The sequence below is a fragment of the Microvirga pudoricolor genome, from assembly GCF_016892705.1.
GTDB classification, from domain to species: domain Bacteria; phylum Pseudomonadota; class Alphaproteobacteria; order Rhizobiales; family Beijerinckiaceae; genus Microvirga; species Microvirga pudoricolor.
The window spans coordinates 1,355,694-1,468,846 of the sequence record NZ_JAFEMB010000001.1 but is presented as its reverse complement, the minus strand read 5'-3'; the positions used below and the strand labels follow the sequence as shown (position 1 = coordinate 1,468,846).

The following is a 113,153-nucleotide window of genomic DNA, read 5'->3' as shown; positions in this document are numbered from 1 at the left end:
CGAGATCGCACCATTTCCCGGCCTCGAGCGTCCCGGTTTCGTTCAGACGCCCGAGCGCGCGGGCGGCCTCGCGGGTGACGCCCGCAATGCACTCGTTCACGTTCATGCGGAACAGGGTCGCGCCCATGTTCATCGTGAGCAGCAAGGATGTCAGAGGCGAGGTGCCGGGATTGGAATCGGTGGCGAGCGCCAGTTTCACCCCATGACGACGGAACGCCTCCATGGGCGGCATCTTCGTTTCGCGCAAGGTGTAGAACGCGCCGGGCAGCAGCACCGCGACCGTGCCGGCTTTCGCCATGGCGGCGGCACCGGCCTCGTCGGTGTGCTCGAGATGATCCGCCGAAAAGGCGTCGAAGGAGGCGGCCAGCTCCGCCCCATGGAGATTGGAGAGCTGATCGGCGTGGAGCTTGACCGGCAGGCCCAACTCCTTCGCGGCCCTGAAGACCCGCGCCGTCTGGTCCGGCGAGAACGCGATGCCCTCGCAGAACGCATCGACCGCATCGGCGAGTCCGGCCTTCGCGATGGCAGGCAGCATGTCGCGGATCACGAGGTCGATATAAGCGTCCTTGTCGCCCTTCGCCTCGGGCGGAAGCGCATGGGCGCCCAGGAACGTCGTGACGACGCTGACCCGGCGGATCTCGCCGAGGCGGCGGGCTGCGCGCAAGGCCCGCATCTCGGTTTCCCGGTCGAGACCATAGCCGGACTTCACCTCGACGGTGGTGACGCCTTCGGCGATCAGGTGGTCGAGACGCCGCGCGGCGCCTGCCACCAGCTCGTCCTCGCTCGCAGCTCGCGTGGCCTTGACGCTGGACACGATGCCGCCACCCTGACGGGCAATATCCTCGTAGGAGGCGCCGTTGAGGCGCATCTCGAATTCGAGGGCGCGGTCGCCGCCATAGACGAGGTGCGTGTGGCAGTCGACGAGTCCCGGCGTGACCCAGCGGTTCTCGCAGTCGATCCGCTCGGCGGCGTCCAACGAAGGCGCGTCCGACGCCACCCCCGCATAGACGATGCGTCCGTCCTTGGCGGCGATGAGGGCCTGCTCGACAAGGCCCAGGCCGTCACGCTCCTCGGCCAGGGTGGCGAGGCGGGCGTTGTGCCAGATCCGATCCACTTTCGAAGCCATCGCTTGTCAGCATCCCCGGATTGATGAAGTGTCGAATTGCTCGACACCGCTTATTTGTCTATACATATTAAACATGGCCAGGCGAACCTGTCCATAGGTCGAAGAGGACGGGGCTGAAAGATGACCGCGCTGCACTTCAGGGACGCTCTCCTGCCGGGGGGCTGGACGCAGGATGTCAGGCTCGTGACGGAGGGGGGCCGTATTGCCGCCATCGAGGCGGGCGTGCCTGCCGAGGCAGGCGACGAGCGCCATGCCGTCGGCTTGCCGGGTCTGCCGAACCTGCACAGCCATGCCTTCCAGCGCGCCATGGCGGGCCTGACCGAGATGCGGGGTCCCACCGCAGACAGCTTCTGGACTTGGCGCGAGCGCATGTACGATTTCGTCGGCCGGATGAGCCCCGACGATGTGGCAGCGGTCGCGGCGCAGCTCTATGTGGAGATGCTGGAGGAGGGGTTCACCCGCGTCGGCGAGTTCCATTACCTGCATCATGACCGGGACGGGCGGCCCTATGCGGACATCGCCCAGATGGCGGCGAGCATCGCCGAGGCCGCGCAGGAGAGCGGCATCAATCTCACGCTGCTGCCGGTCTTCTACGCCCACGGCGGGTTCGGCGGGCAGGAGCCGACGCCGGGCCAGCGCCGCTTCATCAACGACGTGTCGCGCTATGCGGACCTTCTGGCCTTCAGCCGCCGCGCCGTTGCGGGCCTTGACGGCGCCATCGTGGGCGTGGCTCCGCACAGCCTGCGGGCCGCGACGCCGGAAGAACTCGACGCCGTGGTGCCGCTCGCCGGCGACGGACCGGTTCACATCCACATCGCGGAGCAGACCGCCGAGGTGGAGGCCTGCAAGGTCTGGAGCGGCGCGCGGCCCGTGGAATGGCTTTTGGCGAACCAACCCGTGAACGAGCGCTGGTGCCTCATCCACGCCACTCACATGACCTCCGACGAGACCGCCGCCATGGCTCACCGGGCAGCGGTGGCAGGTCTGTGCCCCCTCACCGAAGCCAACTTGGGAGACGGGACTTTCAACGGCCCGGACTTCGTCGGCATGGGCGGCCGTTACGGTGTCGGATCCGATTCGAACGTGCTGATCAGCCTGCCGGGCGAGCTGCAGCAGCTCGAATATTCGCAGCGTCTCCTGCATCGCGCCCGCAACGTCATGGCAACGGCCGGGACGCCGTCGACGGGGCGAGCCCTCTTCGACGGGGCGCTGACGGGCGGCAGCCAGGCGCTGGGCACGCCGAATGCGGGACTCCGGGTGGGCGAGTGGGCCGATTGTGTCTCACTTGACGCCGACCACCATGCCCTCGCGGGCCGCAAGGGCGATGCGCTTCTCGACAGTTGGATCTTCGCCAGCCGACGGAACGCGGTCGATTGCGTGTGGAGCCGGGGGCACAAGGTTGTCACGGGCGGTCGCCACCATCGCGCCGAGGCGATCCGGGCCCGGTTCGAAGAAACCTTGAAGCGTCTCCTGGCCTGATCCAGCATTTTGAGGACGGTATGGCCGACACCCTGCACCAGCGCATCCGCTCCGACATCGAAACTCGGATCCTGTCCGGGACCTGGGAGCCGGGTTACCGGATCCCCTTCGAGCACGAACTCATGGAGCAGTACCGCTGCTCGCGCATGACGGTGAACAAGGCGCTCTCGAGCCTAGCCGAGGCGGGCCTCATCGAGCGGCGGCGGCGGGCGGGCAGCTTCGTGGCGCGGCCCCTGGCGCAGTCGGCCGTACTGCAGATTCCCGACATCCCGGCCGAGATCACCGCCCGGGGCGATGCCTACGGGTACGAACTCTTGAGCAGCACGCGGCGCAAATCCACCCAGGAAGACCGGGACAGGCTGCGGGCCACTGGCAACGGCGTCCTGCCGGTCCTCGACCTGTGCTGCCGTCATCTCGCTCGCGGCGAGCCCTTCGCCATAGAGGAGAGGCTCATGAATCTCGCCATCGTGCCGGAGGATGCGATCACGGCCTTCAAGACCACCCCGCCCGGCACATGGCTGCTCCATCACGTGCCCTGGACCGAGGCCGAGAATCGGATCTACGCGGTGCAGGCCGGGCCCGCGAAGGCGAAGCTTCTGGGCGTCGCGCCGGACAAAGCCTGCCTCGTGGTGGAGCGCCGCACCTGGCGGGGGGCGGACACCGTGACCTTCGTGCGGCTCACCTATCCGGGCGATCTCTACCAGCTCGTGGCGCAGTTCACGCCGACGCGCTGACGTCCTTCAGGTCATCCCGATAGATCGCCGTGCGCAAGGCGTTGTCGGCCTGCACCACGCCGCGATACATGCCCGAGCAGTTGAACGGCAGGGCGAAATTGCCTGCGTGATCCACCGCGATGATGCCGCCCGATCCGCCGGCCGGTGCCAGCATGTCCATCACGACGACGCGGGACGCCTCCTCCAGGCTCTCGCCCGCATAGCGCATGCGTGACGCGATCTCGTGCGCGGCGGCGTAGCGGATGAAGATCTCGCCGTGGCCCGTGCCGGACACCGCGCAGGTGGCGTCGTCGGCCCAGGTCCCGGCGCCGATCACCGGACTATCGCCGACGCGGCCGGGTGATTTGGCCGTCATGCCGCCCGTGGAGGTGGCGGCCGCCACATTGCCGTGCCGGTCACGGGCGACCGCTCCCACCGTGCCGTGCTTGCGCGATTCGTCCGTGTCCTCGGTGCCGCTCTCTTGCATGGCCAGCGTGTCCTGCAGGGCCTGCCAGCGCTGCTCGGTGAAGAAGTATTGGGCTTCCTCGAAGGCGAGGCCCTGTCGGCGGCAGAACTCGAGCGCGCTCTCGCCGATCAGCAGCACGTGGCCCGAATGCTCCATCACGGCGCGAGCCGCCAGGATCGGATTTTTGGGTCCGAGAATGCCCGCCACCGCGCCTGCCGCCCGGTCGCGCCCGTCCATGATGGCGGCGTCCATCTCCTGTTTCCCCGCCGAGGTGTAGACCGCGCCGCGCCCGGCGTTGAACAGAGGCTCGTCCTCGAGCGCCATCACGGCGGCCGTCACGGCATCGAGCGCCGCGCCGCCATCGGCAAGGACGGCGCGCCCCGCCTCCAGCGCCCGGCGCAGCCCCGCGTGATAGGCGGCCTCCTTTTCGGGCGTCATGCGGCTCTTCAGGATGGTGCCCGCGCCGCCATGGATCGCGAGAGTGAAATCGTTGGAATTCGGGGTCATGGGATTCGATCAGTTGAGGGTGAGGGTGTCGGCAAGGGCAGGACGGTGGTGGCCGTCGCGCCCGGTCATGGGGGCGGCCGCCGCCAGGGCGTCGAGCACAGCCTCCTGGGCGGCATCGGCCATGGGCTCGAACAGACGGTCGATGCGGTTCTCGTTGAGGATGCGCATGGAGACGAGATCGGCGGTCTCGTCGTGCGAGACCAAGTTGGCGGTGGTGAAGCCGAACGCGATGTCGCCGCTGCCATGGCCCCAGAAGGAGCCGAGACGCGCGAGACCGACACCCGCGCGCCGGATGACCCGTTCGAGCTGTCGGTCGGAGAGCGGGATGTCGGTGGCCGCGATCACGATGACGGAGCCTTTCTCGGCCTCCGGCTTCGTCTTCGGGGGCGCCACCTTGCGTCCGTCAGGCAGGCGCAGGTCGCCGGCGCGGCCGAAATTGGCCAACACCAACACGCCGAGATGGAAGGCCGCGCCATCGAGCGTGATGCGGCGGGAGGAGGTGCCGATGCCGCCTTTGAATCCGAACGCGCTCATACCGCATCCCGCGCCCACGGCCCCGACAGCGAAGTCTTCGGCCGCATCGTCCAGGGCCGCGAAGGCATCGGCCTCGGTCACGGCCAGCGCTTGAATGTCGTTGAGCCAACCGTCGTTGCACTCGAATACGAGCGGGTTCACGGTGGCGGTCTCGCGTCCGATATCGGGGTTCGCCGCGATGGCGCGGCGCACCAGGGCGGTGCAGGCCGTGCCGACCGCGAGTGTGTTGGTGAGCAGAATCGGCGTCTCGAGGGTGCCGAGTTCCCCCACCTGCACGAGACCCGCGCTCTTGCCGAACCCGTTGAGCACGTGAACCGCCGCGACGGCTTTGTCCCGATAGACGTTGCCGCCATGGGGCAGGATCGCCGTCACGCCCGTGCGCAGATCTCCCGTATCGAGCGTCCGATGGCCGACGCGAACCCCCGGCACATCGCTGATGGCGTTGCGCGGCCCGGTGGGCAGCGACCCGCAGGCGAGGCCGAGATCCCGGGCGCGCCGAAGCGCCATGTCAGGCATTCTCCTTCACGTAAGCGGCGATGTCCGCGTGGGTTGCAACCCACACGTCGCCCCGCGCCGCGAAATCTTCCAGGAGCTTTTCGAGGATCCAGATGCGCGAGCGATAGCCCGTCACATGCGGATGCATGGTCAGCAGGAAGAGACCACCCTCCTCATAGGCCCGCTCGAACTCGCGATGGAAGATGTCGTAGACGGCCGTGGGCGGAGTATGAGGGCGCAGGCCGCTGAAGCGGTGCATGTTGAAATAGACCGCGTCGTCGCGAATCCATTCCACCGGCAACTCCACGATGCCGGTGGGCTCGCCCCGGTCGAGGAGTTCGTACGGATCGTCATCGGCCATGAGGGAGGAATCGTAGAGTAGTCCCAGTTCGCGCTGGATGCGCAGGGTGTCGGGGCTGAAGTCCCAGGAGGCGGTGCGCAATCCCACGGGCCGCTGGCCGGTGATCTTTTCCAGCGTGTCGGAGGCCCGGAACATCAGGTCGCGTTCGGTGTCGTAGGGCAGCACGCTGTTGAGTTCGTGGATCCAGCCGTGGATGCCGATCTCGTGGCCTTCCGCCACCACCCGGCGCTGCTCGTCGGGATAAAGCAAGGCCGCGACGGCGGGTACGAAGAAGGTCGCCTTGGCGTCGTGCTTGGCGAGCGCCTCAAGGATGCGCGGCACGCCCTTGCGGTTGCCGTACTGACCCTGCGACATGCGCCCGATGGACTTGCCGCCATCGCGTAATTCGTTGGTCTCGTGGTCCGAGTCGAACGAGAGCGCGACGGCGCAGCGCGCCCCGTTCTTCCAGGTGGTGGGTTTCAGCGACCGGCCCGCGCGAACGTGCTCGACCTTTCCGCGCCAGACCTCTTCGCTCCATGTCCAGGGCTGTTCCTGAATCCGGTCCATCATGCCTCCCTTGAATTCTTTGTCTTGCATCTGTTGTTGGGCGAACGCCTAGGAGCGCCCGCCATCGACGGAAATGATCTGTCCCGAGAGCCAGCCGGCGGCGTCGGACGCCAGGAACAGAACCGTGTCGGCGATGTCCTGCGGGGCGCCGAGACGGCGGGTATGGATGCTCTCCACGAGGCGCGCCTGACCCTCGGGTCCGTAGCTCTCCCATTGACGCTGCGTGGCGGGGTTCGACAGCACGAAGCCGGGCGCCACGCTGTTGACGGTGATGCCGTAGGGCCCAAGCTCGAAGCTCAGCTGCTTCGTCAGGCCGACCAACGCGTGTTTCGAGGCCGTGTAGGCCTGGATGCCTGTGAGGCTGGGACGCAACCCCGCGCCGGACGAGATGTTGACGATCCGGCCCGCCTTGTTGCGCTTCATGTGAGGGGCTGCGGCCTGCGCGCAATAGAAGGCCCCGTGCACGTTGGCCTCGAACAGCACGAGCCAATCGGCCTCGCTGACCTCTTCGAGAGGGCGAGCCACCTGGCCGCGTACGCCGCCCGCGCAGTTGACGAGGATGTCGATGCCGCCGAGCTGTTCCGCCATATCATCCATGACGGCCTTGACGGCGGCGCGATCAGCGAGATCCAGCGTACGGGTTTCCTGCGCGCCCTTCTCCTTCGCGGTACGCAGGCCCGCCTCATCGAGGTCGAGCGCCCAGACCTGAGCGCCTTCGCGAGCGAGCGATTCGACGATGGTGCGGCCGATGCCCTGCGCGGCTCCGGTTACGACAGCGCGGCGGTTGTTGAAGTCGAGTTGCATGTGTCCAACAGAAGGTCGAGGGTTTCCCAGGATTGTTCACGCCGCCCGTCCTCGATGTCGTGGATGAGCGTGACGAGCGTGTCGATGGCAGGGGTCGCAATCCCTGCTTCCCGCGCCAGCGTGGCGATGATGGCGATTTGAGCGTCCACCTCCGTCTTGCGCTTGCGCACGGCGAGGTCGCGCCAGATGCCCGAATGAGTTTTGGCCGTGTGGCGGTTGAACTCCGCCATGGCGTCGACGGACCCATGGGCGGCGGCCTCGCCCGCGCCCGGCATGAAGGCGTCCGGGTCGAAGCCGTTGAACCCTAAGGGCGTCACACCCCTGGCCTTGGCGGTGGCCATGACCTCGCGGCCCAGTTCCCGGAAGACCGGGAAATGCCTTGCCGAGGCGAGGTTTTCCGACATGGAGCCGTTGGTGAGCGCGGTGGCGAACAGAATCGCGCCGTAGCCGAGCTTGCCCCAGAGATAGCCCCAGATATTGTCCGTCAGCACCGCCTTGGGCTCGAAGATCGACAGCAGACGATGGTAGTCGCGCAGGCGCTCCGTGGTGGACCCGTCGAGTTCGCCCACCGCCACCGTGGCGCGGTTGCCGAACAGGATGCGGCCGGGCTCCAGCCAGTCGGCGCCGAAATTCACGAAGCACCCGACCGTGCGCTCGGCGCCGATCTCCTCCGCGATGACGATCTCGTTGAGGCCGTTCTGGGCCGACAGCACGCTGCCGTCCTCGGCCAGATGCGGCGCCAAGTCCCGCACGGCGTCGCGGGTGTGGTGCGCCTTCACGGCCAGGATGATTCGCTTGAAGGTGCCTACGACCCCCTCCGGCGTCACGGCCCGAACCGGCTGCCGGAAGGTCTCGACAGGGCCTTCGATGAGAAGCCCGTCGCGGTTCATGGCGTCCACGTGCGGCTCGACGATATCGACGAGAAGAACGTCTTCTCCCGCACGGGCGAAATAAGCGCCCAGCGTGCCGCCGATGGCGCCGGCACCCCAGATCAATATGGTCTCTTGTGTCGTAGCTTCTTGCGTCATCACCAGGTCTCGATCAGCGCGCGGGTCTCGTCGATGGCGACGGACCAGATGGCATCCATGTCCTCGTCGGAGCGCTGGTAGCGTCCGCCGAAATTGCCGTCGCCCAGGATCTCGCGCACGCCCTCGGGGCCGAACGTGCGCATGCGCTCCAGATCCACCATCGGCTTCTGGTGGTCGGGCTGAGCGATGTTCGGCAAGCGCGTCCAGGGAAAGTTTTCCATCCAGGACGCGTGGGACGCGACGGGATCGATCTCCTTGACCTTCTCGAAGGTCTTGGGAGCGTTCCACCAATTGTGGAAGCGCACCCGGCAATCGGGCCGGGCGTTCATGAACTCGATCCCGGCGGTCTGGCCCGGCGAGTTGCCGCCATGGCCGTTCACGAACAGGATGCGGCGGAAGCCCGTGCGGTAGAGGGAATCGAGCACGTCGGTGACGATCGCCATATAGGTCGCGGCCTTGATCGAGACCGTGCCCGGATAGGACATGAAGTACGGTGTGATGCCGTAGGCGAGAACGGGAAAGACCGGAACGCGAAGCGGCTCGGCGGCTTCCAGCGCCACGCGCTCGGCCAGAATGCTGTCCACGGACAGGCTGAGATAGGCGTGCTGCTCCGTGCAGCCGAGCGGCACCACCGCGCGGTCGTCCGTCTTCAGGTACTCCTCCACCTGAAGCCAGTTCATCTCGCCGATCTTCATGAAAGCTTGTCCTCTTCTGTGTCTGCGGATTGGGCCGAGCGCATGCGCTCGATCACCGGCATGAGCGTCTGCCGGATGGCGTGCGGGTCGGGAACGTATTGGAATTCCAGCGCCTGGCGTCCAGGCAGCAGGTCTTTCAAGATCGGCTCCGCGCCGCTGGCGTAGATGAGCACGTCCAGCGAAGCCAGGAAGTCCTTCAGGTCGGGCGCCGTGATGAGGCGCACCTCCACGTCCGACACATGAGGCGTGAAGCGTAGGACGCCGGGCTTCATCAGGGCCATGAACTCGGGGAAGATCGATACGATGCCGATCCGCGCCATGGGGTCGATGACGGCGAGCTTCGCGCGGGTCTCCTCGGACGGGATAAAGCTCAGGCCCACCAGCGGAATCGACCGGTCGGGCATCATGGCCTCCACCTCGGCGCGGCGATGGGCCAGCGTCATGCACACGTCGCAGGGCATCGGGAAGGGCTCGCCCTCCTGCAGCGCCGTGACGGTGGTGGCCATGATCGTGTCGCCGGGATTGAGGTGTTCCTGGATGCGGCGGGCATATTGCTCCGTCGTGTCGAGGAAATTGCCCACCATCACGAGCCGCAAGGGCCTGGTGGCAGCCCGGCCCCGGGCCGCGCGGGCGTTGACCAGGGATGCGACGACGGACCCCGAGAGGCCCAGCTCGTCGGCCTCCGTGAAGAGCGCGTCAATCCGGCGCTGCACCCGACGGATGGCGGAGGACCGCAAACCGTCGCTATTATGACCGTCGCCCACATAAGTGCCGGCGCCGGGCTTGGCCTCGATGAGGCCGGATTTGCGCAGCTCGCGATAGACCGTCGCGACCGTCATGGGCGCGATCCCGGCCCGATCGGCCAGTTCGCGCACGGACGGCAGGCGTTGGCCGGGCGGCAATTCGCCCAGCGCGATGCCGAACTCGATGAGCCCGCGCAGCTGGATGCCCAGCGGTACGGGCAACGTGCGGTCCAGCGCGTCGGCGAGGTCCGTAAGGATCTTGCTGCCCGCTGACTGTTCTATTTCATTATAACGGTCGCCCGCTGTTATGTGAGAACTCATCTGGTCCGCTTGAACGTTTGTGTTGACTTTTTGACTTTCCGCGACCTACCGTCATAATCGATAAGAACACATTGGACGAAAAGTTAGGTCCTTAGCAAGAGGGGATATGCAGTGAAACAAAATTCCAAGCTCGGCCGTACATTTGCAGCGGCTCTGCTCTTCGGAACCATGCTCGGCGGAAGCGCCGCCGTAGCCCAGACCCTCACCATCGGCGTGCGCGCCGGCCCGGATTCCATCGATCCGCATTGGTCGACCCTGGGCAGTCAGGCCGAAACCCTGCGCCACATCTTCGACACGGTGGTGATGGCGGACGAGAACCTGCAGCTGAAGCCGGGTCTCGCGACGTCCTGGAAGCCCGTCGACGACACGACCTGGGAGTTCAAGATCCGCGAAGGCGTGAAATTCCACGACGGGTCCGAACTCACCGCCGAAGACGTCAAGTTCTCCATCGACCGCATCCCGGTGGTGACCGGTCCGATGAGCATGACGATCTACACCAAGCAGGTGAAAGAGACGAAGGTCATCGACAAGAACACCCTGCACGTGATCACGAAGGCGCCTGCGCCCACGCTGCCCAACGACTTCATCCGCCTCTTCGTCGTCTCGAAGAACGTCGGCATGGAAGCCCGCAACGAGCAGTTCAACTCCGGCAAGGCCGCCATCGGCACCGGCCCCTACAAGTTCGTGTCCTGGGAGCCGAAGGGCGATTTCGTGGTCGAGCGCTTCGACGGCTATTGGGGCGACAAGCAGCCTTGGGCCAAGGTCGTCCGCAAGGAGATCGCTAGCGATCCGGCCCGCATGGCGGCGCTCAAGTCCGGCCAGGTCGATCTCGTGAACTACGTGCCCGCCACCGACTACGCGGCGATGCAGAAGGACAAGTCGGTCGACACCTTCGTGGCCGACTCGGTCTACTTCCTCAACATCACGCCGAACGTGAAGGAAACCTTGCCGAAGAAGGTGAAGGTGGACGGCAAGGAGATCGACGCCAACCCGTTGCGCGACCCGAAGGTGCGTGAGGCGATGGATCTCGCCATCGACCGCAAGACCCTCGTGCGCGTGGTGCTCGAAGGCCTCGGCCGTCCGGCGAACCAGCTCATGCCGACGAACTTCTTCGGTGGTTCCAAGAACCTGCCCGAGAAGCCCTACGATGTCGCCAAGGCCAAGCAGTTGCTGGCCGATGCCGGCTACCCGAAGGGCTTCGAGATCGACTTCGCCTGCACCAACAACCGCCTGCCGGGCGACTCAGCCGTGTGCGAGGCGCTCTCGCAGATGTGGGCCCGCGCGGGCCTGAAGGTGAACGCGAATGCGCTCAACGGCACGGTGTTCTTCCCGGCGCAGCAGAAGGGCGAGTTCTCGCTTTGGATGAGCGGCTGGGGCACCCTGACGGGCGAGGCGAGCTACACCTACGGCTCCCTGGTCCACACGGCGGATCCGGCCATCGGCCTCGGCGCGTTCAACAAGCAGGGCTACTCCAACCCCGAGGTGGACAAGCTCCTCGAGGACGGCTCCAAGACCATGGACGATCCCAAGCGCCGCGCCCTGTTCGAGAAGGTGACGGAAGTCTCCATGAACGACCGCGCTCTCATCCCGACCGTGCAGATCCAGACCGTCTGGGCAGCCAAGAAGGGCATGCTGACCGTTCCGTCCCGCGTCGACCAGGAGACCCTGGCCTACGAGATCAAGCCCAAGAGCTGATCGCGGGCCTGAAATGATCCAACCGGCCGGAGCGATCCGGCCGGTTCCTGCCGTTCCTCCGTCCGGGCTTGAACCCGGACCACCATCGCAAGACCGCATGATAGGCTTTCTCATTCAGCGCGTGCTGCAGGCGCTCATGGTCGTCATCGCCATGTCGATCATCGTGTTCCTGGGCGTCTATGCCATCGGCAACCCCATCGACGTGATGATCGACCCGGCCTCCGACCAGGCCCTGCGCGAGGCGCTCATCCATCGCTACGGCCTCGACCGTCCGCTCATCGAGCAGTATTTCGTGTTCATGAACAACATGCTGCACGGGGATTTCGGTGAGTCGTTCATCTACCGTCTGCCTGTCATCAACCTGATCTTCTCGCGCTTCCCGGCGACGCTCGAGCTGGCGCTTACCGCCATGCTCATCGCCACTTGCCTCGGCATCCCGCTGGGGCTGTGGGCGGGCTACAAGCCGGAGGCCCTGTCGTCCCGCGCCATCATGGCGTTCTCGGTGCTGGGCTTCAGCGTGCCCACCTTCTGGGTCGGCCTTCTGCTCATCATGGTGTTCGCCGTGGAGCTGGGCTGGCTGCCCTCGGGCGGGCGAGGTCCGACCACCACCGTGTTCGGCATCCCGATGTCGATCACGTCCCTGGAGGGCTGGAGCTACATCATCCTGCCGGCCTTCAACCTCGCCCTGTTCAAGCTCGGCCTTCTCATCCGCCTGACCCGGGCCGGAACCAGCGAGGTCATGAGCTCGGACTTCGTGCGGTTCGCCCGCGCCCAAGGCCTGTCCGAGGGCAAGGTCGTGGGGCTGCATGTGCTCAAGAACATCTCGATCCCCATCGTGACGGTCTTCGGGCTGGAGCTCGGCTCGACGCTCGCCTTCGCGGTGGTCACCGAGACCGTGTTCAACTGGCCCGGCATGGGCAAGCTCATCATCGATTCCATCACCGTCCTCGACCGCCCGGTCATGGTCGCCTACCTGATTCTCGTCGTGTTCCTGTTCGTGCTCATCAATCTCGTCGTCGACCTGGTCTATGGCCAGCTCGATCCCCGCATTCGCGTGAAGGCTGCCTCATGAGCCTGGACGCTGAAACACGCTGGACGCGTCTGGCCGGATTCTGGTCCGACTTCCGGCAAAGCCCCGTCGCGGTGGCGGCTCTCATCGTCATCGTGTCCGTGGTGCTCATGGCGGTCCTGGCGCCTCTCGTGACGCCGCAGGATCCCTACAACCAGCAGACCCTCGACCTGTTCGACGCGCGTCTCGAACCCGGCGAGACCGGGTCGGGCGGCTACGTCCACTGGCTCGGCACGGACGCAGCCGGGCGCGACGTCTACTCGGCCATCCTCTACGGTCTGCGCACCAGCCTGATCGTGGGCGTCTCAGCGGGTTTCTGCGCGCTCCTCCTCGGCACCACGGTCGGCCTCGTCGCGGCCTATTACGGCGGCCGCGTCGAGGCGGTGATCATGCGGATCATCGACCTCCAGCTCTCGCTCCCGGCGATCCTGCTCGCCCTCGTCCTGGTGGCGATGCTGGGCCAGGGAATGCCGCAGCTCATCGGGGCGCTCACGGCCGCGCAATACGCCTACTTCGCCCGCACGACCCACGGGGCCGCCAGCGCCGAGCGGCGCAAGGATTACATCGAGGCCGCCCTCTCGACCCCGTTGCCCGCCCGGCAGGTGCTGTTCCGGCATCTCCTGCCCAACGCGCTGCCGCCGCTCATCGTGGTGGCGACCGTGCAGGTGGCCAACTCCATCGCGTTGGAGGCGACGTTGTCCTTCCTCGGCCTGGGCCTGCCCCTGACGCAGCCCTCCTTGGGCTCGCTGATCTCGAACGGCTTCCAGTTCCTGCTCTCGGGCCGCTACTGGATCTCGATCTATCCCGGCATCGCGCTGATGCTGACCGTGGTGGCCATCAACCTGGTGGGCGATCAGGTCCGCTACGTGCTCAACCCGAGGCGCAGCCGATGAGCGACGCGGTTCTCAAGGTCCGGGACCTGCGCACGCAGTTCCACACCAAGGCCGGTGCCCTGAAAGCCGTCGACGGCGTCAGCTTCGAGGTCGCGCGCGGCCGCATTCTCGGCCTCGTCGGCGAATCCGGTTCCGGCAAGAGCGTGACGGGCTACTCGATCCTCGGCCTCATCGAGGCGCCGGGCGAAATCGCGGGCGGCGAGGTGCTGCTTGATGGGGTCGACGTCACGCGGCTGAAGGGGGAAGCCCTGCGCCGGGTGCGCGGCGCCAAGATCGCCATGGTGTTCCAGGACCCCATGATGACCCTGAACCCGGTCCTCAAGATCGGCACCCAGATGATCGCGGCGGTCCGGGCTCACGACAAGGTCTCCCGCAAGGTCGCTTGGGAGCGTTCTCGCGCGGCGCTGGCGAAGGTCGGCATTCCGAGCCCCGAGGAGCGGCTGGACGCCTATCCACACCAGCTCTCCGGTGGCATGCGCCAGCGCGTGGCCATCGCCATCGCGCTCCTGCACAGCCCGGCGGTCATCATCGCGGACGAGCCCACCACGGCGCTGGACGTGTCGATCCAGGGCCAGATTCTCGCCGAAGTGCGTCGCCTCGCGGACGACACCGGCACGGCCTTCGTGTGGGTGACCCACGATCTGGCGGTGGTGTCGAGCCTCGCGGACGACATCTGCGTCATGTATGCCGGAAAGGTGGTGGAGACGGGTGCCGCCGCCGAGGTGATCGCATCCCCGCGCCATCCTTACACGGCGGGCCTCTTGGCCTCCGTTCCGGCCGAGCACGAGCCGGGCGAGCGCCTGCCGCAGGTGCCCGGCTCCACGCCGTCCCTGGCCAACCTGCCGCCCGGTTGCGCCTTTGCGCCGCGCTGTTTCAAGGCCGGGCCCGCCTGCACCACCACACCCCCCGTTCAGCATTTCGAGGGCGGCCGCACCGCCCTCTGCCATTACCCCATCGAGTCCGATTCATGTCCGCCGCCATCCTCGACATCAGCCGCGTATCAAAACGCTTCGTAAAGCGCCCGAGCCTCGGCGAGCGCATCGCGGGCGCCTTCGGGGCGGGCCGCAAGACCGAGATCGTGCGCGCCGTCACGGATGTGAGCCTCGACGTGCGAAAGGGCGAGGTCATCGGCCTCGTGGGCGAGTCCGGCTGCGGCAAGTCCACCCTCGGGCGCATCGTGGCTGGCATCTACACCCCCAGCGACGGCCAGGTGACCTTCGGGAGCGCCCCCGTGGCCAAGGAGCAGGGACGGCGCACCCAGAAGCTCACCACCCGCGTCCAGATGGTCCACCAGGATCCGTTCGCCAGCCTCAACCCGCGCATGCGCATCGGCGACACCGTGGGCGAGGGGCCGGTGGCCCACAAGATCGTCAAGGCCCGGGAGGCGGACGGCTACGTGGCCGACATGCTGGGCCGCGTCGGCCTCGATCCGAGCTACCGCCGCCGCTTCCCGCACCAGTTCTCCGGCGGCCAGCGCCAGCGCATCGCCATCGCCCGCGCGCTCGCGATGAAGCCGGATCTCCTGGTGCTCGACGAGCCCGTGGCGTCGCTGGACGTGTCGATCCAGGCCCAGGTGCTGAACCTGTTCATGGACCTGCGCCGCGACCTCGACCTCACGGCGATCTTCATCAGCCACGATCTCGGCGTGGTGCGCCACGTCTCGGATCGGGTCGCCATCATGTATCTGGGCCGGATCGTGGAGCTGGCCCCCACCCCCGAACTCTATGCGGCCCCGAACCACCCCTATACGCGGGCCCTGTTCGAGAGCGTTCCGCGGGTCGGCGTCGGCCGCAAGGACTTCCGCCCCATCGCCGGCGAGATTCCCTCGCCCCTCCATCCGCCGAGTGGTTGCCATTTCCATCCGCGCTGCCCCTTCGCGGGTCCGCGCTGCAAGCGCGAGGTTCCGGCGCTGGCGCCCATCGGGCCCGGCCGCTCCTCCGCCTGCCATCTCAACACCGGCGGCACCGCCTGACAGGTCGATCTCATGACAATGCATGCCCTCAAGGCGCTCAACGAGCGCGTGGCCGCCGTCAACGACGTGCTGAACGCCACCTCCCTGCTCACCTGGGATTCGCGCACCATGATGCCGTCCGGCGGGGCGGAGACCCGCGGCCAGCAGATCGCGACGCTCACGCGCATCGCCCGCGACCTCCTGCTCGCACCGGAGACGGAAGCGGCTCTCGACGCCGCCGAAAAGGGCATCGAGTCGCTGCCCGAGGATGCACCGGAGCGGAGCATGGTGGCCCAGACGCGCGCGGCCTTCATCCATCACAGCCGCATCCCGGCTTCGCTGATTCAGGAGCGTGCGGCCCTGCGCACCGTGGCGCAATCGGCCTGGATCAAGGCGCGCGCCACATCGGACTTTGCGTCCTATGTGCCCTATCTGGAAAAGACCGTCGAATTGTCCCGCGCCTATGCGGATGCCATCGGCTGGGAGGAGCACCCTTACGACGCCATGGTGTCGATCTACGAGCCGGGCGAGACCGCCGCCAGCCTGCGCCAACTTTTCACGGGCTTGCGGATCGGGCTGAAGTTCATCCTGGATCAGGCCCGCGCCAAGCCGGCGCCGCGCTCCGACTTCCTGTTCCGGGATTTCCCGGAGGACGGGCAACGCGCCTTCGGCCTGCGCATCGCGGAGGCGATGACCTACGATTTCGGCCGTGGGCGTCTCGACACCACGGTTCATCCCTTCGAGGTCTCGTTCACCCGCAACGATGTGCGCATCACCACGCGCTACACCCGCAACTACCTGCCGGCGTCCGTTTTCGGAACCGCCCACGAGGTCGGCCACGGCCTCTACGAGCAGGGGGTGGATCCAGCCTATACCCGCACCACGCTGGCGACCGATCTGATCGGCCTCTACGCGGTGGGCGGCACGAGCTTCGGTGCGCACGAATCCCAGTCCCGCCTGTGGGAGAACCACGTGGCGCGCAGCCTCACCTTTTGGCGGCTGCATTTCCCGGCCCTGCAAGAGCAGTTCCCCGATCAGCTCGGCGATGTGACGGCCGAGGAATTCTACAGGGCCGTCACTCGCGTGGAGCCTGGATTCATCCGCGTCGAAGCCGATGAGCTGACTTACGATTTCCACATCATGCTACGGGCCGAAATCGAAGCGGCCCTCATGGACGGGTCCCTGAAGGTGAACGAGTTGCCCGAGGCCTGGAACGCCGCCATCAAGCGCGATCTCGGCCTCGACGTTCCGGACGCTGCGCGGGGCGTGCTGCAGGATGTGCACTGGTCGACGGGCTATATCGGGTCGTTCCCGACCTATACGGTGGGCAACGTGATGGGTGCCCAGGTCATGGCGGCGCTGCGCGCGGAAGGTCCCGGCCTGGACGATGCCCTCGCGGCTGGTGACTACGCTCCCCTGGCCGACGCCCTGCGGGACAAGGTATGGCAGCATGGCCGCCGCTTCACCCGCGAGGAACTGCTGCACCGCGTCACGGGACGCGGGCTCGATCCCGAGCCCTATCTCGCCTACTTGCACGAGAAATACGTCGGCTGAACCGTCGCCGGACGGGCGCGGCCGGAACATGAAAGAGGCCGAGGGGTTGGTCTGACGGCGCGTGTGTGCGTCGAAGGAGACCCCCGTGTCAGCATTCGCCTCGTCGGGCACCGATCCGCGCAACCCGGCCTCGACGCCGGACCGCCCGGACACGCCTCCGGAAATGCCTCAGCCCGTCCAGCAGCCCGACATTCCGGCGCCGGCCCCCAGCCCGGTTCAGCCCTCTGGGGAGCCCATCGGCGTGCCGCCCTCCGGTCCGCTCGAGGTGCCTGTCCCGCCGGAAAGGCGCGGCTGAGGCCATTCCTGTCGACCGGCTCCACCTTAAGGGTGTAAGGGGCTCTCCATCGAGAGGATGGAGAGACACCTGTGAGCCGCCTTGTCTATGTTCTGAACGGCCCGAACCTGAACCTGCTGGGCAAGCGCCAGCCCCACATCTACGGCCATGAGACGCTAGCCGACGTGGAGCAGGATTGTCGGGCCTTGGCAGGTGAACTCGGGCTCGAAATCCGCTTCCATCAGAGTAACCGCGAATATGAGCTCATCGACTGGATCCATGAGGCCCGGGAAGCCGCCGGGGGCATCGCCATCAACCCGGCGGCCTTCACGCACACATCCGTGGCCATCCTCGACGCGCTGAACGCCTTCGAGGGACCAGTGATCGAGATCCACATCTCCAACGTTCACAAGCGCGAGGCCTTCCGGCACCACTCCTTCGTGTCTCACCGGGCGGACGGCGTGATCGCGGGGTTCGGCACGCAGGGCTATTCCCTTGCCCTGCGCCGCCTCGCGCGTCTTCTCGACGACGCCCCATAACCGCTCCAGCCGAGCCGGGCGCAGCCGCCCTGACCTTGGGTCGGGATCACGATCAGTCGACCACTTCGGTCAAGGCCGTTGTCGCCACAGTTTCTTTTTGCTTCACTGCCGCAACGGAAGAGTGACGTTCCGCGGGAATGCCGCGGCAGGTCAGGGATCGGCTTTACGCAGCCGCAACGAGAGGGAGAGTTCGGATGGATCAGGGTAGTTCAATCAATCGCCGCCACCTGCTGGGCGGCGCTGCTGGTCTGGCCGCGCTGTCGGCCACGGGAGCCCGCGCGCAGGCGCCGGCCTTGCCAAAATCCCCGGTGGCCATCAACGTCATCGACGTCGGCGGCGCCCTGGCCCTGATGCAGAAGGCCTTCGATGCCTACAAGCAGGCCAAGCCCGAACTCGTCTCCCGCATAACATACGTCAAGGCTCCCGCGCCCGAACTCGCCAGCAAGGTCAAGGCGCAGCAGGATGCGGGCCGCATCGACATCGACATGATCCTGACCGGCAGCGACGGCCTCGCGGCGGGCCTGGAGCAGGGCCTCTGGCTGAAACTCCTGCCAGCCTATAATGATCGCTTCCCGGGCCTGGAGGCCAATTACGAGCCTGCCGCCCTGAACCTGCACAAGGCGCAGGGCCAGGGTTTCGGCGTCGTCATCAATTACTATCCGTCCGGCCCGATCCTCGAATATGCACCTGAGCGCGTGAAGTCCGTGCCCACCACGGCCGAGGAACTGCTGGCCTGGGCCAAGGCCAATCCGAACCGTTTCATGTATGCGCGCCCGGCCAATTCCGGCCCCGGCCGCACCTTCATGATGGGCCTGCCCTATATTCTGGGCGACAAGGATCCGAAGGACCCGGTCAACGGCTGGGACAAGACCTGGGCTTATCTGGCGGAGCTCAATCCGAACATCGAGTACTATCCGTCCGGCACCACCGCGACCATGAAGGAGTTCGGCGAAGGCTCGCGCGACATCATCATCTCGACCACCGGATGGGACATCAATCCCCGGGCGCTCGGCATCGTGCCCAAGGAAGCCAAGATCGCGACGCTCAAAGGCTTCCACTGGGTGTCCGACGCCTTCTTCATGGTGGTGCCGAAGGGCGTCTCCGACGACAAGCTCGCGGTGCTGCTCGACCTGATGAATGACCTCCTGAAGCCGGAGAGCCAGGCCTTCGCCTATGACGAGGGTTATCTCTATCCGGGCCCGGCGGTGAAGAACGTGCCGCTCTCCATGGCCCCGAAGGAGAGCCAGGACGTGATCCGCGAATATGGCCGTCCCGAATATGCCAGCCTCATCGCCGACAACCCCATCGAGCTGCCGTTGACGCCGGACAAGATGGTGCTGGCCTTCCGCCGGTGGGACGAGCAGATCGGTTCGAAGAAGGGCAAGTGACGGCTCAAACCATCCCGGGCGACAGCATCAGTCTGTCGTCCGGCACCAGCCGGGCCGAGATCGCCCTCCTGGGGGCGCAGCCGATCCGCTGGCAGGTGGGCGGTCGGGACCTCCTGTGGAGTGGCGACCCGGCCTATTGGGCGTGGCATGCCCCGGTCCTGTTTCCCGTCGTCGGCCAGGTGAAGGGCGCTCGGGTGCGTATCGCCGGGCGGAGCTACGACATGCCCCGTCACGGCTTCGCGCGCACGTCCCGCTTCCGATGCGTCGAGCGAGGGCCCGATCAAGCTCGTCTTCGCCTGGAGCCGGAGGACGCCGATACGACGTTCCCGCTCCCGTTCCGCCTCGACCTGGAGGTGCGCCTGGAGCTAAGCGCGCTGAGACTCGCGTTCACGGTGCACAACCCAGGCCCAGACGTTCTGCCCTACGCGCTCGGGCTCCACCCCGCTTTCCCCTGGCCGTTCGACGGCTCGTCCCCGGAGGGGCACCGTCTCGTCTTCGCGGAGCCGGAGAGACCCGAGGTTCCGGTGATCACGGCCGAAGGGCTGATCGCCACCGCCCGACGGCCCATCCCCCTGGCGGACCGGAAGCTTGCGCTGGCGTCCGATCTATTCCGCGACGACGCCCTGGTGTTTCTCGATGCCCACAGCCGATCCTGGCGCTTCGAGGCGCCCTCCGGGGCTGCGATCGAGATGACCGTGGAGCATTTCCCTCATTTGGCCGCGTGGACCAAGCCTGGCGCCCCGTTCCTGTCCCTGGAGGCTTGGACCGGATATGCGGATCCCGAAGGATTCGACGGCGATCTCCAGGACAAGCCGGCGATGATCTGCCTGGAGCCGGGTGCGCAGAGGTGCCACCGTCTGGCGATGATCGTCCACGACAGCCCGTCTTCACGCACCCGGGACGGAACGGGAAAGCCGTAGCGCCGTTTCGCATTCAGAGGGCGGCAGGTTTTCTCGGAAGCGGACAGGAGTGCTCCATGACGAAAGCGTTCAAAGCCGGCGACAAGGTGGAATGGGATTCCTCGGGCGGGCACAGCGTCGGCAAGGTTGTCAAGAAGCAGACCTCCGAGACCCACATCAAGGGCCATAAGGTGGCGGCTTCCAAGGACGACCCGCAATATATCGTGAAGAGCGACAAATCCGGCAAGGAAGCCGCTCACAAGCCGAGCGAGCTCAAGAAGTCCCGCTGAGGCCGACGCGCGTCGCTGATCATGGGATAGTCCCGATGTGCCAGACCTTCGGATCGGAGCGGGCCACTTCATCATTGAAGTAATGTTACGACTGCATAGTATGGCCTGCCCATGAATCGCGGCAGGCCCGAATGCCCTTCGACCCAGACCAGCATCATCTCCATCGCGGTCCCCTGGACAACGAGGAAATCCTCAGTGGCCAATTCTGGGGCGAGCTGCGCGTCTTTCTCGCCGTCGCCAAGTCGTTCAACCGGGCTGCCGAGGTTCTCAACACGAGCCAGCCGACGGTGAGCCGCCAGGTCAAGCGCCTCCAGGACATCTTGGGCGCAAAGCTCTTCATGTCCACCCGACATGGCATCGAGCTGACCGTGAAGGGGCACTCGCTCGCCCAGGCCCTGACAGCGCTCGACCATTCTCTCTTCAATCTGACCAACGGTCTCAGGACGGAGCCGCAGCAGGCCGAGGGCGTCGTGCGTCTCAGCATCACGGACGGGCTGAACACGTTCTTCCTGACGCCCGCCATTCCGTCGTTCGGTCAGAAGCACCCCGGCATCCAATTGCATTTGAAGAGCCTAATCAACCTCGTGAGCCTGCGCGAGAACCAGACCGACGTGATGATCGGGTTCAGCCCCCCGGACGGGACGGATGTGACCTATCGGCATTTGGGGCGATTGCACTTCGTCCCCGTGGCGGCCAAGTCCTATATCCAACGCCACGGCATCCCGACGCGAGAGAACCTTTCGCAGCACTTTTTCCTGCAGTCGGAGTTTTACGCGGCCAAGACCACCCAATGGTCTGAATGGAACCACATCCTCCAGGCCGGCCGGGTCGCGCACCTGTGCGACAATTCCATGGCCTACGGAATGCTGGTGAAGGCAGGCCTCGGCATCTGCCTTCTGGGCAGCTACACCATCCTCGAGCCTGACGCCGTTCCGCTGGACCTCGGCGTGAAAGTCTCGTTGCCTCTTTATGCCGTTGCCCTCACCGAGCGCCTGAGCGTCAGGCCTGTGGCGATCGTCTTCGACTGGCTTCACGAGATTTTCGGGCCACCCAATCCTTGGTTTCGTCCGGAATGTCGCCTCGATCCTCCCACAACCCGTTTCGATGCGGGGATCAGGCAATTGTTCAATCTCTAGAACCACTGCAACATGTCTTGGAATCATCCGTTTTCGGATCGGTGGCTCATGGTGTTGATGACTGCGAAAGTCGCCGAACGAGGATCGCGGCCGGTCTCCGGGATGATCCGAGGCGTTCCGACCTCACCGTTCGACCGCCAGAATTTTGACGATACGAAAATGGCGACGGGCTTCAACGAAAACGTTGAATGATCCCCTGCGAAGACCCGATAGATTCGTCGTGTGCTTCCCATCCTGGGCACGTTATGGGATCGAGACGTCGAGCACTCTCGCGCGATGTCCTCACGTGATCGAACCCGCTCGCCATTCCATGAAAAAATCGCCCAATGACATTGATCGCCATGTCGGCAGCCGGGTTCGAGCCAGGCGTCTGGCTCTCGGCATCACGCAGGAGGCGCTGGGGGCCGCTCTCGGCATTACCTTCCAGCAGATCCAGAAATACGAGAAGGGGGTCAATCGCATCGGATCGGGCCGTCTGCAGGGGATTTGCGACGTTCTGGACGTGCCGGTCGGGTACTTCTTCGATGGGACGCCGGGAACCGAAGGCTTCGGCGCCGATGCGGCGAAGGACTTCGATGCCATCATGACCATGCCGGATGGCATCAGACTGGTGCGGGCCTTCATGGCCCTCGGCGATCCAGGGCTCCAGCGCAACCTCGTTGTCCTCGTCGAAGCCGCCGTTGGGCTTGGGTGCGGATCCGACCCGGTGAAGAACGTTCGCGAGAGCCACGGACGGCCTTAGTGCACCAGTCCGACCCTGTCGGAAAGGCGCCGCGCGAACACCATGACTTTCATCTGGGCTTCCGGGTCGAGCGGCGCGACGGCCCGCATGGCGTCCAGCAGGGTCGGTTTGGCCGCGAAATGACTGCACTCGATCATCGCGACCGGTTCGATCAAACCATCCCTCATGGCTTCGGTCAGAATATCGGTCGCGTAGGCGATGAGTTCGTCGCGATCCAGTGTCGGTTTGCGCTTGTTCATTCTAGGCTCTTTCCCGGGACAGGAGGGTCTATGGATCGCGAACAGGCTCACGCGGCCGTTCTCAGGCGTCTTTCGGCTACGCCGTAGCGGGCCCCGGGAACCTGCACGTTCGGCGTGCCTTCGCCGTTCCAGACCCAGTCCATGTGGCGACCGAACTCCTGCTCGAGGCGCAACCGCGCGAGAGGCACGAGGCAGGGCGGAAGGGCTTCGGCGAAGAGATGCCGGGTGGTCTTGGGAGGATAGAGGTCTCCGGCGAGCGCCCGCCGCATGATTTCGGTCGGACTGACCTCGAAGCCGTCCCGCCACGCGCGCAGTTCGACCTGATCGTACGTGAGAGAAACCACCGGTATCATCTGCAGGCCGAGTCGATGCGCGGCGGCCAGCCGGTGATGGCCGTCCATCACGGCGCCGGTCTCGCGTTCGATGCAGACGGGCGTCGTCCAGACCCCGGCGCGCAGGATCAGGGACGCGACCGCATCCGCATGCGGCGAATCGGTTTCCTCCGTTGCCCGCAGGTCGAGAACGGAGCGCAGGACAATATCCTTCATGACTTCCTCCAACTTCAAGCCGTGATCGTTCGGGGAGTCGCCGCCGTGGGCAGCGTCACCATTTCAAGGCGGGCCACCAACATGGCGGCGGTCGCATAAAGACCGAGTCCGAGGCCGCACCATGCGCCTATGGGCCCCCAGAGCGTGGCCCCGCCGAGGAGCCAGGCGGCGGGCAAGCCGACGACCCAATAGCCCAGAGTTCCGGCCACCATGGTGGAGCGCGCATGCTTGAGGCCGCGAAGAGCCCCCATGGCGATGTTCTGAGTCCCGTCCGCCCATTGGAAAAAGGCCGCGACGGACAGAAACCCCGCCGCCAGAGCCACGATGTCGTCGCGCTCCGCCACCCCGGGCCCCACGAGGGCGGCCGCCAGCGAGGCTCCGAAGACCATGAAGAGACAGGCCGTTCCCGTCATCATGACGAGGCCGATCATGATCGCCTGCCGGCTGAGCCGCCTGGCCTCCGCCAGGTTGCCCGATCCCGCAGCTTGTCCCGCCCGAACGGAGGCCGCATAGGACAAGCCGACCGCCAGCATGAAGGCGATGTAGACGCATTGGTTGGCGATCTGGTGGGCGGCCAGGGCCACTTCGCCAAAGCGCCCGATGATGAGGGCCACGCCCGTGAACAGCCCGGCTTCGACCCCGTAGGTGATGCCGATCGGGATCCCGAGGCGCAACAGCTCCCCTGCGTCGCGGAACAGGCGGCCGCCATGCCCCAGCCAGGTCAGATACTCCGCCAGGCGGCGGCGGCAGGAGAGCCAGAGGGCCCCGGCCATGAACAGGTACGTCAGCGTACTAGCGAAGCCGCACCAGGCCAGCCCGAAATCGGTCCGCCGATCCGGGGGTAAATCCAGGGCGACGCCGACGACGACCGCATTGAGAAGCGCCTTGATGGCGACGGCCGCAACCGTGATCGCCGTGATGGGTCCGGGTTTCGCGAGCCCGACAGTCAGTCCCCGCAGGCACGTGAAGATGAGACTCGGAACTATCCCGAGCGCAGCCAGCCGCAGATAGTGCGACGCATGCGCGACGGCGCCGGGCGACTGATCGAGAACGAGAAGCAGCGGGGCCGAAAAGGCCGTCAGCCCGCCGGCGAGAAGGCCCAGGCCGAGGGCGACGATCATGCCCGACCGCACGGCCCTCCGGATGCCGGCCGGGTCCTGCGCGCCGCGCGCGAAGGCGACCTCGTTTCCGACGGCCGCGAGAACCCCGACGCACATGATGTGAACCAGGGAAAAGACCGCCGTCCCGAGGCCGCCGCCTGCCAGCGCTCCCATGCCGAGGCGCCCGAACGTGATCGTGTCCACGAGCCCAAGGGCCACGACCGCCACCTGCGCCGCCATGAGGGGCACCGCCAGGCGTAGTGTGTCGCCCGTGCCGAACCAGACCGATGCCGCTTCAGGCCGCCGCATGGATGTCCTCCGACGCATCGATGCTCGTGAGAACCATGGCGAGGTCCGTTTCGACGCTTCTGTCCAGGAGGCGGCGCTCGGTCATCCAATCGTCGTCATAGATCGTGTCGAGGTATTTCTCGCCGCCGTCCCCCACGAGAGCCACCATCGTGCCGCTGCCGGGCAGCGTGCGCAGACGCTCGGCGGCGGCATAGATCACGCCCCCCGCCGACCCGCCGAGCAGCAAGCCGAACCGGTGCGCCATGAATCGGCAGGCATTGAAGGCCGCCGCATCGCCGACGGTGCATCCCTCGTCGATCAGAGGGTAGTCGATCACCGATCCGAGGGCGACGTCGGGCGGCACGCCCGTACCGGACTGATAATAGGTGCCTCCCTGGGCACCGAAGATGACGGAGCCCTTGGGCTCGACGCCGATGACCCTGGTCCTGGGACATTGCGCTTTCACGCCTCGGGCCGTGCCGCACAGCGAGCCCCCCGTGCCCACCGACCCGATCAGCAGGTCGAACGATCCCAGGACCTCCACGAGATCGCGGGCCAAGCCATCATAGGAAGCAGCGTTGGCCGGGTTCTCGTGCTGGGCCATCAGAACCGCACCCGGCGTGGTCTCGGCGATCTCGCGGGCGAGGGCTTCCCGGTCCGCCGTGGCGACCCGATCTCCCGGCCGATCGGCTCCGATGACGACCGCGGTGGCACCGAGGGCCTTCATGGTCCGGATCTTGTCCTTCGCCGTCTGGTGATCGACCACCACGATGAAGCGGTAGCCTCGCTCGGCAGCCACCATGGCCAGACCGGTCCCGGTATTGCCGGAGGAGGACTCGACGATGGTGCCGCCGGGTTTGAGCCGACCGGAGCGCTCCGCGGCATCGATCATGCCCCGGGCCATGCGGTCCTTCATGCTGCCGCCGGGGTTGAATTTCTCGAGTTTGAGGAAAAGGCGCCAATCGCTGTTGCGGATGCGCAGTTCAAGCAATGGCGTGCAACCGATCCAGTCCGTGACGCGGGTGATGATCATCGGCAGGGCTCCTGTCGTAGGGGATGGCGGGAGGGTGCCAGTCGGCCTGGCAGAACAGGTCGTCCTCGCACCAGCGGAGGCCTTCACAGCGGTGCCACAGGGCAAGCTTTCTCGGCAGCGGCGACCGATGGAAGGGGGATTCGTTGGAATCCATCTGGTAGCCGGCCGTGTTGGCGTAGATGAGCAGGTCGCCCGGCAGGGGCGGAACCGGAAACGCGACCTTGCGCCATGTGAGCATGTCGGCGTCGAGGCAGCTCGCGCCCGCCACACAGGCGCGAACCAGGCCAGCGGGCCTCGGCTCTCGGGGAAGCAGGATCGGATCGGGCAGGAACTCGCTGGAGAACCATTGTTCGGACAGGCTGAAGCTCTGTCCCTCCACCCCGAGAATGGAATAGCCGTCGTCCCGGGCTTTGACGGACCTGACGCGGAACGCCGTGAGGCCCGCCCCGTCGAGCAGTGCGCGGCCGGGCTCGATGGCGACGGTGAGGCCCCCCCGGGCGCAGAGGCCGGCCAGGGTGCCGCCCCCGGCGAGTGGCGCCGCCAGGCAGGCCCGCAGGGCCTCATGGCCGGCGATCGGCGCGTGGTAGGGATAGAAACCCTCGAACCGACGTTGCGCATGGAAATCCGCCGCCGTGACGGTATCGTTGAACAGGTCCCAGTCCTCGCCTCCCACGTAGCGCACCGGCCAGCCGCCGCCGAGATCGATGAGCGTGGGGCGCAGGCCGTGCTCACGGGCAGCCTCGCAAAATGCCGCAAGGCCGGCGCCTGCCCGCGCCCGCGCGCCGACGTCGTATCCGCTCAGGTGAACGGAGAAACCCTCAAGGGTGAGGCGGGCTTTGGCCGATGCCAGCAGGCCGAGCGCGTGGGACACCTCGTTCGCCGTCATGCCGAACCGGCTCCCGACCTCTGCGGGCGTCCGGTGGCGCAGCACGACGCGGCCCTCCTGGTGATCCTCCGCCTCCATGAGCCCGACCAGGGCCTGTAGTTCCTCGACGCTGTCGACCGCGATGCAGGCGCGATGACGCAGGGCCAGGCGGTGCAGGGATGAGCCTTTGTCGGGCCCGGTCACCATCAGGTCCTCGCCTCGCAATCCGGCCATGAGGGCGGCGCTCATCTCCTGCCTGCTGGCGATGTCGGCGCCGATGCCGCATCGGGCCGCGGCCTCCAGGAACGCCTGGCTCTTGTTGGCCTTGGCGGCGAAGTAGATCCGCCCGGCCACACCGGCCTCCCGGAAGACGCGGTCGAAGGCGGCCCCGCGCTCCGCGAGCGCATCGGGAAACACCAGATGGCAGGGGGATCCGAAGCCTTCGACGAGGGAGCGCAGCAGGCCGGATTCCGCCGCGATGAGGCGACGGCCGATCCCCTCGAGACGGGCTGGAAGCCGGAGTGGCGTCGCGCTCATCGGAACCCGCCGAACCGATGGCCCGCGCCGGTGCGTCTCGCGACTTCGTAGACCGCTTTGGCAACCGCCACATCGGTGACCGCAAGGCCGCTATTGTAGGCGAACACGATCTCGTGCGCTTCGGTTCGCGCAGGCTTCCGGCCGAGCAGGATGTCCGGCAATTCGGCATCGACAATGGGAAAGCGCCCCTTGGCGTCGGCCAAATCCCTGCCGGTGGTGTGCAACTGCGCCTCGCTCGTGGCCAGCACCCGGTCCGCCCCGTGCAGCACGTCTCCGGCGAGGCCGTATCCCAGCAGGATCGCGGTGGCGCCCGGCTTGAGCATCGCGTGGGTCACAAGACCGCCCGCGCCCGGCCCGCCTGCCCCTATGACGATGTCGGCATGCCGGGCCGCCTCGGTGGGATCGCCGCAGAAGCGCGCCTGGCGACCCGCGAGAACGGCCCGCTGTTCCGAGAGCATACGCTCCACCGCCTCCTGGCGCGGCGCGAGAACCAGGAGTTCCGTCAGCTCCGGCCTGGTCTCCAAGAGAGCCGGGATCGCCGCACGGCCCTGGAGGCCCGCTCCGATCACGAGAGCGATGCGTGCCTCCGGCGTGGCGGCCTCGCGGGCGAACAGGGCCGTGACGGCGGCCGTGCGCGCGGCCGTGATCCATGCGCCGTCCATGAAGGCGAGCGGGCGTCCGGTTGCGTCGTCGAAGAGCGTGATGGTGGAGCCGACGCTGGTGCGGCCGTCTCCCGTGGGAAACTCCGTGTAGGCTTTGAGGCCGAGGGCTGCGGTCCCCTTCACGTGCGCCAGCATGGCAATGGTCATGCTTTTCGCGACGGGCTCGATGGAGACCTTCGGTGGGTTCAGCGAGGTGCCGGTTCCGATTCCCGCAATAGAGGATTCGACGATTTCGAGAATTCGGGATGACGACAGGTCGATCTTCGTAATATCTCCGCCGCCGACTACAAGCAGATCGCTCATCGGTGCCTCCCATGTCTTGGCTTTTGGATGCTGTCGTCTCCGGGCCGGCTCAGGCATTGCCGTATAGGAATGCGACGCTTCGATTTTCTATTTATGGTTACAATGTAATATTGATGGTTGAGCCCCTCGGACAAATGATTTATTCGGGCTTCATAGTTTCCTGGAACGCAACCATGCGCCGCCGCCTGCTGCCCCTTTCCGCCCTGCGCGCCTTCGAGGCCGCGGGCCGGCACGAGAGTTTTCAGAAGGCGGCGGAGGAGCTTGGCGTCACCACGAGCGCCGTCAGCCGGCAGGTGGCCGAACTCGAGCGGGTCCTGGGCGGCAAACTGTTCTCGCGAAGCGTCCGCAAGGTCGATCTCACGGAGGAGGGGCTGCAGTTGCAGACCAGCCTTTCCGACGTCTTCGACGACATGACGATCGCGCTTCGTGCCGCCCGTGAACGGCTCAAGCAGCGTCCGGCTGCGGCGCAGGCGCTCACCATCCACGTTCTGCCGACCTTCGCGACCCGGATCCTGTTCCCCCGCCTGCCCGCCTTCGAGGAGGCGCATCCGGATCTTCCCGTCAGCCTGACCGTGGCGACCGGACAGGGCACGTCCCGCCGGCAGAACCCCGATGTCGTGATCGATTACAGCCCCGTCGCGCCCGACGATGCCGGCAGCATCCTGTTCCAGGAGGATGCCCTGCCGGTCTGCGCGCCGCATTACATCGGGGGAGCTGACTGGGGACGGACGCTGACGCCCGACGACCTGCTCAAGGGTCGCCTCCTGAGCGCGACGGACGATTGCTGGGACTGGAAAATGTGGGCGGCCTTCCAGAGGCTTCGCTGGCCGGCCCAGGTCCGACTCATGCAGTTCGAAACCGACGACCTGACGATCCAGGCCGCGCTGGCGGGCACGGGGATCGCTCTCGTCGAGCGGCGCTTCATCCTGAACGAGCTGGACAGCCAGCGTCTCGTGCCGGTGGGCCGTCAGGCGACGGCGCCGCTCGGGTACTACTTCCTGCGCATGCCGGGCGGCCATGCGACGGGGCCCGCAAAAGCCTTCTCGGACTGGCTTCGATCCGTCGTCCGAGATCTGGACGCCCCACGGGACGGCCGGTGAGCAGCCCGGCCGCGAGGGTTCAGAACAGAACGCCGGGATTGAGAATTCCGGCCGGATCGAAAGCCTGCTTGATCCGCCGCATCAGCGCGCGCTCCGTGGGCTGTGCGTAAACCTCGAAGGCGCGCCGGCCCGTGCGCCCGATGCCGTGCTCAGCCGAGATGCTGCCGTGGCGGGCGGTCACGGCCTGGTAGACGATCGCCCGAACCGCATCGGTTGCGGCTTCCCGGTTCTCCGGGGGGACCTGGTTCAGCAGGGCCGTCACATGCATGTTGCCGTCTGCGGCATGCCCGACGAACACGACGCGAACCAAGGGAACGCGCGCCGCCAGCTCCGTTTCGATCGCATGCAGGAGCGAAGGGAGGTCGTCCGTGGCGACGCTTATGTCGAAAGGCACGGCCGGTCCGGCGCTCCTGTTGGCCTCTGAGACCGCGAAGCGAAGGTGCCACAGCGCCTCGGCCTGTGCGCCGCTCTGCGCCATCACCGCGTCGTCCACGAGCCCCCGGTCCAAGGCGTCCGCGAGCGCTTGCGTCAGGTCGTCGGACAGGCCCGGCTCGTTCGAGCCGGCCTCCAGGAAGACATACCAGCGCGAGGCCGGCTCGATGGGAACGCGAAGGTCCGGAAAGCGAAGGCGGATGAGGTCCATCTCGCCCGCGCACATGAGTTCGAAAGCGATGAGGCCGTCGCCGACCCGCTCCTGGACCGCGTGAAGAAGATTGAGCGCGAGGGCCGGACTTGCCAGCCCGCACAGGGCACTGTGGCGATGCCTCGGGCGGGCCACCAGCCGGAAGGCCGCGGCCGTCACGACGGCCAGCGTTCCTTCCGAGCCGACGATCAGGTGGCGCAGGTCGTACCCGACATTGTCCTTGCGCAGCCTGCGAGGTCCCTCCACGACCTCGCCCGCGGCCGTGACGTATTCGAGGCCCAGGACGAGATCGCGGGTCATTCCGTAGCGCACCACGTTGATGCCGCCCGCATTGGTGGCCACGATCCCGCCGACCGTGCAGGAGCCCTCGCTGCCGAGGCTGACCGGGAACAGGCGCCCGGCCCCTGCGGCGGTGCCCTGCAGGTGCGCCAGAACGCACCCGGCTTCCGCCACGACGGTGTTGCCGACGGGGTCGACGAACCGGATGGCGTTCATGCGCTCCAGGGACAGGATAATGGACCGCCCCGATTCGTCCGGCGTTGCCGCCCCGGACAAGCCCGTATTGCCGCCCTGCGTCACCACGGGCGTCCCGGTGTCGCTCGCCCACCGCATGAGGGCGGCCACTTCGAGCGTGCTGCGCGGCCGCGCCAACAGCCAGGAGCGTCCATGGATCCGCCCGCGCCAGTCCGACAGGCGTGAGGCCAGGACATCGGCGTCGCCCGTGAAGACATCGTGCGGAAGCGATGGCGGCAGGGGAGGTGAAAGCGGAAGAGATGAGGGTACGTCTTGCATCGCCTATACCACGCCCGCATCCACGATGTAGTTCTGGCCGCTGCACATGCGGGCCGCGCCGGACGCCAGGAACAGCACCATGGCGGCCACGTCCTCGGGCCGGATCTCGCCCTTGATGGATTGCCGCGCCTGCGCGGCCTCCCACTTCTCCGGCGTGAACCATTTCTCGCGCTGCCGATCCGTCATCACCCAGCCGGGCGTGACGCAATTCACGCGGATCCCCGCCTCTCCGAGTTCACGCGCCAGAGAACGCGTGAAGCCGATGACGGCGGATTTCGCCGTCGTGTAGGCGATCAGACCCGCTGCACCCTGCATCCAGGACGTGGACCCGAGATTGACGATGGAGCCTCCACCCAGAGCCCTCATGTCGGGTGCCACGGCCTGGCTCACGAACATCATGGGGCGCAGGTTCACGGCAAACCGGTCGTCCCAGTAATCCTCCGTCACGTCCTCGAAGCGATGACGCTCGTCGTGGCCCGCATTGTTGACGAGGATCGAGATTGGGCCAAGCGTTTCTCGCAAATGGGCGACCGCGTTGCGGGTCGCGTCGACATCGCGCAGGTCCGCGTGAGCAAAGGCAACCTTATGGCCTTGCGTCGCGAGAACCCGTTCCAAAGCTTCGCCAGCCTGCTGCGCCACATCGATGAAACCGACACGTGCGCCTTGCGCCGTCAGGGCCTCCACGACGGCCCGGCCGATGCCGTCGGCGCCGCCCGTAACGAGGGCTGTACGGCCGTTCAGGTCGGGATAATGGGCGCTCATCGGCCCGCGAACTCGGAGGCGGGCAGGCCGGCCACGGGGGCGGCGGCCTTGAACAGGCCGCCGGAGAACGGCGCCTGCGCCAGAACCCTGGACGGCAGGCGGATGCGCGCCGTGGTGATGAAGATCGTCTTCAGGTCCGGACCGCCGAAGGCGATGCTCGTAGGGCGCGGAACGGGCAGGCGAAGCTCGCGCTCGATGCGCCCGTCGGGGGCATAGCGGCGCACGCACCAGCCGTCCCAGATCGCGCACCAGACGAAGCCGTCGCTGTCGACGGCCAATCCGTCGGGACGTCCTTCGCTCGGGTCCATCTCGGCGAAAACGCGGCGGTTCGCGATGGCGCCAGCCGCGAGATCGAAGTCGTAGGCGTAGATGCGGCCCGGCGCCGAGTCGGCGAAATAGAACGTCTTTCCGTCCGGGCTCCAGTCGAGGCCGTTGGCCACGAAGAAGCCGTCCGCCAAGCGCCGCCAGGAACGGTCGCCCTCGATGGCGTAGAGCGCGCCGGTGGGCTTACTGGCATCGAGCCGCATGGTGCCGGCCCAGAGGCGGCCCAACCGGTCGCACTTGCCGTCGTTGAAGCGGTTGTCGGGAAGATCCTGCTCTGGGTCGACAAGAGGTGTCAGCCTGCCCGTCGAAAAGTCCAGGGCCTCCAAGCCGTCTTGCGTCAGGGCCGCGATGCCGCCGCTCCGGCACGGGATGACGGCGCTCACGAGGCGCGGCAGAACCACCTCTTCGTTCGTGCCCGTCGACGGATCGAAGCGGTGGACGGACGGCGCCAGGATGTCGACCCAGTAGAGCCGCTTCTCGTGCGGCATCCAGACGGGGCCTTCCGCCAGGTGCGCCCCCCAGGGCAGCACGCATTCCGCGTCGCTTTCACCCGCGACCCGGAGCTTGGGCTGGGGCGTAATGTTGACCGGCATCGCGCCCACATTGCCGGAAATGCGGCGAGCTGCCTCCATCAGGTCTCGGCCCGTCGTATGCAGGCGATCGTTCGAGAGGCGGGCATGCGGTCCGAACACCCCGATGGCCGCGACCGCCCGGCCTGTATGGTCGAAGATCGGCGCCGCGACCGAGACGACGCCCTCCACGTGCTCCTCCAGCGAGATCGCGTACCCGCGCACGCGGGCCAGCGCCAGGTCGGCGTTCAGCGCCTCCTCGTCCACGATGGTCTTGTCGGTGAAGCGCTCCAGGCGGATGCCGTCGAGCATGGCGCGGCGCTCGTGCGGCGGCGCGAAGGCCAGGAGAGTTTTGCCGCCCGCCGTGCAATGGAGGGGGGCGCGGCGCCCGATCTCGATGCGGAATCCGAAGGCGCCGCCCCGGCTCCTCTGGTCGATGTAGAGAATCTCGTGGTTGTCCACGGAGCAGAGCGCGACGGTCTCCCGGGTCTCGTCCGCGAGCCTGTCGAGAACGGGCGCGGCGGCGCCGCGCAGGTCGAAGGATTCCCACACCCGATGCGCAAGCTCGAACAAGCGATGGCCAAGCCGGTAGGTGCTGTCGCTGTCCTCGTAGCGCACGAGACGGAACAGCACGAGCGTGTTGAGCATCCGGGCCAGCGTGCCCTTCGGGAGATTCGTGGCCGCCTGCAGGTCCTTGAACCGGGGCGGGGTCGCGCATTCGCCGATGACCTCGAGAAGATAGAGGCCTTTGGCGAGCGCGGCGGCGCCCGTCGGCACGTCCCGCTCCTCGGGTTTGAGAACCTGCGGGTTCTCCACGCTCACGCCGCCCGATGCCGGCGCGCCCGTGCCTCGGCGGCTTCTGCGATCATCCGGTCGATCGTCCATTGCGGCTCAAATCCCAGTTCGCTGCGGATGTGGGCGTTGGAGGTCTCGTAGAACACCCCGCCGCCCGGCAGATCAATGGTCTTGAGGGGCAGGCCCGTCAACTGCGCCATCCTGGGCAGATGCTCGGCGAAATCGAAGGCCACCGTGGCGCCGAGATTATAGGTGCGGCCCGCCGCCTGCTCGCTCCCGAAGGCCAGCAGAATGCCGTCGACCATGTCCCGCGTCTCGGTGATGTGCATGCGGAAAGGACGGCCCTTCTCGTTGCGGGACAGGACCAGCGCCTCGCGCCCGTCGTCGATGGCCTGCAGCGCCTCCACCATAGCCCTGTTGCCGAACCCTTCCTGCTGGCGGATTTTCGGATGCAGGAAAAAGCGCGGCCCGGAGAAGAAGCTCGATTCGTCGAGAAGCTCGGCGGCGTCCTGGGTGTGGGAGAAACGCAGGATCGTGGCCGGCGTGCCGGAGGTCCGCTCCGCATAACGCACGAGCTCCTCGCCGAGCAGCTTGGTGAGGCCGTAAGGGGAGCGCGGCTTGAGGGGATGGTCTTCGTCCACCGGCAGGTAATTCGGCACGTTCTCGGGGTAGACCTCGCCGGAACTTGCGAACAGGATCCGCCGGGGCTTGTGGCGCAGGGCTTCTTCCAGGAGAACCCGCGTGCCCTCCACATTGGCCCGGTGGAGCCGATCCGCGTCGGCCGGGTGCCAGGACATGAAGGCACCGAGATGCAGCACGGCCGTGACGTCTTCCGCAGCCCTTGCGGCCGCCGGTCTGTCGTCGAAGGTGCCGGTCACTTCCCGGTAATTCGAATGCTGCAAACCGCTCGTCCGAAGATCGAAACCGGTGACAGTCTCGCCCGCCTCAAGCAGGCGGCGGACGACCTTCGATCCGACGCGGCCCGCGCTGCCTGTCACGAGAATGGTCATGGGGCGGCCTTTCAGAGTTGAATGGATTCTTGGGTGTTGGCGTCGAACAGGTGCAGCCGCGAGGGATCGAAGGACACTCTCAGGGAGCCGCTCGTGGATGTTTCGTCGGCGTTCATGAGGCGCGCAATGATGGTATCGGCGCGTCTCTCCTCCTCGGTTCCGCCGGTGCGAGCCAGTGTCGTGCGGTTCTCCTCGGGCACGTCGATGTAGATGTACTTCTCGCTCCCCAGGCTTTCCACGAGGCGCGGCGCCACCTCCACGGTGACGGGCCCGGCGCCCTGCGCGATATGTTCGGGCCGGATGCCGATGACCACGTCCCGTCCCGCCAGCGATGCCGGCGCGGGAAGCGCCACGGCCTGACCGAACAGACGCACGGCCGCCCGGCCCTCGTGGGACGTCACAGGAGAGCGCAGGAAGTTCATGCCCGGCGAGCCGATGAAGCCTGCCACGAAAAGATTGGCGGGCTTGCGGAACATGGTGTCGGGATCGGCGATCTGCTGGATCACGCCGTCCTTCATGATCACGATGCGGTCGGCCATGGTCATGGCCTCGATCTGATCGTGCGTCACGTAGATCGTCGTGACGCCGAGGCGCTTGTGCAGGGCGCTGATCTCGGCGCGGGTATGAACGCGCAGCTTGGCGTCGAGGTTGGAGAGTGGCTCGTCCATCAGGAAGGCCTGCGGCTCGCGCACGATGGCGCGTCCGAGAGCGACACGCTGGCGCTGGCCGCCCGAGAGCGCGCGCGGGCGGCGGTCGAGCAGGTGGTCGACACCGAGGATGCGCGCGGCCTCCACGACGCGTCGGTCGATTTCGGCGGCGGGCGTGCCACGCATCTTCAGGCCGAAACCCATGTTCTTGCGAACCGTGAGATGCGGATAGAGCGCGTAGTTCTGGAACACCATCGCGATGTCCCGGTCGCCGGGCGCCAGATCCGTCACGTCCCTGTCACCGATATGAATCGTGCCGGAGGATGCCTCTTCCAGCCCGGCCAGGATCTTGAGCATCGTCGACTTGCCGCAGCCGGACGGACCGACGAAGACCACGAACTCGCCGTCCGCGATCTCGAGAGAGAAGTCCTTGAGAACCGCCAGCGGGCCGTAGGACTTGGTGACGTTCTGGATGCGAATGCCGGCCATGAAGGAAACTCCACTATTTCTCGGCGCCAGCGGTCAGGCCGCCGACGAGATAGCGTTCGAGGAAGAGGTAGATGACGAGGACCGGCAGGGCGACCAGGATCGAGGCCGCCGAGATGTCGGCCCAGTTGGAAATGTATTCGCCCTTCATGGTCGTGATGCCGAGGTTCGCCGTCCAGTTGGATTGGGCGTTGGTCAGGAAGGTGCGCGCGTAGGCATAGTCCGACCAGGACAAAACGAAGCCGTAAAGCGCCGTCGCCGCAAGCCCCGGCGCCGAGACCGGCAGGATCACCCGCACCATGGCGCCGAACGGAGAGCAGCCGTCCACCATGGCGGCCTGCTCCAATTCGCGCGGGATCGTGTCGAAGTAGCCTTTCAGCATCCAGGTCGTGAAGGGGATGATGAGAGTGGCGTGGGCCAGGATGATCGACCACAGGCTGCCGATGAGGTCGACCGTGCGGAAGATGCCGAAGAGCGGGATCACCAGCAGGGTCGCGGGCAGCATCTTGGCGGTCAGAATGAAGAGGCCCAGCGATTGCCCGCCCCGCACCCGGAAGCGCGACAGGCTGTAGCCCGCCAGCACCGACACCGTCATGGACAGGACCACGCTGCCCAAGGCCGCCAGCGCGGAGTTGGAGAGCCAGAGCAGGATCGGGCGGTCGCGCAGGATCTGCCCGAATACCTCCCAGCGCGGCGTCTCGGGCCAGAACTTGGGCGGCAGGGCGCGGAGCTGGTCGGGCGTCGAGATCGCGGTCACGAACAGCCAGTAGATCGGGAAGACCAGGAGGCCGCAGACGACGATGACGGAGCCGTAAAGAAAGATGCGGTCGAGGGGACGAGACTTCATGGCGGCTCTCTCAGATGTTGTCCGGCGCGCGGCCCATCATCAGGCGGCTCGCGATGACGCAGACGATGAGGGTCACGACGCCGATGGCGGAAGCGTAGCCCATCCGGAAGAACCCGAAGGCCTGCTCGTAGGTCATGATGGACAGGCTCTGTGTGGCCTTGAGGGGTCCGCCGCCCGTGAGCACGTAGATGATGGAGAAGTCGCGGAACACCCACAGCATGACGAGCACGAGGGTGACGCCGAGAACGGGCATCAGCGACGGGATCGTGATATTGACCAGACGCTGCCACGCATTGGCGCCGTCCACCCGCGCGGCGTTGTAGAAGTCCTCCGGGATCGATTGCAGGCCTGCCAGCATCATGATCGACACGAAGGGATAGCCCTTCCAGATCATGGTGACGCAGACCACGAAGAACGCGGCGCCGGGCGACGAGAACCAGTTCACCGTGGTGTCGATGAGCCCAAGCTTGATGAAGATCCAGTTCATGAGGCCGAAGGAGGAATCGAACAGCCACGCGAAGATCACCACGGCGATCACCTCCGGCACCGCCCAGGGCAGGGCGACGAGCAGGCGCGCGAGAGTGCGGCCCCGGAACCGGTTATTGACGAGAAGCGCCGTCCCGAGCCCCAGGAGGAAGCAGAAGAAGCTCACGATCACGACGAGCTTGAACGTGACCCAGCTGGCGTTCCAGAAATCGGGCGAGGCGAAGAGGCGCTCGTAATTCGCCGTCGTGAAGGGACGGCGGGGCTGGTCGAGCCGCGCCAGGTTCACGTTCTGGAACGACAGGTCGACCGAGACGATGAGCGGATAGAGGATGATCAGGCCGATCAACAGAACGGCGGGCGCCAGCAGGAGGTAGCCGAGCCAGTGGCGGCGGCTGGGGCGTGCGAGATCGAGACTGAAACCGGACTTCATGAACATCCTCAGGCACGGGACAAGGGGGCCGGCCGCGGGAGAGCGGCCGGCCTCGGGCGTGCGGGCGCTATTGCTGCTGCAGGGCCTCGGCCTTCTGCTGCATGGTGGCGGCAACGGCCTTGGGCTCCAGGTCCTGGATGATCATGCGCTGTGCCTCCTCCATGATCATCTTGGAGAACTCGTTGAACTGGATCTCGAGTCCCTTGGGGATGCGGTCCACCTTGGCGTTGGATGCGGCTTTCGTCGCCTCCACGAGCAGATCGAAGTTGGGGTTCTCCTTCTTGGCCGCCGTGATGTCCGCGCGAGGGCTCGGCGGCGGGGAGGCGCCCAGGGTGGCGTAAGTGGTCTGGAACGGGTCCGAGGTCGCGATCTTGATGAAGTCCCAGACGAGCTTCTTGTTGTCGTTCGAGATATCGGCCGGGATCGCGAGCACGTTCGAGGATCCGCCCACAGGCGGGTTGAACGGCACCATGGCGGTCTTGATCTGGTCCTTGGCCTTGCCCTTCTGGATGATGGGCCACAGCCACGGGCCGTCGAACTTCATGGCGATCCTGCCGTCCGCGAAGAGCTGGCGCACCTCGCCGGCCGACATGTCGCGGGGGGTGAGGCTGTCCTTCACGACGGTCTTCCAGCGCGTCAGGCCCTCGATCATCTGCGGCGTGTTGATCGTCACCTTGCCGTTCTCGTCCGTCCAGCGGCCTCCGGCGTCGAGGGTGTAGTTCATCATCTCGCTGAGATACTGGCCGCCGCCGCCCCGCGTCTCGTGGCCCGTGCCGAACTGGTCCACGATGCCGTCGCCGTTGAGGTCCTTGGTGGTCTTGCGCGCCGCCGCCAGAAACTCGGCGTAGGTTTTGGGGACCGATAATCCCTCCTTCTTCAGGATGTCGTCGTTATAGGCCATGAAGTACCCGAAATAGAGCATCATGGTGCAGACGGTCTCGCCCTTCCAGACGCAGGTATCCTGGCCCGCCCAGCCCTTCAGGTCGAGCTTGGAATCCTTGATGTAGGGATCGAGCGGTTGGAGCCATCCGGTATCGGCGAATTTCTGGAACTCGAAGGATGCCAGATGCACGATGTCCGGCGGCGTGCCGCCGGCGAACAGGGTCGTCATGGTGTCCGCATAGGCGCCACGCTCGACCTTGGTCCATTCGATCTTCACGCCGGGATGCGATTCCTCGAACGCCTTGATCACGGACGCCCACCAGTCGCCGACGCCGCGCTCGTCCTTCTGCCAGGACACGAACTTGAGAACCTTGGTTTGAGCGAGCGCCGCGTTGGTGCCAAGCGCCATCGCGGCGGCAGCGGCCAGCAGGGCCAGTTTCCGTCTCATCATTGCTTTTCCTCCTGTTGGGTTCTTGCGTTTTAGGCTTCGTGTTTTTGGAGAAGGCTCAGGGCCTCCTCGGATGGCTCGACGCCGAGACCGGGACCGGTGGGCAGCGTGTAGAAGCCCTCCCGGCAATCCATGTCACCGGCGAGCAGGCGGCGGTTCGGCTCGAAGATCGAATGCTGGTACTCGTGGCAGGTCACGGCCTGCAGGGCCGAGCTGGCGTGCAGGCTCGCCGCCATGAAGATGCCGATGCCGATGGTGGCGTGCGGGATCATCTCCAGATGGTGCGCTTGGGCGTAGTGTCCCATGCGCATGAACTCGGTGACGCCCTTATGTCCCATCTCGGGCTGCACGATCCCGCAGGCCCGCTTGGCCACACGCGGCACCATATCGTAGACGGTGCGCCATTCCTCGCCCGCCGCAATCGCCGTCGAGACGTTGCGGGCCACCCAGGCAAGCCCCTCCGCGTCCTCCGTGTGAACGGGCGCCTCCGCGAACCACAATCCATGCGGCTCCATGGCGCGGATCAGGGAGACGGCCTGCTCGGCGGTCTGGGCCCAGTGCATGTCACAGGCGATTCGGGCCTCCGGTCCTAGCGCCTCGCGCAAGGTTCGCATCTCGGCCACGACGCCGTCATCGGCGACGGGAGAGGCGAATTTGAAGCTGTTGAAACCCTTGTCCTGCCAACTCTTTGCAAAGGTGGCGCGCTCGTCACGGGTGCGCTTCGGCAAGCCGGAGATATAGGCGGGCAACCGCTCATGCCGCTGGCCACCCAGGAGCTTGACGAGGGGCACGCCGGCCAGGCGCCCGCAGATATCCCAGAGCGCGATGTCGATGGCCGCGAGCGCGTCGAGATAGAAGCCGCCCGTATAGCCCCGCACGCGCATGAAATCGTAGAAATCCTCATGAATCACCGCCACGTCGCGCGGGTCGCGGCCGATGAGGTAGGGGCCAAGCAGATCGTTGACGATCGACACCACGGCGCCGGGCGTCACGATGCCGTAGGTTTCGCCCCAGCCGACCACGCCGCTTGTCGTCTCCACGCGCACCACGACGGTGCGGTCGCTGGTCGGGTAGACGGTGCGGTTGCCGCGCCGGACGATATAGCCGCGCTCGTTGACGCTCTCGCCGGGGCGGGCCTCGCCGAGATAAATCGTCTCGCGCGGGATCGTGATCGTGTAGACGTCGATGCGCGCGACCCGCTCGCTCATGCGGCGGCTCCCGCAAGGCGTTGGAGCGGCGCGACCGTGAGAAGGTCCGATACGCTGTCGAGCCAGGCGTCGATCTCACGCAGGTCATGCCGGTCGAGAGCAGGTCCCTTCGCGCGGGTCCTGTGATTGTCCAGGATGCCCCGGCGCGTCAGCACGTATTTGGTGAAGGCCATGCGGAAGTTCGCCTGGATCACCAGAAGCGGCAATGTGCGGCGGTAGAGGTCACGGGCGCGGTCCACGTCGCCGGACCGGTAGGCGCGATCGAGCGCCACATGGATGTCGGCGATTTCCACGGCCGGCATGGCCCCGCAGGCGCCGCGAGCGTATTCGTCGAGGATGTAGCGGGCGCCGCCGCCGCCGATGACGCCTGTCAGGTGCGAGGCGCGGTTCGCCAGGATCGACGTGATGGCGGGCCCCGCAGGAAGCGTCTCTTCCTTGACATAGGCGATGGCGGGATTTCCGCTGACGATCTCCACGATCACGTCGGGCTTGAGGTCGGACCCGCGTGGGGCGGGAGCGTTCTGGAGTACGATCCTGATCTCGGGCACCGCGTCCGCGATGGTCTTGTAGAAGGCCGCGACGGCGGCGGCGTCGATACCGACCGATTTCGGGGCCTGGATCATCAGGGTCGAGACGCCGTGGCCGAGCGCCTCGCGGGCATGCCCGATGACAGCCTCGGCGCTGGGTGCACTGGCACCTGCGACGACCGGCACCCGGCCTGCCACGCGCTTCACGACAAGGCTCAGCAGAGCCCCGCGCTCCGCCGCCGACAGCTCATCCACCTCGCTGGCAAAGCCCGGGAACACGACGCCGTCGGCGCCGGATGCCACTGCGAAATCCACGATGCGGGCCATGGCGGCCTCGTCCGGAACGCCCGTGGCGGCAAAAGGGGTTGGCAGGACGGGCAGGATACCCTTTAGCATCGCGTTTCCTCATTCGGTCCAATATATGGATCATCTGTTTTTCATCATGGACCTTACGAAAGGCGAGCTTTAAGGTCAAGCGAACCGAAAGCTGAAACCCGGAGGATCGCCCACCATGAATGCCTACCCCACGCTCCGCATCGTCCTCGACTGGGGCACGACATCCTTCAGGGCTCTGCTCGTGGAGGCCGACGGCCGGGTGGCCGACAGGATCGAATCCCAGGACGGCATTCAGTCGGTGCCCAAGGATGGCTTCGCGACGGTGCTGCAGCGGGCAATCGCACCCTGGCGCGAACGGTACGGCGTGCTGCCGGTCTACGCGGCCGGCATGATCGGCAGCCGCAATGGCTGGGTCGAGATGCCTTACGTGGCAACACCTGCCGATGCCGGATCGCTTGCCGCGCAGGTGCGCCGCATGAGCTTGCCGGATGGCGGGTCCATCACGTTCGTGCCGGGCCTCACCGACCCGAGCGCATATCCGTTCCCGGACGTGATGCGCGGCGAGGAGACGCAACTCGTGGGGTTCGGATTATCCGAAGACCGGACGGTGGTGCTGCCGGGCACCCATGCCAAGTGGGCCCGCATCGAGGGTGGCACGATCCAGCGCTTTCAAACCTTCGTGACCGGCGAAATCTTCGGCACCCTTGCCCGGCACTCGTTCCTGGCCAAGGTCGCGAGGCAACCGGAAACGCCCGACTGGCAGGCTTTCGCACGCGGAATCGCGGTCGTGCGAGACGACCCCCGTCCGGCGTCCCTTCTCGGCCATCTGTTCGCCGTCCGCACTGGATGGCTTGCGGGCCGGGTCGACCCGGCCGAGATGACCGACATGCTGTCGGGAATTGTGGTGGCGTCGGAGTTCGAGGATGCGAGAACCCTCGGGTGGTTCTCGGAGGGCGACACGGTGGCGGTCGTGGGCGACGACGATCTCGTGGAGGTCTATCGCCGGACCGGCGAGGCTTTCGGCCTGCAGATCATCATGGGTGACGAGGACTGCGCCGTGCGCGGCTGCCTGGCGATCGCCGCCATGGCCGAGGAGACGAGAGGCGCGGCCTGAAGGACGCCGCCGTCGACGGCCTCACGCCTCCGCGGCCGCGATCACGCGCGTGAGGCTGCCGGTCTTGGGGAAAAGCGGGATCAGGCAGGCTTGCAGCGCGTGATAGAGGTCGGGCTTTCCCGTGAAGAGCGCGCTGCCGATCCTCAGGTCTTCGGTGAGTTCGGGGTGCCAGCCGCCGTGGTCGCGGTCGATGAAATGGGCGGCCGCCGTGTGCCAGAACCGGCGGTACCAGCTTTCATAAAACGCGTTGGGCCGATGCTCGCACAGGAAGGCCGCCGCCCCGATGCCCTCGGCCAGCGGCCACCAGAGCTTGTGGCGCAGCGACGGCGTGTCGTCCCAGTCCAGGGTGTAGAAAAATCCCCCATGAACCCGGTCCCAGCCGAGGTCGACGGATCGACGGAACAGGGTCTCGGCCATGTCCGGCATCCAGGGGTGACGCTTTCCGCCGAGCGCCCAGAGCTGCAGGAGAAGCCGCGACCATTCGAGCCAGTGGCCCGGCGTCAGGCCGTAGGGGCGAAACACCTCGAAGCCGCGATAGGCGCGATCCAAGGTCCAGTCCGCCGTGAAATGCTCCGCCACGCGCCCGTCAAGGGCGGCCGCATGGCGACCGATGACGAGGCTCGCGATCCTCTCGGCCCTCTCGAGATAGAGTCGCTCGCCGGTGGCCTCGAAGGCTGCCATCAGGGCCTCCGTGAGGTGCATGTTCGAGTTCTGGCCGCGATAGGCGCTCAAGGGCGACCAGTCCCGCGCGAACTCTTCGGCGACGGCACCGTGCCGCTCTTCCCAGAAGCGATCCTCCAACACCTGCGTGACATCGGCCAGCAGAGGTTCGGCCAGGGGGTGTCCAACCACCTTCGCGCTGGAGGCGGCCAGCAGCACGAAGGCATGGCCGTAGGCCTGCTTGGTGTCGTCCTTCGGGCCGGCGTCGTCCAGGGACCACACATAGCCGCCATGCTGCCCGTCACGGTGGCTCTCCCACAGATACCGCATCCCGTGGTCCACAATGTCCTCGCAGCCCGGCTGGCCGAGGAGATGACCGATGGAAAAGCAGTGGACCATGCGGCTGGTGTTGTGAATCTGTCGCACGGGTTCGCCGGATGCGACCGGCCCGGCCCGGTCGAAGGTTACGAAGCCGCCGTCGGGATGCGTCAAGTCGTATTGAAAGAAACCGAACAGCGCGTCGGCCTGCTCCAGGAGCCATTGCCTGTGGTATGGGCGCCGCTGCCAGCCCATGCCGCTCGGAGGAAGGATCGGCTGATGGTCGGGCATCGACGTTGGTCCTCCACGATGGTCGGAAGTGCTTATACGCGCTGGGGCGGCACGGGCGGAAGACCGAAACGGTTCGGGCCGGGTGTGCCGCCCTGGCAGTGGAAGACCAGCAGGACGATGTTGCCCAGGGGGATGGCGGCGAGAAGAACCCACCAGCCCGTGCGGTCGATGTCGTGTAGCCGACGGACGGAGACGGCGAGGCCCGGGATGATATGGGCCGCCCCCCAGATGCCGCTGAAAAGGCCGATCCGGGTCTGGGCGTCGAGTGTCCCGAGGGCCGCGTCGATGGCGACCAGAACGAGCGTCGCCAAAAAGACCGTCAGCACGAAGTACCAGTATTCCGGGCGTGCGGCGCGCCCTGAGAACGTCGCGTACTGGCGCATCGCCTTCACGTAGGAGTGGATCATGGGTCCTCGCAGGAGCTATCAGTGGCTGCGGGGGCACTCAAGCAAACCTGCCCGGGGGCGTCCACGATTCCCGAAGGCTTCCGAAGCATAACCTTACGGCAGGGTTAAGAAGCGTCGATTGCGCGGATGCCGAGAGCGGATCGGTAGACGGCATCGTATTGCGCGGCCGAGCGCTCCCATCCGACCGGATGCCGGAGCGCATTCTGGACCATGCGGTTCCAGATGGGCTTGTCCGCGAAGAGCGCGGCGGCCCGCCGCAGACCGTCGCGCACGCCGCCGGCATCGATGGGCGAGAACACGATCCCCGTGGCGACGCCGGCTTCCAGGGCTGCCTGATTGGCATCGATGATGGAATCCGCAAGGCCGCCCGTTCGCGCCACGACGGGAATCGTGCCGTAGCGCAATCCGTAGAATTGGGTCAGGCCACAGGGCTCGAAGCGGGACGGCACCAGAATGGCATCGGCGCCCGCGATAAGAACGTGCGACAGGGGTTCGTCATAGCCGATCCGGACGCCCACCCGCCCCGGGAACTGCACCGCGGCCGTCGAGAAAGCCGCTTCAAGGCTTGGATCGCCCGTTCCCAGCAGGGCGACCTGTCCGCCATCGGCCATCAGGTCGGGCAGCGCGCCGAGCAGGAGGTCCAGGCCTTTCTGGTCCGTCAGCCGGCTGACCACGCAGGTAAGGAACGCCTCGGGATCGGGGTCGAGCCCCATGGCGCGCTGAAGGTCGCCGCGGTTCCGTCTCTTCCCGTCGAGGGAGGACGGTGCATAGGAATGGGCGATCAGGGGATCGGTGCCCGGGTTCCAGATGGTCTCGTCCACACCGTTGAGGATGCCGCTTAGATCGCCGCTCCGGTAGCGCAGCAATCCGTCGAACCCCATGCCGAAACCGGGCGTCTGCAGCTCCAGCGCATAGGTGGGGCTTACGGTCGTCAGCCTGTCGGAGAGGGTCAGCCCGGCCTTCAGGAACGAGACCTGCCCGTAATACTCGTATCCATCCGCCGTGAAGGCCTCGGGCGGCAACGCCAGCGCCGGAGCGACCGAAGCCGGGAAGATCCCCGGGAAGGCAATGTTGTGGATCGTGAAGACGGTCGGGAGGCGAGCCGGGTCTGCCAGGTACAAGGGCGTCAGCCCCGCCTGCCAGTCGTGCCCATGCACCAGATCGACGGCCCAGCCATCAGGTTGCAGCTCGGCATAGCGGGCGCCCGCGAAGCACAAGGCCGCGAAGCGCAGGTGGTTGTCCGGCCAGTCCCTCCCGTTGGGCCCGAGATAAGGGTTGCCGGGCCTGTCGTAGAGATGCGGGGCGTCCAGCGCCAAAACCTCAAGGCCGCTCGGGGTTCGGCCCAACAGGATCCGCGCCTCGCCGCCGAACAGGTCGCTGAAGGCATGAACGGCCACGGCCTCCCGGAGCGCATCGCTCACGGCGGGGTAGCAAGGCACGAGAACCCGCGCGTTCCAGCCGTGTCGCGCGAGCGCGAAGGGCAGGGCGCCCACCACGTCGGCGAGACCCCCGGTCTTGATCAGGGGAACGCATTCCGACGCGATCATGAGGACGTTCATCGGCGCATCCCGGATCAGTCCTGAAGCCGGTCGATCATCGGCTGCGTGATGAGGCAGATCCCGTTGGCGGTCCGGCGAAAGCGACGGGCATCCTCCTCCGGATCCTCCCCCACCACGAGCCCTTCCGGGATGACCACGCCGCGGTCGATGACGACCCGGCTCAACTGGGCCTTGCGGTGGATGGTGACGTAAGGCAGCGCGACGGTGTGCGTGAGGCGGCTGTAGGAATGCGCCCGCACGCCCGTGAAGAGCAGCGACTTGTCGATGCCCGCCCCGGAGATGATGCAGCCGCCCGACACGAGGGAACTCGTGGCCATGCCGCGCCGCCCCTCCTCGTCGTGGATGAACTTGGCAGGCGGCGTGATCTCGCCATAGGTCCAGATCGGCCAGTCCTTGTCGTACAGGTCGAGGGCGGGCACGAAATCCGTCAGGTCGATATTGGCCTCCCAGAACGCGTCCACGGTGCCGACGTCGCGCCAGTAGGGTTCGGGCTCGGCACCCGACCGGACGCAGCTGTCGGAGAACTTGTGGGCGACCGCCTTCCCGTCCCGCACCAGCGCCGGGATGATGTCTTTGCCGAAATCATGGTTCGAGTGGGGATCGTCCGCGTCCTGGCGCAGGAGCTCGAGCAGCACCTTGGTGTGGAAGACGTAGATGCCCATGCTGGCCAGGGCCAGGTCGGGCTGGCCCGGCATGGCGGGGGGATCGGCGGGCTTCTCGACGAAATCGATGATCCGGCTCGTGGTGTCGATCTCCATCACGCCGAAGGCGGTGGCCTCCATGCGCGGAACCTCGATGCAGCCGACCGTCACGTCCGCGCCCGATTCCACATGCTGGGCGAGCATCAGGCCGTAATCCATCTTGTAGACGTGGTCGCCCGCCAGGATGACGATATATTCGGGATCGTAGCTTTCGATGATGTCGATGTTCTGCGTCACGGCATCGGCCGTGCCCAGATACCACTTGTCCTCTGCGACGCGCTGGGAGGCGGGTAGGATATCGAAGGCCTCGTTGCGCTCGGGCCGCAGGAAGTTCCAGCCCCGCTGCAGGTGACGGATCAGGCTGTGGGCCTTGTACTGCGTGGCGACGCAGATGCGCCGGATCCCGGAATTGATCGCGTTCGAGAGCGCGAAATCGATGATGCGGGCCTTGCCGCCGAAGTAGACCGCGGGCTTGGCCCGCCGGTCGGTCAATTCCATGAGGCGGCTGCCGCGGCCCCCTGCCAAAACGAACGCCATGGCCTGTCGTGTCAGGACCCCGGCGATCATCTCGTCACGCGTCAGCAGCTTGTCCATCGTTCCCTCCCTGAGCCGGGGGTAACGACGCAATCACGCCGACGGATCCATGCGAAAAGGAAGCAATTCTTCGCGTTCCTCGCCGGATCCGTCGCGCGTGACCGTGTATCGTTCGATCAAGGCGCGCCCCGCGGCGGACGCAGCCAATGTGACGCTTCCTTGCGCTTTGTCGAGAGCCAGAAAGGATAGGATCGAATGGACGCAGCCGATTGCCGGGCGACGGGCCCGGCAATCAGCGAATGAGGACCCGCGGACGCCGGCGTTCCACGATCACGGTCTGCGGAACCGCTCGCGCCGGCGCATGGGACCGGAGGACGGGCCTCGCCGGGGCCTCTGCGGCGATCACGGCAGGGCGCACGTCGGCCTGGAGCATTCCCATGAGGGCAGCGGCGATCTCGGTCTGGGCGTCCAGGTCGTCCGCCAGGCCCTGAGCGGCCACGATGGCCTCGGCCAGGGTCGGAGGCTCATACCGGGTTCTGATCCGCTCGGCCGACCGGGTCCTGTTCTGCATCGGAGCAACCTCTTGATGGTGCGACATGGGCTGAGGCTCGAGCGCCGTCACGCCGCGCTGTGGTGGCGGGCCACGCTGGCGATCTCGTAGCGCGAGATGCCCAAGTCGTTGAGTTCGCGGTCGGAAAGCTGGGACAGTTCCCGGACGGTCTCGCGGTAGAGGATGTAGGCGCGGACCTTGGACAGGAGATAGGTGACGAACATCGAGATAAACCCCTTGAGAGAACCGCTCTCAGGTGCCGGAGCGGTTGTTTTTCGTTGCCTCGATATAGGCAGCTCCAGCCCCGGGGAGGAGCCGTTATATTGGAAGGCACTTATGCTTTAGTCGCATAGCCCGGCTAAGAATGCGGGCCCGACCCTCATTTCGTCTCGAAGATGGAGATGCCGGCCCATTGTTCGGTCGGCGGGTTGTCCGAAAGGTGGCGGATGCGCCCTACATACATCGTGTAAAACTCGTCGAGCCCATAGGCGCGTCCGGCCTCGCGGCAGCGGATGATCGCCTCCAGGGCGTCCGCCCAGGCCCGGCGGCGGTAGGCCGCGAGCATCTGCCCGTTCAGGACGGCCAGTTCCCGGAAGGACGGCCGGCCGGCCATCTCCGCGCGGCCCAGAACCGTGAAGATCCGCTCCGGCTCGGTTTTGCCCTTGACCCGGAGCCGGTCGATTTCCAGCACCGCGAATTGCCCGGCGACGGCGAGCGCCGTCCGCTCGCCGATCATGATCGGGATGCCGTAATGCTTGCACAGGCTTTCCAGGCGCGAGGACAGGTTCACCGTATCGCCCATGACCGAGTAGTTGAAGTGAAGGTCCGATCCGAAATTGCCCACCACGCAGGGGCCCGTATTCAGGCCGATGCCCATTTTCAGGGGCGTGATCGGGTGATCCGGCGTGCTCTCGCGCATCCGCCGCTCGTTGAGCGCGGTCAGGCTCTCGAGCATCCGGAGCGCCGCGTCGCAGGCATTGGTCTCGTGCTCGGCGTCGCGAAGCGGCGCGTTCCAGAACGCCATGATGGCGTCGCCCATGTATTTGTCGATGGTGCCCCGGCGTTCGATGATGTCGTTGGTCAGCGGGGTGAAGAGCTGGTTGATGAGACTGGTGAGGCCCTGCGGGTCGTGTTTGTAGGACTCGGCGATCGCCGTGAAGCCCCGGACGTCTGAGAACAGGACCGTCAGGTCGCGCTCCTCGCCGCCGAGCGCCAATTTCTCGGGGGATTGGGCAAGCTGCTCGACGAGGGCGGGCGAGATGTACTGGCTGAACGCCGACCGGACCCGCTGCCGCTCGGCAGAGACGGTCACCAGGTTGGTGCAGACCAGGGTGGAATAAATCAGCAGGCTGGCGAAGAGCGGGAAGGTGAAATCGATCAGCAGGGCCTGGTACGCGAAGGCATACCAGGAGATCCCGATGGTGAGCGCCGCCACCATGCCGCCGAGAACGAAAAGCGTTCCGGCATCGACCCGCGGCGCCAGGACGATCAGCACGAGGCCCAAGGTCGCCGCGAGGCAGAACTCGATCAGCGCCGTGTAGTTGGGGCGGTAGAGGGTGGTGTGCGCCAGCGCGCTCTCGATGAGCTGCGCGTGGAGCTCGACGCCGGGTGTGGCCGGATGGATCGGCGTGATTTTCAGGTCCAGCAGGCCCGCCGCCGAGGTCCCGATCAGCACAGCCTTGCCGTCAATCCTCTCCCTGGGCACCGAACCGCGCAGGAGGTCGAGCGCGGAGACGTAAGGCACGGACCCCGCCGAGGCGAAGTGCAGCCAGATCCGGCCCTTGCCGTCGGTCGGGATCTCCAGGCCCTCGACGCCGACGCTCTGGATGCCGCCGGCTCCGGTCTTGAGGACGATGGCGTCCGAGCCCGTCATCAGGCGCAGCATGTCGAGGGACAGGGAGGGGACGATCGCTCCGTCCGCGAGGGCGACGAGCGGGATGCGCCGGATCGTGCCGTCCCCCTCGGGAATGATGGAGAAGATCCCCCGGCCTTGCGCGGCGCTCTCCAGAACCGGCAGGTTTCGCAGCAGGTGCGGAAACCGCACCAGGTAAGGGCGGGGGTCCTCACCCACGAGGGCAAGGCCGTCCGGGGACACCGAGCCCTCGTTCGAACCGGCCGACGAGACCCGGTAGCCGGATTGTCCGAGGACGACCTTCGCGTCCCGGATGGCGTCGGCGAAGAGGGCATCGTGGCCCGTCAGGCGGCGAAGCTTGTCGCGGGTTTCGCTGTCGAGGCCCCGGAAGCTGCCGGCGGCGACCTCCGGCGACGACCGGTCCGGCTCGGGAAAGAGAACGTCGAACCCGATCACGGCGGCGCCCGCGTCCCGCAGGCGCAGGACCAGGTCGGCCACGAGGGAGCGGGGCCAGGGCCATTGGCCGAGTTCCCCTAGGCTCCTCTCGTCGATGTCCACGATCACCACGGGATCGCCGGCCACGTCCCGGGGGTGGATGAGTTGATAGACATCGAAGGCCTTGTGGCGGAGAGCTTCCACGGGCGCGGGGTCCCAGGCCCGCAGGCCGATGAGCGCGGCGAGCAGGATCAGGCTGAGGATGCGCCCGAGCCCGAACCGGTGGAGCCTTGCCGGAGCGCCGCTCAAGGCTCCCGCTCCGAAGGCCCCTGCTCCTGGCCGGTCCCGGCCCTCACAGGATCAGATCCGTGGAGCGGGGGAGCCTGCCGGCGATATCGAGCTGCGCCGAGAAAACCTGTCCGCCCGTGAGGGTCACGTTGGCCAGCACCGTGTTGTGCTCACCGACGAAGCGGTCGAGATCCGCCAACGGCACGCTCAGCCTCCAGTCGCCCGCGCGGCCGACGAGATCCTCGGGGCCGACATCGCGCAGTTGCGCGCCGTTCACGAACAGGTCCAGGTCGAGCACCGACCCCTGGGACACCGGCCTGCCCAGGAGCGAGAGATCGAGCTGGTCGAAGGCGTTCAGGATCTGGGCCGAGCCCGTGTTGTCGATCAGGTTCAGGCCCGCCAGGCTGGCGTCGTCGCCGATGCCGACGGCGGAGATCCGGGCTCCGTGAGCGGTTTCCAGGGCTTGCTTCTCGTCCCGGACGTCGCCCGTCCCGTTTCCGTCCGACAGGAAATAAACGATGTTCGTTTCCCCGCCCTGATCGAGCTCCTGGAGCTTGTCCAGGGTCGCCTGCAGGGCCCGCTCGTAGCTGGTCGCGCCTCCGGTGCTCAAGCCCGTGAGGAACCGCGCGAGCGCCCCGTCGCCGGCCTCGCCCAGCCCGAAGGTTTTCGCCCCCGTGTTGGCGCCGGTCTGGTGCGGGCCTTGCGGCTCGGCCGGGTTGGCCGCGCCGTTGAACGGAATGACGGTGACGGTCACGGTCCCGTCGGCGAAGCCCAGGCCGCGGATGCGGTCCGTGAGATGGATCAGGCTCGCGATCTCGGCGTCGAGGATCGTGTTCGCCCGCCCGTCCCCGTTCACGTCGCCGACCGCCGCTCCCGAGAAGCGCTCCGCCGTGCTGCCGGAGATGTCGATGGCGTACAGGACGTTGATCGTGGGCTGGACGACGTCTCCAAGCGTCAGGCTGAGATCCAGGTTGGCCTCCTCCGTCGTGGTCTGCGACGGGGCCCGGATCGTCAGGGTGACGGGTTGGTGGTTGACGCCGAGCCGCCCCTCCGCCTGCGCCAGGGCGGGCCGGGCCACGAAGGTGCCGTGCCCGTCCACCTGAAGGGTCGCGACGGCGGTGTCGAAGCCCCCGTGCCCATCGGAAATCGTGTAAGTGAACCGGACCGTCGCGGTCTGCCCCTCGCTCAGGGCGCGAAAGTCCCGGCCGGGATCGAAGACGAGATCGCCCGAGGGCGACAGGAGGACCCGCCCCTCGATGGGCTGGGACCACGAGACGACCCGAAGGGCGTCGCCATCGATGTCGGAATCGTTGGCGCCCAGCGCCAGAACCGTTCTGCCGGTCTCGCCCAGATGGGCGGCCCGATCCGGCCGGGCCTGGGGAGCGTCGTTCCGACCCGTCACGGTCCAGGCGATGGATGCGGGCGTTCCGGAGTTTTCGTCGCGAAACGCGTAGCGGACCTCGACCGACAGGGTCTCGCCCGCCGCGAGCCCCTGATAGGCAGGATCGGACGGATCGAGGGTGAAGGAGCGGGCGGCGGCGTCGTAGGTCACGCCGGCCGGCAGCCGGTCCGGCAGGTCGATCGGCCAGCCGAAGGGGCGCGCCTCCTGCCGGCTTTCGACCTGCGTCATGGGGCCGTCCTCGAACACCGCGCCCGTGAAGGCGATGGGGGGCGCGCGCTCCGGCAGGCGGATATCCAGCTTCTGCAGGGTCGGCGCCTGAAACAGCAGGACCGGGACGGTGTCGCTGCGTCCCTCGATGGGCGAGACGGTGTCGGAGGCCGGAATGACCGGGATGCCCTCGACGTCGCTGCTGCCGCGCCTCTGCCCGGACGACGAAAACTGGAAGAGGTCGCGAAAGAAGCCGTTCTCCGACCGCACGGCGTCGGACGACTTGGCGATTTCACTGACCCGCACCTCGGTAGGCGACAGGGGAGTGACCACGGTGGCCCGGGACGGGTCCGAGACCGACGCGATCAGGCGGGACGGACTGTACTTGTAGTAAAGCTGAAACGACCCGACCTTGCCGTCGGGCTCGGTCAGGAGCGAGAAGGTCGTCACGCCGCTCACGGCCGATATTTCCGTCTGCACCGCCGTGCCCCGGATCGCCATCGTGGCGACGGGCGTGTCGACATGGAAGTCGCCCGTCTTGGCGACCCGGCCCGCCACGAAGCCGATCACGCCTTGCACGAGGGTGAAGAGCGCGGAGTTCCCGGCCGCGCTGGCGCTGTAGATCATCTCGTTGAGCACGATACGCGCGTTCGACGAAAGGCCGAAGACCGTGCCGTCGTTGAACTTGATGACCAGCGAGGCATTGGATGCCGTCTGCACCACGTCCCCTTGCGAGACGTTGTCACCGGCCTGCAGCTCGACCAGGACGCCGTTTCTCATCACGGTCGCGGAGCCGCTGACCTTCTGGACCTGGCCGATGGGCCTGCGCCCCGTGGGCAGGTCGGCCGCTTGAGCCTGGGCGTATTCCTCGCGCTCGTGCGCTTCGGCCAGCGCTTCGACCGCCGCGCCCGACAGGCCCGCGCCGTCCGCCGTGACGAGGGCGGCGCGCTGATGGCCTTTGAAGTAATCGACAACGATCGCGGTGCGTTGATCCTGCCCGAATAGGAGGAGATCGTCGCCATGCCTTTCGAATTCGGCCAGGAAAAGAAGGTCCTTATCCGGGATGACGACGAAGTCGGGAGTATTGGCGTTGCCGTTCGCCCCACTCGTGACATGGAGTTCAAAATCGAAGACGCTCTTGTCGTCCTCCAACTGATACACAGCCAGAACTCCCGCAAGGGCGGAAAGGATATCACTATTTAAAGAGACGATTCCATCGGTATATATTCATAGCAAACTCCTGTCATCGCTTCACATTTGTTGAGAATGAAGCTGGGCGCTCGGACCGATATCCGGTCAATTCTATCATGCCACGCCCGAATGCGGTCACAGGCCCGGATCGGACCATTCGGATGCGCGGGGCACTCCCGGAGCGCAATTGTAGACCGCATCGGCCCTGAAGGCGTAGCGCGCCTCGATGTCCCGGGTCAGACGCACGCCGAGACCAGGGGCGTCGGACAGGGTGAGGTGACCGTCCGCGATGCCGAGAGGCTCGGCCAGGAGATCGTCGCGCAAGGCGTAAGGCGGCATGGGCCATTCGGCCAGGGAGCCGCCGCCCGCGAAAGCCGCGTGATAGTTCGCCAGCATGCCCACGGCGCTGCCCCAGGCGTGCACGACCGCCTGACAGCCCCAGTGCCGGGCCGCCGCGAAGACCTCCAGGGTCGCCAGCATCCCGCCGATCACCGTGGCGTCGGGCTGGGCGAGGTCGTAGAGCCCGTCGGCGATCCGGCGGCAGAGCTCGCCCGGCGTCGTCACGGTCTCGCCGCCGGCGATTCGGGTGGGGATCTGCCCGCGCAGGAAACGGTACGAACCCGTGTCGGCGGGTCCGAGCGCTTCTTCCAAGAAGGCCAGGGGACGGGAGGTGCGCCCCGCGAGGTCCTGCAGGAACGCGATGATATCGCCCACGGTCTGGGCGGGCTCGGCGAGGTTCTGCGTCATGTCGATGGCGACACCGATCCCTGATTTGGCGGCCTCCTCCATCACCCAGGCGGCCTTGGCGGCCTCATGGCGCCGCGCGCGAATCTTGAAGAGGCCGATGCCCCGCTCGGTGAGAAGCCCGATCTCGGCCTGCATGGCAGCCTTGGTCAGGGAATCGCCGCCGCTGCCGTAAAGCGCGATGCGCTCGACCGTGCGTCCGCCAAGGAGGCGGTAGGCCGGAACGCCCCTCGATTTCGCCACCGCATCGATCAGCGCGATCTCCACCGCCGAAATGGCGTGGCGCGCCCCGCCTTGCAGGCTCCAGTATTCCGTCAGGCGCCGCATGTCGCGGACCCGCGCTCCAAGGTCGGAGGCGTCCTGACCGATCAGGGACGAAGCCAGAAGCTCGATGAGCGCGGTGAAAACCCCCGGGGCGAAGACCGCGATATAGCCTTCCCCCAGACCGGTCGTCCCATCCTCCAGCGTGACCTCGACGAGGCCGGTCGTGCGGTAGCCGCCCGGCAGGTGCAACTCCACCTCGAGATTGTCGGGCGCCCCATAGGGCGCGCTGAGAAGGACGGGCCGGATGGCCGCGATGGTTGTGGGTGCGGCCATGATCTACTCGAAGAGTTCGGGAACGGCGCGCCGTGCGAGCGGCGCCAGCCGGGAGGCCTGCGCCTCGTCGATCCAACGATAGGGTTTGCGCAGCCGTGTTCCGACCGGGGCCCAGCCGCCGATGGCGGCCAGGAGCTTGTCGAGGGCCGGGTTGGAATAGCCCGCGCGCTGGAACGGCACGATATGCTCGTCGAGAAAGCCGCGCAGGCGGGTCTCGATGGCAAGGCATCCGTCGAGGTCCGCCGCCATGCGGTCGGTCCAGCGCTGGGCGCCCACCGGGCTGAGGCAGGCCACGTTCGAGAACGCTCCGGCGGCCACGCCCTCGCGCATCCCGGTGGCCAGATGGTGTCCCGGCACGAAGATCGACAGGCCGCTGAGATGAGCGCGGGCCTGCTCGTACCAGGTGGCATCGCCGTCCACGATCTTGGCGGCCGGGATGCCGAAGCGCCGCATCAGGCGGCCGAGGGTTTCCGGGTCGAGGACCCGCTTGGCGTGCGGCGGATTGTAGAGCACCAGCGGGATGCCGCCTGCTGCCTTGACGGCGGTCTCCAGGAAGGACGCGGCTTCCTCGTCCTTCACGGGCACCCAGTCGGGCAGGATCACCTGGATGGCGGCGGGTTCGAGGGCGGCCGCGCGCCGGATCCGGGAGAAGGCCGTGACCGGATCCGTGTGGCACGCCCCGATGACGAACGGCGTGCCCGTGCGCCCGCAGCGGGAGGCCAGCATCTCCTGGATGCGGTCGAACTCGGCCTCGGTCTGATTGTGGAATTCGCCCGCCGTGCCGTTGGAATAGATGCCGTCGACGCCCGCAGTCGTGAGTACCGAAAGCTCCTCGTCCAAGCGCCCGAAATCGATGGAATCGTCGGCCTCGATGGGGAGCAGAAGCGTGGCCCAGTTCCCCCTCAACGCGGCCGCCACCGCTAGGCTCCCGGCCTGTGAATCGCCGCGAAGGGCTGGCCGCGCTTGAGAACGCCCCGCTCCAGGAAGATGCGCGTGATGGCCTCTTCGGCTTCCTTGAAGGCGGAGGCCTTGCGGCCTTCGAGTCCGCGGGGGCGGGGCAGGTCGATGTCGATGATCCGGTCGATGAGGCCGGGCCTCGGCGACATGATCACGACGCGGTCGGACAAGAGAACCGCCTCGTCGATGGAATGCGTGATGAACAGGACGGTCTTGCCCGTGGACAGCCAGAGCTCCTCCAGATCCACGCGCACCTGCTCGCGGGTCAAGGCGTCGAGGGCGCCGAGCGGTTCGTCCATGAGCAGGAGCGAGGGATCGTGCACCAGCGCCCGCGCGATGGAGGCGCGCTGCTGCATGCCGCCCGAGAGCTGGCGCGGGTAGGCGCCCTCGAACCCGGACAGGCCGACGGCGGCCAGAAGGTCCCGGGCCCGCTGCTCGTAGGCGCGCGGATCGAGGCCGCGCAGCTCCGGCTGGATCAGCACGTTCTCCAGGGCGTTGCGCCATTCCAGCAGCACGGGCTTCTGGAACACGATGCCCACATCCGTGATCGGCTGCGTGACGGTCTTGCCGCCGATCTCGATGCTGCCGGACGTGACGGGCATCAGGCCGGCGATGAGGCGCAGCAAGGTGGACTTGCCGCAGCCCGACGGGCCCACGATGGAGACGAACTCCCCCTCACGGATCGTGAGGGAGATGTCGCGCAGCGCTTCCGTGCGGGTCTCGTCCGTCGTGAAGACCTTGGAGACGTTCTTCACGGCGATTTCGCGCCCGCCGCCGGCTTTCTGGATTCCGGCGGCGCTCGTGGATCCCGGCTCCATCGTGACTCCCGCGGTCATTGCGGCTGCAGGTCGTTGGTGTAGAAGGCGCTGAGCGGCGCGTCCGTCTTGATCCCGCGATAATCCTTCTGCACCTGCAGGGTCATCTGCCAGTCCTTCTCGGCGCCGAAGCCGAGGGGCTTGTCCTTGTTGTTCTCGGAGCGCAGGGCGCCGATCACGTCGGTCAATTGCTTGCGGAAGGCTTCCTTGGAGCCCGTCGGCTTGACGGCGAGGCACGCCTCCACCACCGCGTCGGGGTTCTTGATCGCCTCTTCCCAGGCCTTGCGGGTGACGGCCAGGAAGCGCTTCACGAGGTCGGGATTCTTCTGGATCAGGTCCGTGGTCGTGGCCACCGAGGAGGAGATCGTGTTGACGCCCAGTTCCGGGTAGGTGACGGCGTGGTACTTGAAGCCGCGCGCCTCGAGGTCCGGCACCCCGTCGAGGCCGATCAGGATCGCGTCGACCTGGCCGCTCATCAGGGTGGCGTATTGCGCCGCCGGATCGACGGTGAGGATCTTCACGTCGCCGGGCGACATCTTGTTGGCGGCGAGCACGGCCTGGAACATCTGGAGCGCTCCGCTGCCCGCGAGCGTCACGTATTGCTTGCCCTTCAGGTCGGCGGCGGACTTGATCGGCTTGTCGGCGGCCGACACCACCGCCAGCAGGCTCTTGTTGATCAGGCTGTAGACGGATTGGATCGGCAGGCCGCGGGAGACGCCCGCGATCACCACCGCCGGATCGACGAGGCCGAAGGTATCGGTGCCGGCGGCCACGAGCTGGGCCGTGTCGGCGGAGCCGCGCCCTTCGCCGATCTCCCGGATCTCGATCCCGGCTTCCTTGAACCAGCCCTTGTCGCGGGCCATGTGCCAGGGGCAGTGCCAGCCGTTCAGGATCGTATTGAGGCGCAGGCTCACCGTATCGGCGGCCTGGGCGGCGGGCTGGAAGGCGAAGACGCCGATGCCGAGTGCAAGGGCGAGCGCGGTCTTGGATGACTTCATGGTTTCCTCCGGGGAGACGACGCCTCTTGGCGGGCGCTTCGGATTGATAAAGGGGTTGTGTTACGCCCCCATGGCGGCAGGGTCCCGTTGGGAGGCATGCCAGGGGATGGTGATGCGTTCGATGGCTTCGACGGCGTAGTAGACGACGATGCCCACGAAGCTGATCACGAAGACGCCCGCGAAGACCATGGGCGTGTCGAGCTCGCCGCGCCATTCGAGGAGCAGGTAGCCGAGGCCCCGGTCGGACGCGATGAACTCCGCCACCACCGCGCCCGTGGAGGCCAGCGCGACGCCGACCTTCAGGCCGGTGAAGATCTGCGGCAGGGCTTGGGGCAACTTGATCTTGCGGAACATGGACCAGCGTGACGCGCCCGTGGAGCGGGCGAGGTCCATGATGTCCGGATCGACGGCCCGGAAGCCCGCCACCGCGCTGAGCGTGATCGGGAAGAAGGCCAGCAGGAAGACCAGCATGGTCTTGGGCGTGTAGCCGAAGCCGAACCACACGATGAAGAGCGGCGCGATGGCGATCTTCGGGATCACCTGGAACACCAGCATGATCGGCTCCACCGTATCCTCGACCACGCGGGATGAGACGATCAGGAGCGCCAGGGGGATCGAGACCACGATGGCGATGAGATAGCCGCCGAGCATCACCGTGGTGGTGATCCAGGTGGCCGCGAGCGTGCGCTGCCATTGTCCCAGGAAGGCCGTGAGCACCTGGGACGGCGGCGGCAGCAGGTAATCCGGGATGTTGAGCGCCCGGGGCGCGATCTCCCAGGCGGCCAGCAGAATGAACAGGGTCAGCAGAACCAATTGCCGCCGCTTCAGCATCGCCACGAAGCGCGCGCCGGCCCCCGCGCGCTTGACGTGAGGTCGAGACGACGCGGCCGGGGATTGTGCCTGGGCTTGCGAAACTTCCATCATCCGTCCCTGCTTGATTTTGGTATAACACCTTGACGGCATGACACTGTCAAGGCCACATTCAGGGGGAAATGAACACGCAACTTCATGGCGAGATCGCCGCTCTCTTCGACCTGTCCGGTTCCGTCGCCGTGGTGACGGGAGGCGCCAGCAAGCTCGGTCTCGATGCGGCCTCCGTGTTGGCGGCGGCGGGCGCCGACGTGGCGGTGACCTCCAGGGATGCCCGGAAAGCTCAGGATTCCGCTCGTCAGATCGAAGAGCGCTACGGCGTGAAGGCCTTGGGCCTTGCCCTCGACCATACGGAGATCGCGTCGGTCACGGCCGCGGCCGAGGCGGTGACGGACTGGTCGGACGGGCGTGTTGATATTCTCGTGAACAACGGGGGCGGGGGCTCCGGCCATAGCAAGGCGCGCCTGTTCGAGCGCGATCCCGCCGATATCGACAGCCTCATCCGCGCCAACCTGATCGGGCCGATCTATTGCTGCCGGGAATTCGGGAAGCGCATGGCGGAGCGGGGCAGCGGCCGGATCATCAACATCGCGTCCATCGCGGCCCATGTGGGGCGCGACCGCTCGGTCTACGACCGCAACGGCCTCAAGGGCCAACCCGTGGATTACGCGGCCTCCAAGGCCGGGATCCTCGGCCTGACCCGGGACCTCGCCGCCTATCTGGCGCCCCAGGGGGTGCGGGTGAACGCCATCTCGCCGGGCGGGTTCGAGCGCTCCGACATGCCCGAAGGGTTCGTGGCCGATTACAGCCGGCTCACCGCGCTGGGACGCATGGGCCGGGACGGGATTGACCTGAAGGGCGCCATCCTGTTCCTGGCCTCCGACGCATCGAACTATGTAACGGGCCAGGAGATCATCGTGGACGGCGGCTTTACCATTTGGAGATGACGGTGGGGGACAGCATGAAGCTCGGCCCGATCCAGCGGCGAAAGCTCTCCGATGAGATCGTCGAGCGCCTGACGGCGGCGATCCGCGACGGCACGTACCCGGCGGGCTCGTTCCTGCCCTCGGAGCGGGACCTGATGCACCTGTTCGGGGTCGGACGCCCGTCGATCCGCGAGGCCCTCTACGCGCTCCAGCGCATCGGGCTCGTCCGCCTCACGAGCGGCGAGCGTCCCCGTGTGACGGAGCCGAGCCCCAAGCAGGTGCTCCGGGAACTCGACAGCACGGTGCGCCATTGGCTGGAGCACCAGGACGCGGTCGGGCATTTCGAGCAGGTGCGCCTGTTTCTCGAGACCGGGCTGGTGCGCCATGCCTGCGCCCATGCCAGCGACGAGCAGATCGCGCATCTCGAGAGCGCCCTGCGCCAGAACGAAGCCGCCATCGGGGACGAGACGGCGTTCGCGCTCACCGATGTGGCCTTCCACCGGGTCATCGCCGAAATCCCCGCCAATCCGATCTTCACGGCCATGCACGATGCGGCGGTGGAGTGGATCATCGGCCAGCGCCCGCCGCTGGCGGACGCCGAAACCCACAACCGGCAAAGCTATGCCGGGCACCTCGCCGTGTACCAAGCCATCCGCGACCGGGACGGCGAGCGCGCGGCGGACGCCATGAGCCGCCATCTCGAACAAGCCTACAGCCGCTACGCCCGACACTGAAACGACCCCCAGGAGCCTCCCGTGAGCCAGACAGCCGAACCGAAATTCGCCGGAATCCTTTCGGCCCTCGTGACCCCCTACCGCGAGGACGGCCGCTTCAATCCCGACGTGGTGCCGCAACTCGTCGATTTCGAGCTCGGCCAGGGCATCGACGGCTTCTATGTGGGCGGCAGCACGGGCGAGGCCTTCATCCAGACCCGCGAGGAGCGCGCCGAGATCCTCAAGGCTGTGGCACAGGCCGTGAAGGGCCGTGGCACCCTCATCGCCCATGTGGGGGCCATCGGGACGGACGACACCATCGGTCTCGGGCGTGCCGCCGCCGAGGCGGGCTACGATGCCGTCTCGGCGATCCCGCCCTTCTATTACGATTTCTCGGCCGAGGAGCTCGTGGCCCATTACAAGGCGCTCGCATCCGCCGTGCCCCTGCCGCTGATCGTCTACAATTTCGGCGGACGCACCGGAAAGCTCGGGCACACCGATCTGCTGCGGCTTCTCGACGACCCCCGCATCATCGGCGTGAAGCACACCTCCCAGGATCTGTTCCAGCTCGAGCGGTTCAAGCGCCACCGGCCGGACGCCACGATCTATAACGGCTATGACGAGATGTGCCTGGGCGGGCTCGCCATGGGGGCGGACGGGGCCATCGGCACGACCTACAACTTCATGGGCTCGCTGTTCGTCGACCTCTACAAGGCCTTCAAGGAAGGCCGCATCGCCGATGCGCATGCTCTTCAGGTGCGGGCCAACATCATCATCGACCTCCTGATCGAGATCGGCGTCTTCCCGGCCACCAAGGGCTTCCTGAAGCTCATGGGGGTCGATTGCGGCGGCTGCCGCCCGCCGTTCCGAAATCTTGCGCCGGGAGACCTGTCAAAGATCGAGGCGGCGATCCATACTCACCTGAAGCCGGAAAAGACCGAGGCAGCCCCGTTGGCGCGGGCCGTCTGAGGCGGTCGGAGGTCTTCAGGGGGAGCTATGCGGTTCATCATTTACGGTGTCGGTGCCATCGGGGGCACCGTGGCGGCGGCCCTGTCGCTGTCCGGCCAGGAGGTCATTGGGATCGCGCGCGGCGCCCAGCTCGATGCCATCCGGGAGAACGGTCTTCTGCTGCGCACGCCGGGAAAGACCGCCAGAGCCCGGTTCCCCTGCGTGTCGGACCCCGGCGAGATCACCTTCCGGCCGGACGACGCCATCCTTCTGACCATGAAGACCCAGGACACGAATCCCGCCCTGGAGCGCCTGCGCGCGGCGGGCGTGGTTGAGCAGCCGATCTTCTGCATGCAGAACGGCGTGGCCAATGAGCGCTTCGCGCTGCGCCGCTTTGCGAACGTTCACGGCGTCACGGTCATCATGCCGGCCGACTTTTCGACGCCGGGCGAGGTGAGCGCGTTCTCGACGCCCCGGCACGGGGTGTTCGACATCGGGCGCTATCCCGAGGGCCGGGACGACCACGACGATCGTCTGGCCCGTGCCCTCGAGGGAGCCAACGTGGCGGCCTTCGTGACGCCCCAGGTCATGCAGAGCAAGTACGGCAAGCTGATCCTGAACCTCAACAACATCCTGGAGGCGACGCTCGGGCTCGAGGCCGACACCACCCGGTTCGCAGGCCTCCTCCGGGCGGAAGCCGAGGCCGCGCTCAGGGCCGCCGGCATCGCATGGCGCGGCGTCGGAGCGGCCGACCCGCGTCACGAAGCGCTCATGCGTCCCCAGCCGATCGAGGGCGTCAGCCGGGCCGGCAACTCGTCGGCTCAAAGCCTCAGCCGGGGGACCGGCTCCATCGAAACGGACTACCTGAACGGGGAGATCGTTCTGCTCGGCCGGCTCCATGGCGTACCGACCCCGGCCAATGCGTCTTTCGTGGAACTCAGCGCCCGCATGGTGCGCGAACGGCTCAAGCCGGGCGCCATCGGGGGAGCCGAAATCGACGCCGCCCTGAAGGCCGCCGGCGTGCCCATCGCGGCCTGAGACGTCGGCCTAACGGTCGATGGGCCAGAGCGGACGTGGGATGTTCCTGTAAGGGATCTTCTGAAAGTCCGGCATGATGGCGCCGGGGGGAGCCGCATAGATGACCTGATGGGCGATCGGCGAGAAGGCCGCGTGAAAATGCTGGCTGGATTTGACCACGATGAGACGCTGGGCCAGAAGATTGGTCCCCAGGGACGTGAACAGATCCTGGCCCATGGCCTGAACCCGGCGGCTCGTCAGGATGATCTCGATTCCCTCCGCCCGGATGCGCGCCGCGTCGCCCATCTCGACCCTGGACGACCCGAAGCTCTGGCGCGCATCCCGCCGCAGCGAGAGGATCTCCACATCCAGGTCCAGAGGATCGCCCGACATCGGGCTCGTCTTGCCGCCGATGCGCAGGGGCATGCGGGCCCCTTCCCCGGCTTCGAAACACAGGCGCACGGCCATCGGATCGTAGAAGGGACCGAGCGCCGCATGAACGATGCGGCGCTCGAGAAGGATTCGCAGCAGGAAGGTCGCGTCCCCGGGAGCGCCTCCACCGGGGTTGTCCGAAACGTCGGCGACCACCACGGGCCCCGACCTGGCCTTGGAGGCGGCGTCCACCGCGGCTTCCGCCGAGAGATAGCGGGGCATGGCGGCCTCGCGTAAGGCGATCAGCTCCCGGCCCAGGATCTCGGCCAGTGTCATGCCCCACCGGGCTTCGCCGTCCGTGATGACCATGATCTTGGTGCCGAAATCGGCAACGTCGCCCCAGGGGAATCCATGGATCACGGAGATCGACAGGACGTGGTCGTGGCCCTCGAGGGCCTTGAGATGGTCGATGAAGCTGCGGATCGGTTCGCGCGACGTGTGGAAGATCCCGATCATCCGGCAATCGTAAACGCTGATGACGGGCCTGATCCGCCCCGCCGCCGCCGCCGCGCAGAGGTCGACGAGCTCCAGGCCGCGCTCGCGGAAATCCGTGTGCGGATACTCCTTGTAGCAAACCAGGACGGTGGCATGGGACACCATCCGGTCGGACAGGTGGCAATGAGGATCGAGCTCGGCCCCGACGGGAACCCCCGGCCCCACGATGCCGCGAACCCGCTCCAGGAGATCGCCCTCGCAATCGTCGTAGCCGTCCGCCACCATGGCGCCGTGCAGTCCCAGCACGACCATGTCGACCGGCAGGGCGGCCGTGAGATCGGCCAAGAGCTCGTCGCGCAGGGCCTCATAGGTCTTTCGGGTCGTCGGCCCACCCGGCTGCGCGGAGGCGCACAAGCCCGGCACGACGGTCCCGCCTTCGCGGGCGGCGCGAAGGCGGGCCGCCCAAAGGGGGGCCGTGAACAGGGTCGCTTCCTCGGGGGCGGCGCCCCTCCGGAAGAGCTCCCCCTCCTCGAAACTCGCCCACCCGGTGGGAAGGGGCGAGAACGTGTTGGTTTCCGTGGCCAGGGTCGCGGCAAAGACCCTCACAACGGCTCCTCACCGCTGCCGCGGATCGTCCATTCACGCGCGAGCCCCTGCGATAGGAGATGGATGAAGATCACCGTGATGGCCACCGGGAGGGCCAGGGTGAATCCGATCAGCGGGATCCCCAGGCTCTCGGTGCTGCGAACGGCCGTGCGGGCGAGAAAGCCCCGCGCCGGATCCATGCCGGGTCCGAAGACCGACACGTACCAGACGGGTCCCAGGAACAGGCCGACCGCTCCGGCCCGAAGGGCGAAGCCGAGACCCTGCCAAGGTCCGGACGAGAACAGGGCGCGGCTGGTCAGGGTCGGATCGGCGCCCCGCCGGAAGGCCAGGGTCGTGCCCAGAAAGCCGGACCACACCATGGCGTATCGCGCTCCCTCCTCGGTCCAGCCCGGCGGGTCGGACAGGCCGTAGCGCGCCACCACCTGGATCGCGATCAACGCCACCATGAGGACGAGGCACGCCATCGCGGCATCCCGGCAGATCCGGTCGAGCGCTCCCGAGAGGGCGACGATCTGACGTCCCAGGCCCATCGGCTCAGCGTCCCTTTTCGGCGGCGTCGATATAGGGTTGGATCTCGGCCTGGTTCAGAACGGCCGTCCAGGCCGGCCGCGACAGGTCGCGGAAGCGCGCGCGGCTCTCGGGCGCCAAGCGGGTGATGGAGACGCCCGCCTTTTCCAGCTGCGCGAGGGCGGCCGTGTCGCTGGGGCCGACCCAGGCGCGGTTCGCGGCCAGGGCCTTGACGGCCGCGTCGTCGACGATTCCCCGATCCTTGTCGGAGAGACCCTTGTACCAATCCTCGGCGATCATCGCGACCCGCAGGGAGGGCGTGACCTTCGCGTCGGTGTAGAATTTCAGGATGTCGGCATGGCCGAACATGAACGGCACGAAGGGGGCGTTGACGTAGCCGTGGGCCGTGCCGGTCTGGAAGGCGGTCGCGACCTCCGGCATGGTGATCACGACGCCGTTGCCGCCCCAGGCCTGAAACAGCTTGAGCTGGTTCTCGTCGAGGGCCCGCATGCGAAGGTCCTTGAGGTCCTCGGGCTTGGCGATAGGGTGCTTCACGTTGAACAGTCCGTTGCCGCCGCCCGTCGCCACCAGGGCGATGATGCGGACGCCCTTCTTGGACAGGCTTGCGTTGATGCGGCTCATGAGGTCGCTTCTCGCGACGCTGCGGTCCAGATGGTCGAGGGAGTCGAACAGATACGGCGCCATGAAGGCGGAGACGGACTTCTCCAGCTGCGCGGCGCGGGCCAGGTCCGCCATGTTCACCTCGAGCAGGCCTTGCGCCGTCTGGTCCAGGCGCTCGGCCTCGCCGCCGATGGACCCGACCGGCATTTCCCTGGCGGAGAGGCCGTTGGCCTTCAGGTGCTCGGCGAAGGCGTGGGCGAACACGTAAGAGCCGCACTTCGCCGGGTCGGGCGGGCAGTCCAGAGCGATGCGGATCTCGGTCGCGTGGGCGTTCCAACCCAGCACCAGGCCGGCCAGGATCGCGAGGGTCTTCAGGGGTCGCATGGCATTCCTCCGGTTCGGTCAGTCGATGAAGCCCATGGAGCGCGGCAGAAAAAGCGAGAGTTCCGGCACGAGCACGAGGACGAACAGCAGCACGGTCAGGATGACGGCAAACGGCGTGACGGCCTTGTTGAGCTGCCAATAGTCGCCCTTGGTGATCGACGACACGATGAGCAGGACGCCGCCGAAGGGAGGCGTGATCATGCCGATGGTCAGGTTCAGGCAGAGCACGAGGCCGAGATGGACCGGATCGGTGCCGAGCTTCACGGCCAGGGGCGCGAGCAGCGGCACGAGCAGCGGCAGGGCGATCGGCGGATCGAGCATAATGCCCGCGACCACGAAGATGACGTTGATGAGGAGAAGGTACTCGATCTGGCCGAGTCCGAGGCCCGTGACGGCCTCGGCCAGTCCGGTCAGCCAGCCTTCGTGGCCCACGAGCCAACCGAAGGCCGCGATGGAGCAGAGCACCATGAAGATGGTGCCCGTGAGCACCACCGTATGCTCCAGGCTCTCGCGCAAGGTCCGGCCGTTGAGGCCTCCGTAATAGGCGCCCACGGCGATGGAGGCCAACACGGCGAGCGCTCCGGCCTCGGTGGGGGTCACCACCCCCACCACGATGCCGCCGACGATGATGACCGGCAGCGACAGGGACGGCAGGGCATGCCGCAAGGCGGGCCAGAAGGCCGGAACGTCGTCCGTGCGTCCGCCGGGATGACCGTCCCGCCGCGCGTAATAGGCATTCGCTCCGAAGAGCGTGGCCGCCATGAGGATTCCGGGCACGATCCCGGCGATGAACAGCGCCGCCACCGAAGTCTGCATCAGGGCCGCGTAGAAGATCATGATGATGCTGGGCGGGATGATCGGGCCGATCATGGCGGCCGCGGAGGTGAGCGCCCCCGCGTAAGGGACCGGATAGCCCCGGTCGCGCATGGCCGGAACGAGCGTGTTGGACAGGGCTGCCGCATCGGCGACGGCGGAGCCGGAGATGCCGGACAGGAAGAGCGACGTCATGATGTTGACGTAGCCGAGGCCGCCTTTCAGCCGTCCCAGGATCGCCATGGAGAGGTCGATCATGGCGCGGGTGATGCCCGCCTTGTTCATGATTTCGCCGGTGAGGATGAAAAGCGGCATCGCCATCAGGTCGAAGACGTCGACCTGGCTGAACAGCCGCTGGGGCAGGATGGCCAGGAACCGGCCATTGTCCGTGGCCAGGAAGGCCAGCACCGTGGCGGCCCCGACCGTGTAGGCCACGGCCGCTCCCGACGCCATGAGAGCGAGGGCCGCAAGGGTGACGAAGAGGGCGCTCATGCGACGGCCTCGCGCCCGAGCCGGGCGGGCGACAGGGCCGCCGGCTCGATGCCGTGACGGGCCAGATCGTCCGGCACCGGCTCCCCGCGGACGAGAGCGGCGCAGAGGCGCGCCATGGCGGGCGCGGTCTGGATGCCGTAGCCTCCCTGTCCGGCGAGCCAGTAGAATCCGGGCGCGCGGCCGTCGAAGCCGTTCACCGGGATCCTGTCGGCCACGAAACTGCGCAGGCCCGCCCAGCGACGTCCGATCCGCGCGACCTTCAGGGTCGTGGCGGCCTCGATGCGGTCGACCGCGAGCGCGATGTCGAGCTCCTCGGGCTGGACGTCCTGGGCCGCCACGGGGTCCTCGTTGGCCGGCGAGCCGAGGAGAAGGCCGGCCTCCGGCTTGAAGTAAAAGGTCTCGTCGATGTCGATCACGGCGGGCCAGCCCTCGGTGCCCGCGCCGGTATCGCCCGAGAAGATGAAGGCGCTGCGCCGCTTCGGCACGAGGCCGATGGGCCGGATGCCGGCGAGGCGAGCGACGGCGTCGGCCCACGCCCCGGCCGCGTTGACGACGATCGGCGCCTGAAACGGTCCGGCCGACGTTGCGACGGTCCAGAGATCGCCCCGGTGCCGGAGAGCCAGGACCTCGGCGCCGAGAGCCAGCTTTCCGCCCCGCCGCCCGAAACCCCTGAGATAGCCCCGGTGCACGGCATCGACGTCGATGTCCTGCGCGCGGGGCTCGAGCACCCCTCCGGTGATCACGCCGGGATCGAGCACGGGAACGAGGGCGCGGGCCTGCGCTCCCGTCAGCCGCTCGACGGTGCCGAAGGGCGCATTCTCGGCATAGGCGGCCTGAAGCCGGTCCCGCTGATCGTCGCGCCCGATGAGGAGAATCGGCCGGGGGGTCATCAGCGGCGTTGCCGCGAAGCCGCCCGGCGGCGCGGTCAGGAATGCCTTGCTGGCGGCCGTGAGGGCCCGCACCGGAGCGCTGCCGTAGGTCTCGGCGAAAAGAGCCGCCGAGCGGCCCGTCGCATGGTAACCGGGCTGCATCTCCCGTTCGACGAGCAGGACCCGGCGATCCCCCGCGATCTCGTATGCCGCCGATGCACCCGCGATGCCGGAACCGACCACGATGCAATCGAACCGCTGCATGAGACGCCTTTCAAACGAGATAACGTGTCGTTTTCGTATCAGAAAACTTCTGCCTTGCAAAGTGTTGTGTTATCTCATGACGAACAGGGGAGGCAAAGACCGTGACGACGTATCGTCTGACGCTGGGGCGGCGGCTGAAGCAGCTCAGGAAAGAGAACGGCTGGACCCTCGCCGAGACCGCCGAGCGGACGGGTTTGGCCATCTCGACGATCTCGAAGGTCGAGCGGGGGCAGATGTCCCTGACCTACGACCGCTTCGTGCCTCTGGCCCAAAGCCTGGGCCTGGATGTGGGGGCCCTGTTCACGGGCGAGAGCCGCTCGTTCGGGCCCGATGCCCTCATGGTGACGCGCAGGGGCGACGCGGAGCGATATGACTCGCCCACCTACGTCTACGAGATGCTGGCAGCCGGCCTTTCCAACAAGCAGATGACCCCCATGCTCGGTCGCGTGACGGCCCGCAGCTTCGCGGAGTTCGAAGGGTACATCCGCCACGCGGGCGAGGAATTCCTGATCGTCACGAAGGGGGCCCTGCGCGTTCACATGGACGGACGCTCCCCGGTGGACTTGGACCAGGGTGACAGCCTGTATTTCAACAGCGGCGTCGGGCACGCCTACACATCCACGAGCCCCGAGGAGGCCGAAATCCTCGTCGTGTGCTGGCAGGACAGGAACAAGCCCTGAGGGCCGGGGAGACGCCCGGCGCCCCCGCCAGCGCCGGTTCAGGGCGTCCTCATTCGGGCCAGCACCGGCGCAGGCCCCGGCCGAGGCGGTAGCCGGGCGGGCATTCGAGCACCGGAGGCGGCGCGTAGACGTATTGCGGCTCGCGCGGCGGCGGCACGAAGCCCGGCGGGATCTCCTCGGCGGGCGCCCATCCGTTAGGCCAGCAGCGCCGCCCGCCCCAGCCGAGGTGGTAGCCCGGGCCGCAGACGAAATCGACCGTGGTCGCCAGGGGGTCCTTCGCCAGGGGGCTCGAGGGATCGACGCGGGAGGCCCCCGCCAGGGGGATGGCCGAGGCCGCCGTTCCGATGAGAGCGAAAAGGCCGGCGGCCCCCATGAGCGTCAAACATCTCCGCATCGTGAAACTTCCCTCTTGGATGATAGTCCTACCGTAGCGTCATGTGCGTCGCTCTGACAACCGATCAGCCCAGTTGGCACCGACGATTTTCGACAGCCCGCTCAGCGGATCTGCCGGGAGAGCTCGACGCCCAGGCGCGGGATCCCGCTCTGGGGCTTGCTCGCCGCGATGAAGACCGCCAAGTCCTTGCCCGGATTGATGACGATCACGCTGTTGAAGCCGTCGGTGCCCCCCACTTTCAGAAAGACGGGGCGCTGTCCCGCCTCCGGATCCCCCGCATTCTCGATCCAGGCCATGCCCTGGCCGAAAACCTGTCCGGACGGCTGATAGATGGGCTGCATCGCCTCCTTGAGCGCTTCGCTCAGGCGGGCTGGCACAGGGGCATCGTTGACGGTCTCATGTCCCAAGGCGGCCTCGCCGAAAGCGAGCATATCGGCGGCCGTCGACCGGAGCGCTCCCGCCGGGTACCACGCAAAGACGGGCCAGGCCATGACGGGGTTTCCGTCCGGCCCGAACCCTTGCGCCACGCGCGCGCGCTCCGCTTCGGGCACGGTTACGCTCGTGCTCGTCATCCGCAGGGGCGCCGTGATGCGCGCGCGCACCAAACCCTCCCAGGGCTCGCCGAGCTGGCGCGCCACGAGATAGCCGAGCAGCCCGATACTGGCATTGGAGTAGCGATACGCGGCGGGCTGGCCGCAGTTTTCGGTGTCCTCGGGCGTCCACCGCGTCACCCAGTTCAGGAAGTCCTCGCTCGTGTAGGTGTCGATCCCCCGGCGGGCCAGCTGCCGAGGCGCGTTGCCGGGCAGCTCCGGCATGCCGGAGGTGAAGTCGGCGAGCTGGAGGGGCGTGATCTGCCCCGTGCAGGGATGGAGCGGCCTGTCGGGCAGGTAGGACTGGATCGGGGCGTCGGCCTGCATGCGGCCTTCCCGCACGGCTTCGGCGAAGAGCGCTGTCGTGAAGACCTTGGTGATGGAGCCGATCTCCACGATGGTGTTCCGGTCGTATGGCGCCCCGCCTGGGCCGCCATAGGCATAATAGCTGCGCTGACCGCGCCAGCTGACGCCGACAATCACGCCAGGTATCGCCTCGGCGCCAACCGCAGACCCCACGATTCGGTCGACGAGGGGCCGCAAACGGGCGGCCGGATCTTCCTGAGCCATCGCGGGCGCCGTCAGGAGCACGGACGCGGCGAGAGCGGCTCGCGCGGCGTGGCGGAGACGGGAGGCGGGATTGTTCGAATGCATGAGGGTTCAGCCGTGAGAGTTGCCGGAACGACGCTACCCATGCTTGAGCGGTTGGGATAGCGGCGCTTGCGTTCAAAAGCCCATTCGGGCGCGGTGCGCCAGCCTTAAGCCACAGGACCGGCCATCAGGAGCGCCTGCGCCTGTGCGACGCTCAAGGGGCGGCTCAGAACGTCGCCCTGCACCTGCTGGATCCCGGACTGAAGCATGGGCGCTCGCAAGGAAGGGTCGGCCATCCCCGCCGCGCTGACGGTGAGGCCGAGGCCGTGCCCCAGGCCCGCGAGAGCCGAAATGATCCGGGCGCTGTCCTCCTGGTTCATCGTCTCCGTGAAGCTGCGATCGATCTTGATCTTATCCAGCTTGAACTCCTTCACGTGATACAGGCTCGAATATCCGGTGCCGAAATTGTCGAGCGCGATCTTGACGCCCGCCTCGCGAAGGGCGCCGAACACGGCTTTGGCGGCCTCGAGGTCGCGCACGATGGCGCTCTCGGTGATCTCCACCTCGAGACGGCTCGGCGCCAGCCCGGTTCCGTCCAGGATGCGCAGGATGCGCTCGGTGAGGCTTCGGTCCTTGATCTGGCTCGGAAAGATGTCGATGGACAGGATCACATGATCCGGCCAGCTCACGGCGGCCTCGCACGATTCCCGCAGGAGGCGCTCGGCCATGCCGTGGATCAGTCCGGTCTCCTCTGCGATGGGAATGAAGCGCTCCGGCGGGATTTCGCCCTCGTTCTCGCCCAGCCACCGCGGTGTGACCTCGAAGCCGACGATCTCCCGGGTCCGCAGGTCGAAGGAGGGCTGGAAGAACGGGCGGATCGCGTTGGCGGCCAGCGCCGTTCGAAGCTTCCGCTCGATCTCCTCCCGCTCCCGAACCAGCCGGTCCATGTCCTCTTCGAAGAACCGCAGCGCGGAGCGCTTTTCCGCCTTCGCGCGATAGAGGGCGACGTCGGCCTTGCGCAGGGCTTCCGCCGTCGTCTGGGCGTCGCCCGGGATCAGGGCGATGCCGATGCCGGTGCCGATCTCGTGGCGGATGGTTCCCGTCGCGATCGGCTCGCTCAGCCCCTGGATGACACGCAGCGCAATGCTGGTCGCGGCCTCCGGGCCGATCAGGTGCTGGGCCAGGATGGCGAACTCGTCGCCGCCGAGACGGGCCACGAGGTCGCCTTCGCGCACCGCCGCCAGGAGGCGCTGGGCCACGACGATCAGAACCTCGTCGCCGATGCCGTGGCCGTGAACGTCGTTGACCTGCTTGAAGCCGTTGAGGTCGAGCAGAAACAGCGCGTGGGCTCCTCCGGCGCCGGGGGGCGAACCGACGGCTTGCGCAAGAGCCTCCTCGAACTGACGGCGATTGGCCAGGCCCGTGAGCGGGTCCTGGTAGGCGAGCTCGCGGGAATGCTGCTCGGCCCGGATGCGCCGCTGCGTCTCCCGCTTCTGTTCCATGTACCGGCGGATGGCGAAGCCGAGCAGGCCTATGGCCAGGAGGCCGCCGAGGAGCAGAGCCTCGTCCAGCTCGATGGTTTCCTCCTGCAGGGTCGCGGCGCCCTCGCTCACGAAAAGATCGACCTCGAAAGTGAGGAACGCCACGACGGCGATGAAGGCGGCGAGAAGCCCGAGATCCTGAAAGCTCGTCCGCTGCCTCATGGCAAGTGCCCACAGGCGGTGACCGGTTGCTGATGAGGAGAGGGTCATGTTCGGAATACTCGGGAACGGTCGATGGCCGGACGGGGGTCCAGGCCGGTGGTCTTGATCGAGGGTCTTGGCCCGACTCGTCGCGCGGTCAAACATTTTGCACGCCGCGCGAGTCCGTCTACACTGGTCCAAGATGCCGCTGGAGGATCGGGGACGAAAACCCAATCGGCTCCGGGGCGGCCGTCCGGTGGTAGCACAACTCCGTGGGATTGGGGGACACAAACCGTGAGCGATCAAGAGGCCATGATCATCTGCCGGGCGCTGGGCTTCTCATGGGAGAGCCTGGGCGAAAAGGATGGCGACGGTCAGCCGTCCCGCGAAAGCTTCCGCAAGGCTGTTGCGGCCTTGGACAGGCATCGCGCCGAGACCCAGGAGAAGGGCAAGGCCCACATGCTGTCGGAATTGTCGGACCTCGCCCATCTCGGCGGAGGAGACTGACGCCGAGGCGCCCTCCCGGCCGCAGGGCCTGGCATGCACCGCCAGTGATATGTCGGCCCGTCCGGGCGAGTGAAGCGCCCCTGTGACTCCGCTCGACAGGGCGGCACAGGGGACTATGCTGGCGGCAGGATCGGAGGAGCCCCATGCAGTCGTTCCCGATGGCCCCGAACAGTGCCGCGCCGGCGGCCTCCGCGCCGCCTGCGACCGCCTACGCCACGGCCGTCCTCTGCTGGCTTCTCTCGGCCGGCGTCTACATCGCGGCCAAATGGGCGGGCCCCGAGATGCCGCCCTGGGCTCTCTGCTTCTGGCGGCTGGCGCTGGCCTGCGCCATCCTGCTGCCGATCGTGCATCGCCATCATGGAGACATGCTGGCGCTCCTCCGGTCCCGGGCCGTGGAGGTGATCCTGATCGGCGCCATCGGCCTGACGCTCTGCCAGGGCATGATCTATACGGGCCTCAAATACACCGACGCGACCACGGCCGGGATCATCATGGCGCTGTCACCGGTCATGACGATGGTGCTGGCGCGCATCGTGCTGGGTGAGCCGCTCGGCCTCTGGAAAGCTCTCGGGGCCGTGCTGGCGCTGGTCGGCATGGCGGTCATCGTGGCGCGGGGCGACCTGGGCGCCCTGCTGCGGCTGCAGCTCAGCGTCGGTGAGCTGTGGATCGTCGGCAGCGCACTGTGCTGGGGGCTCTACACGGTTCTCCTGCGGCGGGCGAAGTTCGGCATCGAGCTGCTCCCCCTCGTTGTCCTGTTGCTGGGAGCGGGCGCGCTGGCCGCTCTTCCGTTCTACCTGGGAGAGCTCTACGCGGGCCAGCGTTCGGCCCTGCATGCGGACGGGATCTGGGCTCTGGCCTACGTGGCGGGGCCGGGCGGCGCGCTGATGTATTACCTGTACAATCGCAGCGTCGAGACCCTCGGGGCGGGCCGCGCCAGCATGCTGCTCTACCTGCAGACCGTGTTCGTCGCGATCCTGGCCTATCTGATCCTCGGCGAAAGCCTCCACGACTATGACATGACGGGAGCGGCCTTCATCGTGGCCGGGCTGGTCCTCGCCAACGCGATCAAGCCGCGTCGCGCGCCCGAGGCCGCGGCGGCCAAATAGCCGTCCCTGCCGGACCCGCCGCCGCGAGGCGGCGATTTCCGCAGCGTGGCCGGGACGATGTCGTCGTTTTACAGGCCGTGACGGCTGTGCCATTCGTGAGGAAAACCGGCGTCCGGCCATGGCCGACCCGACTTCGAGACCGCACCAGATTTCACGCAGGCGCTTCATGGCATTGTCCGACACAGAACGTTCCAGGCTCGACGATGCCGCCCGGGCGGGCTGGCTGTATTTCATCGCGGGCAACACCCAGGACGAGATCGCCAAGAAGCTGCACGTCTCCCGCGCGACGGCGCAGCGCCTCGTCTCGCTCTCCCTATCAGAGCGTCTGATCACCTTCCGGCTGCATCACCCCATCGCAGCCTGCATGGAGCTGGAATCCCGCCTGAAGGATGCCTACGAACTCCTGCATTGCCAGGTCGTGCCGGCCGATCCGGGATCGAAGAGTCCCGTGGTGGGAGCGGCCGAGGCCGCCGCGGCCTTCCTCGAGGCTCGGCTCCGCAGCCCCAACCCCCTCATCATCGCGCTGGGGACCGGCCGCATGATGAGGGCGGCCGTGGAGCAGATCCCCGCCATGGACCGGGCCGACCATCAACTCGTATCCCTGGTGGGCAACATCTCGCCGGACGGGTCCGCCAGCTTCTTCGACGCCCTGGCCCTGCTGGCCGACCTGACCAAGGCCCGGCACTTCCCCATGCCGCTGCCGGTCTTCCTGTCCTCCGAGAGCGAGCGCGAGAAACTGCTCAGGATCGCTCCCGTCAGCCGGGTGCGGGGCCTTGCCGAGAAGACCGACCTGCGGCTCGTGGGCATCGGCCAGATGGACATGAACGCGCAACTTTTCATCGACGGATTCATCTCGCGGGACGAACTGTTCGAGATGATGCACCTGGGCGCTGTCGGTGAGATTACGGGCTGGGTGTTCGATGCCGAGGGCCGCATCGTCGAGGGCGGCTCCAACGCCCGCCTGACCAGCATCCCGATTCGAAGATCGCCCCAGAGCCTGGACGTCGGCGTTGCGATCGGCGACGCCAAGGTGTCTTCGATTCGCGCCGCCCTCAGGGGGAAGCTGATCAACGGCCTGATCACCAACGAGACGACCGCACAGGCTCTCCTGAAGGGCACGTAGCCCCGGATCGCTTCGACTTTAGTCGCTGCCACGCGCCGAGCCGCCAGGGAGGTTTCTCCTTTGGCGTCAAACTGTTGCGCTGCAAAAACGAATCCGCGTTGACAGGTCTTTCGGGCTAAGTGAGCATATGTGCATTGTGAGAGCATATGCTCATCACAGGCCTGGGAGGAAAGAATGAAACGTTTCTTGGGCGCCCTTCTGGGCGCCGCCTCGCTGATGAGCGTCAGCCAAGCTCTTGCGGAAACGCTCACCATCGCCACCGTCAATAACGGCGACATGGTCCGCATGCAGGCTCTGACCGACGAGTTCACCAAGAAGAATCCCGACATCACCGTGAAATGGGTGACCCTCGAGGAGAACGTGCTGCGCCAGCGCGTGACCACCGACATCGCCACCAAAGGCGGCCAGTTCGACGTGCTGACCATTGGAACCTATGAGGTTCCGATCTGGGCCAAGCAGAACTGGCTCCTGCCGCTCGCGAATCTGGGGGCCGATTACGACGCCAACGACATCCTGCCGCAGATCCGCGCGGCGGTGAGCGCCGACAACAAACTCTATGCGGCGCCGTTCTACGGCGAGAGCTCCATGACGATGTACCGCAAGGACCTCTTCCAGAAGGCTGGCCTGACCATGCCGGAAAAGCCGACCTGGGACTTTATCGTCGATGCGGCCAAGAAGATCACGGACAAGTCCAAGGACGTCTACGGCATCTGCCTTCGCGGCAAGGCTGGATGGGGCGAGAACATGGCGTTCCTGACGGCCATGTCCAACTCCTTCGGGGCCCGATGGTTCGATGAGAAGTGGCAGCCCCAGTTCAACACGCCCGAGTGGAAGGACACCCTCACCACCTACGTCAACCTCATGAAGGAAGCCGGACCTCCCGGCGCGAGCTCCAACGGATTCAACGAGAACCTCGCCCTGTTCAACGCGGGCAAGTGCGGCATGTGGATCGACGCCACGGTGGCGGCCTCCTTCGTGACGAACCCGAAGGACTCGAAGGTGGCCGACCAGGTCGGCTTCGCCATGGCGCCCAACAAGGGCCTGGGCAAGAACGCCAACTGGCTCTGGGCCTGGAACCTGGCCATCCCGGCGGGTTCGAAGAAGGCTGCGGCGGCCGAGAAGTTTATCGGCTGGGCGACCTCGAAGGATTATCTCCAGCTCGTCGCCTCGAAGGACGGCTGGGCCAATGTCCCGCCCGGAACGCGCACCTCGCTCTACAACAACCCGGAATACCAGAAGGCGGCCCCGTTCGCGAAGCTGACCCTCGAATCCATCAACTCGGCGGACCCGAACCAGCCCACCGTGAAGCCCGTGCCGTACAAGGGCGTGCAATACGCCGCGATCCCCGAGTTCCAGGGAATCGGCACGCAGGTGGGGCAGCAGTTCTCGGCAGCCCTGTCGGGGGCGACCTCCATCGATGCGGCCCTTCAGGCCGCCCAGGCGGCGACGGAGCGCGAGATGAAGCGCGGCGGCTACATCAAATAGGCGAGCCCGATCCGAAGCGCCGACGCCCCAACGAGCGGAGCATCCTTACGCCACCCGGCCATGATCCGGCCGGGTGGCCATCGAGACAAGTGGGAGGAAGGGTATGTCCACGCGCCAAACCCGCGTGCTGGGACGGGTCCTGACGGCGCCCTCGGTTGGGCTGCTCTTCGTCTGGATGATCGTTCCTCTCGCCATGACGATCTATTTCTCGACCCTGCGCTACAATCTCCTCAACCCAGGCACGGAAGACTTCATCGGCCTGGAAAACTATGTCTACTTCCTGACCGATCCGGCCTTTCTGGCGTCCCTGCGAAACACGCTCGTGCTCGTGGGCTCGGTGCTCCTGATCACTGTCGTGCTGGGGACCGGGGTCGCGCTTCTCATCGACCAGCCGATCTTCGGCCGCAACATCGTCAGGCTTCTGGTCATCGCGCCCTTCTTCGTGATGCCGACGGTGAGCGCGCTGGTTTGGAAAAACCTTTTGATGCACCCGGTCTCCGGGCTGTTCGCCTGGATCGCGACGTCGCTCGGACTGCGGCCTATCGACTGGTTCGCCGAGATGCCGCTGTTCTCGATCATCCTGATCGTGTCCTGGCAATGGCTGCCCTTCGCGTCCCTCATTCTCCTTACGGCGCTCCAATCCCTCGACGAGGAGCAGAAGGAGGCGGCCGAGATGGATGGCGCCAAGGCGTTCTCGACCTTCTTCTACATCACCCTGCCGCACCTGGCCCGACCGATCACCGTGGTGATCCTTATCGAGACGATCTTTCTGCTGACCGTATTCGCCGAGATCTTCGTGACCACCGGCGGCGGTCCCGGCCTCCAGACCACCAACATCGCGTTCCTGATCTACTCGCAGGCCCTCATCCAATACGATGTGGGCGGAGCCTCGGCCGGAGGCCTCGTGGCCGTCGTGCTGGCCAACATCGTGGCCATGTTCCTCGTGCGCATGGTCGGCAAGAACCTGGAGACCTGACCATGGCCCGGCGCACCACAACCACTCATGCGGTCGTCAGCACGGGCGCGGCCTGGCTCGTCGGCCTCATCATCTTCTTTCCCATCCTGTGGATGATCCTGGCGAGCTTCAAAACGGAGCTGGAAGCCTTCGCGACGCCGCCGTCCTTCCTGTTCTTCGAATGGACGACGGAGAATTACGGCATCGTCCAGGAACGCAGCGACTACATGCATCACGCGATGAACTCGCTCACGATCGCGGGCGGGTCGGTTCTCATCGCCATGCTGTTCGCCATTCCGGCGGCTTACGCCATGGCCTTCGCGCCGACCGAGCGGACCCGCGGCACCCTGCTCTGGATGCTGTCCACCAAGATGATGCCCCCCGTGGGCGTGCTCGTGCCGATCTATCTGGTGTTCCGGGATCTCGGCCTGCTCGACACCCGCACGGGCCTCATCATCGTGCTGTGCCTGGGGAACCTGCCCATCGTCATCTGGATGCTCTTCACCTATTTCAAGGAAATCCCGAAGGATATCCTCGAAGCCGCCCGCATGGACGGCGCGACGATCCTGAAGGAACTCGCCTTCGTGCTGACCCCCATGGCCGTGCCCGGCATCGCCTCGACGCTGCTGCTCAACTTTATCCTGGCCTGGAACGAAGCCTTCTGGACGCTCAACCTGTCGACGTCCAATGCGGCACCGCTGACGGTCTTCATCGCATCCTATTCGAGCCCGGAAGGGCTGTTCTGGGCCAAGTTGTCGGCGGCTTCCACCCTGGCCATCGCGCCGATCCTGATCTTGGGCTGGTTCAGCCAGAAGCAGCTCGTGCGCGGTCTGACATTCGGCGCGGTCAAGTAACGACGGAAGGGGCATCTCCATGGGCAGCATCACTCTCGACGGCGTCCGCAAGACCTTCGGTTCCGTCAACGTCATCCCGAATGTGAATCTGGAGATCGACGATGGCTCCTTCGTGGTCTTCGTCGGCCCATCGGGCTGCGGCAAGTCCACCCTCTTGCGGCTGATCGCGGGTCTCGAGGACATCTCGGACGGACGCATCCTCATCGACGGTCGCGACGTGACGAATGTGCCGCCCGCCAAGCGCGGCCTGTCCATGGTCTTTCAGTCCTACGCGCTCTATCCCCATATGAGCGTGAGGGGCAATATCGGCTTCGGCCTCAAGATGGCGGGTCTGCCCAAGGCCGAGATCGACCGCAAGGTGGAGGGCGCCGCCTCCATCCTGAACCTGACGCCCTATCTCGACCGCAAGCCGCGCGAACTCTCCGGCGGCCAGCGGCAGCGCGTGGCCATCGGGCGCGCCATCGTGCGCGAGCCGGAGGGCTTCCTGTTCGATGAGCCTCTGTCCAACCTCGATGCGGCGCTTCGGGTCAACATGCGGCTTGAGATCGCCAAACTCCAGAAGGACCTCGCCACGACGGCGGTCTACGTGACCCATGACCAGGTCGAAGCCATGACCATGGCGGACAAGATCGTGGTCCTCAACGCCGGCAATGTGGAGCAGTACGGCACGCCGCTGGAGCTCTACGAGCGCCCCGCGAACCTGTTCGTCGCGGGGTTCATCGGGTCGCCCCGCATGAACTTCATCGGAGGCCGCATCGCAAGCGCTCATGGCGCCGCCACCATCGGCATCCGGCCCGAGCACCTGCGTGTCGCCCGCGAGGAAGGAGGACAAGGCGAGGGCTGGAGCGGCGTCATCAGCGTGGCCGAGCACCTGGGCAGCGACACCTTCCTGTACGTGGATGCGGGAGAGGCCGGGACCCTGACGGCGCGCGTCATCGGAGAATTGGGCCTCAACGAGGGCGGGCGCGTGACCCTTAAGCCCGATCCGGCTCATATCCACCGGTTCGATCAGACCGGAAAGGCGATCCGCCCATGAAGCTTCGAGGCAAGGTCGCGGTCGTCACGGGCGGCGCCGGGGGCATCGGCCGCGCGATCGTGGAGCGCTATGCGCGTGAAGGTGCGACCGTCGCGGTCGCGGACGTGTCGCACGCCGCGGCCCGGAGCGTCGCGCAAGCCGTTGGCGGGGACGCGTTCGCGGTCGAGCTCGATGTCACGGACCAGGCCTCCATCGACGCGATGGTCGAAACGGTCGCCCGGACAACCGCCGGGATCGACATCCTGGTGAACAACGCTGCCGTCTTCGACATGGCGCCGATCCTGGACGTCACCGAGGCAAGCTACGACTTCGTCTTCGGCGTGAACACGAAAGGCCTGTTCTTCACCCTGCAGGCGGTGGCCCGCCACATGGTCGGGCGCGGACAGGGCGGAAAAATCATCAACATCGCATCGCAGGCAGGACGGCGAGGCGAGGCCCTGGTGTCCGTCTACTGTGCCTCGAAGGCGGCCGTGATCAGCCTGACGCAATCGGCCGGCCTCGATCTCATCAGGCACCGCATCAACGTCAACGGAATCGCGCCGGGTGTCGTCGACACTCCCATGTGGAAAGAGGTCGATGCGCTCTTCGCCCGCTACGAGAACCGGCCTATCGGTGAGAAGAAGCGGCTCGTCGGCGAGGCGGTGCCCTACGGCCGCATGGGGCGGCCGGAAGATCATGCCGGAGCCGCGGTTTTCCTGGCTTCTGACGATGCCGAGTACGTTGTCGCCCAGACGCTCAACGTCGATGGCGGCAATTGGATGAGCTGACCTCAAATCACGAGAAATGTCATGTACCTTGAGAAATTCAGACTGAACGACCGCATCGCCCTCGTGACCGGGGGCGGGCGCGCCATCGGCCTCGGCAGCGTCGAGGCGCTCAGCGAGGCCGGCGCCAAGGTCATCATCGCCGATAGGGATGCCGAGGTGGCTGAGGAGGGCCGGGACCGGCTGCGCGCCAAGGGCTACGACCCCGAGATCGTCATCATGGACGTCACGGACCCCACAAGGGTCACGGAGGTGGCGGACGAGGTCGTCCGGCGTCACGGCAGGATCGACATCCTGGTGAACAACGCGGGCATCGCCCGGAGCGAGACGCCGGCCGAAACGGTGGCCGACGAGCATTGGCTCAATGTCATCGACGTGAACCTGAATGGGACTTTCTGGTGCTGCCGGGCCTTCGGGCGGCATATGCTCGAGGCTCGATGCGGAGTGATCGTGAATGTGGGCTCCATGTCGGGATTCATCGTCAACAAGCCCCAGGAACAGTCCTATTACAACGCCTCGAAGGCAGCCGTTCACCACCTGACGAAGTCCCTCGCGGCCGAGTGGGGCGCCCGCGGCGTTCGCGTCAACGCTGTCGCACCGACCTACATTGCCACTCCTCTCAACGAGTTCGTGAAGTCCAAGCCGGACATGTACAAGGCCTGGATCGACGGCACGCCCATGGGGCGGCTGGGCGAGATCGAGGAGATCGCGTCCGTGGTGCTGTTCCTGGCATCGGACGCCGCAAGCCTGATGACGGGTTCGATCGTCCTCGCCGATGGGGGCTATACCTGCTGGTAGTCAAGAGGGCGGCCACGCCTCTTCGAGCCCATGCCCGAAGAGGCTGAGCCGGCGGATCATCTCAGCCGAGCCGGCGGAAATAGACGCTCACTCCAGTGGGGCTTGGATAAAGGCGTAGCGATAGGCGTTCGCCCGGGAGCGGCGAGGGAACCTCGCATTGCATGGGCGCGTCGCGGGTCTTCGCGTCGACATGGACCTGGTGGATCGGACCCTCGGACCACTCCGGAAGGGCGGACCAGATGACCTGATCGAGAAGTATGTCGCGCGAACGCCCGAAGATCTCCTCGGCCTTACGGTTCACGTATGTGATGCGCCATCTCTCATCCAGGGCGTAGAAGGCCTCATTGATATCCTCCAGGACATCTGGATCGGTCTGGGGAACCGCCGAGAGCATCTGTTCGGCCAGCTTTCGGTCGTGAATGTCGATCACCGCTCCGATATAGCCGATGAAGCTTCCCGAATCGGAAAACCGCGGCGCTCCAATGCCGAGAACCCAGCGATAGTGGCCGTCCTGGCCACGCAGCCTGTACTCGATCTGGTAGGGCTGCAACCGCGAACCGGCTTTCAGAGATTCCTCGTGCATGCGCTTGAGGTCGCTCGGCAGCACGGCGTCCAACCATCCGAGGCCCAGGCATTCCTCCCTCGTCTGGCCGGTGTAATGGCACCACGCCCGGCTGATGAAGGTGCAGGATCCTGTCGGGTCGATCACCCAGGTCATGACCGGAAGGTCATCGATCATCCGGCTCACCCGGTCCTCGGCCTCCCTGACATCGCCGGCAAGGTCCAGCCTGTCCGCGTGATCGTGCAGCAGAAGGACATAGCCTTCAAGATCGTCGCCACGGACCGGAAGAATGGCGCTGCTGGACCAGAACTGTCGGCCGTCGGCCCGCCGATGCCATCTGCGGCGCACGGCGATCCCCTCGGCGGCGGCCGTTCTCAAGTCGGACTCGAAGACGCCGGTCGCCTGGTCGTCGGCCGTGTAGACGAACGATCCGAGCTGGTTGGCGCTGTTCTCGCTGTCCCAGCCGAGAATGCGGCGAGAGCCGATGTTGCAGCTCGTCACGCGGCCCTCACGGTCGATCGCGATGACGGCATAATCCGCCGCAATATTGGCAACGACGCGAATGAGGTCCGCCGTATTCGTGAAATAGTCGCGGTTGGCGTCCAGCTCAGCCGCGATGTTGCGGGCCGTGGCGACCAACCGTTCATGCTGCTTGTCGGCAGCGCGGCTTTCGCGAGTGAGCTCCTCGAGCCGAACGTTGGCGACGCTTTCCTGAAGCCGCCGCTGGGCCTGGATCTGGAACCGGAGCTTGTTGTTCTCAGCTTGCAGATCCTCCAGCTTCCTCAAAAATTCTTCCTTTTCGGGAAGCTCTTCCTTCATTGCGGTGGACTCCAGCCTGGGGTGGCAGTCTCCACCCGGCCTCTTCTTCATCACTTAATATCGTTCCATTGCGGGGCGAGACTATAGTGGATTGCCTCTCCGAAGATAGAGGCGAGGCCTAAACCAGCATGGAACAGTGGGGCATAGGCTTTGGTGCAGCCAGGACGACGTCGCGCGGGATTTCTTGCAGCATGACCTTTCGGGCGCCTCGGCTCTTGACGCCCGCTTCGACCCATCTAAGTAATAGTGTTACGATTAGCAATGGGGCGATCCATGACCTCCGACCCAGTGGAAGCGGCCTTCGAGTTCATAGAAACGTGCGAGACGTTCGAAACGGCAGAGGAGATTCTGCTGGGGCTGCGCTGGGTGACCGAACCGTTCGGCCTCACCTCCTTCATTGTGAGCGGCCTCCCGGCATTGAATCGTCCGGTGGAGCCGCTTGTCCTCTTGAGCGCATGGCCCCGGGAATGGTTTCTCCGCTACGTCAGCCAGAACTATATCAAGGACGACCCGGTTGCCCAACTGGCTTTGGTGGATAGTTCTCCCTTTCGCTGGTCCAAGGCCCTCACTGCGGCGGGAGGCAGGGCCGCCGAGACACTTCTCGGAGAAGCCAGGGAGTTCGGGCTGAGAGACGGCTATTGCGTGCCGCTCTATACGGCAACGGGGTGGCAGGCGGTCGTCAGCTTCGCCAGCGCGACGCCCATTCACCTCACCAGCCGACAGCAAACGATCCTCAACTTCCTCGCCGTCACCGTCCATCGACGCCTCAAGACGATCGTTGGAGCGCCCCCGGTGAAGGCCGGTCGGCTCACCGCCCGCGAGCGGGAGGTGCTGTCCTGGGCAGCGGCCGGCAAGAGTGCCTGGGAGATCGGGTGCATCCTGACGATGGCGGAAAAGACCGCCATCCATCACCTCGACCATATCCGGCGAAAGCTCGATGTGGCGAACACGACCCAGGCGGTCGCCGTCGCCTTGCAGACTGGGGAGTTGACCCTCGCGTAGAACGCGGGCCCGGTCGTGACGCCAGAGAGAGTTCCGGCATCGGAGGATCTTCCGATAGGCAGACATCCAACCCGGTGGCAGTCTGCATCGACGGTTCCTCCCATACCGTACCCACCTCAGGCCTCCCAAAGCTCCTCCGCTTCGGGAGGCCCTTTTGCATCGGGGTGCCGCCATGCTTCGTGGCCATGCCCTGGCAGCGGTCATGCGGCTCAGACTTCATCCGCATTTCTTCCGATAGCAAAGCTTGCCCATCATGGAGAGCATGCCGTCTCAATGCTGGGGGAGGCTGTATCCTGCGTGCTAAGCGAAAACCAACTCACGAGCGTTCCGACAGCTGGCGTCCCAGCCCTCACCCCGTGTCGGCCCGTGACATCACTGGTGTCAGATAGCCTGAGAGCGAGTGCGGCTTGGTCCCAGCCGTTCAAGGCCAGCCCCTTCCGTTGGATCGGGGCCGCGATGCGGACGAGGCCGTTGCGCTATCTGATCCCGTGTTGGCCGTCCACGCACGATGCCGGAACGATGATGGGCCCTGGCGCGGTCGATCCCGCTCTGCCCAAGCACGAGGTTCCGGATGCGATGCGCAGACGGCAGCCCACCCTTGTGTGGAACGAGCGGCTGATCGTTGTCGGGACCGGCGGCACCTCGCGCACGATCCGCTCCGATGTCCAGGAGCGCCGTTCTCGTCAGCGCGCTGGAGCGGTGCGCAACGGACAAACCAAGCGTCATGACAGTGACGACTACACGCCTGCTCGCTGCGGAACATCGGTGCATCTTCCGATTGGGACCATGCATCCGGCAAGGTAAGTGACTTGTGATCGCGAGATCTGCTCTCGCGACACCATCAAGGATGAATGCAATGAAGCTAACAGCTCTGGTTCTCTATCTCTCGATACCGGCCGCCGCCATGGCCTACGAGACGACCCAATCGACCCACGGACTTGAACGGGGCGCAACTGGTAAAGTTACGACACCTGCCGTTCAAAACAGCCCAATCCTCAATGGAATTGCCTTTAATGGCCTTGCGTTCAATGGGCTCGCCTTCAACGGCCTCGCTTTCAATGGGCGCTCAATGGCCGGATCAGAGCAAGGAGAAGGCCTGCCCACACGTTCCGGTGGCTCGTCCGGCTCGATCGAGCTTCACGATGGCACGCGCTTTGTTCTCGACTGAGCACCAGCCTGCATCCTCCGTCACATGGCGGAGGATGCAACGCCGGGCCTCATCCCTATTGCTGTTCATGGGCGGCAGCGCGGCTCTTCTCGGATGGGGAGCCAGCGGAACTCATCAGGCGGATGCCGCAAGGCTGGTCGTGCGAGAGGGTCGCTTCGAAGTTCACGGTGAACGGGGCGTCATAGCCCAGGACGAGCGCCTGCGCGGCGCGACGATCACGCTGAAAGTATCTGCCGGTGAAGCAGTCGTTCGCATCGACGACATCGTCTGGATCGAAACCTCCCGCAGGGGGCGCATCCCCTTGTACAGCCTGTCGGCTAACCATAACGGCAGGTTCGATAACCTGTGCGAGCCGGATGCGCAGCAGAGGCGTTTGGGAATACCGCTGGAATCGGAAAACGGCAGATGGTCCTTCACCTGTACAAGCGGTGCCCAGGGGAAATGTATCCTGATGGGATACGAGCCTTGGGAGACGACCCACGCTATCCCGATGCAAGACCTGCACGCGGCCTGCATTCACATGGTGAGAGCTGATTATGGAGGAGATGGGAACCCTTCGACCCGAAACGGGATTCTGATCGACCCCTATGACCGCTTCGGAGTCCAGCAGGCTCACGAAATCGATCCAATGCCCTTCGAGGCCGCCTGGGGACGTGAAGGCGCGATATGCGTCGCCCGCCCTCGGATCCCCGACAACATCACCCTGGACGATCTGGCGGCGCGATATCCGCGACTGAGAGGCCATCTGGGGCCTGCTGTCTGCCGCGAGGCGGCAATGGCGGGCGATGCGCGCGTTCTCATCCTGAATCGCTCGAGGGAAGTGCCGTAAGCCTCGTGAAGATCGCGATCCAAGGACCTATCGAGCGCCATGTCTTCGCCCTGCGATATGCGTACATCTCCCGATGGTCCCCATAGACGCCGTCCCTGTACTCTGCCCGACGAATAGGATTTCGGACGATGGGTATGAGCAATTTCAGGGTCGGAGACCAGTTGATGCGCCAGCGCGCCACGGATGCCGGAGTTGTGCGCTACTACTGCGTGACGGACCTTTGGTTCGACCCGGTCAAAGGATTCCGGTGTCGTGCCAAGGGTGAAATGATCGCGGTGCGGCGCTTGGACGACGCCGGAATTCCGATGGGGCCGAAGCTGGGGTTTCAGGCTCGGGGCCGTGCCGCGAAAACGTTCACGCGCGCCGACATCGACTATGTGAAGCAGCGCAGAGGGTTTTCGGATCGAGAGAACGGCCCCGTCGTCGCAATCGCATATGGAAAAGTCATTCGTGCGCGTCGCAAGGCCTCCGGCCTGAATGCGTGCCGCCCATGACTCGCACGGCTGACGTTACTCTAGCTGCCATCTCACCATCGGGCGAAGCTTTATGCGCTGCCTCTTGCCCCCGTCACGCGGTTCGGATCGCGCATGGGTCATTGTTTCGATTGTGCAGATAGACTTTCTTGTTGATGCTCTGCGAGCATTGAGCGACGGGAGTACGTGATGACATTAATTCTCGATCCACTGACGGGGCGGACATTCTCACTGGATGAGGTCCTCCCGCCCCGTTCTCGATCGACCTCTACGGACGATGGTGGCAAGTGCCTGATCCTCAGCCGGAAGAGCCCGTCAACGGACGCTTGTTCTCGCGGAGAAAGGCTCAAAACTCAGAGCAAGATAATTTCAGGAAGGTAGAGGTTCCCGAAGTCATGGGGCAGAGAGCGGCGAGTCTGCTTTTTGGACAACAAGACATCTCTGGAAATGCCTCTGAGGCCTCGAGTGCCAAGCTTCGTCCCGTAGGGTGCAAAAGCGTCGATGTGTTCATCGCTTTCGCCCATGTCACTACGAACCAGCATGCTCCGTATTGAAGTCACGTCTCATGTGAAGGAGCGAGCGGCTGCCTGTCGTAGGAGTCGAAGCATCCGGCGGCCGACCTGAAGGGCGAGTTTACCATTATCATGCAAGGTTGGCTTGCCGGGCCGGAGCAGACAACGATAGGGCGCGTCCGCTTTCGACCAGAATGTCGCGCAGCTCCAGAATGCGCTTTTGAGACGTATCAACCGGGATGACGAAACAGAGCGTTGCGATCGCCTTGCTCTCCTCATCAAGGACTGGTGCAGCAAGACAATGCGTGTAGGCGTCAACCAATCCCGACGTGATGCAGAAGCCTTGTCTGCGTGCTTCCTCCACGGCCCCCACGAATTCCTCGAGATCGATCTCCTTGCCGTTGGGCAGAGCAAGGTCGTTGCCGCTGACCTGTGATCGGATCTCGGCAGCACTCAGGTGAGAGAGGAGGAGGCGACCGGAGGCCGTCCACGGAAGGGGCACCTGCGTTCCGATATCGGAACTAATGCCGAAAGGACGTGCTCCTGCCCTCATATGCACCACGGTGTATTTGTTGTCGTGAAGCATGCAAAACTGGCTCGTCTCTCCGGTCGCCAGCGCGAGTCGATCAACTTCGTCGCGGCCTTTGCGAACCAGATCGTGCTCCCGCAGGTAATCCGTTCCGTAAAAATAGAGTGCCTTGCCGAAGAAAAGCTTTCCGTCCGACGTCGTCTCGAGCAAAGCGGCATCCGTGAGCGTCTTGACGATCTCGTAGGTCGAAGACCGTGGGGCGTTCAAGGATTTGACCAAATCACCGATACGGATGGGCCGACCGTGAGTGTGAAGAAAACTTAACAAATCCAGGACGCGATCAATCCCTCTGCCGCGTGAGATCGCGGGAGTCGACTTCGGCGTGTGTTCTGTCTGCATGATGTCGTCTCAAAGTTGCTCGGCCGGCAAAGCCCCGGATCCGCGATAAAATCTCTTGCTGAACCGCTGGGCCCTGTTAAAGTCTAGTCCAGCCCGCTGTACTTATGTCCAGTATACCGGACTATCTCGATCTGCAAGGGCTAACCAAGCGGAGAGGCCGGTCGGTACCCGCCGGCACAATCTCCAAGCGAGGGGTGGTACCAGACGGAGGATGTCATGGAGCACGAGCGGCCGCGTAGAGAGTTTCTCAAATTGGGCACTGCAGGCGTCGCGATGGCCGGGCTGGTCGGTGCGACGGCCGCAGCCCTGACGCCCGAGAAGGCAGCAGCGCAGGCTCCCGCCGGAAGCCTCCTCAGAACCGTGCTCGACCGCGGCAAGCTGATCGTCGGAACCGGCAGCACGAACGCACCCTGGCACTTCGAGAATGAGCAAGGGCAACTCGTCGGCATGGACATCACCATGGGACGGATCTTGGCCAAGGGTCTGTTCGACGACGAGAACAAGGTCGAGTTCGTCCGCCAGGACGCAGCGCAGCGTATTCCCAACATCACGACCGGCAAGGTCGACATCGTCATTCAGTTCATGACGATGACGCCCCAGCGAGCTCAGCTTGTCGCGTTCAGCCGCCCATATTACGTGGAAGGCATCGCCCTCCTGACCCGCCCGGACGCAGCCAACAAGACCTTCGATCAGCTTCTGGCGGGCGGGCGAAACACCAAAGTGGCCATCCTGCAGAACGTCGATGCGGAGAAATCCGTGCATCAGGTTCTACCCGAGGCGCAGGTCATGCAGATCGACGCGCAGGCCAATGTCATTCAGGCTCTCGAGTCACGAAGGGCGGACGCCGCTGCCGTCGATCTCTCCACCGTACGATGGCTCGTGGCACGGAATCCGAACCGCTATGCCGACGCCGGCAAGAAATGGTACAGCATGCTCTACGGCGCGGCCATGCGCCAGGGCGACCTGGATTGGCTCAACTTCGTGAACACGACATTCAGCGTGGCGATGTATGGCCATCAGAACGACCTCTACGACAAGGCTTTCAAAGACTATTTCGGCCTTGACGCTCCTGGCCGCACGCCCGGTTTTCCAAGCATCTGACGTCACCCGTAAGCCCGGTGCGGCGACGAGCGGCGCCGGGCACGGAGCGGAGGCACGATGGGGTATGCCCTCAACTTCAACCTGATCTGGCGTCACTTCGATCGGTTGTGGGGCGGCCTGATCCTCAGTCTGGAATTGGCCGTTCTCGCCATTGGCATCGGGGTCGTGATCGGTCTCGTGCTGGCCATCGCCCACGTATCCGGAGGACGCCTCACGCGAGCGGCCATTGGGGCATACGTCGAAGTCATCCGCAACGTTCCGCTCATCCTTCTGGTCTATCTGGTCTTCTACGGCCTGCCCCAGGCGGTCGACATCGCCTATGATGCCACGACCTCGTTCGTGGCCACGCTTTCGCTCTATGCAGGAGCCTACCTGGTCGAGGTGTTTCGTTCCGGCTTGGCCGCCGTTCCTGCCGGTCTGATCGATGCCGGAAAGGCGATTGGCCTCACCCCTTGGCAGCGGTTGATCCATGTGCGTCTGCCGACGATGCTCCGCATCACGCTCCCGGCGCTTTCCAACACGTTCGTGTCCCTGTTCAAGGACACCTCCATCGCGTCCGTGATCGCGGTGCCGGAACTGACCTACGGAGCGCAATGGATCAACACGAACACGTTCCGGATCGTGGAGGTCTATCTCATCGTGACGGGGATGTACCTGGTGACCGGGTACGCCATCCTTCTCGGACTGCGCGCGATCGAGCGTCGCTTCTCGATCGGCCGCTGACATGCTGAGTGCCATTCTCTACGCTATTCCGTTCCTTGGAGCCGGGCTTGCCGTCACGCTCTTGGTTTCGCTGCTCACCGTCAGCCTGTCGCTGGTCATCGGCGGCCTGATGGGTGTTGCCCTCGTCTACGGCCCGGCGCCGCTGCGCTGGGTGATCCGTGGCTTCAGCGACGTCGTTCGTGGAATTCCCATCCTCGTCCTGATCTTCTTCGTGTATTATGGCCTGCCAGTTGCGGGGCTCAATCTGCAACCTTTCAGCGCCGCCGTCTTGGCCCTTACCGTCTTCAAATGCGCGCAGGTGATCGAGAACGTGCGTGGCGCCATCGGCTCGATCCCACGTGGTCAGATGGATGCCGGCAAGGCGATCGGCCTGACGTTTCCGGCTCGCCTCGTCTACGTCATCGCACCGCAAGCTGTGCGCCGGTTCCTCCCACCCTGGATCAACGGCGTGACGGACGCTGTAAAAGGAAGCGCCCTCGTATCCCTGCTGGGTGTCACGGATCTCATGCACAGCATACAGCAGGTGATCGGCCGCACTTACGAGGCGTTACCCTTATATGTGCTTGGCGCCGTCTTCTACTTCGTCATCAACTATACGCTTTCGATGCTCAGCCGACGCCTTGAGCTTCGCTATTCTTACATCCGGGATTAGGGGCCAGTATGGAAACGTCCTCTTCGATTCCTAAGCCGGCGCCCCTGCTGCAGATCGCGGGTGTCAAAAAGCAATATGGCTCCGTTCCCGTCCTGCGCGGAGTCGACCTCAATGTCCGTCGCGGTCAGGTGGTCACGATCCTGGGCCCGTCCGGGAGCGGAAAGACCACGCTGTTGCGATGCGTCAACTTTCTGGAGGTCTACGACGGAGGGTCGGTTCAGATCGACGGTCAGGAAGTCGGGTATCGCGACGTGGTGCAAAAGAAGTTTCGCTCCGAACGGGACCTCGCACGCATCCGGGCTGAAACCGGGATGGTTTTCCAGATGTTCAACCTTTTTCCGCATCTCACGGCGGCCGAGAACGTCATGCTCGGGCTCACGAAGGTGCGAGGAAAGTCCAAAGGTGAGGCACGGGACCTCGCGAGCCACTGGCTTGGCCGCGTCGGACTGGGCGACAAGCTCGACCGGCTGCCGTCCCAACTCTCCGGCGGCCAGCAACAGCGGGTTGGAATCGCGCGTGCGGTCGCGATGGGCCCTAAGATCCTGCTGCTCGACGAGATTACATCCGCCCTCGATCCTGAATTGGTCGGGGAGGTGCTCGATGTGGTTCTCGATTTGGCGGACGAGGGAATGACGATGCTCGTGGTCACCCATGAAATCGCCTTCGCCCGCGAGGTGAGCAGTGAAATCGTCTTCATGGCCGACGGGGTCATCGACACGCAGGGGCCGCCGGAGGACCTTTTCGAAGGCGCTCGCGGAAGCGAGCGCTTCAGGGCTTTCCTCAGCCGGTTCGAGACCCATCACAGGAGGCGCTGATGGATGCTCGGCATACCGTAGTCGCAGGCAAACCGGTCCCTTCAGCCAAACAGGAGCTGTCATGACACCCTATGATCGGCTTCGGGAACTCGGCCTTGAGCTGATGGCGCCGGCGGATCCCATCGGCACTTACGTGCCGTTCGTTCTTTCAGGGTCCGTTCTCTATCTCTCGGGACAAGGACCCAGGGAGCCCGATGGATCGTTGCACCAAGGCAAGGTCGGCGCGGACGTGAGCATCGAAGACGCCTATCTCCACGCACGCACGACCGGGCTGAATCTTCTCTCAGTCGCCCATATGGCACTTGGGGATCTCGGCAGGGTGCGGCGGGTCGTCAAGCTGCTGGGCATGGTGAATGCCATTCCGGAATTCACGGAGCATCCGCTGGTGATCAACGGCGCGTCCGACCTCTTCGTGGCGGTCTTCGAGGATGCGGGCCGCCATGCGCGTTCCGCCGTCGGGATGGGATCCCTGCCCGGCAACATCACGGTCGAAGTCGAGGCGATCTTCGAGATCGCCCCATGAGATTTCCTCCGATGACACCTATCCTTTCCTGAAAGGCGCACACCATGTCTTCGTCCCCCGCCCACACCGATGCCCGTCCGGATGATCGAGATATTCGAGAAGAGCTTGGCCTGAGACCGATCGTCAACGTGTCGGGCACGATGACGGCGCTCGGCGCCTCGATTATGGTGCCGGAGGCCATCGCCGCAATGGCCGCCATCGCACCCGAGTTCGTCGAGATTGACCAGCTCCAACGGGCCGCCAGCCGGGTGATCGCGCGCCTGACAGGCGGTGAGGCCGGTTTCGTCACGGCGAGTTGCGCGAGCGGGATCGCGGTCGCAATCGCAGGCGCCATGACCCGCGACAATCTTCTGGCCATCGAGCGCCTTCCCGACGCAACAGGGCTGAACAGCGAGGTGCTGCTCCAAGTCGGGCATATGGTCAGCTACGGTGCGCCGGTCGAGCAGTCCGTCCGTCTCGCGGGGGGAACGGTCGTTCCCGTCGGGACGGTCAGCAGCTCCTATGGCTATCAGCTTGAAGAGGCGATCACGGACCGCACCTCATCAGCATTGTATGTGGTCTCGCACCATACGGTCCAATACGGCATGATCGGCTTGGATGAGTTCTGCGAGGTGTGCCATGCGAGAGGCATTCCCGTCATTGTTGACGCGGCTTCGGAATACGATCTGAAAGGGTTTCTCGCGCGAGGCGCCGACATCGTTCTGTATAGCGGTCACAAGTTTCTGGGCGGTCCGACAACCGGAATCGTCGCCGGGCGTAAGGACCTCGTCCGCGCCGCTTATCTGCAGAACCGCGGCATCGGTCGCGGGATGAAGGTTGGAAAGGAGAGCGTCGCAGGAGTCATGGCGGCTCTCGAGGCCTGGGAGAGGCGGGATCACGCCGGAATCCGCGAGCGCGAACGGGCGGCGCTCCAGCTTTGGGAGGGTGCGTTGTCGCGGATCCCCGGAATTGTCGCGGAGATCGTTCCCGATCCGACCGACAACCCGCTGGACAGACTCGTTGTGCAGGTCTTGCCGGAGAGTGGGTTTACGGCGACGAGTCTTGCGGCCGCTCTTGCGGCCGGTGATCCGCCGGTCATCGTCCGAGACCACGAGAAGGAGAGGGGGCATTTCTATCTCGATCCCTGCAATCTGCATCCAGGTGAGGCAGAGATTGTCGCCGCCCGCTTGGAGACGACATTGAAGGCGTCCAACACGGCGCGCTTTCAAGAGGCAGGGCGCTCAAGCGCCCGCGAGAAAATTCTCAGCTGGCCGGATTGAGCGTGAGGCACCCATCAGGCCCGGAGAGATTGCGGCGTGCGACCATTTCGACGCACGCCAGCGGCTCGTCGGGGAGAGGTGGCTGGGTCGAGGCGCAAAGAGGTCACGCCTGCAGCCGCGCTCCGCTCTGCTCGTCGAAGAGGTGGATGGAGCCGCGACGGGGCGATAGCTTGAGCGTGTCGCCAACCGCAACGCCCCGCAGGTCGCCGAACAGGGCGTAGACAGGGCTGCCGGCATAATCGCCGTACAGGATGACCTGCGATCCCGTCGGTTCGACGATTTTGACCTGAAACGGCAATCCGCTCTCGTCATCGATCTCCAGGTGCTCGGGCCGAATGCCATAAAGGAGTGGTGTTTGTGCCGGTTGGCCACCATCCGCGCCCGGCAGATGAAAGCCGCTCTTGGTCGCGAACCTTCCCTGCGGCCCGACATGGCCCGGAAGCAGATTGATGGCAGGGGATCCGATGAAATTGGCCACGAAGACATTGGCGGGCCTGTCATACAATTCCATCGGCGTGCCGACCTGTTCGATCCGGCCGGCATTCATGACCACGATCCGGTCAGCCATGGTCATGGCTTCCACCTGATCGTGGGTCACATAGATCGAGGTGGCTCGGAGGCGTTGATGCAGGGACCGGATTTCGGTGCGCATCGCTACACGCAACTTGGCATCGAGATTGGAGAGTGGTTCGTCGAACAGAAACACCTGAGGATCGCGCACGATGGCGCGGCCCATGGCAACGCGCTGCCGCTGCCCGCCCGACAATTGCCGGGGATACCGATCGAGGAGACCTGTAAGACCGAGGATGCTTGCTGCCTCCTCGACCTTTCGTTCTATGAGAGTTTTCTCGACGCCCCGAAGCTTCAGGGCAAACGACATATTCTCGAAGACCGTCTTATGTGGATAGAGCGCGTAGCTTTGGAACACCATGGCGATGTCGCGGTCGCGAGGGTCGACGTCGTTCACGACGCGGTCGCCGATGCGAATCGTCCCGCCCGTCAGATCGTCCAAGCCTGCGATCATTCTCAAAAGGGTCGACTTGCCGCATCCCGAAGGCCCGACAAGCACGACGAATTCCTCATTCTCGATCGTCAGGTCGATCCCCGGGAGGACGACGACATCTCCGAAGGTCTTGCGAACACGCTCGAGTGTGACTGTAGCCATTCTGCGCTCCAAAGTTTTATCGGACAGCCAGCATTCCACCATCTGCCATGATGATGCTGCCCGTGATGAAGGACGCCTCGTCCGACAGAAGAAAGGCGATCGTCGCGGCGATCTCGGACGGCTCTCCGATCCGGTTGAGGGCTTGGCGTGCCCGCATGCCGGCGAGTTTGGCGTCTGCTCCATCCTCTTCTCCGACCAGGCGCTCGATCCAGGGCGTTTGAACCGTTCCGGGACAAACGCAGTTGACTCGAACGTTGGAAGGAGCCAACTCCGCAGCAAGAGCGCGCGTGAAGCCGAGCACAGCCGCCTTTGAGGCGCAGTAGGGAGCCCGGTCCGCGAACCCCACATGGGCTGCGACGGACGAAACGTTCACGATACTGGAGCCGGAACCGAGCAGGGGCAAGGCGGCCCGGCACATGAGCATCTGTCCGGTGACGTTAACGGCAAAGACGCGGTTCCATGCGTCCACGGTCAATTCGCCAAGGTTGCCCTCTCCTGGAATGCCAGCATTGTTGACGAGCATGTCGAGACGGCCGTGAACGGCGTGAATCTCGGCAAAGAGCGTCTCGATCTGCACCTCGCTCGTTACATCGACCTGTCGGCTGCGCACCCCTCCGGCGTCTCCGGAGTCCGCTGAAACGTCTGCCGCATAAACAGTCGCGCCATCCATGGAAAGATGCCGCGCCACTGCTTGGCCTATGCCCTGGCTGGCTCCTGTCACGACGGCGACGCGGTTCTGGAATCGTCTCATTCCGCACCTAATATTTCGGCTTCTCGGCAAACCATCCAGGCCGGTCTGCATCCAGATAGGCTCCGATGACCTTCGTGGTGCGCAAACTCTCAAGCTTGTCGAGGTCAGGCGTCACCCCTAGGCCCGGCCCCATCGGAACGGGGAGCCGTCCGCTCTGGATCCTATGCGGATCCTTCAGGATGTCGTTCGTATGGTAGTAGTACTCCGTGTCGATCGCGATCGACAGATTAGGTATGGCGGCGGCGAGGTGGAGATAGGCGGCCTGGGAGAGACCGAGTTCGCCACCGCTGTGAAGTGTCACGGGTATGCCGGCCGCTTCCGCGATGGCCGCGGCCTTCAAGCACTGCCACAGGCCGCCTTGCTCGTGAGGATCGAGGAGGATGACGTCTGCAGCCCCCATCCGAACGATGTTGCCGACATCGTTCAACGTATAAGCCGACTCGTCCAATGCAACCGGCACCGTCTGCGCCTTCCGAAGTTCGGCATGGCCGATCAGATCGTCGAGGACGAGGGGCTGCTCGATATAAGCCAAGTCGTACCCCTTCAGGCGATCCAGCTGACGCCGGGCGGTTCCGGGTGTCCAGGCTCCGTTGACGTCTGCCCGCAAGGGAATCGTATCACCAATGGTTCGCCGTACGGCTTCGACCAAGCTCAAATCCGAGCCGAGATCATGTCCGATCTTAAGCTTGAACGTTGTATAGCCTTGGTCGAGAAAGCGAGCCGCCATACTGGCGCAACCCGCCGGATCGGCGACGAACAGATAAGCGGACAGTTCGACGTCCGTTCGATAAGCGCCACCCCAGAGGGCATGGAGAGGCAGCCCCGCATGATGGCCAAGAGCATCCCACATGGCCATCTCGGCGGCGGCCATGGCCATGACGGCTGCACGCTGATGGTGATAGTAGCCTGCTCCGAGGACATGCCTGTGAAACCGTTCGACGTCGGAGACGCTGCGTCCCACCAAGAGGGGTGAGACAACCTTCTCGAAGACTGCCGGCACGAAGTCGAGAAGAGATATGGTCTCACCATACCCTTTGATCCCGCCCGCCGTGGTCACCTCGACGATAAGGCGCGTGCTGCCAGGGCGTTTGCCGGATCCCCAGACGATGGGATGTTCAAACGGAATATAGATCAGCCAATGCCTGACTTGGGTGATCGTGAGGGGTGAAACTGCAGGCGACATGCCCTTAATCCATGTAGAGCCCGCCGTTCACGTTGACCACTTCTCCAGTGATGTACGTGGCGCGGGCGGAAGACAGAAAGACGATCAGTTCGGCGATTTCACGAGGTTCGGCCATACGGCCCAGGGGGACATAGTCGGTGACGCGCTTGAGCTGTTCCGGCGTCAACGCCTTGATGAGTTCGGTTGCGACGGGACCCGGCGCGACGGCATTGACGCGAACGTCAACCTTGGCGGCCTCTATCGCGAGCGCCCGGGTGAACCCGATGACACCGGCCTTGGAGGTGGAATAGGATGTGTTGTCACCGAACAGGGTTCCTCGCTTTCCGGCAAAGGACGCAAGCGAGACGATGGCACCTTTCGATCGGCCGAGAGCCGGCATTGCGGCACGGGAGAGCAGATAGACGGCGTCGAGGTTGACCGCCATCACCTTGCGCCAGGACTCGGGGCTGGTCCCGGCGATGGGAGCAGGCTCACTGATGCCGGCATTGTTGATCAGAACGTCGATTCGGCCAAAAGTGTCGACAGTCTTCTGAATGATCGCGTCGGCTGCTCCGTCTGCGGTGAGGTCCGCCGCGATACATCCCGACCCCTCGATCTGCGAGGCAGCCGCCGCCAGAGCCGTTTCGTCCCGATCGACGAGCATCAGCTTAGCGCCCTCTGCCGCGAAGCACCCGGCGGTCTCGAGGCCGATCCCGCGCGCTGCTCCGGTGATCAGGACGACCTTATCCTTCAGATCCAATTCCATGCTTTCGTCCTCGCTTGAGACTATTTGACGGCACCTTGCGTGAGGCCGGCGATGAACTGTCTTTGCATTGCGAAAAACGCGAGGATGATGGGCAGGCTGGAGAGAACCGAGGCTGCCATCAGCATCCCATACTCCGGAAGCTGGTCGCCCTTCAGGGACGCGACGCCGACCGGCAGCGTCAGCATCTGATCGGACCGCATCATGACAAGCGGCCAGATGTAGCTGTTCCACGAAGCGATGAAGATGAGAATCCCGACCGTGCCCAAGGCGGGCCGTAACAGAGGCAGGACGACGCTCCAATACAGCCGAAACTCGCCGCATCCGTCGATTCGGCCGGCATCCAGCAATTCGTTGGGGACACCCATTGCATATTGACGCATGAGAAAGATGCCGAAGGCATTCGCGGCGAAAGGCAGGATGAGAACCAGATATGTGTCCAAGAGACCCAGTCGGGCCAACCAGCCGAAAAGGGGAATAACGGTCGTGAAGGGCGGGATCGACACCGAGGCGATCACGACCCAGAATAGGAATGTCTTGCCGGGAAAATCGAACTTGGCGAATGCATACCCACCAAGAGAGCAGAAGAACAGGCCGAGTGCGGTGCTGCAGAACGCCACGAACAGGCTGTTGACCATCCATCTTACATACAAGGTCTTGGACAGGAGATCGCGGAAGCTCTCGGTGGACCAGTTGCGGGGCCAGACGTCTCCCGCAAAGATGTCGCTGCGGGTCTTGAAGGCAGACAACACGGCCCAGAGGACGGGTGTCATCACGATTGCGAGCAGCGCCAGCATTAGGAGAGTGCCGAAATACGAGGCGAGCGGCATGGAGCGTGTTGCCGCCCCAACGCGGGACTCGGTAGGGTTCATGACTTGCATGGTCATTGCTGTTCCCTCCCGATGAGGAGCTTTTGGACGATGGCGGCAACGACGATGAGGAAGGTCAGCACGTAGGACACGGCGGCGGCGTAGCCGAGCTCAATGTACTGGAAACCCGCCTGATAGAGATAGATCACGATGGTCAGGGTGCTGTCCGCAGGCCCGCCTTTCGTGAGAACCCAGGGCTCGTCGAACAGTTCGAGCGCCCAGATCGTCGACATGATGACGCCGAACAGGATGACAGGCTTCAGGAGCGGCAGGGTCATGTACCACGTGACCTGCCAGGGCCGGCAGCCATCGAGGCGCGCGGCTTCCTTGACGTCGCTCGGGATCGCCTGCAGCCCGGCGAAGTAGATGACCGCATAATAGCCGAGAGCGCGCCAGATCCGCAGGATGATGATCGACCAGATGGCGACCTGCGGGTCTCCCAGCCAGTCCGGCTGAGGCAGGCCCAACGCGCCCAGAATGATGTTGAGGAGGCCGACGCCGTTGGCGAACACCATCTCGAAAATGACCGCCGCAACCACCAAGCTGATGGTCACCGGCAGGAAGAAGCCGATCTTCAGCCCATTCTTGAACCGTAGCCACGTGCTATCGAGGGCCAGCGCAAGGGCCAAGGCCAACACGTTGAGCAAGGTGACGTATACGAGTCCATAGAACGCCGTATTCCGGAGAGCGAGCCAGAACCGCGGGTCGTTATAGATACGCTCGTAGTTCGCCGTGCCGACGAACTGTGCATCCAGCACGCCGCGCCAGTCGGTGAAGGAATAGAGGAAGGACGCGATGATCGGCCCCAGCCAAAAGGCCAGGAAGGTGATGAAGAAGGGCGCCAGGAAAAGGTAGGGAATGAGCGCCCGGCGGAACGTCCGTCGCCAGGGCGCAGGACTCCGCCTCGCCAGCATGTCTGCAGCGGTCATCTGCTTATCCTTGCAGGGAATGGAGAGCTGGCAGAGAGGGTCTCTGCCAGACCGGATTTAACGCCGGAGCTGACTGATCAGCTGCTTCTCGATGTCGTCCCAAGCCTGTTCGGGCGTCTTCTTGTTGCCGAACATCAGGTCGAGTTCGTTGCCCACGATCACCTCGGTCTTGGCCCAATCGAAATAGTTGAAGTTGTTGAGGGTCCGAGGCTTCAATGCGCTCTCGTAGATCGATTGCCCACCCAGATAGGATTCACCTTTCAGAAGCGCCTCCGATTTCAAGGCTGGCTCGAAAGCGGGAAGCAGGTGGCCTTCCTCCCAGATCCGAATTTGCGTGATGTCGTTGGCGCCGATGAACTGAGCCCACTTCAAGGCCGCCTCCTTGTTCTTGGAGGACTTGGGAATCGCCAGGACGTTTCCGCCCCATGCGCCCGTGGTAGCGGGCGCGTTGGCGCCCCATTTCGGCCAGGGCATCGCACGCCATTTGCCGCTTTGCTCCGGCGCCTCCTTCTGGAGGCGGAAGAGAGCCCAGGAGGGAACCGCGTAGCCGGCGATCCGTCCGTCCTTGATGGCTTGGAAGAACTCAGGAGCGTTGTTGCGGGATTCGAACGCAATCTTGTGCGTTCTCGCCAAATCGTAATAGAAGCGCACGGTCTCACGAGCGAGTGCGTTGTTCCTGACGACCTTGCCGTTGTCATCGAAGATCTGTGCGTTGCGCGACTGCAGGTACTCCACCAGGTTCGCGACACCGGGGACGCCGCTCGGCGCCGACACGTGGGTGATGAAGATGCCCTTCTGGGACAGCACCTTGCCGGCGGCGACGAAGTCGTCCCAGGTATCGAATGGAACTTTGATGTTGTTTTGTTCGAAAATGTCGCTTCGATAGAACAGAGCGGATGGGTTCTGGTCGTAAGGGACCCCGTAGGTTTTTCCGTCGCGCTCGATGGAGGACCAGACGGCTGCGGGGTATTGCCCTTTGAGAGGGCTCATCTCTTTTGTGGTCTCAAGCAGGCCGCCCGTCGAGATGTAAACGTCAAATCGACGCTGGAGGATGAGAGCGACATCCGGGCCGCCGACGCCCGCCGCCATGGCGACGAGAAATTTGTCCTGCAGGTCGAACGGATTGAGGTTGGAAATCTCGACCTCGATGTCGGGGTTTTGCTTTTCGAACTCCGTCTTGACCGCGTTGGCGGCCGCGACGTGCTCCGTCCATGCCCAGTAGGTGATCTTCGTTTTGGCTTGCGCGGCAGCCGCGCCGACCACCGCGACGGCCGAAACTGCCGCCAAAAGGATCCTTCTCGTCATTCGGCTCATGTCACCCTCCTCGTTTCTACGTTCCTCGGTAACCATTGGTTCTATAATGTAGAACTTGTTTTATATTGTGGAACTGATAATGATCGGGGTTTAGAGGGGTGTCAAGCGGAGGTTCGGCTTGAGTGAATCGGATGACAACGCGGCGGCGCGCGGGACGGCGGCCCTTCAGAAAGGGCTCGGGATCCTGGATGCTCTCGCCGACGGGGGAGGAAGCATGACCTTCTCGGAGATCGGAAAGGCGACGGGCCTGCCTAAAGGCACCTTGCATCGGATACTCGCCGCTCTGACTGACCATGGGACGATCCGCTTCGACAACAAGGATGCCCGCTATCGATTCGGATGGCGTCTCGTCGAATATGCGCGGTGGTCCACGGCAGAGCTCGATCTCAAGGCGCTGGCCGAACCTGAGCTCATCCGCCTTCATGCGCTCACAGGCGAGCTGATCTTCTTTGCCGTCGGCGAGAGAGAAAGCCTGTCCTGCGAGCAGGTTGTCAGCAACCCGCAGTCCTATCCGCTCGGCATCTCAGAGGGCTTGCGGATGCCGGTGTATTGCACAGCTGCCGGGAAGGCTGTTCTGGCCTTCATGGAGCCTCATCGCCTCGACGCCCTTGTCGAGGCGATTTCCTTCGAGCCCTTGACGACGACGACGATCGTGGACAGAGACACGTTCCGCGCACAACTCGACGTCACGAAAGCACGGCGCTACGCCATCGAGGATCAGGAGTGGCAGGACGGTCTTTGCTCCGTCGCGGCTCCGATCCTGGACCGGGCCAACCGTCCCGTTGGCGTGATTGCGATCGTCGGTCCTGCCTTTCGCATGAGTGCCGAGCGACTGCATGAGTTGGGCCCGGACCTGCTGCGGTCGGCGCAGCGCATCACGGGACAAGCTGCCTTTACGCAACCGATCCAGCCTCCGAAGGCTCACATGGCAAACCAACCGTCTGCTTCCTGCGTCGTTCGTTCAAGCGCCTTCCTCGGGGAGGGGCCTTTCTGGAGCCGAAAGGACGCTTCGCTCAAATGGATCGACATCCTGGCTCCCGCCATCCACCTGTCGGATCCGATCAAAGGGAGCGACGTCGTCGTGCCCATGCCGGAAATTGTCGGCGCTTTTGCAGAATGCAGCGCGGGAGGGCTCGTGATCGCCTCACAGACCGGATTTTCACTCTTTGATCCGGCTACCGGCCGAAAGTCCCCCATCGGCGATCCGGAGGCCGACAAGCCTGGTAACCGGTTCAACGACGGCAAGTGTGATGCCCTCGGACGTTTCTGGGCAGGAACGATGGACATGGCGGTCACGCCGGGTGCAGGGAGTCTCTATCGCCTGGACGCGCGCGGCCGGATCGACCGCATGGAAACGGGTATCGGCATCTCGAACGGCATCGGCTGGAGTCCGGATAACGCTTCCATGTACTTCACCGACTCAATGGCCCGAACGATCTTCGTCTACGACTTCGATCTTGAGAACGGTACGATCTCACGTCGGCGGGTTTTCGCCCAGACACCCGAGAACATGGGCGTCCCTGATGGCTTGACGGTGGATGCGGAGGGTTTCGTCTGGAGCGCGCAATGGGATGGCTGGCGGATCATCCGGTATGCTCCGGATGGAACGGTGGACAGGGCCATCAGCGTTCCGGTGCCCCGCCCGACGAGTTGCACGTTCGGCGGCCCAGACCTCTCGACGCTGTTCATCACGTCGGCCAGGATCCGCCTCTCGAGTCAACAGTTACAGGAGGCCCCGCTCTCGGGCAGCGTTTTTGCCATCGATACAGGCGTAAAAGGCTTACCGGATCATCCCTTCCAATGGTCGCCTGCGTAGCGGAAAATGTTTTCTGGGATTTCGGCAATCGCATTGGATCCATGACGGCCGAATCTTGAAGCCGATCATCCATCAATGTGTTTGTCCATCTCGCCGCATCGTATCCGCCCATGCAGACAGGAGCGCGAACCAGCTGGAGCTGCACTCCCCTCCGAATGATGTCGAGGCCACTCTCGATGGGAGCGCAGGCACGGACAGGCTCAACCAGTTCGAGCGTCAGAACCCGATCGAGAGCCTCAGACTGGCGTCATGGCTGAGGAATTGATCACCAATCTGGCTCTTGTATTCACCGCGAAGTTCATACTTGCCATGGGCAAACAACTGCATGCCTACGCCGACATCGAGCAAGGTTTCAGGCATGGCAGGTGTCGATCGGAAGGCATGATTGTCCGGCATGTCATCGTAGATCTGGACGCTGGCCGCTAGATTGCTGTCGGAAAACTGACTGAAGCCGATGCTTGCGTAAGGGCGCAGCCAGCCCATGTCGCTCAACTCGATGCGCGTACCGATTTCGACGGCAGGCCGAACGGCCAAGGTCCAGTCCTGCATCCTGCCCACTTTCAATGAGAACAGGTCACCTGGTATCGCGTAGCCTGCCATGGACGTATAGATGAGGTCCATGTCGAGATAAGGCCGGACATACCAAGCCGGGAAAGCAAACTCGTAAGCTACCCGTGCCTTGGCGGCAGCTGTCCAGAGATCGGCGTTCGCCCGGGCGTTCCAGACGACATCACCCACATCGAAACGATTGGAAATGTCATTCGAGCTGTATCCGAGATGGAACGATCCGGCGATGAGCCAGGGGCCACGCTGATGCTTCAGGGCGATCGAGACGTCACCGCCTTTGCCATCCGTGGCGGTGAAGCCATCCTGGCTTGAGCCATCGGTTTCGCTGTAAGCCGCCGTCGCCCCGAGAAACCAATCCTGCTTCACCTCCCATTGCGCGCCGACACGGAAGTCGAGGCCGTTCTGAGTGAAACCATCGGTCGTTCGTGACTCGAAGGTCTTGGCACGATGGCCCGTGACGCGGGCCCAGACGCATTGGCTTTCGCCGATCATCGTGCCGCCATCGACAAAAATGGGACAACTCATGGCGTGGTTCATGGATGTCCGGGCCAGCATCGCTTGCGACACAACCGGCTGGTGCTGGCTTTCCGTGGATGTGCTGTCGATGGCTGTCTGATAATCTTGCGGGGAGGTGACGTTGGCCAACGTCGCGAAGAGACCGGCCTTGTCGGTCGAGCCATTATCCCAGGCGCTTTGCTATGTGTCGACGACGGATTGCTCCGTGGGCGTCAGCGCGCCGGAAGCTGCCTGGGAGAAGCCAGCCGATGGCGCAATCCTGACATCAGAGCCGTGCCGACTGGCCGACCAGCTGAAGGGGCTCCCAGGGTTGCCTTCCGCTTTCACGGCTGGTCCCTGTCCCTGTGCGCCGAACGTGTCGTCGAGGCGGGTGGCTGAGATGACCGTGAACTGTCCGGGCAGCAGACCTTGGACCGCCCGGGGCCGGACAACGACGCCCTGGAGCGTGACATCCTGTCCGGTCAGGAGATCGCTGCGATCCTTGGGGGCCGTCGCGAGGCTGTTGACATCGACGATGAGGCTGCCGCCGAGGCTGGCCGTTCCCCCAGGCGCGATGGCCAGGGATCCGATCATGTCGGAGCCGGCGATGTTCAACGCGCCGGAATTCGTAAAACGACCACCCCGCCCCAGCTTCAGGCTCGTATCGCCCATGCCGCTCTGATACGTCGCGCTCCCTGTATTGGCGAACGTGTTCGCTTCGTTGGTTCCACCGCTCACGAGGTCAATGTCACCGATGAGCGTACCACCGTTCACCACGGTCTCCTTCGCATAAGATCCCATGATCGCCTTGCCGGACTCGGCCTGGACATGGGACCCGGCCAAAAGGGTGATCTCGTTCTGGAGGCCTCCATCGATCCGGATCGCAGCACCATCCTTCGCCCCGCCTTCGATCCTGCCGGAATGCTTCAACCGGATGGTGCCCCCAAGTCGCGTGGCATCGAGCGTGCCATCCGACTTCTGGACGCCGCTTTGCAGGAACACACCGTAGGACCCTGGGCCCTTTGCGAGAATGTCGCCTTTGGTGCTCACCGTGATGGTACCACCTTGCCCCTGCATTTCGTCAGCGTTGCGGCTTTTAGCGTCACTGGAGACGGCCGGGTTGGACGCGTCGATGATGAAGGCGGTTCCCCCACCGGCGCCCAGGCTTTGCGCGAACAATCCGTGTGCTCGGGGGCCCGCGGTCGTGATGGTCACATGCCCTCCGCCTGAGTTCCCCATATTGACGGAAATGGGACCACCATTGCCTGAAGTGCCGTAATAGAGGGTCTGGTACGTGCCGATGCCAAATCCGTCAGGATCGGGCATATACTGGGTGTCCCCTTTTGCATCGACGACGGAAAAGGATCCACTGCCAGTTCCGCCATACCCGCCGCCGCCGCCGATCGACTGGAGGAAGACGCCCGTCGCGCCCGCACCTGCGGTCGTGATCGATGCCCGCCCGTCAAACGTGACATTGACGGCCCCACCGTTCCCGCGCACGCCCTCGGTGCCGCCGAGCGACCATTTGCTTGCCGCACGGTCCAGCGGGCTCACGTCGCTGCCGAAGCCGCCGCCCCCGCCGACACTCTGTGCGAAGATTCCGATGGCTCCTACACCCTCGGTCGAGATCGATTTCGAATGAGTGACGCTGACGGCGCCGGCATTGCCCCCGGTGAAGGCTCGCCCTCCCAGGCCAGCCTCTACGCTGAACGACTTGAAGGGTTGCGTGCTTTTCGTCGTGGTGGTTTGAGGCGTGCCGACACCGAGCCACTCGGCAAGCGACTCCACGAGGATCTTGGCCTGTTCGCTGTTGATCTGTTTGTGCTTGAAGGCCGGGTCGTCATTGATGATCTTTTGGATCTCGGAAGCGTCGATGATGCCTTCCTTCTTTGCGAAGTAGACGCCCCCACCGCCGCCGATGCTTTGAGCGACGAGGCCATGCGCTTCCTTGCCTTGGGTGGCCACGGTTCCTGAGTTTGTGATCGTTGCGGCACCCGCATCGGACAACTTCCCCGAGGTACCGCCGAGCGCGAAGCCGACTGCTCCCGAGAACACGCTTGGATTGGCTGCGGTGCCGCCTACGCCACCGCCGCCCCCAACGCTCTGAGAGAACAGGCCAATGGACCCGGCGCCTTTCGTGATGACGCTTCCGGAATTGGTGACGGCGGCCTTAGCGCTCTCACCACCCTCGCCTCCGGTTCCGCCGACATTGATTTGTGCGCTGTAGGTCGTGCTGCTCGATCCGACGGCTCCGCCGCCAAAACCGCCCCCGCCCCCGACCGATTGCGCGAAGATGCCATAGGCGGAATTGCCCTCCGTCCCCACCGAGCCGGCATTCGTCGCGCTCACGCCTTTCCCGGCGCCGCCCTTGCCTCCGCTTCCTCCCACGGCGACGGAGAGCGTCAACGGAAATTTGCCGTCATTTTTCTTCACTTCGCCGATGACGGGCTTCAACTGATCCTGAATCTCTTTCTTCAAGGTGTCGTAGAAGGCTCCCCCAACATCGACCGTACCCTTCAGGTTCTTCCAGATGCCCTTGGCGTTCTCGAGGGCGGCGACCTTCTGGGCAAGCTTGACGGCCGGGTCGAGGCTCTCCTTGGTCTCGAAAAGTTTCCCTTCCCAGGCTGCCCAGCCTGTCTTCGCTGCGCTGGCGATGCCTTTGATGGTGCTGAGAGTCAGCTTGGGGGCTTGCTGGGTTCCGGCCCAGGATCCACCGACACCGCCGCCGCCGCCGACGCTCTGGGCAAAGATTCCCGTTGCGCCGTGGCCGTCCGTCGTGATTGTCGCCTTGGGCGCGTTGGTGACCTCGACAGCACCGCCGTCGCCTCCGCCACCGTCCTTGTCGTCCTTCAAGCGGGAGCCGCCGACGTTCAGTGACAGATCCTTCGAGCCCTTGCTGAGATAGCCTCCAGCCCGGCCGCCGCCGCCGCCAACGCTCTGGGCAAAGATCCCCGTCGCCTCGATGCCCTTCGTATCCACGGTCGATAGATTCTTGACCGTCACGGTGTTCCCGCTGCCGCCCTTGCCTCCGGTCCCGCCCAGCGCCGCCGAGATTCCGACCGTTTTGCCTGTATTGACGGCACCGAGCGTCGGCGTCGTGATGTAGCTGCTGAGACTCTTCTCCGTGGATGAGCTCGCGAGCCCTCCCTCTCCGCCCCCGCCGCCGACGCTGCTGCCGAGAATACCGGTCGAGAAGGCGCCTTTCGTGGTTACCGTACTGGCATTGACGATCCTGGAGGCACCGCCATTACCGCCACCTCCGGCGCGGCCGCCAACCGCAACAGCGACATCCAGGTTTTTATACAAACCGACGGTATCGGCAATCGCCTGCGAGCTGCCGACTGAGCCGCCGCCGCCGCCGATGCTTTGAGCGAGGATGCCATAAGCCTTTTGGCCCTCGGTCGAGATGTCTGCGCGGTTCACGGCTTTGGCCAGTTTCGCGTTACCGCCATTACCACCCGTACCTCCGACGGAGAATGCAAAACTGACGGATGGGTAGCCGGGAGGGGCTCCGGCGACGGCATAAGCGGAGGCGTCACCTGCCTTGCCGCCGCCGCCGCCGACACTGCGGACCTCAATCCCATGGGACGCCTGGCCGGTCGTGTTCAACGACGAGACGTTATCGACTGTTGCGTTGCCCCCGTCGCCGCCTTTGCCGCCATCGCCTCCGACGGCGATGGAAATCGCGCCGAAAACCCCGGCGCTCGCGGTGTTCGCGGTTCCTCCGAAGCCGCCGCCGCCGCCGACGCTCTGCCCGAGGATGGCGCTTGCTGATTTTCCGGTCGTGATGATCCTGTTGATGGAGTCTTTGGACGGATCGATCGCGGCGAGAGGCTCGAGAAGGTCCTTCTGGCCGACATTGACGCTGCCCCCGTTACCACCGCCCCCGCCGTCACCGCCGGTGCTTCCACCGAGCAGGAAGCCATAGCTCGCCCCTCTTCCCCCTGTGCCGCCGCTGCCGCCAACGCTCTGAGCCAAGATGCCGAACGCGGCATTCCCGCTCGTGGTGATGGAACCCTCGTTGATGACGTTGACCTCTTTGCCATCGCCGCCCTTTCCGCCCTGTCCGCCGCCGCCAAAGAAGAGAAAGCCGCCTTTGCCCCCGACGCCGCCGCCGCTGCCGTCGATCTTTGCGATCTGGCCGATCTGGATGGAACCGCCGGTCCCGCCGCCCGTGCTCTGCGCCACAAGGCCAGCCGCGCCTTCGCCTTTGGTCTCGATGCTTCCGAGATTCGTCACCCTCACCGTACCGCCGTCGCCGGCCGAGCCGCCTTCGCCTCCGACAAAGAAGCCCCCGGCGCCCCTGCCGCCCGCGCCCCCGATGGCCTGAGCCACGAGACCGAATGCGTAAGCACCCGATGTCGTGATCTTGCCGTTGGACGCTATCGTCGCGGCGACGCTGCCTGCGTCGCCGCCGCTGCCGCCTGCGTATCCTCCGCTCCGGGCACTGTTATCGCCTCCGAGGCCACCCACGGATTGCAGGATGGCCCCCATGGATCGATCGCCTTTCGTGGCGATCTCGCCATGGTTCGTGAAGGTGACGCTCCGGCCGTTGCCCCCGTTGGATGCCAACGGAGCGCTCGAGTTCGCGTCTCCGGTCGTCCCGCCATGTCCACCCCGCGACTCGGCGACAAGGCCTGGAGAGTTGGCCCCATCGGCCAAAATCTTGCCGCCCGCCATGATGTGGGCGGTGACGGCGCCCCCGTTGCCGCCCGTGTCCAGAGCGACGCGGTCCGCGGTCGACCCGTGCGATATTCCAGGCTTGAAGGTGTGATCCGATCCGCCGATCGAGCGCAGGTGCACGATAGGGGAATCCCATGCATTGGCGGAAGCAATGCCCGCGAGTGTCAACGTGACTGTGCCGCCAGCCCCTCCCTGCCCGACGCGATCGAAAGAGGTGCCACCGTTGCCACCGATGGAATAGACGGCGATCAGTGGGAGAGTTGGAAGGAGACTCGTCGCATAGGTTTGAGGACGTTGGTACGTCTCGACGACCGTCTTCTTGCCTTTCTTCACGGTCCTGGTCGATGTGACCATGACCTCGACCTTGTCAGGCCCAGGCCGATACTGCCCGGTGACGTCTCCGTTCAGAACGGCAGAGACGTCTCCCCCATTGCCGCCCGGCTTGCCGATGATGCGGGCGTCGTTGCGAGCCGCCCCCCCGCCGTCGCCTCCAATTGAACCTATCTCAATAGCGGAGCCGATGTAATTCCGGCTCTGCCGCCCGAGAGGGATGTAACCTCTGCTGTCCCACTGCATGAAGATTGGAGCGGAGAGGGTTCGGTCAATCGAGGCGCCGTTTCCGCCTGGCGTTGTGAGAGCATCCGTGGACCATTCCTGGTCACGCCCATTTGTGCCTTGCTGGATCACACGAATATGAGGATCAGCGCTCACCGGGCTTGCTCCGAGCGCGGCGAAGGAGCAGGTTACAGCAGCAAGACTAACGCTCGTGAGCAGATGGCCCAGAAGTACAGGCGAGTATTTTATAGAATTACGTTTCATTTGACTACGTCTTCGCCAGTCTTTCAGGAATAGGTACCTGCCGATCCCGTAATCGATCTTGATCTGATTGCAACCGGCAAGCAGATAATTTTTCGTCTAATACACTTTTAGATTGTATTTCCAGCATGCTTCGCCAAAACTGACACGATGCCTGCTTTAGTATTCTTCTCGCGATCGGACTGAGCTTTGCCGTTCCGGAGCCTCGCCGAAGCTCTCGACGCGATCAGGTATGGCGGGGTGAAGCAGTCTGTCCTGGGACAGGAGGGCTCGAAATACGGCATCAGGGGATACCTCGAGATCAGATGCGTCTGACCCGCTGGCTTCTAACCAAAGTCAGCTCGCTTGTAGGATGAAGGTAACGGCTTTGCTGGCTGCATCGATGCTGCGAGAGTATCGACGCCTCCATCGGCCCCAATACCAATCCCGCGAAACAACAATCACCCCGCTCAGCCCGGAGGATCCGGGATCCCGAAGCGGTCACGCCTCGATTCAGGCTGAGGCCTGTCGTGGACTGCGCATCGCGCGGTCATCCTTGCCCATTAAGCCTCGATGGCTAAGTGGCTGGCGTGCCAACTCAGCATGTATCTTTCACAGAGCCTGATGAGTTCATGAAAGCCCCAGCCAATCGTGGACAGGATCAGGATCGCGACGATGACTACGCTCGCATCGCCATTCTCCTGCCCAAGGCTAAGGAGATAGCCGAGGCCGTAAGTTGCTCCCATAAGTTCCCCAATGACCGCTGCAGTAACTGCCTGGGTCGACGCTATCCGAAAGCCTGCCAGGATAGGTGGCAGCGAGAAGGGGAGCTCGATACGCCGAAAGCGCTGCCAAGGGCTCAACCGGAGGAGAGTGCCAAGATCCTGATACGGTTTCTCGACAGCTGCAAATCCCGTCATGGCGCCTGCCATGACGGGGAAGAAGGTCACGATCGCGATCAGGGTAATCTTGGGGCCCATATCCAATCCCAGCCACAAAAGAAGCAAGGGTGCGATTGCAATCTTGGGTGCCGTCTGGAGGAGCAGGATGAGAGGTGACAGGAGGCGGCCCAAAACAGGCACCCGCACGAATAGCCATCCAAAGGCGACGCCCAGGAATCCTCCCAGGACGAATCCCGCGCCAATCTCCAAAAGCGTCACGCGGATGTGCTTCGTCAGCTCGGCGGTTTGGGCCAGGAAGACGAATCGGGATGCAACGGCGTCCGGTGCGGGGAGCAGATAGGACGGCACGTTCGCCACGAGCACGAAAATCCACCAGATGGCAATTGCTATGGTGAGCGTGCGGAGAGCCGTCAGGACGCTGGTTATTGTCATTGTAACCTATGGGTGGAGGCCTCCGCCTTTCGACGGAGGCCGCGGGACTAGGCTTTGATATCGCTGGGCTGAACCACGAGGTCCTGGGCTTTGAAGCCCTTCTCGATCACCTTGTATTCCGCCAGGATGTCGATGTTCTTCTGCCAAGCTCCAAGATCTCCCGCGCCGATTCCCTTCTGCTTCGTCAGAGCGCTTTGCCAGATCGACGGGATGAACGAGTCCGTGAAGGCGCGCTTCAACACGGCTTCCTGTCCCTTCCATGTCTGGGCATGCTTATCGATCGCAATAGCGAGAGCTTCGTCCACGTGACCATCGATAACCCATTGGATGGCCTCGCTAAGAGCCGCGTTGAAGCCGCTCACTGCCTTCGGGCTGTTCTGAAGATACCGATCACCGGTCACAACGACATTGCCGAAGGACGGCAGGAAGTCGTTTGATGAAATCATGCCGACCTGCACGCCTTCCGCTTCAAGATTGTAGCGCCGCAGCTCCGAGAAAACGATAGCGTCGACCTTATCCGCTTGCAGAGCCTGCACAATCGCCCCGGTGGCAATCACTTCGACATTGACGTCATCCAGCTTCAGGCCGGACTGCTTCAGCCCTACTTGGAGCTGAAGATAATTCGGGCTTCCCAGGCTGGTGACCGCAACGGTCTTGCCTTTCAGATCCGCAAAGCTCTTGATGTTCTCGGAAGTTTTGAAAAGGGTCGCGCCAATGCCGCGTTGATACGTGGTATGAACAACCTTGACGGGAAGTCCACTGGCCTTCGCGGCAATGACCGCATCCCCGTTCGGGAAGCCGAACTGCACATTGCCGGCCGCCACGTTGCGCATGATGTCTGCGGCGGCGGCATAGACGATGCGAACTTCAAGGCCGTTCTTCGCGAACAGCCCCTTGTCCTGGGCAACGTAGATGGGGGCATAGAACGGAACGGCGGCCCCGTCGATCTGCAGGGTCACCGACTCGGCGCTCTGAGCGCCGGCTACCCGTGGAATGATACCTGCAACTGCGGCGAGCGTGCTGCCTGCGAGAAAGGTTCGACGCTTCATCAGAGATCTCCCGGATTGGACGCCTTACTTGGCGTCGAGAAGTGATACTGCGGTTGCTGCAAGGCGAATGAGATTGTGCTGGGTTTCCTCATAATCCTCCAGCCATTGATCCGTCGCGCGATTGCCGTGGACCGCCAAGACGGCTCCAACTTGGCTTCCAAGGGCCCGGCCGACAGCGAACAGCGCTTCGCACTCCATGTCCATACCGACGGCGCCAGCCTCGGTCAGCCGTCGCATCAGCCCGGCTGTTGGCAACGTCTCCGGATCGGCGCCGGGCCGAGCCAAACGCTCCTGCCCCCAGTAGTAGGAATCGGTGGTATGGATTGAGCCCTTGCGGAATGGCAGCTTGAGGATCGTCGCGGCCCGCTCGAGGGCTTCCACGACCTCGGGCGAGGCTGGAATGGGCTCACACGATGGATCATAAACGCGAGCCGTCCCCGTGTTCCGAAGGGCGGTATCGACGATCAGGAAAGAGCCCAGCGGCATGCTCGGGTCGATCGCTCCCATTCCTCCGACCCGGATGGCTCTTTTCATTCCAAGGTTGGCAAGCTCCACGACCGCGATTTCTGTCGAAGGGCCGCCGATTCCCGTCGAGCAGACGGTGATCGGCACGTCGTTCCACATCCCGCGGGCCATCTGAAATTCCCGCCTGCGTCCGATCTCCTTCACCTGATCCAAGACCGCAGCGGCCTTCGAGACCCTGTCTGGATCTCCTGGAAGAAGAACCGACGGCATCACGTCCCCGGACTCGCAGGGCAAATGAGTGGGCTGCCCGTCAAGCCAGGGGAATGCCGCGGAGCGTGAAACTGAGTGGGTCATGGCTGATCTCGCCAGGAGAGCAATCGGCGCTCGAGGAACTCGATGATCTGGTAGACGACAATGCCTAACAGCGCGGTTAAGATGACCGTTGCAAACAAGAGCGGGGTCTTATACGTTGCCGTTGCAAAGGTCATCAGGTACCCCAGTCCTTGCTTGCCGGACATCCATTCAGCCAGAATCGCGCCAACAACAGCCTGCACGGCTCCCACTCGAAGGCCGATGAAGATCTCTGGAAGAGCGGAAGGGAACTCGATGCGGCGGAAACGCTGCCACAAATTGAGATGAAGCACCCGCGCCAGATCGTGCAGTCTCCTGTCGACCGAACGGATGCCGATGAGAGTTGCGATCAGAACGGGAAAGAAGACAAGCGATACGATCAGGATGAGTTTGGACGTAATCCCCAAGCCGAACCAAATGACGAAGAGGGGTGCCAGTGCGATCTTGGGAGCGGTCTGCAGAAACAGGATCGGGCCGGACAGCCAGCGTTCCACCCGCTCGCTCTTTGCCAGAAGAAGGCCGCTTGCCATCCCTGATAGCACGCCGAGGATGTAGCCGGAGACAAGTATTGTAACGGTGTGAAGAAGATGTCCGAGGAGCGGTCCTTGAGCGGCTTCTAGAAACGCGCTCCAGACGGAGACCGGCGAAGGAAGCAGGAAGTTGGGAACATCATAGATGCGGGTGTAGAGATCCCACACTGCAATGATGCCTGCGATAGCGACAGTGGTCTCGATGGCTCTCCAAAAGCCCTTCATCGGAGATCCCGCCGAAGGTCCGCCATCAACTGATGGAATCCTGGATCCAACTTCGTATTCTCTCCTCGAGGGCGAGCAAGATCCACATTGTAGACGCTCTTGATCCGGCCGGGTCGTGAGGACATCACGATGACCCTGTCGGACAGATAGGCAGCTTCCTCGACGCTGTGCGTGACAAACAGGATGGTCTTCTTCGTGTGAGCCCAGATCGAAAGGAGCTCATCATTCAGTCTGTCGCGAGTGATGAGATCCAAAGCGCCGAAGGGCTCATCCATCAGGAGCAAAGCTGGGTCATAGGACAGCGCACGCGCGATGGAAACCCGCTGGCGCATTCCGCCCGACAGGGCGCGGGGGAGGGCCGTTTCGAAACCGTTCAGCCCCACGAGCTTCAGAAGGTCTGCGGCATGTCTGTCGGCTTCCGTCCGGGCGATTCCGGCCGTATCCAGAGGGAAGCGAACATTCTCCAGCGTCGAAAGCCATGGCAGAAGAACCGGCTCCTGGAAAACGAAGCCGACGCGCTGCCGGGCCGAGCTGCCGTCATCGAGCGTGATGGATCCGCCACTCGGGGTTTCCAAGCCGGCGAGGATGCGCAGGAGGGTCGATTTCCCGCACCCTGACGGACCGATGATGCTGATGAACTCGCCGCGGCTCACATCGAGGTCGGTAGGACTGAGCGCCGTAACCACAGCACCGTTGATCGAAAATTCCTTGTGAACACCTCGGATCTCAATCATTCGTCTGTTCGCACCTGTAGGCATGGCCTTGGACTTGAGAGTCCTTGTTCCAGTGCCATGGATAGGCATTGGCGGACAAGCGTGGGCGAGCGCCCATCCTGCACTTCTTTTGTTTGGAGCCGTGCAAAATCCGACCAGTGACCATCGTGCCGTGAAATGGTGTATCAGTTACCGCCTGAATGGGCAGGAGCGCTTGCCGTGAGCGAGAAGAGTGCGAACGATTCCGGGATAGTGTAGCAGGCTCGGTGGAACCCTTGTTGGACGCTGCGTATGATCGATTTTCAGGATTTGAGCATGGATCTCAGGATTGACCCCGCTGGGCGCCTGGAGATATCACGCGCCAAATCCAAAAAGGCTTTCATCCCAGCCGATAGATGACGTCGCCCGGGATGGTAGAGACAAAGACCTGGGTAGGGTGGCGTCCAATCCTCCAGAACCCGGATCACGCGCCCCGCCTCGATGTCCGGCAGGATTTCCTGCTCCATGGTGTATCCCAGGCCCGTCCCCTCAAGCACCGCCGTCCTGACCAGGCTTGCCTCATCGAGTGAGATCGGCCCTGCCACATCGATCTGCACCGGCTCTCCGTCTCTCTCGAACCGCCAGTGGTAGAGGGATCCGTCAGGCAGGCGAACCCGAATGCACCTGTGCTTGAGGAGATCCAAGGGAACGATAGGCCTCTCCTGCCGCTCGAAATAAGCGGGAGACCCTACCACAGCATGACGTTGAGGTCGGCCAAGCGAGACCGCGATCATGTCGCTTGGTACGAGCCCGGCGACCCGGACGCCGAGATCGAATCCGTCCCGAACGATGTCGACCATCTTTCCATCGGTCACCAGATCGACATTCATATCCGGATACCGGCGTAGAAACTCCAATATCAGCGGGGAAATGATGGCGCGCGCTGCGAAAGGCGCGGCATTGATCCGTATCGTCCCGGAGGGGGTTTCCCGCTGGGAGCGTACGGCTTCTAGCGCCGCATAGATGTTCTGGAGCGACGGGGCGACCTGCTCGACAAAAAGCTTTCCGGCATCCGTGAGCGAGACGCTGCGGGTGGTGCGGTTGAAAAGGCGAACGCCGAGGACCGCTTCGAGCTTTGCGATCGTATGGCTCAACGCCGTGGTGGACGTTCCAAGGTCGATAGCCGCCGCCCGGAACGTTCCGCGCCGCGCAATGGCTATGACCGCCTCCAGATCTTTCAGGCTTGCCTGTTCCATTGTCCCGATCTGTTCATCTTCGCATGCTGATTTATCCCACTTATCTGTGTAATGGTCGAGCGCTAAATCGTGGCTTCGGGAATATTGAAACGGAGAAACACGATGAACATGCCTAAGGTTTTGGAGGCATTCTTCGAGGCTGACCGCCGGGAGGATGAGCATTCGGTGGTCCGGACATTTACGGTCGACGCCATCGTTGCGGACGAAGGCGCTAGTTACCAAGGCGTACTCGCAATACGCGACTGGTGGCTGGCCGCGAAACAGAAAGCGCAGCACGTCGCTGAACCCCTGGAAGCAATGGTCGATGGCAATACGGCTTTCGTTCGAGCCAAGGTCAGCGGCCAGCTTTCGGGCAGCCCCGTGACCCTCTGCTATGCCTTCGCCATCAGCGACGACAAAATTGCCAGCCTGGAGATCCGGTGATGACTGACTTTCTCAATCTGGTCGGCAAGCGCGCACTCATCACGGCTGGAACCAAAGGTGCCGGAGCGGCGACCGTCAGTCTGTTTCGCGAACTTGGGGCGAGGGTGCTGACCACGGCGCGGGCGCGACCGGACAGCCTGCCCGAGACCATGTTCGTCGAGGCTGACCTGACAACTGAGGAGGGGTGCGCGACCGTCGCGGACGCCGCGCGCCAACGTCTCGGTGGCGTCGATGTCATCGTCCATATGCTGGGTGGTTCGTCCGCGCCTGGAGGAGGCTTCTCGGCGCTCACCGATGCCGAGTGGCAGCGGGAGCTGTCCTTGAACCTTTTCCCCGCTTTGCGGATGGATCGACATCTGGTGCCGGACATGGTCTCTCGCGGAAGCGGCGTGCTCATCCACGTCACGTCCATTCAGAACGTACTGCCTCTTCCGGAATCCACAACCGCTTATGCTGCAGCCAAGGCTGCGCTATCGACCTACAGCAAGGCGTTGTCGAAGGAGGTCTCTCCCAGAGGCGTCCGAGTGGTTCGGGTATCACCGGGCTGGATCGCAACGGACGCGTCCATCCATTTCGCCGAGCGCTTGGCGAAAGGGGCGGGGACTGATCTTGAGGGCGGTAAGAAGCTCATCATGGACGCGCTAGGCGGAATACCGCTCGGACGCCCGGCCGAACCAGCGGAAGTTGCGGACCTGATCGCATTCCTAGCCTCTGAACGCGCCGCGTCGATCACAGGAACCGAATACGTCATCGACGGGGGTACGGTGCCCACGGCATAAGGTTTTCACGCGTCGCCAAATCAGGCGGGGGCGTCCCACCCCCCGATGTGGGAATAGACCGCGTTGCGGAGATTGCGCACGTCTCGGTTGAGAGCCGCTAGGTTCTCTGGCGTTTGCGTCGAAGCTGCAAGCAAGGCGTCGCTCAGGCAGCCTGCCTTGTGTTGCAGCGCTCGACCCACTTCAGTCAATGCGATCACCACCTGCCTCTCATTGTTCCTGTTCCGGGATCTGCGCAGCAGGCCGGACGTCTCGAGGCGCTTTAAGAGCGGCGTCAGGGTACTCGATTCCAACGCAAGGGTACGGGCAATCGCGCCTACGGTCTGCTCGTCCTCGCTCCATAGAACGTTGAGCACGAGGTATTGCGGATACGTCAGGCCCAGCTCATCGAGGAGAGGTTTGTAAGCGCGCTGGATCGCGATTCCAGCAGTATAGATTGCGTAGCAGAGCTGGTCTTGGAGAGGCGGTGGATCGTTTTTTTGATGGCTCATACTCTTGGTCCTTGACGCTTGAACATACCGTTGATATCGCAAAAAACAATATCGCGATAAAAAATATTGACACGGATCAGCTGATCTGAGTATTTATATTTATCGCGATAACAATTATCGCTTTTGAGGAGGGCAAGTCGTCATGATCAAGATCACCAACAGCATCGCCGCCGTCGCTATGGCCGCAACAGGCCTTTCAGGGACCGTATCACCCGCGGTTTCTGAGACCATTCCTGCCAGCCAAGCTGTCAAGAACATCATGCTCGTCCACGGCGCTTTTGCCGACGGATCCGGCTGGAGGGGAGTCTACGACAATCTCTCGAAGCGCGGCTATCGGGTCACGATCGTTCAGAATCCGCTGACATCGCTCGAAGACGACGTCGCAGCCACAAAGCGAGCTCTTGAGCGGCAGACTGGGCCGGTCATCCTCGTGGGCCACTCTTGGGGTGGTACGGTTATTACCGAGGCCGGCATTGACGAGAAAGTCGCGGGCCTTGTTTATGTCTCGGCGCTGTCGCCTGATGCGGGCGAGACGACGGCTCAGCAATATCAAGGATTTGCGCCTGCCTCAGAGTTCGTGATCGAAACGACGAAGGATGGATTCGGGTATGTCAGCCCGACGAAATTCAAGTCTGGTTTTGCTCATGATGCCAGCGATGCCGATGTCGCCTTCATGAGTGACTCGCAGG

General features: G+C 64.9%; 110 protein-coding genes (2 of these 110 cut by a window edge). 47 read left to right on the top strand and 63 right to left on the bottom strand.

Annotated elements, in window-relative coordinates; translation table 11 throughout:
- A protein-coding gene (gene hutI, locus ILT42_RS06755) for an imidazolonepropionase (protein ID WP_204214671.1) crosses the window boundary here: on the bottom strand, positions 1-1,126 show its 5' portion. Its footprint begins 86 nt before the window's first position; the window shows 1,126 of its 1,212 coding nt (coding positions 1-1,126); the start codon lies at positions 1,124-1,126; its stop codon lies off the left edge, out of view.
- Positions 1,127-1,246: 120 nt separating this feature from the next.
- Here hutI and ILT42_RS06750 point away from each other — a divergent pair, with 120 nt between their 5' ends.
- Both ILT42_RS06750 and hutC read left to right on the top strand, forming a co-directional pair.
- The gene (locus tag ILT42_RS06750) at positions 1,247-2,605 is read left to right on the top strand and encodes a formimidoylglutamate deiminase (protein ID WP_204214670.1); all 1,359 of its coding nucleotides are present in this window, start codon (positions 1,247-1,249) and stop codon (positions 2,603-2,605) included.
- Between the two features lie 20 nt (positions 2,606-2,625).
- Entirely contained in the window at positions 2,626-3,339 is a 714-nt protein-coding gene (gene hutC, locus ILT42_RS06745) for a histidine utilization repressor (protein ID WP_204214669.1), read from the top strand.
- On the opposite strand, the gene ILT42_RS06740 is transcribed toward hutC, so the two are convergent.
- Genes ILT42_RS06740 through ILT42_RS06710 form a run of 7 tightly spaced genes read right to left on the bottom strand, consistent with a single transcriptional unit; the run spans position 3,323 to position 9,818 of the window.
- Positions 3,323-4,291 (bottom strand): isoaspartyl peptidase/L-asparaginase family protein, encoded by a 969-nt coding sequence (locus tag ILT42_RS06740; RefSeq protein WP_204214668.1) that lies wholly within the window; start codon positions 4,289-4,291, stop codon positions 3,323-3,325. The two genes, hutC and ILT42_RS06740, sit on opposite strands and share 17 nt — an antisense overlap.
- Positions 4,292-4,300: 9 nt before the next feature.
- Complete coding sequence (locus tag ILT42_RS06735; protein WP_204214667.1) at positions 4,301-5,332, bottom strand: DmpA family aminopeptidase; 1,032 nt, start codon at positions 5,330-5,332, stop codon at positions 4,301-4,303.
- Position 5,333: 1 nt separating this feature from the next.
- Positions 5,334-6,227, bottom strand: coding sequence for a polysaccharide deacetylase family protein (locus ILT42_RS06730; protein WP_204214666.1), 894 nt, complete (start codon positions 6,225-6,227; stop codon positions 5,334-5,336).
- A 48-nt stretch (positions 6,228-6,275) separates the two neighbouring features.
- Positions 6,276-7,031 (bottom strand): SDR family NAD(P)-dependent oxidoreductase, encoded by a 756-nt coding sequence (locus tag ILT42_RS06725; protein WP_204214665.1) that lies wholly within the window; start codon positions 7,029-7,031, stop codon positions 6,276-6,278.
- Positions 6,995-8,059, bottom strand: a complete 1,065-nt coding sequence (locus tag ILT42_RS06720) for a ketopantoate reductase family protein (protein ID WP_204214664.1) — start codon at positions 8,057-8,059, stop codon at positions 6,995-6,997. Before ILT42_RS06720 ends, ILT42_RS06725 begins: the two co-directional genes overlap by 37 nt.
- Positions 8,059-8,754 (bottom strand): creatininase family protein, encoded by a 696-nt coding sequence (locus ILT42_RS06715; RefSeq protein ID WP_204214663.1) that lies wholly within the window; start codon positions 8,752-8,754, stop codon positions 8,059-8,061. Before ILT42_RS06715 ends, ILT42_RS06720 begins: the two co-directional genes overlap by 1 nt.
- Positions 8,751-9,818 (bottom strand): GntR family transcriptional regulator, encoded by a 1,068-nt coding sequence (locus ILT42_RS06710; protein WP_204214662.1) that lies wholly within the window; start codon positions 9,816-9,818, stop codon positions 8,751-8,753. The genes ILT42_RS06715 and ILT42_RS06710 overlap by 4 nt, the downstream gene beginning before the upstream one ends.
- Positions 9,819-9,929: 111 nt before the next feature.
- Between ILT42_RS06710 and ILT42_RS06705 the strand changes: the two genes are divergently transcribed.
- The 14 genes from ILT42_RS06705 (at position 9,930) to ILT42_RS06640 (ending at position 22,248) form a co-directional block, all read left to right on the top strand.
- Positions 9,930-11,513, top strand: coding sequence for an ABC transporter substrate-binding protein (locus tag ILT42_RS06705; RefSeq protein WP_204214661.1), 1,584 nt, complete (start codon positions 9,930-9,932; stop codon positions 11,511-11,513).
- Positions 11,514-11,610: 97 nt separating this feature from the next.
- Positions 11,611-12,585, top strand: coding sequence for an ABC transporter permease (locus ILT42_RS06700; RefSeq protein ID WP_204214660.1), 975 nt, complete (start codon positions 11,611-11,613; stop codon positions 12,583-12,585).
- On the top strand, positions 12,582-13,475 hold the full coding sequence (locus tag ILT42_RS06695; RefSeq protein ID WP_204214659.1) for an ABC transporter permease: 894 nt from the start codon (positions 12,582-12,584) through the stop codon (positions 13,473-13,475). Before ILT42_RS06700 ends, ILT42_RS06695 begins: the two co-directional genes overlap by 4 nt.
- The gene (locus tag ILT42_RS06690; RefSeq protein ID WP_204214658.1) at positions 13,472-14,491 is read left to right on the top strand and encodes an ABC transporter ATP-binding protein; all 1,020 of its coding nucleotides are present in this window, start codon (positions 13,472-13,474) and stop codon (positions 14,489-14,491) included. Before ILT42_RS06695 ends, ILT42_RS06690 begins: the two co-directional genes overlap by 4 nt.
- Positions 14,443-15,447 carry an ABC transporter ATP-binding protein gene (locus tag ILT42_RS06685; protein ID WP_204214657.1) on the top strand — a complete coding sequence of 335 codons (1,005 nt, stop codon included), beginning with the start codon at positions 14,443-14,445 and terminating at the stop codon, positions 15,445-15,447. The genes ILT42_RS06690 and ILT42_RS06685 overlap by 49 nt, the downstream gene beginning before the upstream one ends.
- Positions 15,448-15,459: 12 nt before the next feature.
- The gene (locus tag ILT42_RS06680; RefSeq protein ID WP_204214656.1) at positions 15,460-16,980 is read left to right on the top strand and encodes a carboxypeptidase M32; all 1,521 of its coding nucleotides are present in this window, start codon (positions 15,460-15,462) and stop codon (positions 16,978-16,980) included.
- Positions 16,981-17,065: 85 nt separating this feature from the next.
- On the top strand, positions 17,066-17,275 hold the full coding sequence (locus ILT42_RS06675; protein ID WP_204214655.1) for a hypothetical protein: 210 nt from the start codon (positions 17,066-17,068) through the stop codon (positions 17,273-17,275).
- 71 nt (positions 17,276-17,346) lie between these two features.
- The gene (gene aroQ / locus ILT42_RS06670) at positions 17,347-17,793 is read left to right on the top strand and encodes a type II 3-dehydroquinate dehydratase (RefSeq protein ID WP_204214654.1); all 447 of its coding nucleotides are present in this window, start codon (positions 17,347-17,349) and stop codon (positions 17,791-17,793) included.
- 194 nt (positions 17,794-17,987) lie between these two features.
- Positions 17,988-19,181 carry an extracellular solute-binding protein gene (locus tag ILT42_RS06665; protein WP_204214653.1) on the top strand — a complete coding sequence of 398 codons (1,194 nt, stop codon included), beginning with the start codon at positions 17,988-17,990 and terminating at the stop codon, positions 19,179-19,181.
- Positions 19,178-20,101, top strand: a complete 924-nt coding sequence (locus ILT42_RS06660) for an aldose 1-epimerase family protein (RefSeq protein WP_204214652.1) — start codon at positions 19,178-19,180, stop codon at positions 20,099-20,101. The genes ILT42_RS06665 and ILT42_RS06660 overlap by 4 nt, the downstream gene beginning before the upstream one ends.
- A gap of 56 nt (positions 20,102-20,157) precedes the next feature.
- Positions 20,158-20,370 carry a hypervirulence associated TUDOR domain-containing protein gene (locus tag ILT42_RS06655; protein WP_204214651.1) on the top strand — a complete coding sequence of 71 codons (213 nt, stop codon included), beginning with the start codon at positions 20,158-20,160 and terminating at the stop codon, positions 20,368-20,370.
- Between the two features lie 131 nt (positions 20,371-20,501).
- The gene (locus tag ILT42_RS06650; protein ID WP_204214650.1) at positions 20,502-21,506 is read left to right on the top strand and encodes a LysR family transcriptional regulator; all 1,005 of its coding nucleotides are present in this window, start codon (positions 20,502-20,504) and stop codon (positions 21,504-21,506) included.
- A 48-nt stretch (positions 21,507-21,554) separates the two neighbouring features.
- Positions 21,555-21,698, top strand: coding sequence for a hypothetical protein (locus ILT42_RS06645; RefSeq protein ID WP_204214649.1), 144 nt, complete (start codon positions 21,555-21,557; stop codon positions 21,696-21,698).
- Positions 21,699-21,792: 94 nt separating this feature from the next.
- Entirely contained in the window at positions 21,793-22,248 is a 456-nt protein-coding gene (locus ILT42_RS06640; RefSeq protein WP_204214648.1) for a helix-turn-helix domain-containing protein, read from the top strand.
- On the opposite strand, the gene ILT42_RS06635 is transcribed toward ILT42_RS06640, so the two are convergent.
- Genes ILT42_RS06635 through ILT42_RS06610 form a run of 6 tightly spaced genes read right to left on the bottom strand, consistent with a single transcriptional unit; the run spans position 22,245 to position 27,823 of the window.
- Positions 22,245-22,487, bottom strand: a complete 243-nt coding sequence (locus tag ILT42_RS06635; protein ID WP_204214647.1) for a hypothetical protein — start codon at positions 22,485-22,487, stop codon at positions 22,245-22,247. The two genes, ILT42_RS06640 and ILT42_RS06635, sit on opposite strands and share 4 nt — an antisense overlap.
- Positions 22,488-22,534: 47 nt before the next feature.
- A complete protein-coding gene (locus ILT42_RS06630) occupies positions 22,535-23,035 on the bottom strand; it encodes a ParB N-terminal domain-containing protein (RefSeq protein WP_204214646.1) in 501 nt (166 codons plus the stop codon).
- A gap of 14 nt (positions 23,036-23,049) precedes the next feature.
- Complete coding sequence (locus ILT42_RS06625) at positions 23,050-24,444, bottom strand: MATE family efflux transporter (protein WP_204214645.1); 1,395 nt, start codon at positions 24,442-24,444, stop codon at positions 23,050-23,052.
- The gene (locus ILT42_RS06620; RefSeq protein WP_204214644.1) at positions 24,431-25,456 is read right to left on the bottom strand and encodes a PLP-dependent cysteine synthase family protein; all 1,026 of its coding nucleotides are present in this window, start codon (positions 25,454-25,456) and stop codon (positions 24,431-24,433) included. The genes ILT42_RS06625 and ILT42_RS06620 overlap by 14 nt, the downstream gene beginning before the upstream one ends.
- Positions 25,407-26,858 carry a type III PLP-dependent enzyme domain-containing protein gene (locus tag ILT42_RS06615; protein WP_204214643.1) on the bottom strand — a complete coding sequence of 484 codons (1,452 nt, stop codon included), beginning with the start codon at positions 26,856-26,858 and terminating at the stop codon, positions 25,407-25,409. The genes ILT42_RS06620 and ILT42_RS06615 overlap by 50 nt, the downstream gene beginning before the upstream one ends.
- On the bottom strand, positions 26,855-27,823 hold the full coding sequence (locus tag ILT42_RS06610; protein ID WP_204214642.1) for a hypothetical protein: 969 nt from the start codon (positions 27,821-27,823) through the stop codon (positions 26,855-26,857). Before ILT42_RS06610 ends, ILT42_RS06615 begins: the two co-directional genes overlap by 4 nt.
- A 173-nt stretch (positions 27,824-27,996) precedes the next feature.
- On the opposite strand from ILT42_RS06610, the gene ILT42_RS06605 reads away from it, so the two are divergent.
- Positions 27,997-28,923, top strand: coding sequence for a LysR substrate-binding domain-containing protein (locus ILT42_RS06605; protein WP_204214641.1), 927 nt, complete (start codon positions 27,997-27,999; stop codon positions 28,921-28,923).
- Between the two features lie 19 nt (positions 28,924-28,942).
- On the opposite strand, the gene ILT42_RS06600 is transcribed toward ILT42_RS06605, so the two are convergent.
- The 10 genes from ILT42_RS06600 to ILT42_RS06555 all read right to left on the bottom strand — a co-directional run bounded on the left by ILT42_RS06600 (position 28,943) and on the right by ILT42_RS06555 (position 40,175).
- Positions 28,943-30,358, bottom strand: a complete 1,416-nt coding sequence (locus ILT42_RS06600; protein WP_204214640.1) for an FAD-binding oxidoreductase — start codon at positions 30,356-30,358, stop codon at positions 28,943-28,945.
- Positions 30,359-30,361: 3 nt separating this feature from the next.
- Positions 30,362-31,120 carry an SDR family NAD(P)-dependent oxidoreductase gene (locus ILT42_RS06595; protein WP_204214639.1) on the bottom strand — a complete coding sequence of 253 codons (759 nt, stop codon included), beginning with the start codon at positions 31,118-31,120 and terminating at the stop codon, positions 30,362-30,364.
- Complete coding sequence (locus ILT42_RS06590) at positions 31,117-32,898, bottom strand: SMP-30/gluconolactonase/LRE family protein (RefSeq protein WP_204214638.1); 1,782 nt, start codon at positions 32,896-32,898, stop codon at positions 31,117-31,119. The genes ILT42_RS06595 and ILT42_RS06590 overlap by 4 nt, the downstream gene beginning before the upstream one ends.
- Positions 32,832-33,818, bottom strand: a complete 987-nt coding sequence (locus ILT42_RS06585) for an NAD-dependent epimerase/dehydratase family protein (protein WP_204214637.1) — start codon at positions 33,816-33,818, stop codon at positions 32,832-32,834. Before ILT42_RS06585 ends, ILT42_RS06590 begins: the two co-directional genes overlap by 67 nt.
- 11 nt (positions 33,819-33,829) lie before the next feature.
- Positions 33,830-34,954: an ABC transporter ATP-binding protein gene (locus tag ILT42_RS06580; protein WP_204214636.1), complete on the bottom strand. Its 1,125-nt coding sequence runs from the start codon at positions 34,952-34,954 to the stop codon at positions 33,830-33,832.
- A gap of 13 nt (positions 34,955-34,967) precedes the next feature.
- Positions 34,968-35,798 (bottom strand): carbohydrate ABC transporter permease, encoded by an 831-nt coding sequence (locus ILT42_RS06575; protein WP_204214635.1) that lies wholly within the window; start codon positions 35,796-35,798, stop codon positions 34,968-34,970.
- Positions 35,799-35,808: 10 nt separating this feature from the next.
- A complete protein-coding gene (locus ILT42_RS06570) occupies positions 35,809-36,714 on the bottom strand; it encodes a carbohydrate ABC transporter permease (RefSeq protein ID WP_204214634.1) in 906 nt (301 codons plus the stop codon).
- Positions 36,715-36,781: 67 nt separating this feature from the next.
- On the bottom strand, positions 36,782-38,047 hold the full coding sequence (locus ILT42_RS06565) for an ABC transporter substrate-binding protein (protein WP_204214633.1): 1,266 nt from the start codon (positions 38,045-38,047) through the stop codon (positions 36,782-36,784).
- A 29-nt stretch (positions 38,048-38,076) separates the two neighbouring features.
- The gene (locus ILT42_RS06560) at positions 38,077-39,252 is read right to left on the bottom strand and encodes a mandelate racemase/muconate lactonizing enzyme family protein (RefSeq protein ID WP_204214632.1); all 1,176 of its coding nucleotides are present in this window, start codon (positions 39,250-39,252) and stop codon (positions 38,077-38,079) included.
- A complete protein-coding gene (locus tag ILT42_RS06555; RefSeq protein WP_204214631.1) occupies positions 39,249-40,175 on the bottom strand; it encodes a dihydrodipicolinate synthase family protein in 927 nt (308 codons plus the stop codon). The genes ILT42_RS06560 and ILT42_RS06555 overlap by 4 nt, the downstream gene beginning before the upstream one ends.
- 115 nt (positions 40,176-40,290) lie before the next feature.
- Here ILT42_RS06555 and ILT42_RS06550 point away from each other — a divergent pair, with 115 nt between their 5' ends.
- A complete protein-coding gene (locus ILT42_RS06550; protein ID WP_204214630.1) occupies positions 40,291-41,229 on the top strand; it encodes a 2-dehydro-3-deoxygalactonokinase in 939 nt (312 codons plus the stop codon).
- A 21-nt stretch (positions 41,230-41,250) separates the two neighbouring features.
- Here ILT42_RS06550 and ILT42_RS06545 read toward each other — a convergent pair whose 3' ends face one another.
- The 13 genes from ILT42_RS06545 to ILT42_RS06485 form a co-directional block, all read right to left on the bottom strand.
- Positions 41,251-42,498 carry an AGE family epimerase/isomerase gene (locus tag ILT42_RS06545; RefSeq protein WP_204214629.1) on the bottom strand — a complete coding sequence of 416 codons (1,248 nt, stop codon included), beginning with the start codon at positions 42,496-42,498 and terminating at the stop codon, positions 41,251-41,253.
- A 32-nt stretch (positions 42,499-42,530) separates the two neighbouring features.
- Positions 42,531-42,905: a DUF805 domain-containing protein gene (locus ILT42_RS06540; protein WP_204214628.1), complete on the bottom strand. Its 375-nt coding sequence runs from the start codon at positions 42,903-42,905 to the stop codon at positions 42,531-42,533.
- A 104-nt stretch (positions 42,906-43,009) separates the two neighbouring features.
- A complete protein-coding gene (gene glgA, locus ILT42_RS06535; RefSeq protein ID WP_204214627.1) occupies positions 43,010-44,464 on the bottom strand; it encodes a glycogen synthase GlgA in 1,455 nt (484 codons plus the stop codon).
- Positions 44,465-44,478: 14 nt separating this feature from the next.
- Entirely contained in the window at positions 44,479-45,732 is a 1,254-nt protein-coding gene (glgC, locus tag ILT42_RS06530; protein ID WP_229428506.1) for a glucose-1-phosphate adenylyltransferase, read from the bottom strand.
- A 259-nt stretch (positions 45,733-45,991) separates the two neighbouring features.
- Complete coding sequence (locus ILT42_RS06525) at positions 45,992-46,270, bottom strand: hypothetical protein (RefSeq protein WP_204214625.1); 279 nt, start codon at positions 46,268-46,270, stop codon at positions 45,992-45,994.
- A gap of 47 nt (positions 46,271-46,317) precedes the next feature.
- On the bottom strand, positions 46,318-46,473 hold the full coding sequence (locus ILT42_RS06520; RefSeq protein WP_204214624.1) for a DUF1127 domain-containing protein: 156 nt from the start codon (positions 46,471-46,473) through the stop codon (positions 46,318-46,320).
- 155 nt (positions 46,474-46,628) lie between these two features.
- Positions 46,629-48,845: a CHASE2 domain-containing protein gene (locus tag ILT42_RS06515; protein WP_204214623.1), complete on the bottom strand. Its 2,217-nt coding sequence runs from the start codon at positions 48,843-48,845 to the stop codon at positions 46,629-46,631.
- 43 nt (positions 48,846-48,888) lie between these two features.
- On the bottom strand, positions 48,889-51,594 hold the full coding sequence (locus tag ILT42_RS06510; RefSeq protein WP_204214622.1) for an Ig-like domain-containing protein: 2,706 nt from the start codon (positions 51,592-51,594) through the stop codon (positions 48,889-48,891).
- Positions 51,595-51,759: 165 nt separating this feature from the next.
- Positions 51,760-52,965 carry a mandelate racemase/muconate lactonizing enzyme family protein gene (locus tag ILT42_RS06505; RefSeq protein WP_204214621.1) on the bottom strand — a complete coding sequence of 402 codons (1,206 nt, stop codon included), beginning with the start codon at positions 52,963-52,965 and terminating at the stop codon, positions 51,760-51,762.
- Positions 52,966-52,968: 3 nt separating this feature from the next.
- Positions 52,969-53,883 (bottom strand): dihydrodipicolinate synthase family protein, encoded by a 915-nt coding sequence (locus tag ILT42_RS06500; RefSeq protein WP_204214620.1) that lies wholly within the window; start codon positions 53,881-53,883, stop codon positions 52,969-52,971.
- Between the two features lie 2 nt (positions 53,884-53,885).
- Positions 53,886-54,740, bottom strand: coding sequence for an ABC transporter ATP-binding protein (locus tag ILT42_RS06495; protein WP_204214619.1), 855 nt, complete (start codon positions 54,738-54,740; stop codon positions 53,886-53,888).
- A gap of 14 nt (positions 54,741-54,754) precedes the next feature.
- Complete coding sequence (locus ILT42_RS06490; RefSeq protein ID WP_204214618.1) at positions 54,755-55,735, bottom strand: ABC transporter substrate-binding protein; 981 nt, start codon at positions 55,733-55,735, stop codon at positions 54,755-54,757.
- Between the two features lie 60 nt (positions 55,736-55,795).
- The gene (locus ILT42_RS06485) at positions 55,796-56,656 is read right to left on the bottom strand and encodes an ABC transporter permease (RefSeq protein WP_204214617.1); all 861 of its coding nucleotides are present in this window, start codon (positions 56,654-56,656) and stop codon (positions 55,796-55,798) included.
- Positions 56,657-56,727: 71 nt separating this feature from the next.
- Between ILT42_RS06485 and ILT42_RS06480 the strand changes: the two genes are divergently transcribed.
- The 4 genes from ILT42_RS06480 to ILT42_RS06465 are packed head-to-tail and all read left to right on the top strand — an operon-like array spanning position 56,728 to position 60,230.
- Positions 56,728-57,552 (top strand): SDR family NAD(P)-dependent oxidoreductase, encoded by an 825-nt coding sequence (locus ILT42_RS06480; protein ID WP_204214616.1) that lies wholly within the window; start codon positions 56,728-56,730, stop codon positions 57,550-57,552.
- 2 nt (positions 57,553-57,554) lie between these two features.
- Entirely contained in the window at positions 57,555-58,265 is a 711-nt protein-coding gene (gene nanR / locus ILT42_RS06475) for a transcriptional regulator NanR (protein WP_204214615.1), read from the top strand.
- A gap of 21 nt (positions 58,266-58,286) precedes the next feature.
- Entirely contained in the window at positions 58,287-59,213 is a 927-nt protein-coding gene (locus tag ILT42_RS06470) for an N-acetylneuraminate lyase (protein WP_204214614.1), read from the top strand.
- A 27-nt stretch (positions 59,214-59,240) separates the two neighbouring features.
- On the top strand, positions 59,241-60,230 hold the full coding sequence (locus tag ILT42_RS06465) for a ketopantoate reductase family protein (protein ID WP_204214613.1): 990 nt from the start codon (positions 59,241-59,243) through the stop codon (positions 60,228-60,230).
- A gap of 9 nt (positions 60,231-60,239) precedes the next feature.
- On the opposite strand, the gene ILT42_RS06460 is transcribed toward ILT42_RS06465, so the two are convergent.
- The 5 genes from ILT42_RS06460 to ILT42_RS06440 are packed head-to-tail and all read right to left on the bottom strand — an operon-like array spanning position 60,240 to position 65,632.
- Positions 60,240-61,682 carry a M81 family metallopeptidase gene (locus ILT42_RS06460; protein ID WP_204214612.1) on the bottom strand — a complete coding sequence of 481 codons (1,443 nt, stop codon included), beginning with the start codon at positions 61,680-61,682 and terminating at the stop codon, positions 60,240-60,242.
- A complete protein-coding gene (locus tag ILT42_RS06455) occupies positions 61,679-62,212 on the bottom strand; it encodes a TRAP transporter small permease (protein WP_204214611.1) in 534 nt (177 codons plus the stop codon). The genes ILT42_RS06460 and ILT42_RS06455 overlap by 4 nt, the downstream gene beginning before the upstream one ends.
- 4 nt (positions 62,213-62,216) lie before the next feature.
- Positions 62,217-63,194, bottom strand: coding sequence for a TRAP transporter substrate-binding protein (locus tag ILT42_RS06450; protein ID WP_204214610.1), 978 nt, complete (start codon positions 63,192-63,194; stop codon positions 62,217-62,219).
- 18 nt (positions 63,195-63,212) lie between these two features.
- Positions 63,213-64,499 (bottom strand): TRAP transporter large permease, encoded by a 1,287-nt coding sequence (locus ILT42_RS06445; protein WP_204214609.1) that lies wholly within the window; start codon positions 64,497-64,499, stop codon positions 63,213-63,215.
- A complete protein-coding gene (locus ILT42_RS06440; RefSeq protein WP_204214608.1) occupies positions 64,496-65,632 on the bottom strand; it encodes an NAD(P)/FAD-dependent oxidoreductase in 1,137 nt (378 codons plus the stop codon). Before ILT42_RS06440 ends, ILT42_RS06445 begins: the two co-directional genes overlap by 4 nt.
- A gap of 101 nt (positions 65,633-65,733) precedes the next feature.
- Between ILT42_RS06440 and ILT42_RS06435 the strand changes: the two genes are divergently transcribed.
- A complete protein-coding gene (locus tag ILT42_RS06435; RefSeq protein ID WP_204214607.1) occupies positions 65,734-66,312 on the top strand; it encodes a helix-turn-helix domain-containing protein in 579 nt (192 codons plus the stop codon).
- A 49-nt stretch (positions 66,313-66,361) separates the two neighbouring features.
- Here the strand turns inward: ILT42_RS06435 and ILT42_RS06430 are convergent, their stop codons facing one another.
- The 3 genes from ILT42_RS06430 to ILT42_RS06420 form a co-directional block, all read right to left on the bottom strand.
- The gene (locus ILT42_RS06430) at positions 66,362-66,706 is read right to left on the bottom strand and encodes a hypothetical protein (protein ID WP_204214606.1); all 345 of its coding nucleotides are present in this window, start codon (positions 66,704-66,706) and stop codon (positions 66,362-66,364) included.
- Positions 66,707-66,807: 101 nt separating this feature from the next.
- The gene (locus ILT42_RS06425; protein WP_204214605.1) at positions 66,808-67,950 is read right to left on the bottom strand and encodes a serine hydrolase domain-containing protein; all 1,143 of its coding nucleotides are present in this window, start codon (positions 67,948-67,950) and stop codon (positions 66,808-66,810) included.
- Positions 67,951-68,054: 104 nt separating this feature from the next.
- Positions 68,055-69,590, bottom strand: coding sequence for a putative bifunctional diguanylate cyclase/phosphodiesterase (locus ILT42_RS06420; RefSeq protein ID WP_204214604.1), 1,536 nt, complete (start codon positions 69,588-69,590; stop codon positions 68,055-68,057).
- A 273-nt stretch (positions 69,591-69,863) separates the two neighbouring features.
- On the opposite strand from ILT42_RS06420, the gene ILT42_RS06415 reads away from it, so the two are divergent.
- The 9 genes from ILT42_RS06415 (at position 69,864) to ILT42_RS06375 (ending at position 78,197) form a co-directional block, all read left to right on the top strand.
- Positions 69,864-70,076 (top strand): hypothetical protein, encoded by a 213-nt coding sequence (locus tag ILT42_RS06415; RefSeq protein ID WP_204214603.1) that lies wholly within the window; start codon positions 69,864-69,866, stop codon positions 70,074-70,076.
- A gap of 143 nt (positions 70,077-70,219) precedes the next feature.
- Positions 70,220-71,182 carry a DMT family transporter gene (locus tag ILT42_RS06410; protein ID WP_204214602.1) on the top strand — a complete coding sequence of 321 codons (963 nt, stop codon included), beginning with the start codon at positions 70,220-70,222 and terminating at the stop codon, positions 71,180-71,182.
- 166 nt (positions 71,183-71,348) lie between these two features.
- Positions 71,349-72,305, top strand: a complete 957-nt coding sequence (locus tag ILT42_RS06405) for a sugar-binding transcriptional regulator (RefSeq protein ID WP_204214601.1) — start codon at positions 71,349-71,351, stop codon at positions 72,303-72,305.
- 174 nt (positions 72,306-72,479) lie between these two features.
- A complete protein-coding gene (locus ILT42_RS06400) occupies positions 72,480-73,790 on the top strand; it encodes an ABC transporter substrate-binding protein (RefSeq protein WP_204214600.1) in 1,311 nt (436 codons plus the stop codon).
- A gap of 103 nt (positions 73,791-73,893) precedes the next feature.
- Positions 73,894-74,766: a carbohydrate ABC transporter permease gene (locus ILT42_RS06395; protein ID WP_204214599.1), complete on the top strand. Its 873-nt coding sequence runs from the start codon at positions 73,894-73,896 to the stop codon at positions 74,764-74,766.
- Between the two features lie 2 nt (positions 74,767-74,768).
- Positions 74,769-75,599: a carbohydrate ABC transporter permease gene (locus ILT42_RS06390; RefSeq protein ID WP_204214598.1), complete on the top strand. Its 831-nt coding sequence runs from the start codon at positions 74,769-74,771 to the stop codon at positions 75,597-75,599.
- A gap of 19 nt (positions 75,600-75,618) precedes the next feature.
- On the top strand, positions 75,619-76,635 hold the full coding sequence (locus ILT42_RS06385) for an ABC transporter ATP-binding protein (protein WP_204214597.1): 1,017 nt from the start codon (positions 75,619-75,621) through the stop codon (positions 76,633-76,635).
- On the top strand, positions 76,632-77,402 hold the full coding sequence (locus ILT42_RS06380) for an L-iditol 2-dehydrogenase (protein WP_204214596.1): 771 nt from the start codon (positions 76,632-76,634) through the stop codon (positions 77,400-77,402). Before ILT42_RS06385 ends, ILT42_RS06380 begins: the two co-directional genes overlap by 4 nt.
- 21 nt (positions 77,403-77,423) lie before the next feature.
- Positions 77,424-78,197: an SDR family NAD(P)-dependent oxidoreductase gene (locus ILT42_RS06375; protein ID WP_204214595.1), complete on the top strand. Its 774-nt coding sequence runs from the start codon at positions 77,424-77,426 to the stop codon at positions 78,195-78,197.
- Positions 78,198-78,258: 61 nt separating this feature from the next.
- Here ILT42_RS06375 and ILT42_RS06370 read toward each other — a convergent pair whose 3' ends face one another.
- A complete protein-coding gene (locus ILT42_RS06370) occupies positions 78,259-79,578 on the bottom strand; it encodes a PAS domain-containing protein (RefSeq protein WP_204214594.1) in 1,320 nt (439 codons plus the stop codon).
- A 273-nt stretch (positions 79,579-79,851) separates the two neighbouring features.
- On the opposite strand from ILT42_RS06370, the gene ILT42_RS06365 reads away from it, so the two are divergent.
- From ILT42_RS06365 to ILT42_RS06345, 5 genes are all read left to right on the top strand, one after another.
- Entirely contained in the window at positions 79,852-80,580 is a 729-nt protein-coding gene (locus tag ILT42_RS06365) for a helix-turn-helix transcriptional regulator (protein WP_204214593.1), read from the top strand.
- Between the two features lie 519 nt (positions 80,581-81,099).
- Complete coding sequence (locus ILT42_RS06360) at positions 81,100-81,384, top strand: hypothetical protein (RefSeq protein WP_204214592.1); 285 nt, start codon at positions 81,100-81,102, stop codon at positions 81,382-81,384.
- A 52-nt stretch (positions 81,385-81,436) separates the two neighbouring features.
- A complete protein-coding gene (locus ILT42_RS06355; protein WP_204214591.1) occupies positions 81,437-81,748 on the top strand; it encodes a hypothetical protein in 312 nt (103 codons plus the stop codon).
- Positions 81,749-81,815: 67 nt separating this feature from the next.
- Complete coding sequence (locus tag ILT42_RS06350) at positions 81,816-82,577, top strand: ADYC domain-containing protein (protein ID WP_204214590.1); 762 nt, start codon at positions 81,816-81,818, stop codon at positions 82,575-82,577.
- 164 nt (positions 82,578-82,741) lie between these two features.
- Positions 82,742-83,071: a hypothetical protein gene (locus ILT42_RS06345; protein ID WP_204214589.1), complete on the top strand. Its 330-nt coding sequence runs from the start codon at positions 82,742-82,744 to the stop codon at positions 83,069-83,071.
- 621 nt (positions 83,072-83,692) lie between these two features.
- Here the strand turns inward: ILT42_RS06345 and ILT42_RS06340 are convergent.
- Complete coding sequence (locus ILT42_RS06340; protein WP_204214588.1) at positions 83,693-84,490, bottom strand: IclR family transcriptional regulator; 798 nt, start codon at positions 84,488-84,490, stop codon at positions 83,693-83,695.
- Positions 84,491-84,763: 273 nt separating this feature from the next.
- Here ILT42_RS06340 and ILT42_RS06335 point away from each other — a divergent pair, with 273 nt between their 5' ends.
- From ILT42_RS06335 to ILT42_RS06310, 6 genes are all read left to right on the top strand, one after another.
- The gene (locus ILT42_RS06335) at positions 84,764-85,591 is read left to right on the top strand and encodes a transporter substrate-binding domain-containing protein (RefSeq protein WP_204214587.1); all 828 of its coding nucleotides are present in this window, start codon (positions 84,764-84,766) and stop codon (positions 85,589-85,591) included.
- Positions 85,592-85,648: 57 nt separating this feature from the next.
- Positions 85,649-86,314, top strand: a complete 666-nt coding sequence (locus tag ILT42_RS06330) for an amino acid ABC transporter permease (RefSeq protein ID WP_204214586.1) — start codon at positions 85,649-85,651, stop codon at positions 86,312-86,314.
- A gap of 1 nt (position 86,315) precedes the next feature.
- On the top strand, positions 86,316-86,966 hold the full coding sequence (locus tag ILT42_RS06325) for an amino acid ABC transporter permease (RefSeq protein ID WP_204214585.1): 651 nt from the start codon (positions 86,316-86,318) through the stop codon (positions 86,964-86,966).
- Between the two features lie 8 nt (positions 86,967-86,974).
- The gene (locus tag ILT42_RS06320) at positions 86,975-87,781 is read left to right on the top strand and encodes an amino acid ABC transporter ATP-binding protein (RefSeq protein ID WP_204214584.1); all 807 of its coding nucleotides are present in this window, start codon (positions 86,975-86,977) and stop codon (positions 87,779-87,781) included.
- Positions 87,782-87,842: 61 nt separating this feature from the next.
- A complete protein-coding gene (locus ILT42_RS06315) occupies positions 87,843-88,304 on the top strand; it encodes a RidA family protein (RefSeq protein ID WP_204214583.1) in 462 nt (153 codons plus the stop codon).
- A 44-nt stretch (positions 88,305-88,348) separates the two neighbouring features.
- Positions 88,349-89,563 (top strand): aminotransferase class V-fold PLP-dependent enzyme, encoded by a 1,215-nt coding sequence (locus ILT42_RS06310; protein WP_204214582.1) that lies wholly within the window; start codon positions 88,349-88,351, stop codon positions 89,561-89,563.
- A gap of 103 nt (positions 89,564-89,666) precedes the next feature.
- Here the strand turns inward: ILT42_RS06310 and ILT42_RS06305 are convergent, their stop codons facing one another.
- From ILT42_RS06305 to ILT42_RS06275, 7 genes are read right to left on the bottom strand one after another with little or no spacing between them, the layout of a single operon-like run.
- The gene (locus ILT42_RS06305) at positions 89,667-90,728 is read right to left on the bottom strand and encodes an ABC transporter ATP-binding protein (protein ID WP_204214581.1); all 1,062 of its coding nucleotides are present in this window, start codon (positions 90,726-90,728) and stop codon (positions 89,667-89,669) included.
- A gap of 16 nt (positions 90,729-90,744) precedes the next feature.
- Positions 90,745-91,479 (bottom strand): SDR family NAD(P)-dependent oxidoreductase, encoded by a 735-nt coding sequence (locus ILT42_RS06300; protein ID WP_204214580.1) that lies wholly within the window; start codon positions 91,477-91,479, stop codon positions 90,745-90,747.
- Positions 91,480-91,486: 7 nt separating this feature from the next.
- On the bottom strand, positions 91,487-92,662 hold the full coding sequence (locus ILT42_RS06295; protein WP_204214579.1) for a mandelate racemase/muconate lactonizing enzyme family protein: 1,176 nt from the start codon (positions 92,660-92,662) through the stop codon (positions 91,487-91,489).
- Between the two features lie 4 nt (positions 92,663-92,666).
- Positions 92,667-93,407 (bottom strand): SDR family NAD(P)-dependent oxidoreductase, encoded by a 741-nt coding sequence (locus ILT42_RS06290; protein WP_204214578.1) that lies wholly within the window; start codon positions 93,405-93,407, stop codon positions 92,667-92,669.
- Between the two features lie 20 nt (positions 93,408-93,427).
- Positions 93,428-94,291 carry a carbohydrate ABC transporter permease gene (locus ILT42_RS06285; RefSeq protein WP_204214577.1) on the bottom strand — a complete coding sequence of 288 codons (864 nt, stop codon included), beginning with the start codon at positions 94,289-94,291 and terminating at the stop codon, positions 93,428-93,430.
- Complete coding sequence (locus ILT42_RS06280) at positions 94,288-95,202, bottom strand: carbohydrate ABC transporter permease (RefSeq protein WP_204214576.1); 915 nt, start codon at positions 95,200-95,202, stop codon at positions 94,288-94,290. Before ILT42_RS06280 ends, ILT42_RS06285 begins: the two co-directional genes overlap by 4 nt.
- A 57-nt stretch (positions 95,203-95,259) precedes the next feature.
- Entirely contained in the window at positions 95,260-96,516 is a 1,257-nt protein-coding gene (locus tag ILT42_RS06275) for an ABC transporter substrate-binding protein (protein WP_204214575.1), read from the bottom strand.
- Between the two features lie 118 nt (positions 96,517-96,634).
- Between ILT42_RS06275 and ILT42_RS06270 the strand changes: the two genes are divergently transcribed.
- A complete protein-coding gene (locus tag ILT42_RS06270) occupies positions 96,635-98,332 on the top strand; it encodes an SMP-30/gluconolactonase/LRE family protein (protein WP_204214574.1) in 1,698 nt (565 codons plus the stop codon).
- Positions 98,333-98,548: 216 nt separating this feature from the next.
- Here ILT42_RS06270 and ILT42_RS06265 read toward each other — a convergent pair whose 3' ends face one another.
- The 8 genes from ILT42_RS06265 to ILT42_RS06230 all read right to left on the bottom strand — a co-directional run bounded on the left by ILT42_RS06265 (position 98,549) and on the right by ILT42_RS06230 (position 110,774).
- Positions 98,549-99,544: an autotransporter outer membrane beta-barrel domain-containing protein gene (locus tag ILT42_RS06265; RefSeq protein WP_204214573.1), complete on the bottom strand. Its 996-nt coding sequence runs from the start codon at positions 99,542-99,544 to the stop codon at positions 98,549-98,551.
- A 51-nt stretch (positions 99,545-99,595) separates the two neighbouring features.
- Positions 99,596-104,431, bottom strand: coding sequence for a beta strand repeat-containing protein (locus tag ILT42_RS06260; protein ID WP_204214572.1), 4,836 nt, complete (start codon positions 104,429-104,431; stop codon positions 99,596-99,598).
- Positions 104,432-105,435: 1,004 nt separating this feature from the next.
- The gene (locus ILT42_RS06255) at positions 105,436-106,206 is read right to left on the bottom strand and encodes an ABC transporter permease (RefSeq protein WP_204214571.1); all 771 of its coding nucleotides are present in this window, start codon (positions 106,204-106,206) and stop codon (positions 105,436-105,438) included.
- Between the two features lie 47 nt (positions 106,207-106,253).
- Positions 106,254-107,255, bottom strand: coding sequence for an ABC transporter substrate-binding protein (locus tag ILT42_RS06250; protein WP_204214570.1), 1,002 nt, complete (start codon positions 107,253-107,255; stop codon positions 106,254-106,256).
- A gap of 24 nt (positions 107,256-107,279) precedes the next feature.
- Positions 107,280-108,074, bottom strand: coding sequence for a nucleoside phosphorylase (locus ILT42_RS06245; RefSeq protein ID WP_267874399.1), 795 nt, complete (start codon positions 108,072-108,074; stop codon positions 107,280-107,282).
- Entirely contained in the window at positions 108,071-108,826 is a 756-nt protein-coding gene (locus ILT42_RS06240; RefSeq protein ID WP_204214568.1) for an ABC transporter permease, read from the bottom strand. Before ILT42_RS06240 ends, ILT42_RS06245 begins: the two co-directional genes overlap by 4 nt.
- Positions 108,823-109,584: an ABC transporter ATP-binding protein gene (locus ILT42_RS06235; protein ID WP_204214567.1), complete on the bottom strand. Its 762-nt coding sequence runs from the start codon at positions 109,582-109,584 to the stop codon at positions 108,823-108,825. Before ILT42_RS06235 ends, ILT42_RS06240 begins: the two co-directional genes overlap by 4 nt.
- Positions 109,585-109,841: 257 nt before the next feature.
- On the bottom strand, positions 109,842-110,774 hold the full coding sequence (locus ILT42_RS06230) for a LysR family transcriptional regulator (RefSeq protein ID WP_204214566.1): 933 nt from the start codon (positions 110,772-110,774) through the stop codon (positions 109,842-109,844).
- A 102-nt stretch (positions 110,775-110,876) separates the two neighbouring features.
- On the opposite strand from ILT42_RS06230, the gene ILT42_RS06225 reads away from it, so the two are divergent.
- Together ILT42_RS06225 and ILT42_RS06220 are read left to right on the top strand one after the other, a co-directional pair.
- Positions 110,877-111,197: a nuclear transport factor 2 family protein gene (locus tag ILT42_RS06225; RefSeq protein ID WP_204214565.1), complete on the top strand. Its 321-nt coding sequence runs from the start codon at positions 110,877-110,879 to the stop codon at positions 111,195-111,197.
- A complete protein-coding gene (locus ILT42_RS06220) occupies positions 111,197-111,976 on the top strand; it encodes an SDR family oxidoreductase (RefSeq protein ID WP_204214564.1) in 780 nt (259 codons plus the stop codon). The genes ILT42_RS06225 and ILT42_RS06220 overlap by 1 nt, the downstream gene beginning before the upstream one ends.
- A 20-nt stretch (positions 111,977-111,996) precedes the next feature.
- Here ILT42_RS06220 and ILT42_RS06215 read toward each other — a convergent pair whose 3' ends face one another.
- Positions 111,997-112,464 carry a MarR family winged helix-turn-helix transcriptional regulator gene (locus ILT42_RS06215; protein WP_204214563.1) on the bottom strand — a complete coding sequence of 156 codons (468 nt, stop codon included), beginning with the start codon at positions 112,462-112,464 and terminating at the stop codon, positions 111,997-111,999.
- Between the two features lie 142 nt (positions 112,465-112,606).
- On the opposite strand from ILT42_RS06215, the gene ILT42_RS06210 reads away from it, so the two are divergent.
- Positions 112,607-113,153: the 5' portion of an alpha/beta fold hydrolase gene (locus tag ILT42_RS06210; RefSeq protein WP_204214562.1), read on the top strand. 251 nt of this gene lie beyond the right edge of the window; 547 of the gene's 798 nt are visible here — the first part of the coding sequence; its start codon is at positions 112,607-112,609; its stop codon lies off the right edge, out of view.

Bases quoted from the DNA above. Each gene is read 5' to 3' on its own strand.
- ILT42_RS06750 (WP_204214670.1), top strand. From the start codon at position 1,247: ATGACCGCGCTGCACTTCAGGGACGCTCTCCTGCCGGGGGGCTGGACG.
- hutC (WP_204214669.1), top strand. From the start codon at position 2,626: ATGGCCGACACCCTGCACCAGCGCATCCGCTCCGACATCGAAACTCGG.
- ILT42_RS06740 (WP_204214668.1), bottom strand. From the start codon at position 4,291: ATGACCCCGAATTCCAACGATTTCACTCTCGCGATCCATGGCGGCGCG.
- ILT42_RS06735 (WP_204214667.1), bottom strand. From the start codon at position 5,332: ATGGCGCTTCGGCGCGCCCGGGATCTCGGCCTCGCCTGCGGGTCGCTG.
- ILT42_RS06730 (WP_204214666.1), bottom strand. From the start codon at position 6,227: ATGGACCGGATTCAGGAACAGCCCTGGACATGGAGCGAAGAGGTCTGG.
- ILT42_RS06725 (WP_204214665.1), bottom strand. From the start codon at position 7,031: ATGCAACTCGACTTCAACAACCGCCGCGCTGTCGTAACCGGAGCCGCG.
- ILT42_RS06720 (WP_204214664.1), bottom strand. From the start codon at position 8,059: ATGACGCAAGAAGCTACGACACAAGAGACCATATTGATCTGGGGTGCC.
- ILT42_RS06715 (WP_204214663.1), bottom strand. From the start codon at position 8,754: ATGAAGATCGGCGAGATGAACTGGCTTCAGGTGGAGGAGTACCTGAAG.
- ILT42_RS06710 (WP_204214662.1), bottom strand. From the start codon at position 9,818: ATGAGTTCTCACATAACAGCGGGCGACCGTTATAATGAAATAGAACAG.
- ILT42_RS06700 (WP_204214660.1), top strand. From the start codon at position 11,611: ATGATAGGCTTTCTCATTCAGCGCGTGCTGCAGGCGCTCATGGTCGTC.
- ILT42_RS06695 (WP_204214659.1), top strand. From the start codon at position 12,582: ATGAGCCTGGACGCTGAAACACGCTGGACGCGTCTGGCCGGATTCTGG.
- ILT42_RS06690 (WP_204214658.1), top strand. From the start codon at position 13,472: ATGAGCGACGCGGTTCTCAAGGTCCGGGACCTGCGCACGCAGTTCCAC.
- ILT42_RS06685 (WP_204214657.1), top strand. From the start codon at position 14,443: ATGTCCGCCGCCATCCTCGACATCAGCCGCGTATCAAAACGCTTCGTA.
- ILT42_RS06680 (WP_204214656.1), top strand. From the start codon at position 15,460: ATGACAATGCATGCCCTCAAGGCGCTCAACGAGCGCGTGGCCGCCGTC.
- ILT42_RS06665 (WP_204214653.1), top strand. From the start codon at position 17,988: ATGGATCAGGGTAGTTCAATCAATCGCCGCCACCTGCTGGGCGGCGCT.
- ILT42_RS06655 (WP_204214651.1), top strand. From the start codon at position 20,158: ATGACGAAAGCGTTCAAAGCCGGCGACAAGGTGGAATGGGATTCCTCG.
- ILT42_RS06650 (WP_204214650.1), top strand. From the start codon at position 20,502: ATGCCCTTCGACCCAGACCAGCATCATCTCCATCGCGGTCCCCTGGAC.
- ILT42_RS06645 (WP_204214649.1), top strand. From the start codon at position 21,555: ATGGTGTTGATGACTGCGAAAGTCGCCGAACGAGGATCGCGGCCGGTC.
- ILT42_RS06635 (WP_204214647.1), bottom strand. From the start codon at position 22,487: ATGAACAAGCGCAAACCGACACTGGATCGCGACGAACTCATCGCCTAC.
- ILT42_RS06630 (WP_204214646.1), bottom strand. From the start codon at position 23,035: ATGAAGGATATTGTCCTGCGCTCCGTTCTCGACCTGCGGGCAACGGAG.
- ILT42_RS06625 (WP_204214645.1), bottom strand. From the start codon at position 24,444: ATGCGGCGGCCTGAAGCGGCATCGGTCTGGTTCGGCACGGGCGACACA.
- ILT42_RS06620 (WP_204214644.1), bottom strand. From the start codon at position 25,456: ATGATCATCACCCGCGTCACGGACTGGATCGGTTGCACGCCATTGCTT.
- ILT42_RS06615 (WP_204214643.1), bottom strand. From the start codon at position 26,858: ATGAGCGCGACGCCACTCCGGCTTCCAGCCCGTCTCGAGGGGATCGGC.
- ILT42_RS06610 (WP_204214642.1), bottom strand. From the start codon at position 27,823: ATGAGCGATCTGCTTGTAGTCGGCGGCGGAGATATTACGAAGATCGAC.
- ILT42_RS06605 (WP_204214641.1), top strand. From the start codon at position 27,997: ATGCGCCGCCGCCTGCTGCCCCTTTCCGCCCTGCGCGCCTTCGAGGCC.
- ILT42_RS06600 (WP_204214640.1), bottom strand. From the start codon at position 30,358: ATGCAAGACGTACCCTCATCTCTTCCGCTTTCACCTCCCCTGCCGCCA.
- ILT42_RS06595 (WP_204214639.1), bottom strand. From the start codon at position 31,120: ATGAGCGCCCATTATCCCGACCTGAACGGCCGTACAGCCCTCGTTACG.
- ILT42_RS06590 (WP_204214638.1), bottom strand. From the start codon at position 32,898: ATGGACGATCGACCGGATGATCGCAGAAGCCGCCGAGGCACGGGCGCG.
- ILT42_RS06585 (WP_204214637.1), bottom strand. From the start codon at position 33,818: ATGACCATTCTCGTGACAGGCAGCGCGGGCCGCGTCGGATCGAAGGTC.
- ILT42_RS06580 (WP_204214636.1), bottom strand. From the start codon at position 34,954: ATGGCCGGCATTCGCATCCAGAACGTCACCAAGTCCTACGGCCCGCTG.
- ILT42_RS06575 (WP_204214635.1), bottom strand. From the start codon at position 35,798: ATGAAGTCTCGTCCCCTCGACCGCATCTTTCTTTACGGCTCCGTCATC.
- ILT42_RS06570 (WP_204214634.1), bottom strand. From the start codon at position 36,714: ATGAAGTCCGGTTTCAGTCTCGATCTCGCACGCCCCAGCCGCCGCCAC.
- ILT42_RS06565 (WP_204214633.1), bottom strand. From the start codon at position 38,047: ATGATGAGACGGAAACTGGCCCTGCTGGCCGCTGCCGCCGCGATGGCG.
- ILT42_RS06560 (WP_204214632.1), bottom strand. From the start codon at position 39,252: ATGAGCGAGCGGGTCGCGCGCATCGACGTCTACACGATCACGATCCCG.
- ILT42_RS06555 (WP_204214631.1), bottom strand. From the start codon at position 40,175: ATGCTAAAGGGTATCCTGCCCGTCCTGCCAACCCCTTTTGCCGCCACG.
- ILT42_RS06550 (WP_204214630.1), top strand. From the start codon at position 40,291: ATGAATGCCTACCCCACGCTCCGCATCGTCCTCGACTGGGGCACGACA.
- ILT42_RS06545 (WP_204214629.1), bottom strand. From the start codon at position 42,498: ATGCCCGACCATCAGCCGATCCTTCCTCCGAGCGGCATGGGCTGGCAG.
- ILT42_RS06540 (WP_204214628.1), bottom strand. From the start codon at position 42,905: ATGATCCACTCCTACGTGAAGGCGATGCGCCAGTACGCGACGTTCTCA.
- glgA (WP_204214627.1), bottom strand. From the start codon at position 44,464: ATGAACGTCCTCATGATCGCGTCGGAATGCGTTCCCCTGATCAAGACC.
- glgC (WP_229428506.1), bottom strand. From the start codon at position 45,732: ATGATCGCCGGGGTCCTGACACGACAGGCCATGGCGTTCGTTTTGGCA.
- ILT42_RS06525 (WP_204214625.1), bottom strand. From the start codon at position 46,270: ATGCAGAACAGGACCCGGTCGGCCGAGCGGATCAGAACCCGGTATGAG.
- ILT42_RS06520 (WP_204214624.1), bottom strand. From the start codon at position 46,473: ATGTTCGTCACCTATCTCCTGTCCAAGGTCCGCGCCTACATCCTCTAC.
- ILT42_RS06505 (WP_204214621.1), bottom strand. From the start codon at position 52,965: ATGGCCGCACCCACAACCATCGCGGCCATCCGGCCCGTCCTTCTCAGC.
- ILT42_RS06495 (WP_204214619.1), bottom strand. From the start codon at position 54,740: ATGGAGCCGGGATCCACGAGCGCCGCCGGAATCCAGAAAGCCGGCGGC.
- ILT42_RS06490 (WP_204214618.1), bottom strand. From the start codon at position 55,735: ATGAAGTCATCCAAGACCGCGCTCGCCCTTGCACTCGGCATCGGCGTC.
- ILT42_RS06485 (WP_204214617.1), bottom strand. From the start codon at position 56,656: ATGGAAGTTTCGCAAGCCCAGGCACAATCCCCGGCCGCGTCGTCTCGA.
- ILT42_RS06480 (WP_204214616.1), top strand. From the start codon at position 56,728: ATGAACACGCAACTTCATGGCGAGATCGCCGCTCTCTTCGACCTGTCC.
- ILT42_RS06465 (WP_204214613.1), top strand. From the start codon at position 59,241: ATGCGGTTCATCATTTACGGTGTCGGTGCCATCGGGGGCACCGTGGCG.
- ILT42_RS06455 (WP_204214611.1), bottom strand. From the start codon at position 62,212: ATGGGCCTGGGACGTCAGATCGTCGCCCTCTCGGGAGCGCTCGACCGG.
- ILT42_RS06450 (WP_204214610.1), bottom strand. From the start codon at position 63,194: ATGCGACCCCTGAAGACCCTCGCGATCCTGGCCGGCCTGGTGCTGGGT.
- ILT42_RS06445 (WP_204214609.1), bottom strand. From the start codon at position 64,499: ATGAGCGCCCTCTTCGTCACCCTTGCGGCCCTCGCTCTCATGGCGTCG.
- ILT42_RS06440 (WP_204214608.1), bottom strand. From the start codon at position 65,632: ATGCAGCGGTTCGATTGCATCGTGGTCGGTTCCGGCATCGCGGGTGCA.
- ILT42_RS06430 (WP_204214606.1), bottom strand. From the start codon at position 66,706: ATGCGGAGATGTTTGACGCTCATGGGGGCCGCCGGCCTTTTCGCTCTC.
- ILT42_RS06425 (WP_204214605.1), bottom strand. From the start codon at position 67,950: ATGCATTCGAACAATCCCGCCTCCCGTCTCCGCCACGCCGCGCGAGCC.
- ILT42_RS06420 (WP_204214604.1), bottom strand. From the start codon at position 69,590: ATGAGGCAGCGGACGAGCTTTCAGGATCTCGGGCTTCTCGCCGCCTTC.
- ILT42_RS06410 (WP_204214602.1), top strand. From the start codon at position 70,220: ATGCAGTCGTTCCCGATGGCCCCGAACAGTGCCGCGCCGGCGGCCTCC.
- ILT42_RS06405 (WP_204214601.1), top strand. From the start codon at position 71,349: ATGGCATTGTCCGACACAGAACGTTCCAGGCTCGACGATGCCGCCCGG.
- ILT42_RS06400 (WP_204214600.1), top strand. From the start codon at position 72,480: ATGAAACGTTTCTTGGGCGCCCTTCTGGGCGCCGCCTCGCTGATGAGC.
- ILT42_RS06395 (WP_204214599.1), top strand. From the start codon at position 73,894: ATGTCCACGCGCCAAACCCGCGTGCTGGGACGGGTCCTGACGGCGCCC.
- ILT42_RS06390 (WP_204214598.1), top strand. From the start codon at position 74,769: ATGGCCCGGCGCACCACAACCACTCATGCGGTCGTCAGCACGGGCGCG.
- ILT42_RS06385 (WP_204214597.1), top strand. From the start codon at position 75,619: ATGGGCAGCATCACTCTCGACGGCGTCCGCAAGACCTTCGGTTCCGTC.
- ILT42_RS06380 (WP_204214596.1), top strand. From the start codon at position 76,632: ATGAAGCTTCGAGGCAAGGTCGCGGTCGTCACGGGCGGCGCCGGGGGC.
- ILT42_RS06375 (WP_204214595.1), top strand. From the start codon at position 77,424: ATGTACCTTGAGAAATTCAGACTGAACGACCGCATCGCCCTCGTGACC.
- ILT42_RS06370 (WP_204214594.1), bottom strand. From the start codon at position 79,578: ATGAAGGAAGAGCTTCCCGAAAAGGAAGAATTTTTGAGGAAGCTGGAG.
- ILT42_RS06365 (WP_204214593.1), top strand. From the start codon at position 79,852: ATGACCTCCGACCCAGTGGAAGCGGCCTTCGAGTTCATAGAAACGTGC.
- ILT42_RS06360 (WP_204214592.1), top strand. From the start codon at position 81,100: ATGATGGGCCCTGGCGCGGTCGATCCCGCTCTGCCCAAGCACGAGGTT.
- ILT42_RS06355 (WP_204214591.1), top strand. From the start codon at position 81,437: ATGAAGCTAACAGCTCTGGTTCTCTATCTCTCGATACCGGCCGCCGCC.
- ILT42_RS06350 (WP_204214590.1), top strand. From the start codon at position 81,816: ATGGGCGGCAGCGCGGCTCTTCTCGGATGGGGAGCCAGCGGAACTCAT.
- ILT42_RS06345 (WP_204214589.1), top strand. From the start codon at position 82,742: ATGCGCCAGCGCGCCACGGATGCCGGAGTTGTGCGCTACTACTGCGTG.
- ILT42_RS06340 (WP_204214588.1), bottom strand. From the start codon at position 84,490: ATGCAGACAGAACACACGCCGAAGTCGACTCCCGCGATCTCACGCGGC.
- ILT42_RS06335 (WP_204214587.1), top strand. From the start codon at position 84,764: ATGGCCGGGCTGGTCGGTGCGACGGCCGCAGCCCTGACGCCCGAGAAG.
- ILT42_RS06330 (WP_204214586.1), top strand. From the start codon at position 85,649: ATGGGGTATGCCCTCAACTTCAACCTGATCTGGCGTCACTTCGATCGG.
- ILT42_RS06325 (WP_204214585.1), top strand. From the start codon at position 86,316: ATGCTGAGTGCCATTCTCTACGCTATTCCGTTCCTTGGAGCCGGGCTT.
- ILT42_RS06320 (WP_204214584.1), top strand. From the start codon at position 86,975: ATGGAAACGTCCTCTTCGATTCCTAAGCCGGCGCCCCTGCTGCAGATC.
- ILT42_RS06315 (WP_204214583.1), top strand. From the start codon at position 87,843: ATGACACCCTATGATCGGCTTCGGGAACTCGGCCTTGAGCTGATGGCG.
- ILT42_RS06310 (WP_204214582.1), top strand. From the start codon at position 88,349: ATGTCTTCGTCCCCCGCCCACACCGATGCCCGTCCGGATGATCGAGAT.
- ILT42_RS06305 (WP_204214581.1), bottom strand. From the start codon at position 90,728: ATGGCTACAGTCACACTCGAGCGTGTTCGCAAGACCTTCGGAGATGTC.
- ILT42_RS06300 (WP_204214580.1), bottom strand. From the start codon at position 91,479: ATGAGACGATTCCAGAACCGCGTCGCCGTCGTGACAGGAGCCAGCCAG.
- ILT42_RS06295 (WP_204214579.1), bottom strand. From the start codon at position 92,662: ATGTCGCCTGCAGTTTCACCCCTCACGATCACCCAAGTCAGGCATTGG.
- ILT42_RS06290 (WP_204214578.1), bottom strand. From the start codon at position 93,407: ATGGAATTGGATCTGAAGGATAAGGTCGTCCTGATCACCGGAGCAGCG.
- ILT42_RS06285 (WP_204214577.1), bottom strand. From the start codon at position 94,291: ATGACCATGCAAGTCATGAACCCTACCGAGTCCCGCGTTGGGGCGGCA.
- ILT42_RS06280 (WP_204214576.1), bottom strand. From the start codon at position 95,202: ATGACCGCTGCAGACATGCTGGCGAGGCGGAGTCCTGCGCCCTGGCGA.
- ILT42_RS06275 (WP_204214575.1), bottom strand. From the start codon at position 96,516: ATGAGCCGAATGACGAGAAGGATCCTTTTGGCGGCAGTTTCGGCCGTC.
- ILT42_RS06260 (WP_204214572.1), bottom strand. From the start codon at position 104,431: ATGGTCACATCGACCAGGACCGTGAAGAAAGGCAAGAAGACGGTCGTC.
- ILT42_RS06255 (WP_204214571.1), bottom strand. From the start codon at position 106,206: ATGACAATAACCAGCGTCCTGACGGCTCTCCGCACGCTCACCATAGCA.
- ILT42_RS06250 (WP_204214570.1), bottom strand. From the start codon at position 107,255: ATGAAGCGTCGAACCTTTCTCGCAGGCAGCACGCTCGCCGCAGTTGCA.
- ILT42_RS06245 (WP_267874399.1), bottom strand. From the start codon at position 108,074: ATGACCCACTCAGTTTCACGCTCCGCGGCATTCCCCTGGCTTGACGGG.
- ILT42_RS06240 (WP_204214568.1), bottom strand. From the start codon at position 108,826: ATGAAGGGCTTTTGGAGAGCCATCGAGACCACTGTCGCTATCGCAGGC.
- ILT42_RS06235 (WP_204214567.1), bottom strand. From the start codon at position 109,584: ATGCCTACAGGTGCGAACAGACGAATGATTGAGATCCGAGGTGTTCAC.
- ILT42_RS06230 (WP_204214566.1), bottom strand. From the start codon at position 110,774: ATGGAACAGGCAAGCCTGAAAGATCTGGAGGCGGTCATAGCCATTGCG.
- ILT42_RS06225 (WP_204214565.1), top strand. From the start codon at position 110,877: ATGAACATGCCTAAGGTTTTGGAGGCATTCTTCGAGGCTGACCGCCGG.
- ILT42_RS06220 (WP_204214564.1), top strand. From the start codon at position 111,197: ATGACTGACTTTCTCAATCTGGTCGGCAAGCGCGCACTCATCACGGCT.
- ILT42_RS06215 (WP_204214563.1), bottom strand. From the start codon at position 112,464: ATGAGCCATCAAAAAAACGATCCACCGCCTCTCCAAGACCAGCTCTGC.